General features: G+C 59.0%; 110 protein-coding genes and 2 pseudogenes (2 of these 112 cut by a window edge). 51 read left to right on the top strand and 61 right to left on the bottom strand.

The annotated features are described in order from the left end of the window. From ASD46_RS22215 to ASD46_RS22180, 8 genes are all read left to right on the top strand, one after another. Positions 1-367: the end of an extracellular solute-binding protein gene (locus ASD46_RS22215; RefSeq protein ID WP_003517816.1), read on the top strand. It extends 977 nt beyond the left edge of the window; 367 of the gene's 1,344 nt are visible here — the last part of the coding sequence; its start codon lies beyond the left edge, outside the window; its stop codon occupies positions 365-367. A gap of 75 nt (positions 368-442) precedes the next feature. Beyond that, entirely contained in the window at positions 443-1,333 is an 891-nt protein-coding gene (locus ASD46_RS22210) for a carbohydrate ABC transporter permease (protein WP_035199309.1), read from the top strand. 10 nt (positions 1,334-1,343) lie between these two features. Continuing rightward, the gene (locus ASD46_RS22205; RefSeq protein WP_060642683.1) at positions 1,344-2,231 is read left to right on the top strand and encodes an ABC transporter permease subunit; all 888 of its coding nucleotides are present in this window, start codon (positions 1,344-1,346) and stop codon (positions 2,229-2,231) included. A 41-nt stretch (positions 2,232-2,272) separates the two neighbouring features. Next, a complete protein-coding gene (locus ASD46_RS22200) occupies positions 2,273-3,394 on the top strand; it encodes a sn-glycerol-3-phosphate import ATP-binding protein UgpC (RefSeq protein ID WP_035200546.1) in 1,122 nt (373 codons plus the stop codon). A gap of 452 nt (positions 3,395-3,846) precedes the next feature. Next, on the top strand, positions 3,847-5,175 hold the full coding sequence (locus ASD46_RS22195; RefSeq protein WP_003517825.1) for an LLM class flavin-dependent oxidoreductase: 1,329 nt from the start codon (positions 3,847-3,849) through the stop codon (positions 5,173-5,175). 149 nt (positions 5,176-5,324) lie between these two features. After that, a complete protein-coding gene (locus ASD46_RS22190) occupies positions 5,325-6,320 on the top strand; it encodes an aliphatic sulfonate ABC transporter substrate-binding protein (protein WP_003517827.1) in 996 nt (331 codons plus the stop codon). Then, the gene (locus ASD46_RS22185) at positions 6,317-7,186 is read left to right on the top strand and encodes an ABC transporter permease (protein ID WP_060642682.1); all 870 of its coding nucleotides are present in this window, start codon (positions 6,317-6,319) and stop codon (positions 7,184-7,186) included. The genes ASD46_RS22190 and ASD46_RS22185 overlap by 4 nt, the downstream gene beginning before the upstream one ends. After that, positions 7,183-7,917 (top strand): ABC transporter ATP-binding protein, encoded by a 735-nt coding sequence (locus ASD46_RS22180; RefSeq protein ID WP_013761384.1) that lies wholly within the window; start codon positions 7,183-7,185, stop codon positions 7,915-7,917. Before ASD46_RS22185 ends, ASD46_RS22180 begins: the two co-directional genes overlap by 4 nt. Before the next feature lie 25 nt (positions 7,918-7,942). Here the strand turns inward: ASD46_RS22180 and ASD46_RS22175 are convergent, their stop codons facing one another. The 7 genes from ASD46_RS22175 to ASD46_RS22145 all read right to left on the bottom strand — a co-directional run bounded on the left by ASD46_RS22175 (position 7,943) and on the right by ASD46_RS22145 (position 16,178). Next, the gene (locus tag ASD46_RS22175) at positions 7,943-8,770 is read right to left on the bottom strand and encodes a carbohydrate ABC transporter permease (RefSeq protein ID WP_019566447.1); all 828 of its coding nucleotides are present in this window, start codon (positions 8,768-8,770) and stop codon (positions 7,943-7,945) included. Beyond that, on the bottom strand, positions 8,767-9,651 hold the full coding sequence (locus ASD46_RS22170; RefSeq protein ID WP_003517835.1) for a carbohydrate ABC transporter permease: 885 nt from the start codon (positions 9,649-9,651) through the stop codon (positions 8,767-8,769). Before ASD46_RS22170 ends, ASD46_RS22175 begins: the two co-directional genes overlap by 4 nt. Before the next feature lie 67 nt (positions 9,652-9,718). Further along, on the bottom strand, positions 9,719-10,993 hold the full coding sequence (locus ASD46_RS22165; RefSeq protein ID WP_025595973.1) for an extracellular solute-binding protein: 1,275 nt from the start codon (positions 10,991-10,993) through the stop codon (positions 9,719-9,721). Positions 10,994-11,071: 78 nt separating this feature from the next. After that, positions 11,072-12,145 (bottom strand): ABC transporter ATP-binding protein, encoded by a 1,074-nt coding sequence (locus tag ASD46_RS22160; protein WP_013761386.1) that lies wholly within the window; start codon positions 12,143-12,145, stop codon positions 11,072-11,074. A 7-nt stretch (positions 12,146-12,152) separates the two neighbouring features. Next, positions 12,153-13,664 (bottom strand): alpha-N-arabinofuranosidase, encoded by a 1,512-nt coding sequence (locus tag ASD46_RS22155; protein WP_035199314.1) that lies wholly within the window; start codon positions 13,662-13,664, stop codon positions 12,153-12,155. A 122-nt stretch (positions 13,665-13,786) separates the two neighbouring features. After that, positions 13,787-14,716 carry an ArsR/SmtB family transcription factor gene (locus tag ASD46_RS22150; RefSeq protein ID WP_019566450.1) on the bottom strand — a complete coding sequence of 310 codons (930 nt, stop codon included), beginning with the start codon at positions 14,714-14,716 and terminating at the stop codon, positions 13,787-13,789. Between the two features lie 169 nt (positions 14,717-14,885). Then, positions 14,886-16,178 (bottom strand): ABC transporter substrate-binding protein, encoded by a 1,293-nt coding sequence (locus ASD46_RS22145; RefSeq protein WP_003517844.1) that lies wholly within the window; start codon positions 16,176-16,178, stop codon positions 14,886-14,888. A gap of 112 nt (positions 16,179-16,290) precedes the next feature. On the opposite strand from ASD46_RS22145, the gene ASD46_RS22140 reads away from it, so the two are divergent. Genes ASD46_RS22140 through ASD46_RS22125 form a run of 4 tightly spaced genes read left to right on the top strand, consistent with a single transcriptional unit; the run spans position 16,291 to position 21,011 of the window. Continuing rightward, positions 16,291-17,355: a LacI family DNA-binding transcriptional regulator gene (locus tag ASD46_RS22140; RefSeq protein WP_060642681.1), complete on the top strand. Its 1,065-nt coding sequence runs from the start codon at positions 16,291-16,293 to the stop codon at positions 17,353-17,355. Further along, positions 17,348-19,225: a DUF2264 domain-containing protein gene (locus tag ASD46_RS22135; RefSeq protein ID WP_041694624.1), complete on the top strand. Its 1,878-nt coding sequence runs from the start codon at positions 17,348-17,350 to the stop codon at positions 19,223-19,225. The genes ASD46_RS22140 and ASD46_RS22135 overlap by 8 nt, the downstream gene beginning before the upstream one ends. After that, entirely contained in the window at positions 19,222-20,238 is a 1,017-nt protein-coding gene (locus tag ASD46_RS22130) for a hydroxyacid dehydrogenase (RefSeq protein ID WP_013761390.1), read from the top strand. The genes ASD46_RS22135 and ASD46_RS22130 overlap by 4 nt, the downstream gene beginning before the upstream one ends. After that, complete coding sequence (locus ASD46_RS22125) at positions 20,235-21,011, top strand: sugar phosphate isomerase/epimerase family protein (protein WP_013761391.1); 777 nt, start codon at positions 20,235-20,237, stop codon at positions 21,009-21,011. Before ASD46_RS22130 ends, ASD46_RS22125 begins: the two co-directional genes overlap by 4 nt. Before the next feature lie 214 nt (positions 21,012-21,225). Here ASD46_RS22125 and ASD46_RS22120 read toward each other — a convergent pair whose 3' ends face one another. The 4 genes from ASD46_RS22120 to ASD46_RS22105 form a co-directional block, all read right to left on the bottom strand. Continuing rightward, positions 21,226-22,302, bottom strand: coding sequence for an ABC transporter ATP-binding protein (locus tag ASD46_RS22120; RefSeq protein WP_003517850.1), 1,077 nt, complete (start codon positions 22,300-22,302; stop codon positions 21,226-21,228). An 88-nt stretch (positions 22,303-22,390) separates the two neighbouring features. Further along, entirely contained in the window at positions 22,391-23,266 is an 876-nt protein-coding gene (locus ASD46_RS22115; RefSeq protein ID WP_013761392.1) for a carbohydrate ABC transporter permease, read from the bottom strand. Further along, complete coding sequence (locus ASD46_RS22110; RefSeq protein ID WP_003517854.1) at positions 23,259-24,212, bottom strand: carbohydrate ABC transporter permease; 954 nt, start codon at positions 24,210-24,212, stop codon at positions 23,259-23,261. Before ASD46_RS22110 ends, ASD46_RS22115 begins: the two co-directional genes overlap by 8 nt. A gap of 6 nt (positions 24,213-24,218) precedes the next feature. Then, on the bottom strand, positions 24,219-25,508 hold the full coding sequence (locus tag ASD46_RS22105) for an ABC transporter substrate-binding protein (RefSeq protein WP_013761393.1): 1,290 nt from the start codon (positions 25,506-25,508) through the stop codon (positions 24,219-24,221). 119 nt (positions 25,509-25,627) lie between these two features. Here ASD46_RS22105 and ASD46_RS22100 point away from each other — a divergent pair, with 119 nt between their 5' ends. The 13 genes from ASD46_RS22100 (at position 25,628) to ASD46_RS22045 (ending at position 34,537) form a co-directional block, all read left to right on the top strand. Further along, positions 25,628-26,326 (top strand): TetR/AcrR family transcriptional regulator, encoded by a 699-nt coding sequence (locus tag ASD46_RS22100; RefSeq protein ID WP_003517856.1) that lies wholly within the window; start codon positions 25,628-25,630, stop codon positions 26,324-26,326. A 245-nt stretch (positions 26,327-26,571) separates the two neighbouring features. Next, positions 26,572-27,714 carry a Gfo/Idh/MocA family protein gene (locus ASD46_RS22095; protein ID WP_060642680.1) on the top strand — a complete coding sequence of 381 codons (1,143 nt, stop codon included), beginning with the start codon at positions 26,572-26,574 and terminating at the stop codon, positions 27,712-27,714. 10 nt (positions 27,715-27,724) lie between these two features. Next, on the top strand, positions 27,725-28,888 hold the full coding sequence (locus ASD46_RS22090) for a dihydrodipicolinate synthase family protein (RefSeq protein WP_060642679.1): 1,164 nt from the start codon (positions 27,725-27,727) through the stop codon (positions 28,886-28,888). Positions 28,889-28,939: 51 nt separating this feature from the next. Further along, positions 28,940-29,761, top strand: coding sequence for a sugar phosphate isomerase/epimerase family protein (locus ASD46_RS22085; protein WP_013761396.1), 822 nt, complete (start codon positions 28,940-28,942; stop codon positions 29,759-29,761). Positions 29,762-29,781: 20 nt separating this feature from the next. Further along, positions 29,782-31,017: a Gfo/Idh/MocA family protein gene (locus tag ASD46_RS22080; protein ID WP_025595955.1), complete on the top strand. Its 1,236-nt coding sequence runs from the start codon at positions 29,782-29,784 to the stop codon at positions 31,015-31,017. 479 nt (positions 31,018-31,496) lie between these two features. Further along, entirely contained in the window at positions 31,497-31,706 is a 210-nt protein-coding gene (locus ASD46_RS22075; protein ID WP_003517872.1) for a cold-shock protein, read from the top strand. A 109-nt stretch (positions 31,707-31,815) separates the two neighbouring features. Then, the gene (locus ASD46_RS22070) at positions 31,816-32,106 is read left to right on the top strand and encodes a hypothetical protein (RefSeq protein ID WP_003517874.1); all 291 of its coding nucleotides are present in this window, start codon (positions 31,816-31,818) and stop codon (positions 32,104-32,106) included. A gap of 27 nt (positions 32,107-32,133) precedes the next feature. Continuing rightward, complete coding sequence (gene rpsU / locus ASD46_RS22065; RefSeq protein ID WP_003517876.1) at positions 32,134-32,370, top strand: 30S ribosomal protein S21; 237 nt, start codon at positions 32,134-32,136, stop codon at positions 32,368-32,370. A gap of 30 nt (positions 32,371-32,400) precedes the next feature. Beyond that, positions 32,401-32,616: a hypothetical protein gene (locus ASD46_RS22060; RefSeq protein ID WP_003517878.1), complete on the top strand. Its 216-nt coding sequence runs from the start codon at positions 32,401-32,403 to the stop codon at positions 32,614-32,616. 147 nt (positions 32,617-32,763) lie between these two features. After that, positions 32,764-33,048 carry a hypothetical protein gene (locus ASD46_RS22055; RefSeq protein ID WP_003517879.1) on the top strand — a complete coding sequence of 95 codons (285 nt, stop codon included), beginning with the start codon at positions 32,764-32,766 and terminating at the stop codon, positions 33,046-33,048. Positions 33,049-33,138: 90 nt separating this feature from the next. Further along, the gene (locus ASD46_RS27530; protein WP_003517881.1) at positions 33,139-33,279 is read left to right on the top strand and encodes a hypothetical protein; all 141 of its coding nucleotides are present in this window, start codon (positions 33,139-33,141) and stop codon (positions 33,277-33,279) included. Between the two features lie 639 nt (positions 33,280-33,918). Continuing rightward, positions 33,919-34,212: a hypothetical protein gene (locus tag ASD46_RS22050; protein WP_013761399.1), complete on the top strand. Its 294-nt coding sequence runs from the start codon at positions 33,919-33,921 to the stop codon at positions 34,210-34,212. Between the two features lie 13 nt (positions 34,213-34,225). After that, positions 34,226-34,537, top strand: a complete 312-nt coding sequence (locus tag ASD46_RS22045; RefSeq protein ID WP_060642678.1) for a hypothetical protein — start codon at positions 34,226-34,228, stop codon at positions 34,535-34,537. A 268-nt stretch (positions 34,538-34,805) separates the two neighbouring features. Here ASD46_RS22045 and ASD46_RS22040 read toward each other — a convergent pair whose 3' ends face one another. Next, on the bottom strand, positions 34,806-35,903 hold the full coding sequence (locus ASD46_RS22040) for an acyltransferase family protein (protein WP_060642677.1): 1,098 nt from the start codon (positions 35,901-35,903) through the stop codon (positions 34,806-34,808). A gap of 309 nt (positions 35,904-36,212) precedes the next feature. On the opposite strand from ASD46_RS22040, the gene ASD46_RS22035 reads away from it, so the two are divergent. Beyond that, positions 36,213-36,449 (top strand): acyl carrier protein, encoded by a 237-nt coding sequence (locus ASD46_RS22035; protein ID WP_003517889.1) that lies wholly within the window; start codon positions 36,213-36,215, stop codon positions 36,447-36,449. A 16-nt stretch (positions 36,450-36,465) separates the two neighbouring features. Here the strand turns inward: ASD46_RS22035 and ASD46_RS22030 are convergent, their stop codons facing one another. From ASD46_RS22030 to ASD46_RS22015, 4 genes are all read right to left on the bottom strand, one after another. Further along, complete coding sequence (locus ASD46_RS22030) at positions 36,466-38,424, bottom strand: MacB family efflux pump subunit (RefSeq protein WP_013761402.1); 1,959 nt, start codon at positions 38,422-38,424, stop codon at positions 36,466-36,468. A gap of 3 nt (positions 38,425-38,427) precedes the next feature. Beyond that, positions 38,428-39,651: an efflux RND transporter periplasmic adaptor subunit gene (locus tag ASD46_RS22025; protein WP_013761403.1), complete on the bottom strand. Its 1,224-nt coding sequence runs from the start codon at positions 39,649-39,651 to the stop codon at positions 38,428-38,430. Between the two features lie 22 nt (positions 39,652-39,673). Further along, a complete protein-coding gene (locus tag ASD46_RS22020; protein ID WP_025595948.1) occupies positions 39,674-39,970 on the bottom strand; it encodes a hypothetical protein in 297 nt (98 codons plus the stop codon). A 126-nt stretch (positions 39,971-40,096) separates the two neighbouring features. Next, entirely contained in the window at positions 40,097-40,750 is a 654-nt protein-coding gene (locus tag ASD46_RS22015) for a hypothetical protein (RefSeq protein WP_013761405.1), read from the bottom strand. Positions 40,751-40,923: 173 nt separating this feature from the next. Here ASD46_RS22015 and ASD46_RS22010 point away from each other — a divergent pair, with 173 nt between their 5' ends. Together ASD46_RS22010 and ASD46_RS22005 are read left to right on the top strand one after the other, a co-directional pair. Further along, the gene (locus ASD46_RS22010; protein ID WP_049790347.1) at positions 40,924-41,685 is read left to right on the top strand and encodes a response regulator; all 762 of its coding nucleotides are present in this window, start codon (positions 40,924-40,926) and stop codon (positions 41,683-41,685) included. Beyond that, positions 41,682-42,944, top strand: a complete 1,263-nt coding sequence (locus ASD46_RS22005; protein ID WP_013761407.1) for an ATP-binding protein — start codon at positions 41,682-41,684, stop codon at positions 42,942-42,944. Before ASD46_RS22010 ends, ASD46_RS22005 begins: the two co-directional genes overlap by 4 nt. 45 nt (positions 42,945-42,989) lie before the next feature. On the opposite strand, the gene ASD46_RS22000 is transcribed toward ASD46_RS22005, so the two are convergent. The 6 genes from ASD46_RS22000 to ASD46_RS21975 form a co-directional block, all read right to left on the bottom strand. Continuing rightward, entirely contained in the window at positions 42,990-44,084 is a 1,095-nt protein-coding gene (locus ASD46_RS22000; RefSeq protein ID WP_025595946.1) for a glycoside hydrolase family 105 protein, read from the bottom strand. Then, positions 44,071-45,642: a glycoside hydrolase family 28 protein gene (locus ASD46_RS21995; RefSeq protein WP_025595944.1), complete on the bottom strand. Its 1,572-nt coding sequence runs from the start codon at positions 45,640-45,642 to the stop codon at positions 44,071-44,073. The genes ASD46_RS22000 and ASD46_RS21995 overlap by 14 nt, the downstream gene beginning before the upstream one ends. A 112-nt stretch (positions 45,643-45,754) precedes the next feature. Then, positions 45,755-47,023: an ABC transporter substrate-binding protein gene (locus ASD46_RS21990; RefSeq protein WP_025595942.1), complete on the bottom strand. Its 1,269-nt coding sequence runs from the start codon at positions 47,021-47,023 to the stop codon at positions 45,755-45,757. Positions 47,024-47,072: 49 nt separating this feature from the next. Then, entirely contained in the window at positions 47,073-48,173 is a 1,101-nt protein-coding gene (locus tag ASD46_RS21985; RefSeq protein ID WP_013761411.1) for an ABC transporter ATP-binding protein, read from the bottom strand. Between the two features lie 2 nt (positions 48,174-48,175). Beyond that, positions 48,176-49,060 (bottom strand): carbohydrate ABC transporter permease, encoded by an 885-nt coding sequence (locus tag ASD46_RS21980; protein ID WP_019566471.1) that lies wholly within the window; start codon positions 49,058-49,060, stop codon positions 48,176-48,178. Between the two features lie 4 nt (positions 49,061-49,064). Further along, the gene (locus ASD46_RS21975) at positions 49,065-49,946 is read right to left on the bottom strand and encodes a carbohydrate ABC transporter permease (RefSeq protein WP_003517909.1); all 882 of its coding nucleotides are present in this window, start codon (positions 49,944-49,946) and stop codon (positions 49,065-49,067) included. A 211-nt stretch (positions 49,947-50,157) separates the two neighbouring features. On the opposite strand from ASD46_RS21975, the gene ASD46_RS21970 reads away from it, so the two are divergent. Beyond that, the gene (locus ASD46_RS21970; protein WP_013761413.1) at positions 50,158-51,084 is read left to right on the top strand and encodes an AraC family transcriptional regulator; all 927 of its coding nucleotides are present in this window, start codon (positions 50,158-50,160) and stop codon (positions 51,082-51,084) included. Positions 51,085-51,113: 29 nt separating this feature from the next. Here the strand turns inward: ASD46_RS21970 and ASD46_RS21965 are convergent, their stop codons facing one another. The 8 genes from ASD46_RS21965 to kduI form a co-directional block, all read right to left on the bottom strand. Beyond that, entirely contained in the window at positions 51,114-52,394 is a 1,281-nt protein-coding gene (locus ASD46_RS21965; RefSeq protein WP_003517912.1) for a TRAP transporter large permease, read from the bottom strand. After that, on the bottom strand, positions 52,395-52,916 hold the full coding sequence (locus tag ASD46_RS21960) for a TRAP transporter small permease (RefSeq protein WP_013761414.1): 522 nt from the start codon (positions 52,914-52,916) through the stop codon (positions 52,395-52,397). It lies immediately after the preceding gene. 77 nt (positions 52,917-52,993) lie between these two features. Continuing rightward, positions 52,994-53,971, bottom strand: a complete 978-nt coding sequence (locus tag ASD46_RS21955) for a TRAP transporter substrate-binding protein (RefSeq protein WP_003517915.1) — start codon at positions 53,969-53,971, stop codon at positions 52,994-52,996. Positions 53,972-54,117: 146 nt separating this feature from the next. After that, on the bottom strand, positions 54,118-54,996 hold the full coding sequence (locus ASD46_RS21950) for an amidohydrolase family protein (protein ID WP_013761415.1): 879 nt from the start codon (positions 54,994-54,996) through the stop codon (positions 54,118-54,120). Further along, complete coding sequence (locus ASD46_RS21945; protein WP_025595940.1) at positions 54,993-56,129, bottom strand: D-galactarolactone cycloisomerase; 1,137 nt, start codon at positions 56,127-56,129, stop codon at positions 54,993-54,995. The genes ASD46_RS21950 and ASD46_RS21945 overlap by 4 nt, the downstream gene beginning before the upstream one ends. Positions 56,130-56,153: 24 nt before the next feature. Continuing rightward, positions 56,154-57,065 carry a 5-dehydro-4-deoxyglucarate dehydratase gene (kdgD, locus tag ASD46_RS21940; RefSeq protein WP_003517921.1) on the bottom strand — a complete coding sequence of 304 codons (912 nt, stop codon included), beginning with the start codon at positions 57,063-57,065 and terminating at the stop codon, positions 56,154-56,156. 113 nt (positions 57,066-57,178) lie between these two features. After that, positions 57,179-57,922 (bottom strand): 2-dehydro-3-deoxy-D-gluconate 5-dehydrogenase KduD, encoded by a 744-nt coding sequence (gene kduD / locus ASD46_RS21935; RefSeq protein WP_013761417.1) that lies wholly within the window; start codon positions 57,920-57,922, stop codon positions 57,179-57,181. Continuing rightward, positions 57,919-58,743 (bottom strand): 5-dehydro-4-deoxy-D-glucuronate isomerase, encoded by an 825-nt coding sequence (gene kduI, locus ASD46_RS21930; protein ID WP_013761418.1) that lies wholly within the window; start codon positions 58,741-58,743, stop codon positions 57,919-57,921. Before kduI ends, kduD begins: the two co-directional genes overlap by 4 nt. Before the next feature lie 175 nt (positions 58,744-58,918). Here kduI and ASD46_RS21925 point away from each other — a divergent pair, with 175 nt between their 5' ends. The 3 genes from ASD46_RS21925 to ASD46_RS21915 all read left to right on the top strand — a co-directional run bounded on the left by ASD46_RS21925 (position 58,919) and on the right by ASD46_RS21915 (position 60,947). Then, positions 58,919-59,716, top strand: coding sequence for an NAD-dependent epimerase/dehydratase family protein (locus ASD46_RS21925; protein ID WP_013761419.1), 798 nt, complete (start codon positions 58,919-58,921; stop codon positions 59,714-59,716). A 134-nt stretch (positions 59,717-59,850) separates the two neighbouring features. Then, the gene (locus tag ASD46_RS21920; protein ID WP_003517927.1) at positions 59,851-60,588 is read left to right on the top strand and encodes a FadR/GntR family transcriptional regulator; all 738 of its coding nucleotides are present in this window, start codon (positions 59,851-59,853) and stop codon (positions 60,586-60,588) included. Positions 60,589-60,629: 41 nt separating this feature from the next. After that, positions 60,630-60,947, top strand: a complete 318-nt coding sequence (locus tag ASD46_RS21915) for a cupin domain-containing protein (RefSeq protein ID WP_060642794.1) — start codon at positions 60,630-60,632, stop codon at positions 60,945-60,947. Between the two features lie 12 nt (positions 60,948-60,959). On the opposite strand, the gene ASD46_RS21910 is transcribed toward ASD46_RS21915, so the two are convergent. The 6 genes from ASD46_RS21910 to ASD46_RS21885 form a co-directional block, all read right to left on the bottom strand. Next, positions 60,960-62,192 carry a M24 family metallopeptidase gene (locus ASD46_RS21910; RefSeq protein WP_013761421.1) on the bottom strand — a complete coding sequence of 411 codons (1,233 nt, stop codon included), beginning with the start codon at positions 62,190-62,192 and terminating at the stop codon, positions 60,960-60,962. A 352-nt stretch (positions 62,193-62,544) separates the two neighbouring features. Next, a complete protein-coding gene (locus tag ASD46_RS21905; protein ID WP_013761423.1) occupies positions 62,545-64,548 on the bottom strand; it encodes an aldo/keto reductase in 2,004 nt (667 codons plus the stop codon). A 37-nt stretch (positions 64,549-64,585) separates the two neighbouring features. After that, entirely contained in the window at positions 64,586-65,671 is a 1,086-nt protein-coding gene (locus ASD46_RS21900) for an ABC transporter ATP-binding protein (protein ID WP_025595934.1), read from the bottom strand. Between the two features lie 13 nt (positions 65,672-65,684). Further along, positions 65,685-66,521: a carbohydrate ABC transporter permease gene (locus ASD46_RS21895; protein WP_013761425.1), complete on the bottom strand. Its 837-nt coding sequence runs from the start codon at positions 66,519-66,521 to the stop codon at positions 65,685-65,687. Continuing rightward, positions 66,518-67,378 (bottom strand): carbohydrate ABC transporter permease, encoded by an 861-nt coding sequence (locus ASD46_RS21890; RefSeq protein ID WP_013761426.1) that lies wholly within the window; start codon positions 67,376-67,378, stop codon positions 66,518-66,520. Before ASD46_RS21890 ends, ASD46_RS21895 begins: the two co-directional genes overlap by 4 nt. Before the next feature lie 78 nt (positions 67,379-67,456). Further along, positions 67,457-68,728, bottom strand: coding sequence for an ABC transporter substrate-binding protein (locus ASD46_RS21885; protein ID WP_060642676.1), 1,272 nt, complete (start codon positions 68,726-68,728; stop codon positions 67,457-67,459). A 93-nt stretch (positions 68,729-68,821) separates the two neighbouring features. Here ASD46_RS21885 and ASD46_RS21880 point away from each other — a divergent pair, with 93 nt between their 5' ends. Then, the gene (locus ASD46_RS21880; protein WP_060642675.1) at positions 68,822-69,712 is read left to right on the top strand and encodes a helix-turn-helix domain-containing protein; all 891 of its coding nucleotides are present in this window, start codon (positions 68,822-68,824) and stop codon (positions 69,710-69,712) included. On the opposite strand, the gene ASD46_RS21875 is transcribed toward ASD46_RS21880, so the two are convergent. After that, positions 69,709-70,563 (bottom strand): AraC family transcriptional regulator, encoded by an 855-nt coding sequence (locus ASD46_RS21875; protein ID WP_013761429.1) that lies wholly within the window; start codon positions 70,561-70,563, stop codon positions 69,709-69,711. The two genes, ASD46_RS21880 and ASD46_RS21875, sit on opposite strands and share 4 nt — an antisense overlap. A gap of 123 nt (positions 70,564-70,686) precedes the next feature. Between ASD46_RS21875 and ASD46_RS21870 the strand changes: the two genes are divergently transcribed. After that, on the top strand, positions 70,687-71,883 hold the full coding sequence (locus tag ASD46_RS21870; RefSeq protein ID WP_003517947.1) for an MFS transporter: 1,197 nt from the start codon (positions 70,687-70,689) through the stop codon (positions 71,881-71,883). Positions 71,884-71,971: 88 nt separating this feature from the next. Further along, on the top strand, positions 71,972-72,868 hold the full coding sequence (locus ASD46_RS21865) for a LysR substrate-binding domain-containing protein (RefSeq protein WP_025595931.1): 897 nt from the start codon (positions 71,972-71,974) through the stop codon (positions 72,866-72,868). Positions 72,869-72,892: 24 nt separating this feature from the next. Here the strand turns inward: ASD46_RS21865 and ASD46_RS21860 are convergent, their stop codons facing one another. The 10 genes from ASD46_RS21860 to ASD46_RS21815 all read right to left on the bottom strand — a co-directional run bounded on the left by ASD46_RS21860 (position 72,893) and on the right by ASD46_RS21815 (position 83,254). After that, positions 72,893-74,173 (bottom strand): TRAP transporter large permease, encoded by a 1,281-nt coding sequence (locus ASD46_RS21860; RefSeq protein ID WP_003517952.1) that lies wholly within the window; start codon positions 74,171-74,173, stop codon positions 72,893-72,895. 3 nt (positions 74,174-74,176) lie between these two features. Further along, positions 74,177-74,728 carry a TRAP transporter small permease gene (locus tag ASD46_RS21855; protein WP_003517954.1) on the bottom strand — a complete coding sequence of 184 codons (552 nt, stop codon included), beginning with the start codon at positions 74,726-74,728 and terminating at the stop codon, positions 74,177-74,179. A gap of 141 nt (positions 74,729-74,869) precedes the next feature. Then, positions 74,870-75,865, bottom strand: a complete 996-nt coding sequence (locus ASD46_RS21850) for a DctP family TRAP transporter solute-binding subunit (protein WP_060642674.1) — start codon at positions 75,863-75,865, stop codon at positions 74,870-74,872. A gap of 21 nt (positions 75,866-75,886) precedes the next feature. Beyond that, complete coding sequence (locus tag ASD46_RS21845; protein ID WP_060642673.1) at positions 75,887-76,789, bottom strand: NAD(P)-dependent oxidoreductase; 903 nt, start codon at positions 76,787-76,789, stop codon at positions 75,887-75,889. Positions 76,790-76,801: 12 nt separating this feature from the next. Further along, positions 76,802-77,104 carry a putative quinol monooxygenase gene (locus ASD46_RS21840; protein ID WP_003517960.1) on the bottom strand — a complete coding sequence of 101 codons (303 nt, stop codon included), beginning with the start codon at positions 77,102-77,104 and terminating at the stop codon, positions 76,802-76,804. 17 nt (positions 77,105-77,121) lie between these two features. Next, positions 77,122-78,480, bottom strand: a complete 1,359-nt coding sequence (locus ASD46_RS21835) for an NAD(P)H-dependent oxidoreductase (RefSeq protein ID WP_003517962.1) — start codon at positions 78,478-78,480, stop codon at positions 77,122-77,124. A gap of 262 nt (positions 78,481-78,742) precedes the next feature. Next, the gene (locus ASD46_RS21830) at positions 78,743-79,756 is read right to left on the bottom strand and encodes a LacI family DNA-binding transcriptional regulator (RefSeq protein ID WP_025595926.1); all 1,014 of its coding nucleotides are present in this window, start codon (positions 79,754-79,756) and stop codon (positions 78,743-78,745) included. 116 nt (positions 79,757-79,872) lie between these two features. Next, complete coding sequence (locus ASD46_RS21825; protein ID WP_025595924.1) at positions 79,873-80,883, bottom strand: D-altritol 5-dehydrogenase; 1,011 nt, start codon at positions 80,881-80,883, stop codon at positions 79,873-79,875. Positions 80,884-80,899: 16 nt separating this feature from the next. After that, positions 80,900-81,670 carry a galactitol 2-dehydrogenase gene (locus tag ASD46_RS21820; RefSeq protein ID WP_025595922.1) on the bottom strand — a complete coding sequence of 257 codons (771 nt, stop codon included), beginning with the start codon at positions 81,668-81,670 and terminating at the stop codon, positions 80,900-80,902. Positions 81,671-81,940: 270 nt separating this feature from the next. Further along, complete coding sequence (locus tag ASD46_RS21815) at positions 81,941-83,254, bottom strand: ABC transporter substrate-binding protein (protein ID WP_025595920.1); 1,314 nt, start codon at positions 83,252-83,254, stop codon at positions 81,941-81,943. A 311-nt stretch (positions 83,255-83,565) separates the two neighbouring features. On the opposite strand from ASD46_RS21815, the gene ASD46_RS21810 reads away from it, so the two are divergent. From ASD46_RS21810 to ASD46_RS21775, 9 genes and pseudogenes are all read left to right on the top strand, one after another. Further along, the gene (locus ASD46_RS21810) at positions 83,566-84,573 is read left to right on the top strand and encodes a sugar kinase (RefSeq protein ID WP_025595918.1); all 1,008 of its coding nucleotides are present in this window, start codon (positions 83,566-83,568) and stop codon (positions 84,571-84,573) included. After that, positions 84,570-85,847: a D-tagatose-bisphosphate aldolase, class II, non-catalytic subunit gene (locus ASD46_RS21805; RefSeq protein WP_025595916.1), complete on the top strand. Its 1,278-nt coding sequence runs from the start codon at positions 84,570-84,572 to the stop codon at positions 85,845-85,847. The genes ASD46_RS21810 and ASD46_RS21805 overlap by 4 nt, the downstream gene beginning before the upstream one ends. A 71-nt stretch (positions 85,848-85,918) precedes the next feature. Further along, positions 85,919-86,548: pseudogene (locus tag ASD46_RS27525) on the top strand (carbohydrate ABC transporter permease); the annotation flags it as partial. Further along, positions 86,538-87,170: pseudogene (locus ASD46_RS27520) on the top strand (carbohydrate ABC transporter permease); the annotation flags it as partial. The pseudogenes ASD46_RS27525 and ASD46_RS27520, both read left to right, overlap by 11 nt. Positions 87,171-87,182: 12 nt before the next feature. Beyond that, positions 87,183-88,007 (top strand): carbohydrate ABC transporter permease, encoded by an 825-nt coding sequence (locus ASD46_RS21795; RefSeq protein WP_003510506.1) that lies wholly within the window; start codon positions 87,183-87,185, stop codon positions 88,005-88,007. 12 nt (positions 88,008-88,019) lie between these two features. Next, positions 88,020-89,117, top strand: a complete 1,098-nt coding sequence (locus tag ASD46_RS21790) for an ABC transporter ATP-binding protein (protein ID WP_060642672.1) — start codon at positions 88,020-88,022, stop codon at positions 89,115-89,117. Between the two features lie 91 nt (positions 89,118-89,208). After that, complete coding sequence (locus ASD46_RS21785) at positions 89,209-90,693, top strand: mannitol dehydrogenase family protein (protein WP_003516168.1); 1,485 nt, start codon at positions 89,209-89,211, stop codon at positions 90,691-90,693. A 6-nt stretch (positions 90,694-90,699) separates the two neighbouring features. Next, a complete protein-coding gene (locus tag ASD46_RS21780) occupies positions 90,700-91,419 on the top strand; it encodes an HAD family hydrolase (protein WP_025595060.1) in 720 nt (239 codons plus the stop codon). Positions 91,420-91,479: 60 nt separating this feature from the next. Further along, positions 91,480-93,054: an FGGY-family carbohydrate kinase gene (locus ASD46_RS21775; RefSeq protein ID WP_013762308.1), complete on the top strand. Its 1,575-nt coding sequence runs from the start codon at positions 91,480-91,482 to the stop codon at positions 93,052-93,054. A 65-nt stretch (positions 93,055-93,119) separates the two neighbouring features. On the opposite strand, the gene ASD46_RS21770 is transcribed toward ASD46_RS21775, so the two are convergent. Then, the gene (locus ASD46_RS21770) at positions 93,120-93,953 is read right to left on the bottom strand and encodes a MurR/RpiR family transcriptional regulator (RefSeq protein WP_025595058.1); all 834 of its coding nucleotides are present in this window, start codon (positions 93,951-93,953) and stop codon (positions 93,120-93,122) included. Between the two features lie 295 nt (positions 93,954-94,248). On the opposite strand from ASD46_RS21770, the gene ASD46_RS21765 reads away from it, so the two are divergent. Next, entirely contained in the window at positions 94,249-94,986 is a 738-nt protein-coding gene (locus tag ASD46_RS21765; protein ID WP_003516176.1) for a sulfate transporter family protein, read from the top strand. On the opposite strand, the gene nth is transcribed toward ASD46_RS21765, so the two are convergent. Then, positions 94,948-95,730 (bottom strand): endonuclease III, encoded by a 783-nt coding sequence (nth, locus tag ASD46_RS21760; RefSeq protein ID WP_013762310.1) that lies wholly within the window; start codon positions 95,728-95,730, stop codon positions 94,948-94,950. The two genes, ASD46_RS21765 and nth, sit on opposite strands and share 39 nt — an antisense overlap. Positions 95,731-95,767: 37 nt before the next feature. Here nth and ASD46_RS21755 point away from each other — a divergent pair, with 37 nt between their 5' ends. Further along, positions 95,768-96,247 carry a DUF2244 domain-containing protein gene (locus ASD46_RS21755; RefSeq protein WP_013762311.1) on the top strand — a complete coding sequence of 160 codons (480 nt, stop codon included), beginning with the start codon at positions 95,768-95,770 and terminating at the stop codon, positions 96,245-96,247. A gap of 131 nt (positions 96,248-96,378) precedes the next feature. Continuing rightward, on the top strand, positions 96,379-97,251 hold the full coding sequence (locus ASD46_RS21750) for a methylated-DNA--[protein]-cysteine S-methyltransferase (protein ID WP_060642671.1): 873 nt from the start codon (positions 96,379-96,381) through the stop codon (positions 97,249-97,251). Positions 97,252-97,317: 66 nt separating this feature from the next. Here ASD46_RS21750 and ASD46_RS21745 read toward each other — a convergent pair whose 3' ends face one another. After that, entirely contained in the window at positions 97,318-98,304 is a 987-nt protein-coding gene (locus ASD46_RS21745) for a sugar-binding transcriptional regulator (protein ID WP_003516185.1), read from the bottom strand. Between the two features lie 206 nt (positions 98,305-98,510). On the opposite strand from ASD46_RS21745, the gene tal reads away from it, so the two are divergent. Beyond that, positions 98,511-99,476, top strand: a complete 966-nt coding sequence (gene tal / locus ASD46_RS21740) for a transaldolase (RefSeq protein ID WP_013762313.1) — start codon at positions 98,511-98,513, stop codon at positions 99,474-99,476. 105 nt (positions 99,477-99,581) lie between these two features. On the opposite strand, the gene ASD46_RS21735 is transcribed toward tal, so the two are convergent. Then, positions 99,582-100,355: an IclR family transcriptional regulator gene (locus tag ASD46_RS21735; protein WP_003516189.1), complete on the bottom strand. Its 774-nt coding sequence runs from the start codon at positions 100,353-100,355 to the stop codon at positions 99,582-99,584. 216 nt (positions 100,356-100,571) lie between these two features. Between ASD46_RS21735 and ASD46_RS21730 the strand changes: the two genes are divergently transcribed. Further along, positions 100,572-101,303 carry an SDR family oxidoreductase gene (locus ASD46_RS21730; RefSeq protein WP_013762314.1) on the top strand — a complete coding sequence of 244 codons (732 nt, stop codon included), beginning with the start codon at positions 100,572-100,574 and terminating at the stop codon, positions 101,301-101,303. Between the two features lie 58 nt (positions 101,304-101,361). Here ASD46_RS21730 and ASD46_RS21725 read toward each other — a convergent pair whose 3' ends face one another. The 5 genes from ASD46_RS21725 to ASD46_RS21705 all read right to left on the bottom strand — a co-directional run bounded on the left by ASD46_RS21725 (position 101,362) and on the right by ASD46_RS21705 (position 105,132). After that, positions 101,362-101,535: a DUF1328 domain-containing protein gene (locus ASD46_RS21725; RefSeq protein ID WP_003516193.1), complete on the bottom strand. Its 174-nt coding sequence runs from the start codon at positions 101,533-101,535 to the stop codon at positions 101,362-101,364. Between the two features lie 109 nt (positions 101,536-101,644). Beyond that, complete coding sequence (locus ASD46_RS21720) at positions 101,645-102,499, bottom strand: metal ABC transporter permease (protein ID WP_060642670.1); 855 nt, start codon at positions 102,497-102,499, stop codon at positions 101,645-101,647. Then, positions 102,496-103,356, bottom strand: a complete 861-nt coding sequence (locus ASD46_RS21715) for a metal ABC transporter permease (RefSeq protein ID WP_003516197.1) — start codon at positions 103,354-103,356, stop codon at positions 102,496-102,498. The genes ASD46_RS21720 and ASD46_RS21715 overlap by 4 nt, the downstream gene beginning before the upstream one ends. Further along, positions 103,337-104,245, bottom strand: a complete 909-nt coding sequence (locus ASD46_RS21710) for a manganese/iron ABC transporter ATP-binding protein (RefSeq protein ID WP_025595056.1) — start codon at positions 104,243-104,245, stop codon at positions 103,337-103,339. Before ASD46_RS21710 ends, ASD46_RS21715 begins: the two co-directional genes overlap by 20 nt. After that, on the bottom strand, positions 104,242-105,132 hold the full coding sequence (locus ASD46_RS21705; protein WP_013762318.1) for a metal ABC transporter substrate-binding protein: 891 nt from the start codon (positions 105,130-105,132) through the stop codon (positions 104,242-104,244). The genes ASD46_RS21710 and ASD46_RS21705 overlap by 4 nt, the downstream gene beginning before the upstream one ends. Before the next feature lie 314 nt (positions 105,133-105,446). On the opposite strand from ASD46_RS21705, the gene ASD46_RS21700 reads away from it, so the two are divergent. Further along, on the top strand, positions 105,447-106,337 hold the full coding sequence (locus ASD46_RS21700) for a hypothetical protein (RefSeq protein WP_025595055.1): 891 nt from the start codon (positions 105,447-105,449) through the stop codon (positions 106,335-106,337). A gap of 251 nt (positions 106,338-106,588) precedes the next feature. Here ASD46_RS21700 and lysS read toward each other — a convergent pair whose 3' ends face one another. From lysS to ASD46_RS21675, 5 genes are all read right to left on the bottom strand, one after another. After that, complete coding sequence (lysS, locus tag ASD46_RS21695) at positions 106,589-108,088, bottom strand: lysine--tRNA ligase (protein WP_013762320.1); 1,500 nt, start codon at positions 108,086-108,088, stop codon at positions 106,589-106,591. A 203-nt stretch (positions 108,089-108,291) separates the two neighbouring features. Then, positions 108,292-109,749, bottom strand: a complete 1,458-nt coding sequence (gltX, locus tag ASD46_RS21690; protein ID WP_013762321.1) for a glutamate--tRNA ligase — start codon at positions 109,747-109,749, stop codon at positions 108,292-108,294. A gap of 212 nt (positions 109,750-109,961) precedes the next feature. Beyond that, positions 109,962-111,734 (bottom strand): SLC13 family permease, encoded by a 1,773-nt coding sequence (locus tag ASD46_RS21685; RefSeq protein WP_003516208.1) that lies wholly within the window; start codon positions 111,732-111,734, stop codon positions 109,962-109,964. Positions 111,735-111,970: 236 nt separating this feature from the next. Next, positions 111,971-112,729: a TerC family protein gene (locus ASD46_RS21680; protein ID WP_060642669.1), complete on the bottom strand. Its 759-nt coding sequence runs from the start codon at positions 112,727-112,729 to the stop codon at positions 111,971-111,973. Positions 112,730-112,911: 182 nt separating this feature from the next. After that, positions 112,912-113,598, bottom strand: a complete 687-nt coding sequence (locus ASD46_RS21675) for a TetR/AcrR family transcriptional regulator (RefSeq protein WP_003516212.1) — start codon at positions 113,596-113,598, stop codon at positions 112,912-112,914. A 160-nt stretch (positions 113,599-113,758) separates the two neighbouring features. Between ASD46_RS21675 and ASD46_RS21670 the strand changes: the two genes are divergently transcribed. Then, positions 113,759-114,525, top strand: partial view of an HlyD family secretion protein gene (locus tag ASD46_RS21670; RefSeq protein WP_019566960.1) — the 5' portion only. 439 nt of this gene lie beyond the right edge of the window; only the first 767 of its 1,206 coding nucleotides appear in the window; its start codon is at positions 113,759-113,761; the stop codon falls past the right edge of the window.

Raw genomic sequence — 114,525 nt, 5'->3', positions numbered from 1 at the left:
TGCGGCCGCATTCCTGAACTTCATCGCGCAGCCTGATATGGTTGAGTGGTGGTCGACCGTTACCGGCTACATCCCGGTCACCAAGACCGGCTTCGACGCCATGAAGGCCAACGGCTTCTACGACAAGGCGCCCTACAAGGGCCGTGAAAAGGCAATCGAGAGCCTCACGTTTACGCCGCCGTCCGAATATACCCGCGGCATCCGCCTCGGCGGCTTCACGCAGATCCGCAAGGAAGTCTCGACCTCGCTCGAAGCCATCTTCATGCAGAACGCCGATATTCAGACCGAACTCGACAAGGCTGTCGAGCGCTCGAATGCCGGCCTGCGCCGCTTCGAAAAGACCTATGCCGGCGCCAAGCTGAACTAAGCGGTCCTTTTCGCCTGGGTTTGCCCGTCTCCGCGCGGGCAAACCCTTAATGCCATTTTCTGTTTCGGATATTTCATGGAAAAGCGCGCCGTTTTCAAAAGCACATGGTTGCCGCTGCTGTTCGCATTGCCGCAGCTGGCACTGATCCTCCTGTTCTTCTACTGGCCCGTGGCGGCGGTGATCAACTGGGCCTTCACCCTCCAGCCGCCCTTCGGCGGCGCGGCAGAATTCGTTGGTTTCGCCAATTTCCAGGAAGTCTTCTCTGATCCATTCTACTGGCATTCCGTTACCGTCAGCCTGATCTTCGCGACCGTCGGCCCCTTCGTCGCCATCCTCATCGGCCTCACCCTGGCGCTCTCCGTCGACCGCCAGCTTCCCGGCTCCGGATTTTTCCGGGTTCTGTATATCCTGCCCTTCGCCATCGCAGGTCCCGCCGCAGGCATGGCCTTCCGCTTCATCCTGTCGCCGGAACGCGGGTTGGCCGCTTCACTCAACGCCGCCTGGCCAGATATCTGGAACCCGGCGAAATACGGCGAACATGCACTGACGCTCGTCATCGCCATCTTTATCTGGAAATGGGCGGGCTACACCTTCATCTTCCTGTTTGCCGGCCTGCAATCCGTGCCCCGTTCGCTGACGGAAGCTGCGGCAATGGATGGCTCCGGCCCGATCCGCCGCGCCATAGACATTCAGGTGCCGTTGCTCGCACCCACGCTGTTCTTCCTGATGGTGACGATGATGACCGAGGGTTTCGTCGGCCAGGACACGTTCGGCATCGTGCATTCGCTGACGGCGGGCGGCCCCAACCGCGCCACCGATGTGATGGTTTACCGCATCGTCACCGAGGCCTTCGAAGGGCTGAACTATTCCGGTGCCTCGGCACAAACCATCGTCCTCATCGGCCTCATCATGGTCTTCACCTTCATCCAGTTCCGCTTCATCGAGCGGCGCGTCCATTACAAGTGAGGCCTGAGAGATGATACAGCGCACGCCCTATGCCGACGCCTTTACCTACGTGGTCATGGTCGCGGGACTTCTGCTTCTTATCGGCCCCTTCATCGTGGTATTGGCAGGCGCCAGCCAGACGGTGCAGCAGGTGAACCACACGCCCTTCAGCTTCATGCCGCAGGGCGAGCTTTTCAAAAATCTCAGCACCGCCTGGAACCGCGCCAATCTGGGCAACGCCATGTTCAACAGCCTGGTGATGGCCTCGCTCGTCACTGCGGGCAAGGTAGCCCTTTCCGCTCTGACCGCCTTCGCCATCGTGTTTTTCCGCTCGCCGCTGAAACACCTGTTTTTCTGGTCCGTCTTCATCACGCTGATGCTGCCGCTCGAAATTCGCGCCGTTCCGACCTATGCCGTGGCAGCGGATGTGTTCCAGCCGTTCCGTTACCTTATAGCGCTGGTGAGCGGTGTCGAAGTCAACATCGAATGGAACCTGCTCAATTCCTATGCGGGCCTGTCGCTGCCGCTTGTCGCCACGGCCACCGGCACCTTTCTCTACCGGCAGTTTTTCATGACCCTGCCTGATGAACTTGCGGAGGCGGCGCGCATGGATGGCTCCGGCCCCGTGCGTTTCTTTTTCGACGTGCTGCTGCCGCTCTCGCGCACCAACATGCTGGCCCTCACCACCATTCTCTTCGTCTCCTCGTGGAACCAGTATCTGTGGCCGCTGCTGATGGTCACCGACCCCTCCTACAAGACGGTGATGATGTCGTTGCGTGCCCTTTTGCCTTCGGAGGACGGCACGCCGGACTGGAACGTCACGCTTGCCGGTTCCCTCATCATCATCACGCCGCCCCTTCTCGTCGTGGCGTTCCTGCAACGCTGGTTCGTGCGCGGTCTCGTGTCATCCGACAAGTGACGACGCGACGCGTGGCTCTCAACAACAAGGTTCTTAATATCATGGCTCAGATCGATATTCGGCAGGTCCGCAAATCCTATGGCAAGACCCCGACCCTGCACGGCGTGGATCTCACTTTCGAAACCGGCGAATTCGTCGTCATCCTCGGCCCCTCGGGCTGCGGCAAGTCCACACTTCTGCGAATGATCGCCGGGCTGGAGGACATCACGTCAGGTGAAATCGCCATTGGCGGGCGCGTCGTCAACACGCTGGAGCCGCGCGAGCGCGGTTGCGCCATGGTGTTCCAGAACTACGCGCTTTATCCGCATATGACGGTATCAGGCAATATCGGTTATGCGCTGAAGGTCGCAGGCGTTCCCAAGGCTGAACGTCTTCGCCGCATCGAGGAAACGGCCAAGATCGTTGGTCTTTCCGACTATCTCGAACGCAAGCCCGCCGCCCTTTCCGGTGGCCAGCGCCAGCGCGTGGCCATGGCCCGCGCAATCATCCGCGAACCGCAGGTATTCCTGTTCGATGAACCGCTGTCCAACCTCGATGCAAAGCTGCGTGTGACGATGCGCGCCGAAATCCGCAAACTGCACCAGCGCCTATCGGCCACCTCCGTCTTCGTCACCCATGATCAGGTGGAAGCCATGACGCTGGCCGACCGGCTGGTGGTTATGAACAAGGGCAATGTGGAGCAGGTCGGTCATCCGCTCGATATCTATCACCGCCCCGCCAGCACCTTCGTAGCCTCCTTCATCGGCTCACCGGCGATGAACCTGTTCAACACGCGGGTGGAGGTCGAATCTCCATCGGTCATGCTGGGCGGCCAGCCGGTGAAGCTCTTCCCCGAGACCGCGCTGGAGCTGCGCGGGCGCGACGTGACAGTCGGCATTCGCCCTGAACAATGCCTGGTCAGCATCGAGGGTGCGGGCGTGCCCGCAACCGTGGACTTTGTAGAAGAGCTGGGTTCCGGCCGCATCGTACATGCGGAAATCGCCGGCGAAACTTTCTCCGCAGCCATCGGCGAAGATCTGTTGGTCAAGCCCGGCCAGCGCGTCCACTTCGAACTGCCCCCGGCCCACCTCCACTTTTTCGATCCGGCCACCGGCAAGCGCATCGAAACGGAGGGCGCCGTCGAGAAAACCCGCATCGGCAACGAAAAGCTGCTGGCAGTTTGATGGCGGACGTTTGAGCACAGATCAGTCCGGCGCGGTTTGGGGGTGTCCCAACCACGCCGGATCTCCAAACGACGTTTTCGATCTCGAACTACGATTTGAAATAATCCAGTACATTAGCTATATCGGCCAATATTTTGAATTTACGCCATTTTCTCACTGGAATCATTGCGCGAAATACGTCGAAATTTGCTTGGCGATCACCACGTGAAGCACATCGCTTGCCGGATATTACGTCAACACGATGAGGCAAACCCGTTGCAGGCTAAGCGATCTTGCGAAATGAATGATTTCAGGAAAAATCTTTCTGTTTGGAAATTATAATCGCAATAGTCTTTGCCGCACCGAGCCGCCAGCAAGGCTATCGTCGCGATGAGGACCGAGCCGGTCTTCGATCCTTGGCGGCCGACAGAGAAAACGCTCGGGTCAAAACTTCAACGAAAGAGTGAAGCCCAATGGCAAACGATCGCAAACTGCACCTCGGCGCCTTCATGCGGCCCGTCAGTCTTCACACGGGTGCGTGGCGTTATCCCGGATCCTTCCCGGACGCGAACTTCAATTTTGGCCATCTGGCGCGATTTGCGCAACAGCTTGAAGCCGCGAAATTCGATGCATTTTTCATGGCCGATCATCTGGCGGTGCTGAACATGCCGACGGAAGCGCTGCGCCGCAGCCATACCGTCACGTCTTTCGAACCCTTCACCCTGCTTTCGGCGCTCGCCGCCGTCACCTCCCGCATCGGGCTGGTTGCCACCGCCTCCACAACATTCGATGAGCCCTACCACGTAGCGCGGCGTTTCGCATCACTCGATCACCTCAGCAATGGTCGCGCCGGCTGGAACATCGTCACCACAGCGAATCCGGATGCGGCGCTTAATTTCGGCCGGGACGAACAGCCTGACCACACGGAGCGTTATGGAAGAGCGCGGGAATTTTACGACGTCGTTACCGGGCTGTGGGATTCCTTTTCCGATGATGCCTTTCTCCGGGATGTCGATAGCGGGTTGTTCTTCGACCCTGAAAAAATGCATGTGCTTAATCACAAGGGACCGGAATTTTCCGTGCGCGGTCCGCTCAATATAGCGCGTCCGGTGCAGGGCTGGCCCGTCATCGTTCAGGCCGGGGCTTCAGAGCCGGGGCGCCAGCTTGCAGCCGAAACTGCCGAGGTCGTTTTTGCGGCAACACCCACGCTTGCGGCGGGAAAAGCGTTCTACAGGGACGTCAAGGACAGGACCGTTGCGGCAGGCCGTTCCCGCGACGGCATTGTCATCCTGCCGGGTGCTTTCGTTCTGGTCGGCGATAGCGTGGAAGAAGCCAAGGCCAAACGCGCCAGGCTCGACAGCCTCGTCCATTATGAAAGCGCGATAGCCTCGCTTTCGATTGCGCTCGGCCACGATGCTTCGAGTTTCGATCCCGATGGCCCCTTGCCTGACATTCCCGAAACCAATGCAAGCAAATCCAGCCGCGAGAGGGTGATCGAACTTGCAAGGAGCGAGGGGCTGACGGTGCGCCAGCTGGCGCAGCGGCTGGGTGGCTATGGGGGTCTCGCATTTGTCGGCACGGCAAAAACCATCGCCGACGAGATGGAACAATGGCTATACGAAGAGGGGTCGGATGGCTTCAACGTCACCTTCCCGTTCCTGCCTGCCGGACTTGACGATTTCACGACCCTGCTTGTGCCCGAACTGCAAAGGCGCGGCCTGTTCCGAAAGGACTATGAGGGAACGACATTGCGCGATCATCTCGGTTTGCAACGTCCGGCCAATCGTTTTTTCCCTGAATAACGCGCCGTCGCGCCGATCCGGCCAGCGGTAGGGAGATTTTCCACGCCCGACCTGAAGTTTGGCATGAGGTTCCAGAAGGCTGGATTGACCTCATAAACGCCGGCCCATACCCTTTAAATAAACAAATTACATAAATTAGGTACACTATTATGAAGGCTAAACATTCTCGTCGCCAGATCCTGAAACTCAGCATTGCCGGGGCTCTCGCAGCACCCTTTGCCACGGGCAGCGCGCTGGCCCAAAGCTCACAGGAGTTTCCTGCTGAGCTGAAGCTGGATTGGGGATTTTACTCCTCACATACGCTGCTGATAAAGAACAAGGGCTGGCTTGAGGAAGCGTTCAAGGATGTCGGCACCAAGATCACCTGGGTACAATCCCGCGGAAGCAACAATTCGCTCGAATTCCTGAAGGTCGGCTCGACGGATTTTGCCGGTTCGGCAGCACTTTCCGCGTTTCTGGCCCGCGCCAATGGTGTGCCGCTGAAGGTGATCTATGTGGCAAGCTGGGGCGGTTCTTCCATCATACAGGTTCGCCCGGATTCGCCGGTCAAGACCGTCGCCGATCTCAAGGGCAAAACCATTGCGGTCACCAAGGGTACCGCGCCCTATTTCACCCTCCTGCGCGCCCTTGCCCAAAACAAGCTTTCGATCGATGACCTCAAGGTCGTGAACCTGCAGCATCCGGAAGGATTCAACGCGCTTCAGCAGGGACAGGTTGATGCATGGGTCGGCATCGATCCACACACATCCCAGGCAGAACTTGCCGGTGACAGGGCGATTTTCGATGAGCGTAGCTGGCGCGACGGCAGCGTCTTCAGCGTTTCCGAGGAGTTTCTGGCGAAATACCCGAAAGCGGTCGAACGCCTCCTCGGTGTCTGGGTCGAGACACAAAGATGGATCCGTGAAAACAACGGCGAATTCATCGATTTCGTCACGAAGGTCACCGGCAACGATCCCCAGATCACCAAGCTGACGATCGAAAAGCGCGACTGGAAGGATCCTGTTCCGGGCGAGGAACTGCTGAACTCGATTCGTATCGTGACCCCGTTGCTTGGCGACGATGTGCTGCGTCCTGGCGTCAATGTCGACAGCGTCCTTTCGTCGCTGATCGATCCGGCACCGGCGAAAAAGGCGCTGGGAGCATGAATTCTCATCCGCGCGAATTTCAGCGCGTGAAGCAGACTGCGAAACAACTCCCTGCCCCACTGCCGTTCGTGCAAAGAGTGGGGAATTTCCTGGGACGGTTCGACCTGCGCGGCGCGATAGTGCCGGTCGGCTCATTGTTGCTGCTGGAATTCTTTGTGCGCGTGGGCTGGGTAAGTCCCTACGTGCTGCCGCCGCCCTCCGAGCTTTACGACACGTTTCTAAGGCTCGCCGAGGGTCCTTTGTGGACGAATGTCGCAGCCAGTACCGCCCGTGTCTTTGTCGGCTTCGTCATTGGCTCCCTTCTTGCAATCGTCGTCGGTTCGCTGGTCGGGCTGGTCGTTGCCGCCGAGCGTTATCTTGAGCCGACGTTTCAGGCGTTACGCGCGGTTCCGAGCCTCGCCTGGGTGCCGCTGCTGATGATCTGGTTCGGCATTGGCGAAACCTCGAAAATCGTACTGATCGCCAAAAGCGCGTTTTTCCCTGTTTATCTCAACCTCTTCTCCGGCATCAGGAATGTCGACCGCAAGTTGGTGGAAGTGGGCGAGATGTATCGCCAGCCGCTGCCAGTGCTGGTTTGGCGGATTTTCATTCCCGCCTCCTTGCCGCATCTGTTCACGGGCTTGCGTTACGGCCTGTCGCTGGCCTGGCTAAGCGTTGTCGCAGCGGAACTTCTGGCGGCTTCCGAGGGCATCGGCTACATGCTATCCGATGGGCGGGAACTCTCCCGACCCGATCTGGTGATGATAGCGATTATCTGCCTTGCCGTCCTCGGCAAGATTTCCGACAGCCTTTTCAAGATAGTCGAGGAACGTTGCCTCAGATGGCGCGACACTTACCCCCTTCAGCAAGGAGGGCGCCTGCGATGAGTTTGCTCAATGTCGATGTTCGCGAAAAAGCCTTCGGAGACACGGTTGTCCTTCAGGATATTCACCTGACGCTCGGCGATGGTGAAGCGGCGGTTCTTCTCGGACCAAGTGGGTGCGGGAAAAGCACCTTGCTGCGCATCGCCGCCGGCCTCGACCGGCATTTCTCAGGCGCTGTGAAGGTTCAGCAGGCAAAGGAGGTTCAGGCATCGGACTCACCGCCCATCGCCTTCGTCTTTCAGGAACCCCGCCTGATGCCGTGGCTGACAGTTGCCGAAAACATAGGTTATGCGGCCGGCAAGAAATATGATGTCGAGCGGGTAGAAGGACTGATCAACGATGTGGGCTTGAGCGGCCATGGCAGCGCGTTACCGAAAGCCCTTTCAGGCGGCATGGCGCAGCGTGTCGCCATAGCAAGAGCGCTCTATACCCGGCCGCGCATCTTGCTGCTCGACGAACCCTTCAGCGCGGTCGATGCTTTCACGCGGATGAAATTGCAGGACCTAGTTCTGAAACTCGTCGAACAGCGCGGCATTTCCTTCCTGCTCGTCACCCACGATATTGACGAGGCGCTTTATCTCGGTGACCGCATTTACATGATGGGTGCCCATGACGGCCGTATCCAGCAGCGGATAGAAGTGGACGAGCCGCGCCCGCGCGACAGAAGGTCGCCGCAACTCGCCACCCTCAAGAACGAGGTGCTGACTGCCCTACACAACGCTCACGTCATCTGACCGGCACCGGCATCTTTCGCCGCCATCACCCCTTCACGCCGGACGAAATCATGATGGCTTCCGTCACGCGCCGCTGGAAGATGACGTAGGCGACGATGACCGGCAGAGCCGCCAGCATGGCAATCGCCATCAGGCGTGCATAAACGATGCCGAAGGTGTCGTTGACCTGCGTGATGCCGACGGGGATCGTCATCATGTTTTCGGACGTGATGACGAGGAAAGGCCAGAAGAAGGCGTTCCACACCGTAATGAAGGTCACGATCGCCATGGCGGTCGTAATGCCCCAGTTCAGCGGCAGAAACACCTTGAACAGGATCGTGTATTCGCCGCCACCATCCAGAACCACCGCCTCCCGCATCTCTTTGGGCACGCTGTCGAAGAACTGCTTGTAGACGATGATGACGATTGGCGTGATCAGCTGCGGCAGGATGATGCCCGCCCAGGTATTGATGAGGTTGAGGTTCTTCATCAGGATGAACTGTGTCACGACAAGCGTCTGCGCGGGCACCATGAAACTCGCGAGCACGATGCCATAAAGCAGTCGCCGTCCCGGAAAGCGGATCTGCGATAGCGCATAGGCGCATAACATCGAAATGATGAGCACAGAGACCGTGACGATCGCGGCAGTGCCAATGGAATTCACGTACCAGGTCAACAGCCGCGTATTGAAGATGGCATTCACATAGGCACCAAGCTGGAACTCATCAGGCAGTAGCGACGTGTTGCCCGCAACATTCTCGTCCGAGCGCAACGACGTCACGAACCCCCAGTAAAGCGGGAAAATCCATACCAGTGCTGCCGAAAATGTCAGCAGGGTCAGGATGACGTTCTCAAGTCTTTTGGTCAGGCTCATGAATTCCTCCGGATGCGTAGCAACTGGAACTGGAGAACGGATACGATGACGATCAACAGGAAGAGCACGGTCGCCACGGCCGATGCATAACCGCCATTGTTCATCTGGAAGGCTTCCCGGTAGACCTTAAGGAGAAGCACGAAACTGGAATTGAAGGGTCCGCCGCCGCTCAAGAGGTAGATCTGGTCGAATATCTTCAGTTGCAGGATCAATTGCAGCGTCAGGATCAGCGCGGTCACCGGCCACAGAAGCGGCCATGTGACGCGCCGGAACTTTTGCCATGTCGTTGCGCCATCAAGAGCTGCGGCCTCATAAAGCTCGGTCGGAATGTTTCGCAAGCCGGCAATGAAGAGCAGAACGTTAAAACCGTTCGTCCACCAGATGGTGACGACGGCGACCATCGGCATGACCCAGTTGGGGTTCTTGAAAACCGCGACGGGTTTGCCCGCCAGCAACGAAATGACCGGTTGGAGAATGCCGAACTGCAGGTCGAGCATCCAGGCCCAGATTTCGGTGACAACCGAAACCGGCAGGACATAAGGCAGGAAAAACAGGCTCATGGCGATTGTCTGCTTGATGCCGGACAATCGGCTGACCGCAAGCGCAATCAACAGGGCGATGACCGTTGTTGGCACCACCGTCAGCAGCACGAAATAGCCGTTATTCTTGAGCGAGGTAACGAACAGGCGGTCGCTCAACAATTTTATGTAGTTCTGCAGGCCGACCCAGTTGCCATCGCCGATCAGCGGCGCATCCGTGAAGCTGATGCGTATCATCTCGATCAGGGGGTAAAGAAAGAACGTGGCGAAGACCACGATGAATGGCGTCACCATCGACAGTGCGATGAGCGACTTCTTGCGCCGGTTTTCAATCATAGCCATGGAATGCCTCCGGGACCTCCCGCATTGCACGCTGCCCTCCGGCTGACAGCCAGAGGGCAGTCACGGATTACTTGAGCTTGCCCTGAAGCTCGGACTTGATCTGCTCGACCGCATCCGCGCCGCTCATGTAGCCCTGGATGGCCGGAGCGATGATATTAAGCGCCGCATCGTAAGCGGGTGAGGCAACTCCGGTAATCGTGGTCTTCGGATCGAACACTGCCGCCTCCGCCAGCGAGGCATATGTGGCATTCGGCTGCATCGCCTTGTATTCGCTGCTTTCGGTGATCGATTTATAGGCCGGAATATGCCCCGCATCGGCCCAGCTGATGGCGTGTTTTTCCATCCAGCCAATAACCGTCATGACAGCGGCGCGTTTCTCACCGGAAACGGTCTTGTCACCCTGATTGGGGATCGCAAAGGCGTGCGAATCCGCCCAGGTGGCGCGCTTGCCCATGAAAGGCGGAACTTCCACAGCGCTCCATTTGAAGCCGAGCTTGCCGTTCTTTTCCAGATCCTTGTAGGTCGGAACTTCCCAGACGCCATTAAGCTGGAAGGCTGATTTGCCAGCGGAGAAGAGAGCAACGGACGCAGGATATTCCGCCTGCTCGGGGGCCCATCCGTTTTCCCGCCATTTCGACATGGTATCGATCGCTTTGGCAGCCTTTTCGGCATTGTCGCCGGCAAGCACCTCGTTATTGGTGACCAGCTCGCCGCCCTGTTGTGAGAACAGTGTATAAAAGACACGCCAGACACCGGCTTCGCCACCCGACTGATAGGTAACCGGCGTCTGAACGCCCTTGTCCTTCGCCCAGGCCAGCGCCTTTTCGAAATCCTCCATCGTCTTGATACCGGTCAACTTACCCTCGGCATCGAGATAGGGAGACCCTTTCAGAAGATCGGCGTTGTAATAGAGAATAAGGGCATGGATATCGAACGGCACCGCGTAAAGCTTGCCGTCGTGGGTTGCTGCCTCGACGGGTGCGCTGAAAAAGTCGCTGGTCTTCAACCCGGCATCATCAAGGTCTTTTGTGGTAATTTCGCTCAATACTTTTTCATCAAGGCCGAGCGGCGCGCGCGACAGGTGATAGGTCATGACATCAGGCCCCTCACCCACGGCCGACGCCGTGCGCACCTTGGTATAGAACGGAACGCCCCACTCTAGCGTCGTTCCCTTGATCTGAATGTCAGGGTGTTCCTTGTTGAAGGCAGCAATCAGCGCTTTCATGCGCACACCGTCGCCGCCCGACAGAAAGTCCCACCAGACGATATCCTGCTTCGCCAGTGCCGGCAGGGCGCTCAGGCCCAGAACCGTACCAACAAGCAATGTCTTGATCAGTCGCATCGTTCACTCCTCCCGTTTGTTGGAAACACCCCGTTCAAGGGGCGGTCTACTACTGCATCGAACGGCGCCTCCTCGCGCCTATCGCAACCTTTTGCCGTCGCTGCCGAAAACCATGATGTGATCGGGCGAAGCGCTCAGTGAGACGGACCGGCCATCCAGCCGCTCGCGCGAGCCCTGCCGCTGCACGACAAGTTCTTTCCCGGCACGCGTTCGGGTATAGAGATAGGAAAGGTCGCCAAGCTCCTCCGCCACCTCGACATTGACAGGCAAAGCACCCTCTTGCGTGATCACCAGATGCTCGGGCCTTATGCCGATTTCGACCCGCTGACCGGGGGAAACCGGATGCGAAAGCCGGGCTTCAAGGTGCTTTTCACCACCTTCAGGCGCGAGCATAACGATGCCGTCCCGCTGCCCGACGATGTCGGCAGCAAGGAAATTCATCGCGGGCGAGCCGATGAAGCCAGCGACGAAACGATTGTCCGGATCGTCGTAAAGGGTGAGCGGCGCGCCGGCCTGTTGCACGATGCCGCCCTTCAGCACGAAAATCTTGTCCGCAAGCGTCATGGCCTCTACCTGGTCATGCGTGACGTAGATCATCGTGGCGCCGAGCTTGCGGTGAAGCCGGGTCAGTTCCAGCCGCATCTGCACGCGCAGTTCCGCATCCAGGTTCGACAGGGGTTCATCGAAGAGAAACACCTTCGGCTGTCGCACGATCGCGCGGCCTATGGCCACGCGCTGCCTCTGGCCGCCGGAAAGCTGCGATGGCTTCTTGTGCAGATTGTCCTCGAGCTGGAGGATGCGGGCAGCTTCCCCCACCCTCTCATTCACCTCCGCTTTCGGCCGGCGGGCGAGACGCAGGCTGAAAGCCATGTTCTCGAACACCGTCAGATGCGGGTAAAGCGCATAATTCTGGAAGACCATGGCAACGCCACGATCCGCCGGCTCGACAGCGGTGACGTCGCGCTCGTCGATGGCGATGTGACCGCCGCTGGTTTCCTCAAGACCGGCGATCATGCGCAACAGGGTGGATTTTCCGCAACCGGATGGCCCCACGAAAACCGCGAAGCTGCCCGTCGGAATCTCCATCGAAACGTCCCGGATGGCTGCAAAAGAGCCGAAGGACTTGGCGATATTGCTGAGACGGACACCCATCACCGCCTCACTGAACCTTCACGCGCAGAACATGATAGGACAGCGCCGGCACGGAGCCTTTGAGTGCCCCATCCTCGACACCAATGCCGCTGCCCGGCACCGGCACGACGCGGTCGGGTTGATCCGGACCGTTGCCGGTCCTCAGATCATATCCCGCCATGGAAAGATGCAGGCTGAGTGACACAGGCGAAAAGCCGGTGAGACCGACATTGAGCTCTGCTGCTTCGGTCAGATGACGATTGAGGACAAACAGCGTCACCACGCCCTCGTCCTCATCAAACACGCCGGCGACATCGAGATATTTGACGTCATCGGCCGCGTTGCAGTCGTAGGTCGGGCAATCGACGGCAATGTTCAGTGCAACGCCGCGACCATAAAGCGAGGCGAACTGATAGGGATAATAGATGGTCTGGCGCCATGCCGGTCCGTTCTTTTCAGCGCGGATGGGGGCGATGACATTGACAAGCTGGGCAATGCAGGCGATGCGCACCCTGTCCGAGCGACGGATGAACTCGTTGAGCAACCCGGCCACGAAGAGAGCATCCTCGAAATTGTAGGTCTCCTCCAGAAGTGCAGGCGCTTCCGGCCAGTCCCAGCTCTTGATGCGTTTACCGTCGTCTTCGCGGATATGGTACCAGACATTCCACTCGTCGAAGCAGATGGAGACATCGTTCTTGGCGCGCTTCTTGGCTTTCACGTAATCGATGACACCGGCGATAGTCTGAATGTAACGCCCTGTTTCTTCGATCTTGCCGAAGTAATTCAGCGTGTCGCGGCTGTTGTTGCCGAAATATTTATGCAGCGAGATGTGGTCCACATTCTCGTAGCATTCTTCCAGCACCTCGCGCTCCCATTCGGGATAGGTCGGCATGCCGTCGTTGGAACTTCCGCAAACGATTGCCTCGATGGTGGGGTCGAAACCCTTGAAGGCTTTCGCGGTTTCGTTTGCCAGCCGGCCATACTCCACCGCCGTCTTGTGGCCAATCTGCCAGGGGCCGTCCATCTCGTTGCCGAGGCACCACATCTTCACGCCATGCGGCTTTTCGGCGCCGTGGCTGCGGCGAAGGTCGCTAAGCTCGGTGCCGCCGGGGAAATTCACGTATTCGAGAAAGTTGCGGGCATCATCCAGACCACGGGAACCGAGGTTGACGGCGAGCATCATCTCGATGCCTGCCATCGACGCCCAGTCTGCGAACTCGTTGACGCCGATCTGGTTGGTTTCCTTGGAGCGCCATGCAAGATCAAGCCGCACGGGCCGTTTGTCACGGGGGCCGATGCCGTCTTCCCAGCGATAGGCCGAAACGAAGTTGCCGCCGGGATAGCGGATCGCCGGAATTTTCAGATCCTGCACGAATTTCAGCACATCCTTGCGAAAACCGTTTTCATCCGCCTGCGGATGGCCGGGCTCGTAAATCCCGCCATAGATCGCCCGCCCCATATGTTCGATGAAGGCGGAATATAGGCGATCGTCGATACGCCCAATCCGGAAGTCCCGGTGGACTGAAACCCGCGCTTTCATAGGCTCTCCTCCCATGCGCATTTATATCTTAAAATATGATATAAACCATATTTCATAATATAGTTGCCAATGGAAGCCGCGCCTGTCAACCGCGAAAATCATACTTTATGAAATTGGCCCGATCAGTCTGCGGTGCGTAGACGCAATACGATGTCCTGATCGTAATTCCCAAAGCCCCGGCCGAAGATGTTGAGCCCGCCCGGATGCTTTGCATCCGCCTTTACCTCGATCCGCAAGCGGATTGAGCGGTGGCTGGACAGATCTATATCCGCAAGCGTCACATCGGAAATGCGCGTACCATCGACATAGGTTCCCTGGGCAGTAATGCGCCAGGTTTTGAGCATTCCATACTGCGAGCCGGACAGTTTCCACCAGTCGGGCGTAAACGTACCCCGCTTGTCGCCGAAATCGCCGGGCGAGGTCCAGACCCCGATCTCCTTGCCGTTGACGGAGAGGGTAATGTCTGACGGCCAGTTGCTGTGCGTTCCTGGCACCTCGGAACTGACCTCCATCGAAAACTCGACTTCCTCGACGTTTCGCCCCTGAATCTTGGCATTATTGGGGAATTGATACTCGACATGACCCGATGTGAACCACAAAAGTGCAGTCTTCATGCGGTCGGGATCCATGAAGGTATCAGGGACATCCAGAAGTCCGATAATGCCCTCCGGCGAACAGATGCCGCAAGGCGCGGTCACCGAACTCTGCGTATAGAGGCCGAGCGGCATGGCGACGGCAATGTAGTTGGATACAGCCGGCGTCTCGGGGCTTCGAAACGAAACGATAAGCTCGTCGCAGGTCGCAAAACAGATTTTCTGGCTGCCCTTGCGCGCCTTGCGCGTTTCGGTTCGCAGCAGCCCCGCCTCTTCAAGAACGGTCACACCGGCCGACACGGTGGACTGGGGAAGATCCAGCCTCTGCGCGATCTCGTTGACATTGAGACCGTTGGCCTCGTGCAGCAGCTTCAATATCTGCACACGGATCAGCGACGCCGCCGCCTTCAAAACATCGAATTCTTTTTCAGCGTCAATAAGTAGGAAATTGGGAGCCATTGTCTAATCTTCAGATTTAGCGATCTAGATCAGAATTTCTGGCTTAAATATTTTATGCTGTCCAGCATTGTTTGTCGTGTCGATATATTCAAAGTCAGACACGCAAGGAATGATTGCGAATGGAGGCAGCGCAGGCGGTTTCGATACCGCATGCGCTGTCTCTTTTTCCTTACCCGCGCTTGCGCAACGTGCGGGTGCCGGTATCGACGAGATTCTGCGCTGCCTCATCCACAGTGGCGCGGCCAAAGGCGAGTGAGTCGGCAATCGGACGCATTACCCCACGGTCGAACTCATTGGCGCCGATGGGGGCAGGCTCCGGATAGGTATCGAGCTTGCCGGACAGGCTCTCGATGTAATCGACCGTCTTGCGTTCAGTCTCGTTGAGGCTTGGCAACACAGCTTCGCGTACCTTCTTCGCCGGCGGCACGCCGCGTTCGACGCCGAGAACCTTTCCCGCTTCCAGATCGTTGACAAAGAAGTTGATGAACTTCGCCGCAGCTTCCGGAGTGGTGGAGGTGGACGAAATGCACCAGATAAGCCCCGGCCGGTAATAATGCCCGGTCGGTTTTCCCGGCCCCTCACCCGGCAGCATGCCAATGGACAGCGTCTTCTTGTTGAGCGCCTGGTAACCGACAAGCTGGTTGGAATAGGCAAAGCCGATTGCGGAATTGCCAAGGGTCAGCGCGTTGGATTCGATGGTATTGTCATCGCGCGTTTGGATATCGGCAGAGACGCAAAGCTTGTTCTCGCGCAGATCCTCCCAATAGGCGAACCATTCCTTGGCATCTTCCTTGTTGAAACCGATGGTGCCGTCCTGGAACAGGAGCTTGCCGCGCTGGCGCAGCCAGACATCGAAGACGTAGTGATAACGAGCGCCATAGGGCACCGCCCAATAATTGCGCCGCGCCGGAGCGTTCTTCTTGAAATCGCGCGCCAGTTCCGCCAGCGCCTTCCAGGTGATCTGCTCCTTCGGCACGGAGACGCCGGCCTCCTTCAGCGTCTCTGCATCATACATCATGCAGAACGAATTCAGCCCGAGACCGACGCCGTAAAGCTTGCCGTCGATGCGGCAAAGATCGACTTCGCTTTTGCCGAAATTGGAAAGATCAAGCGACGAGCCGACAAACTGGTCAAGTTCCATGCAGGCCCCACGGCCGGAATAATCGGCAATGGTGGAAGGCTCGAGCTGAAAGATATCGGCGACGTTACGTCCCGCCATGGACGTCGCAAGCTTGGTCCAATAGTCGGAACCGGCGATCATCTCGCCGCTGATTACCGTTTGTGGATCTGCCTTCTGGTAGAGGGCAATCACATCATTGGTGCGCTTGTTGCGGTCAGCCGAACCCCACCATACGCAACGAAGCCGGGTTTCGGCCGCCATCGCGCGGAAACCGCCCGCCGCCGCGCCAAGACCTGCCAGTGCCGCCGTCACCAAAAATCCACGTCTATCGATAGTTTGCATCTGCTCCTCCCGCGTTTTGCAAATTTCTCACTTATCACTTAAATTCTTGCAAATTTTCATTATTTGCAATATTTGCATCATAATAGAATTTTTTGCAAGCGCAGGAGAAGACATGAACGATACGCCCGACATCAGCCGCCCGCGCCAGTCGGATATCGCCCAGCGTGCAGGGGTTTCCATCAGCACGGTCTCACGGGTTCTCGCCGGGGAAAAAGGCATCAGCGCATCGATCCAGACCAAGGTTCTGGGCGTGGCGGCGGAACTTGGTTATCCGCTGCGGCCAGTCACCAGCCAGACCGGCGGCATCTCGCTGGAGGGCAAGAAAATCCTCGCCCTCATGTCCGCCGAACGAGCGACCGGCGATATCGGCGCCTTTTATCACGATATTTTCGACATGCTGCGCAGCCTTGCCCAGACAGAGGGTTTCGAACTCGATATCCGGCTGCTGCACCAGAGGCAGATCGACGACGCCCTTACACAGCGGGTCTGCGAGGTCGATGGCCTTCTCGCCATTGGTCTTGACCCCGAAGAGGAGATCATCCACCGCATCACGCAGGGTGTGCTGCAACCGGTTCTCGTCAATAGCGCCGATCCCTCGATGATGCTGGATTGCGTCTCGCCCTCCAATTTTTACGGCGGGGCGATGGCCGCGCGGCGGCTGCTGGAACTGGGGCACCGCAAGGTCGCCTATATCGGTCCGCAACACCGTCACACTATAAGAGAGCGCATGCGGGGCTTTCGGCAGGTTATCATCGAGGAAGAGGGTGCCACCTATGAGGAGTTTCTGCTTTCCACGGCGGATAGTGGCTTCGGGCAGGCCGGTGATGCGGTTCGTCAGCTGCTGGCCAAAAACCCCGATCTGACTGGCATTTTCTGCATGAACGATGCGATCGCGCTCGGAGCGCTGGGAGCAGCACAAGAGCTTGACCTCGGGGTACCGGACGATCTTTCCATCATCGGCTTCGACGACCTGCCCTTCGCCGAACTTTCCACTCCCCGGCTCAGCACAATCCGGGTAGACCGACGCGAGATTGCCCGCGAGGCGGTGGAGCTGATGCGCCGCCGGCTGGCGGAGCCATCGGCCAATGCCCGGCAGGTTCAGCTGGGTGTACAGCTTGTGGAAGGACAGACCGCGGGTCGAGCAAAAAAGACGGGAAAGGCGGCGCGCGATGCATAAGCCAGCAAACCATGATCCAATGACCCGCTTCAATCCGCTTTACGGCAATCCACTCAAGACCCGCGCCGACGTCAGACGGGCATTGGACGACAGCTTCGCACCGCTGCTTCCCTATTTCTCAGAGAGCGGCGCAAGAGTGACGTTAAGCGGCACCGCCGCGCATTTCGACCGGGCAGCGGCCGATCTGGAAGGATTTGCGCGACCACTCTGGGGCATCGCGCCGCTTGCGCTCAGCGGCGATGCCTTCGCCCATTGGCCGCTTCTGGCCAGAGGCATCGCCAATGGCACCGATCCCGCCCATGCCGATTACTGGGGCGATGTGCGGCAGAAGGATCAGCGGCTGGTGGAGCTGGCCGCCCTCGGCTTTGCGCTTCGGCTTGCGCCGCAACATCTGTGGGAACCCTTGTCCGAAGAGCAAAAGGCGAATGTGCGCCATTATCTTCTGGCGGCGCGCGAGCGCATCTATGCCGACAATAACTGGAAGTTTTTCCGGGTGATGGTCGATGCGGCGCTCGATCATCTCGGTATCGAATTCGACCGGAGCCTCACCGAAACATATCTGAAAGAGCTGGACGGATTTTACATCGCCGACGGCTGGTATCGCGACGGCAACTATCGCCGCATCGACCACTACATCGCGTTCGCCATGCATTTTTACGGGCTGATCTACGCGAAAATCAGCAAACCGGATGATGCATACGCCGAACGTTACCGGGAACGTGCCCGCCTGTTTGCCGGGGATTTCGCAAGCTGGTTCGATGAGGATGGTGGCGCGCTGGCCTTTGGCCGCTCCATGACCTACCGTTTCGCCTGCGGCGGCTTCTGGGGTGCCCTCGCCTTCGCGGATGAGGAAGCGATGCCCTGGGGGGAGATCAAGGGGCTTTATCTGAAACATCTGCGCTGGTGGGCGGGAAAGCCGATTGCCGACCGCGACGGCGTGCTTTCCATCGGTTACTCCTATCCGCAACTGACCATGTCGGAAAGCTATAATTCGGCGGGTTCGCCCTATTGGGCCTTCAAGGCTTTCCTGCCGCTCGCCTTGCCGGAAAGCCACCCCTTCTGGCAGGCGGAGGAAAAGCTGCCAGACACATCCACAAAACCACGGCCGCTCGTTCATCCCGGCATGGTGATGATGCGCAGTAAGAGTAACGTCACGGCGCTGACGAGTGGGCAGGAAAACCTGTCCATGCGCGGCGGGCCGGAGAAATACGCCAAATTCGCCTATTCCTCGCGTTACGCTTTCGGCGTGGAAGTGGACGAGCGCGGTTTCAAGACCAATGGTTTCGACAATATGCTGGCCTTTTCCGAAGATGGCCGCCACTACCGGGTGCGCGAAACCAACCGCACTGTGCTCTCGGCTGGCACCAATCTTCGAGCGACTTGGAACCCATTCCCCGATGTCGAGGTCGAAACGACGCTGGTTGCCGCGGGAGAGTGGCATATCCGGTTGCACCGGATTACTTCCGCGCGGCCACTTTTGGTCACCGAAGGCGGCTTTGCGATAAACCGCAACGATGGCGACCGCGATGCGGTGACCGAAGACAGCGGCCGGGCAACGGCCGATTGCGGCACCGACATATCCGCCATCATCGATCTCGGCTCCAGCGCATCCCGCCAGGGCGTGGCGTTGAAGGCGCTGCCCAATACCAATCTCATCAATGCCAAAACCACGGTGCCGCAATTGCGGGGCGACATTCCAGCGGGCAAAACCCTGCTCGCCTGCGCCGTCTTTGTGGGACTGGCGGGACCTGAAAGCGAAACAGCTTTGGCGACAGTTCCCGCACTTCCGGACATGGAAGCGCTTGACCGCCTGTTTGTTGAGCGCGGTGTTCCCGTAAGCAGTATGGCGGCGGCGGGAGAACCGCAATGATGAGCCCGCGTCCGCGTCTCAGCCTTGCCATGGACCCGGAGCGGACGCAGCATGTGCTGACGCCACAGGCGCTTGACAAGCTGTCGCAGAGCGTCGACATCCTCGATACCCGGCCGGTCTGCGATTTTCACGACCCAGCTGTGACTGCCCAGTTGGAGAGAACAGATATTCTTCTGACTGGCTGGGGTTGTCCCGAGATCGACATGCGGGAACTGGCAATGATGCCGAACCTTCGGTTGATTTCGCATGCCGCCGGGACGGTGAAATACTTCCTGTCCCAGGCGGTTTTTGAACGAAACGTTACGGTGTGCAGCGCGGCCGAGGCGAATGCGCAGCCGGTCGCGGAGTTTACGCTGGCAATGATCCTGCTTTCCGGCAAGCGTACCTTCGGTTTCCGGCGCATCTACGGAGAGGATCGCGCACGGCGAAACGTCGACCGCCTGCAGTCGCAGGTCATCGGCAATCTCGGCCTGACCGTCGGCATTGTCGGGGCGTCACGCATCGGACGTCGGGTCATCAATCTGCTGCAGCCCTTCGATCTCGATCTCATCCTTTTCGACCCGTTTTTAAGCGCGGTGGAGGCACAAAAGCTCGGTGTGCGTCTCGTATCGCTCCGCGAGCTCATGGCGGTAAGCGACGTCATTTCCCTGCACGCGCCATCCCTGCCGCAAACCCGGCACATGATCGGCGCCGATGCGCTTGCCCTGATGAAGGACGGAGCGACCTTAATCAACACTGCCCGCGGCGCGCTAGTGCACGAAGACGCCCTGCTGGCGGAACTGAAAACCGGACGCATAGAGGCCGTCATCGACGTGACCGATCCGGAAGTGCCGTCACCGGATTCGCCCTTTTACAGCCTTCCGAACGTGTTCCTGACGCCGCATATCGCCGGTGCCGTCGGCCTTGAACGCGCCCGGCTCGGCGACATGGCGATTGCCGAGATCGAACGCTTCTGCCGCGCAGAACCATTGCAACAGCAGGTACGTCCGGAACATCTGGAACTGATCGCATGAGAATTTTCGAGCCAGGCCTCTGCTCTGTCACCTTCAGGTCCATGACGCCCCAGGCCGTGATTGACCTTGCCGTTGCAAATGGCATCAAGGCGATAGAATGGGGTGCCGATATCCATGTGCCACCTGGCGACTTAGAAAATGCAAGGAATGTGGCGGCGCGTACGGTGAAAGCCGGTCTTAGCGTCTCTTCCTACGGATCCTACATTTTCTCGCCGGATTTTGCGCCGGAGGATGTGACCGCAGTTCTGGAAACCGCGAAAGCGCTCGGCACCGGCCATATCCGCATCTGGCCCGGCATCCGCAAACGCCCATCCGCGGATTATTCACCAGAGGAACGCCGTGCGGCGACCGACGCGTTGGCGGCACTTGCCCGGCGGGCAGACGACTACGGAATGACAATCGGCCTTGAATATCACCCCAATTCGCTGACCGACACGCTGCCCTCGGCTTTGCAGCTCATGCAGGATTTGCCGATGCCTAACCTGTTCTTTTACTGGCAGCCAGCCCCAGGTCTACCGCTGGATGACGCCCTTGCGGAAATATCCGCGCTCGGCTCGCGCATCTGCCACCTGCACGTCTTCGCGTGGCTCACCGATGCCAGCCGCCTGCCGCTCGGCGAGCGCGCGGACTATTGGCGGGCTTGCGTTGATGCCTTGCCAGCAAGCGACTGGATAGAACCGGCTTATGCGATGCTGGAGTTCGTCAAAGGTGACAACGTCGCCCAGCTCTCGGAAGATGCGGCGGTGCTGAGCGAGATTCTCGCCCGCTCTTAGAACCGCTTGTTTTTTATCGAAAACCGACGCGGCGGACTAAAATTCGCTATCCATCACAACCGCCCACTGCCCTCATCCCTGTATCCCCTACAGGGATCCAGCCAGCCCAAGTCTTTGGGCTGATTGATTTCCTCGCCGCGCAGACGCGTCAGCTGGACTTCTGTGACAAGCACAGGAATAAGGGAAGGTCTGTTCCTCCCCCCGGTTTTTCCTCTTATATTCGCCGCCCATCCGCCCCGAACAGATGCGTCTTCGCCAGATCAAACGCAAAGGGAATGGTCTCGCCGATGCGGATATGGCGCTGGCCGTCCAGCAGCAGGGTGGCGGGCTGGCCATCTGGGGTGCTGGTATAAACCACCGTCGAGCCGCCGAGATGTTCAACGAGCTGGATGGACGCATCGCCAAGCGAGGCCGATTGCGCCTGTGGGTTTACGTGTTCGGGACGAATGCCGAAAGTGAGCGGCTCGCCTTCCTCAGCCGCGACCGGCTTTTCGAGCAGAATGCGCTGGCCGGCGACCTCGATGGTACGGTTGGAGCTGTCGCCTGAAGCCACTTTCGCGGAAAGGAAGTTCATCTTTGGCGAACCGATGAAACCCGCCACAAACTGGTTGGCCGGATTGTTGTAGAGATCAAGCGGGCGGCCGACCTGCATGATGCGGCCGTCACGCAGGACCACGATCTTGTCGGCCATGGTCATGGCCTCCACCTGGTCATGCGTCACATAGATCATGGTGCTGCCGAGCGTCTGGTGCAGCTTGGCAATTTCGACACGCATCTGCACGCGCAGTTCCGCATCGAGGTTGGACAGGGGTTCATCGAACAGAAAGATTTTCGGCTCGCGGACGATAGCCCGACCGATGGCGACACGCTGGCGCTGGCCGCCAGAAAGCGCCTTCGGCTTGCGCTGTAACAACGGACCGATCTGCAGGATATCGGCAGCTTTCTGCACCCGCGCCTCGACTTCCGGTTTCTTGTAACCCGCCGTCTCCAGCCCGAAAGCGAGGTTCTTGTAAACGCTCATATGCGGATAAAGCGCATAGGACTGGAACACCATGGCGATACCGCGCTTGGAAGCGGCTGTTTCGTTGACCCTTTCGCCATCGATGCGAAGATCACCCTCGGAGATTTCCTCCAGACCGGCGATCATGCGCAGAAGCGTAGATTTGCCGCAGCCCGAGGGGCCGACGAAAACGGTGAACTCGCCCGGCTCGATCTTGAGATCGATGCCGTGGACGACCGGAAAGGCGCCGAACCGCTTGACGATTTTTTCCAGAGTAATGCTGCTTGCCATGCTGTTTCTCCCGACCGTCGCGCTGCAGACAAGGCAGCCGCGACGGTGTTGATGTTCTGCAATTCGTTTTCGGTCCCGTTTCGTCCGTTCAGCGTTTCATTCCGGTGGTAGCGATGCCTTCAATCAGCAGCCGCTGGAAGAACAGGAAGAACAGGAAGACCGGTACCAGCGACAGGTTGGACATGGCGAAAAGCGACGTCCAATCCGAGCTGCCGGTGGAATCCACGAAGGATCTGAGGCCGAGCTGCACGGTGTAGGTGTTGATGTCGTTCAGATAGATCAACGGACCGAAGAAATCGTCCCAGGTCCAGATGAAGGAAAAGATCGCGGCCGTTGCCAGAACCGGCAGAGAGAGGGGCAGCATGATCTTCCAGTAGATGCGGAAGGGCGAGCAACCGTCCATCACCGCTGCCTCATCCAGCTCACGCGGAATACCCCGGAAGAACTGCACCATCAGGAAGATGAAGAAGGCGTCGGTTGCCAGATATTTCGGCACGATCAGCGGCAGCGACGTATTCACCCAACCCATTTCCAGAAACAGGATATATTGCGGGATGAGCACAACGTGATAGGGCAGCATCAAGGTGCCGAGCATCAGCGCGAACCAGAAATTGCGCCCACCGAACCGCAGGCGGGCGAAAGCGAAGGCGGCAAGTGAGCAGCCAACGACGTTGCCGATGGTGGCGAGCACCGAGATGAAGAACGAGTTCCAGAAGAATTGCCCGAAACTGACCTGAAGCCCGGTCCAGCCGCGAATATAGCCGCCGAAATCAACCGACGAAGGAATGAGCGAGGAGGAACCGAACAGCTCGTCCTGCGGGCGGAACGAACCCGAAATCATCCACAGGATCGGATAAAGCATCGCAAAGGAGGCAAGGATCAGCGCCGCATGCAGCAAAACCGACATTAGCGGTGAGCGTTGCGGGCCTTGTCCCGGCCGGGGAGCGGTAACAGCGTCAGTCATCGTAATGCACCCAGTATTTCGCGCTGAGGAACGAGAAGGCCGTGAACAGCGCGATGATGATCACAAGAATCCAGGCAAGCGCCGAGGCATATCCCATGCGGAAGAAACCGAAGGCTTCCTGATAGAGATAGAGCGTGTAGAACAGCGTCGAGTTGATCGGCCCGCCCGTGCCTTCGGAAATGATGAAGGCGGGCGTGAAGGCCTTGAAGGCATCGATCGTCTGGATCACGGCGTTGAAGAAGATCACCGGCGTCAACAGCGGCAGCGTAATGCGGAAGAACTGCCGCATCTTGCTCGCGCCGTCGATATCGGCGGCCTCGTACATATCCTGCGGGATTTGCCGGAGCCCTGCGAGAAAGATGATCATTGGCGAGCCGAACTGCCAGACGGACAGGATCACCAGCGTGTAGAGCGAGTAGTCCGGATTGGAAATCCAACTCGGCCCCTCATAACCGAAAACCTGCCACAGGACCATGTTGACGAGGCCATCGGACGCGAAAAGCTGCCGCCAGAGAACAGCGATCGCCACGCTGGAACCGAGCAGCGACGGCAGATAGAAGATCGCCCTGTAAAGCGTGAGCCCCTTTATGCCGCGATTGAAGGCGAGCGCCACCAGCAGTGCAAAGATCAGCTTCAACGGCACCGAAAGCAGCACATAGGTAAAGGTGACCTGCATGGCGGCGGCGAATTTAGGGTCGGCAGTGGCGATGCGCACATAATTGGCCGCCCCCACCCAGTCCGGGGATTGAAGCAGGTCATAATTGGTGAAGGACAGATAAAGCGACACCAGCGCAGGCCCGAGGGTGAGACCGAAGAAACCGATCAGCCACGGCAGGAGAAACAGGTACGCGTGAACGTTGCGGTCCAAAAGCCGCTTCACGCCTGCCCGCTTCGGGAGAGCCGCGCCACGGCTCTCCTCCACGAGAGTTTCAGATCGAAAGGCCATCTGCCATCACTTCCGTTTAATGACGGTTTCGGATTCCTTGACGAGCCGGTCACCACCCTCAGCCGCCGAAATCTTGCCAAAGCCGATCTCTTCCGCTGTACGTTTCAGGACGAAGGCGAATTCGCCTGCGCCCGGAGGGGGTGCCGGCGGCAGATCGCCAACGCCGGGGGTAATCTCGGCAATATATTCCACCATGCTCTTGCTGACGGCATCGAGCTTGGCGGTCAGCGCGTTACGCATCGATTCCGATGCCGGAACGCCGCGCTCTACACCCAGAACATCGACGCCCTGTGGTTCGGCAACGAGGAAGTTGATGAAACCGACCGCTTGCTCGATGCCGGCACTGCCATTGGCGACGCTGATGAGCATGGATGGTTTCAGGTAGTGACCGGAAGGACCATCCTTCTTGCTTTTCGGATAGGAGGTCATCGCCAGCTTGGCTTTGTTGAGTGCCTGATAACCGACAAACTGGTTGGAATGGGCAAATGCCGTTGCCGCCTTGCCCGTCGTCAGCGCGTTGGTTTCAATATTCAACTGGTCGAGCGCCTGAATATCGGCCGGCACGCATGCACCGCTCTTGCGCAAATCCGCCCACATGGTGAACCATTTGGTCGCGTCGGTCGGATCAAAACCGATACCGCCATCCTGTGTGTAGAGTGATTTGCCGTTCTGACGCAGCCAGTTCTCGAAGCTCGGCTCGACGCCGCTGGCATCGGCCGTGGCGTAATAGCCGGGCTTGGGCTTGTTCTTGCTGAGCTTGGCGGCGTTTTCGGCAAACTCTTCCCAGGTCTGCCCGATCGCTGGCGGGGTCGCGCCGGATTTTTCCCAGGCCGCCTTGTCGAAGAAGACAGCGCTGGAATTCACGCCAAGATTAACCCCGTAAAGCTTGCCGTCGACCCGACCGGAGTCGATGTTCATCTTGCCGAAATCTTCTATCTTCAGGCCCTTGCCAATATAGTCATCAAGGGGAGCAAGGGCGCCGCGCCGGCCATATTCGAAGATGTAGCGATAATCCATCTGGATCAGATCAGGCGCGTTGCGGCCTGCCACCTGCGTGGCAAGGCGTGGCCAGTAGTCGCTCCAGCCGGCAAATTCCCCGGCAATATCGAGATCCGGCTTGATTTGCTTATATGCGGCGATCGCCTTGTTGGTGCGATCCGCACGCTCCTGCGATCCCCACCACAACATACGCAGCCGCGCGGCCTGAGCCTGCGCCGAACCACCTCCCAATGTTGCGAGTGAAAGGGCCGCGAGCCCTGCTGAAAGCACACTTCTCCTGTGAAGCATCACGGGCATTGGCAACTCCTCCCTAATTGACTGCCAAATTGATGATGGCGGTAAACGACTATTGCCGTTTTATAACTAATTGGTTACATGGGAACACCGATCGCCAACATTGTCAAGCGGGTGCTAAGATGGACGAAACGACGAAAAACCAGCTGCCCGATCCGGCCGTCGAGGAAACGCCTGCCCCCAAGCGCAAACGCGGGGCGGCACAGGTGCGAAACCCGGAGAGAACACGCGCCGCCATTCTTGAAGCCGCCCGCCGCGAGGTGGCCGCGAAGGGCCTGGCGGGCGCGAGAATCGATGTCGTGGCGCGGCGTGCCGGCACCAACAAGCGGATGATCTACCATTATTTTGGCGACAAGGACGCGCTTTATCTCGCCGTTCTGGAGGACGCCTATCGCCACATCCGCCACACCGAACGGCGGCTGGACCTGACCCGCAAGGCGCCTTCGGAAGGCTTGCGGGAACTTGCGCTTTTCACCTGGCATTATTTTCTGGATCACCCGGAATTTCTTAGCATTCTCGCAACAGAAAACCTCAACAAAGCCCGGTATCTCAGGCAATCCGCTACGATTGCGGCGATGCATTCGAACTTCATTTCCGAGCTTGAGGACGTGCTGCGGCGCGGCCGCGATACTGGCGAATTCCGTGACGGTCTCGATCCGATCGACGTCTATCTGACGATCGCCTCGCTCGGCGCCTTTTATCTTTCGAACCGATTCACGCTATCGACGATCTTCCAGCGCGACCTGACCGACCCCGCCGAACTTGAACGCTGGGGCCAGCATATCGTCGATACCCTGCTTGCTGCGGTGCGGCCGGTCTGAGCCGTAAAAACCGAATTTCCCTTTAACAACAGCGACGACGCGCCATTCGCATCCGCGAAGCGCGTCTTTTCCTTTTGCGGCGCGGCACAAACCCGTGATTTCTGCCGCCGCAAGTGCATGTGAATTTCCTGCCAAAAACGCCTTGACAGATCGCATCCTTCACGACCACAAATAACCAAATGGTTACAAATTGCCATGTTTGACGGAAGCGGCTTTCGGGAAAAGGCCGCCTTGGGAGGAAATTCATGAAACGTATCGGCGTCATCATGCACGGCATCACCGGCCGCATGGGTTACAACCAGCACCTCGTGCGCTCCGTTCTCGCCATTCGCGATCAGGGCGGCGTGGTTTTGAAGAGCGGCGAAAAGGTCATGCTCGACCCCATTCTGGTCGGCCGAAACGGTGCGAAAATCGAGGAAATCGCTAAAAAGCACAATGTCGCGCGCTGGACGACCGACATCGACGCCGCCCTTGCGAACCCGGATGACACGCTTTTCTTCGACGCCGGCACGACGCAGATGCGTGGCAGCCTGCTCGAAAAAGCCATCAAGGCGGGCAAGAACGTCTATTGCGAAAAGCCGATTTCCGACAGCGTGGCAGAGGCGCTGGCAATTGCCAGACTGGCCGAAAGCGCCGGTATCAAACACGGCGTGGTGCAGGACAAGCTGTTCCTGCCCGGCCTTCGCAAGCTGGCGATGCTGCGTGACAGCGGCTTTTTCGGCAAGATCCTCTCGGTGCGCGGCGAGTTCGGCTATTGGGTTTTCGAAGGCGATTGGCAGCCGGCGCAGCGTCCTTCGTGGAATTACCGACTGAAGGATGGCGGCGGTATCATCCTCGATATGCTGTGCCACTGGCGTTATGTGCTCGATAATCTATTCGGACCGGTGAAATCCGTAAGTTGCCTCGGCGCCACCCATATCCGCGAGCGTTTCGATGAACAGGGCCACGCCTATGCGGCGGATGCCGACGATGCCGCCTACGCCACTTTCGAGTTGGAAGGCGGCGCCATCGCCCATATCAACTCTTCCTGGGCGGTGCGTGTGCGCCGCGACGATCTCGTCACGTTTCAGGTTGATGGCACGCATGGTTCGGCCGTGGCGGGTCTCACCAAATGCTGGACCCAGCACCGCACCAATACGCCGAAACCAGTGTGGAACCCTGACCAGCCCCAGACCATCGATTTCTACAAGACCTGGCAGGAAGTGCCTGACAACGTCACTTATGACAACGGTTTCAAGGCGCAGTGGGAAATGTTCGTGCGTCACCTCGTCGACAACGACCCATGGCCCTATGGGCTGATGGAGGGCGTGAAGGGCGTGCAATTGGCCGAACTGGGGCTGAGATCATGGAAGGAACGCCGCTGGCTCGACGTTCCCGCACTTTCCTGAGGAGGCGACAGTGAGCGAACTCAAGCTTCCAAAGGACGACCGCAGCATCGAGGTCTACAGGCTATCAGGCGCGCCGGTCGCCATCGAGAAACGAAGTGCGGCGGATTTCAATCGAGTCGCCTTCGCTGCCGCCCATGTGGTGGCCGATCCCCTCGCCGACAACGATCCATGGTTGACGCCCGCCATCGACTGGGACGCTACCCTGCGCTTCCGTCACCGCCTTTGGGACCTCGGCCTGGGTGTTGCGGAGGCCATGGATACGGCCCAGCGCGGCATGGGATTGGCGTGGCCGCAGGCGCAGGAACTGATCTCCCGTTCGCTGAAGGAAGCGGCCACCCGCAAGGATGCGCTGATCGCCTGCGGCGTCGGCACGGATCATCTTGACGGCGGCGGATATGACCTGAAGCAGATTATCGACTCCTACCTGGAACAGCTTGATTTTGTTCAGGGAGAAGGCGGGCGCGTGATCCTGATGGCAAGCCGGGCGCTCACCGCTGCCGCCCGCTCCCCGGACGATTATCTCGAGGCCTATGCCAAGGTTCTTTCCCGTGCCGAGAACAAGGTGGTTATCCACTGGCTGGGAGAAATGTTCGATCCTGCGCTTGAGGGCTACTGGGGTGCCCGCGACCATATGGCGGCGATGGACACCTGCCTTGCCATGATCGAGGAGAATGCAGACAAGATCGACGGCATCAAGATTTCGCTTCTGTCCAAGGAAAAGGAAATCGTCATGCGCCGCCGCCTGCCCGCTGGTGTTCGCATGTATACCGGCGACGACTTCAATTATGCCGAGCTGATCGCCGGTGACGAAAAAGGTCATTCTGACGCGTTGCTCGGCATTTTCGATGCCATTGCTCCGGCTGCATCCAAGGCGCTCGCCAGCCTGAAGCGCGGTGCGGATAATGAATTCTTCGACATTCTGGAGCCAACGGTGGCGCTTTCACGCCATATCTTCAAGGCGCCGACCCGCTTTTACAAAACCGGCGTGGTGTTTCTCGCCTATCTCAACGGCTTGCAGGACCATTTCACCATGGTTGGCGGGCAGGAAAGCGCCCGCTCCACGCGGCATTTCGCCGAGCTTTTCCGGCTGGCGGACAAGGCCAATGTGCTTGCCGAACCGGATGTGGCGACGCATCGCATGAAGCAGTTTCTGGCTTTCAGAGGCATTGGTTAAGCGCGAGAGCGAAGGTGGCTGGAGGCCTTCGCAAAAGGGAGGAGTACCGTTATGGGCGTTGAGGGCCTTTCAATAAATTTTGCCACCGTGCGGCAGGGACGTTCCTTCGGGGCGATCGTGGATGCATGCCTTGCGCATGGCATCACCACCATTTCGCCCTGGCGCGAGCAGGTTCACGCTGCAGGCCTTGCTGAAGCAGCACGCATTGTCGAGCAGAACGGCCTTCGTCTCAGCGGCCATTGCCGGGGCGGCTTTTTCCCCGCCCCCGATGCAGAAGGCCGCAGCCGCGCCATTGAGGACAATAAACGCGCCGTGGACGAAGCCGCCGCCATGAAGGCAGATTGCCTGGTGCTTGTCGTGGGCGGCCTGCCCGCCGGTTCTCGAGACTTGAAGGGTGCACGACAAATGGTGGAGGACGGCATGGCCGAACTTCTTCCCTATGCGAGGGCAGCCGGCGTGCCGCTCGCCATTGAACCGTTGCACCCCTTTTATGCCGCCGACCGCGCCTGCTTCAACACTTTGAAACAGTCGCTCGACCTCTGCGACCGGCTAGGCGCCGGAACCGGTGTGGCCATCGACGTCTATCACGTCTGGTGGGACCCGGAGCTGGAGGAACAGGTGGCGCGCGCAGGGCGAAACGGGCAGATACTGGCACACCATATCTGCGACTGGCTGGTGCCGACCACCGATCCGCTCAACGATCGCGGCATGATGGGCGATGGCGTGATTGACCTGAAGGCATTTCGCGCCATGATCGAGGCCGCCGGCTTTTCCGGTCCGCAGGAAGTCGAGATTTTTTCGCATCGTTGGCAGGCACGCCCGGTGGACGAGGTTCTGTCCACCGTCGTCGAGCGTTTTAAAACCGTTTGTTGATTGGGTTCGGGAGTAAGGAAATGCCTGAAAGGGTGAAACGCAAACGTTATGCACTGGTCGGCACCGGCAATCGTGGCACCACCATGTGGGGGCGCGAACTTCTGGCCGGGTGGAGCGACTATGTCGAACTGGTCGGCATTTGCGACCTGAACCTGATGCGCGCAGAACGGGCCCGCGCCATGATGGGGTCGGCCGCTCCGCTTTACGACGACTTCGACCGGATGATGGCCGAGCAACGCCCGGAACTGGTAATCGTCTGCACGCCCGACGATACTCACGACGACATCATTATCCGCGCGCTCGAGGGCGGTGCCGATGTCATCAGCGAAAAACCCATGACCACCACCCCGGAAAAGATTGACCGCATCCGCGCGGCGGAGGCCAAAAGCGGCCGCCGTGTCGACGTTTCCTTCAATTATCGCTTTTCACCGACGGCGGCACGCATCAAGGAGCTGATCGACGACGGCGCGATCGGCACCGTTACCTCGGTAGATTTCCACTGGTATCTCGATAACCAGCACGGTGCGGATTATTTCCGCCGGTGGCACGCTTTCACCGAACATTCAGGCAGCTTGTTCGTCCACAAGGCGACGCACCACTTCGATCTTCTGAATTGGTATCTCGATTCCGACCCGGTGGAAGTGAAGGGCTTTGGGCAATTGCTGCATTATGGCAAGAACGGACCGTTCCGGGGAACGCGCTGTCGTACCTGCCCGCACAAGGACGAGTGCGATTATTTCATGGATCTCGGGGCCGACCCGTTCCTGGACGCGCTTTACGAGGACCCGTCGACTGTGGATGGCTATATGCGTGACGCCTGCGTCTTTCGCGAGGAGATCGACATCCCCGACACGATGAGTGCCTCGATTCGCTATGCGAACGGCGTGCAGGTCTCCTATTCGCTCAATACCTATATGCCGATCGAGGGACACCACATCGCGTTTAACGGCCATAAAGGACGCATCGAGATGCGCCAATATGAAAAACAGCCGTGGACTGAGCCCCCAGCCGACGAAATCCTGCTGGTGAAAAGTTTCGGTGGCGGTGTCGAGCGTATCTGGGTGCCGCATGAGCCGGGCGGCCATTATGGCGGCGACAATCGCATGCGCGACATGATCTTCAAGCCCGGTTCGAACGACCGGTTGCGGCAGCGGGCGGGTTCGCGCGCCGGCGCAATGTCCGTGCTCTGCGGCGTAGCCGCATTGAAAAGCGCCCGAGAGGGTGGTGCAGCGGCGGTGAAATCCCTGCCCATCTAGATATTTTCGGCCTGCGGTGCTTTCAACGTCGGTCCGCAGGCCGCAATTGCCAAAAAAGAACGGATAACATTCTGCAGATTACGCGCTTCCTCCATACCGGTAAAACGACGATCGGGGGAAGAAAGAGTTAATCATGTCCAGTTTCGAATCCTTCATTCCGCTCATCATCATCGGCACCAGCCTGATCCTTTTTTTCAAATGGGTGGGGCGCGATATGAACAGGGAAGAGAAAAAACCGAAATCGCGCCGCTGACGCAGGAAGAGACATCGGAACCGACAAGTGCAATCGCCAGATGGCGCATTTTTCCGCAGCGGCCCATTGCAAAATCAAAAATTGAGGCTATATTCGGCAAATCGACAATTGCTTGTGACGTCGCTCCTGGGACTCTACGTTCCCGTCGGATTTCCTCTCAAATAATCGATCTAATTCCGCAAGGTATCGCGGAAACCAACAACGATTACTACGAAAGGAAATCGTTATGAACACTGGTACTGTAAAGTGGTTCAACGCCACCAAGGGCTTCGGCTTCATTCAGCCTGACAACGGCGGCACGGACGTTTTCGTTCACATTTCGGCTGTTGAGCGCGCAGGTCTGCGTTCGCTGAACGACGGCCAGAAGATCACCTACGACATCGTGCAGGACCGCAAGTCCGGCAAGAGCTCCGCTGACAACCTTCGCGCAGCTTGATTTGTCATCGGCCCCGCTGGCTACGCATGTACCAGCAGTGGCGCTGAGTGATTGTGAGAGGTCGGGTTAAATCCCGGCCTTTTGTTTTTTTGGCCATGGGGAGGCTCTCATGCGCAAAAATCCTTATCGTTCCGGCGATGCTATCTTTCTGAAGGCGGGCGTACTTGGGGCCAACCAGCCCAAAGGTCCAGGCCGGGTCGTAACGGCTCTGCCAGAGACACAACAAGGTGCGGTTCGCTACAGGGTGCGTTTCCAGCACGAGAACTTCGAACGTAATATAGCGCTCGATGAAATCGATGTGGCTGCGTCTTCATCGCGGCCCGTGGAAATCGAAGGCTCGTCTTCGCGCGTTGCGGGATCGAGCTGGATCAATTCGAATACGATCAGAATCAAAAAATAGCAGCGATGGCTGCGTTAAGGAGATAAGTTGCAGGTACTCGTCAGGGATAACAATGTAGAGCAAGCCCTCCGCGTCTTGAAAAAGAGGATGCAGCGCGAGGGTATCTTCCGTGAGATGCGCGCACGGGAATCTTACGAAAAGCCGTCGGAAAAGCGTATCCGCGAAGAAGCCGAAGCTGTGCGCCGCCACCGCAAGATGGCGAAGAAAAAATTGCAGCGCGAGGGATTGCTTCCTGCTCCCAAAAAGGTTGCCCGCGCTCGATAACTGTCAATTCGCTCCGCAAAGGAGAATGCCATGACCGCGACTAAAGAGGCTGTTTTCAAACCCGGAAAGCTGTCCTCGCAGGACAAGGCATCCATAACGGACAAGGCGGCGAAACAGATCATAACCGCCGAATCCGACCAGCGCGCCAAGAAGACGGAACGGCTTCGCCAACTTCGCGAAGCTCAGGAGGCGGCAATCGCCGCCCCTCCACCCACCCGCACCAAAAAGTCATCCGGCAAGAAATAACCCGGTTGCACTTTTTGACGTCGCCTTTCCGAAAAACTTCTTGAACCTGATACGCAACAGGCGCACGCTTCGCCTGTCAGCAATCCGCTGAAGAGTGCTGGTGTTTGAGGGCAGAGTGTCCTCGCCCCCAAACGAAAGGAGGACGAGATGTCTTCCGACTTTTATTCATCAAGCCTTTCACGGAACCTCGTCCGCACCGGCGGTTTGGGTTACCGGGAAAACGCATCGCTTCGCCTGCTTCTCAGTGCCGCCGAAGAAACAGCAATGCGCCTGGATCAGGATCGCGGCGCATCCTCCGGCTTTGCGGCGTTTCCTGATTTTGGCCTCCAGCCCGACATGGTGCGGAGAACCTTCTACGCAGGGCGTATCCGCCTCTCCAAACCGACCCTTCCCTTCGGGAAACTTCCGCTTAACGGACTGCCTTTCCCCTGACGATGAAACCGCCCCGCAGCCTGCCTGCGGCGCGCGATCATGCCCCGGACCACACAATATCCAATATCTGTTCAATACCAGGAGGACACCATGGCCAAGGGTCAAGTACGCAGCAACAAAGAAGTCCGCAAACCGAAGAAGGACAAGACGAAAGCTCCGGCTGCGGCACCAGCTGCCGGCACGCAGGTCAAGTTCGCAAACTCCACAACTGCGGATGGCAAGAAGAAGTAGGATTGTTCCGGACAGCCCGCTCATAACAGCGCGACGCACCGGCACGAATTGCCAAACCGCGACCCGATTCGCTAAGGGTCGCGACAAATAAAACATGTAATGGAAATGCGGACTTGTTTTGGCCACATTGCTCTTCTATAAGGTTCATACAGCAACTGCTGGTGAGCGCAAAATATGTCGTTCGCAGTTGTTTCCGTCGCTTTAGACTTTTGACCACGGATGTACTGGCACTGGTGTTAATGGCGATATGAGGAAGGTCGGTGCAATATTGCCCCGGCCTTTTTTGTTGTCTGCTCTGGTGAGATAAAGAATGTCGCCGCACCGGTCACATACTCGTTAGGGGCTATGGAATTAACTTGCTTATTGCGCGCAAAGAGCGCACCCTTCCCCATCGGTACTTAAAGGGCGTTACCGCCGTCAGGCATCCTTGCCGTCTCAAGCCCCATTTGCACATGCCTCCCGTCTACAGCGCCCCGTGCGGAATTTCCCAGGGCGCGTTGAGGCACATGCCCCCCGAAAACCGGCAACGGTCATCGACCGCACCGGCGTATCGTTTCAAAGCGTTGGAGCGTCCCGTGCAGCCTTTTAAGGGCGCGCGCGAGGCTTCGGCTTTCTGAACCAGTAAGAAAAGAGGCCATCATGTCTTCTGCGCCCCGTAACTGCCTGATCTCCTCTCAAGATCTCGAAATGCTCCAATTGGTCCTCGAGAGCATCGGTTTTAATCACCTTTCCGACGATGATGACAAAAAGCTCCATAACAGAGCCGCCCGCAAGGTTATTGAATTATATCAGGATGGTTTGACCGATCCGGCAGACCTCACCGACGAAATGCGTTTCCTGTTCGGCGTGCAGAAACACGACCGCATCAAGCCGTGGAAGCCGCTCCCCCGATATGCAATCCAGGGCCTGCCACTGCTTTACCACCGCCATTGAGGGGAGAGAGCAGATGCGCGAATATATCATGGTCAGCACCGGCCTCTGGCTGGGGCTATTTCTGACCTGGTACCTCGTCACCATTTACGATACGGCGGATAGCGTCTTTACGGCGAACACCGTTCCGTCACTACCGCTGCTGCTGACATCGGCCGAATGCGAGACCCAGTTCGGCATTCTTTTTTCGATGACCGAAAAGCTTTTGAAGGCAGGCGGGCCGATAGTTCCCGACGACTTGCGAAAGAACATAGAGCATTGCATTTCTTCCGATGAGGCAAGCCGCTTGAAACTCAAAGACAATCAACTTATCCGGCTTTTTCCCTGAAGCGCCTCCCGAAACGGACGGTGTTCGCCAAAATCACTGGTAACAATAATGACTTGGCAAATGAGATATATCAGGAGAAACTGATTTAGCCGGACATCAGTCCGAGAGTTTGCGTCTGCGTGGAGGGTGAGTATGACGTATGACTGGAGCGGCCGCAGAATGCGCCGCATGCGTGCCGCGAAACTGACGATCATCAGTCTCGTCGCGGCCTTTGTTATCACGGCTCCAATCTTCGCGCATTACTGAAGCCTGCAGCGACAAGACGCGATCACACCGGTTGCCCGACCCCTGCCCGCTTTCTCAGGCGACTTTTGAGCCATGTCTGCACTGGCTGATCAAAATGGACCGTCAGGTACCATGACAGACACGTCGTCCCTATCAGGAAAGCGACACCAACCGGCAAAGCGATGTTTTCCCTATCAACGGCAGGCATCAGAAAATCCGTCCAGGCCAGCAGCGGAATATGCAGCACATAGACGGCGTAGGAAGCTGTGCCGAGAAACGTCGACAAGATTCCCACCCTGCGACCCGGCACTATCCTGCTGGCTACGAACAATACCGTCGGCCAGACGAGCAGAACCACCGCGAGATCAAAGAAGGGCCGAAGCTCACGCGAAATTGGCACGGCGAGGATGACGCAGACCAGCATAAGACAGAGGGCCGCCTGGATGGGCTTCAGCTCGGTTATGCGATTGCGGAAGCGGTAAACCAGCACGCCTGCGAAAAACGAGAAAAACACCCTTCCCATGCCGGAGTACATTTCGTGCCATCGAAACCCCGCATGCAACTTCCCAAACTCAGCAGCCGCCACGACAAGGACGCAGGCGCTGACAGCCAGCACCACGATTGTCTGTTTCGTAGTCGCCCGCACACCCCACCGGCCATAAACCGCATTCACCACCAGCTCGTTGAAAAGCGACCATGCCGGGCTCACCAGAAACAATGCGCCGTTCAATGTAAGCGTGAAGGGTGCCGGAACGAAAAGAAGCCCGGTCAACAACGCGATCGCCAGTTCGCCGGGATTTATGTGGCGATGAAGATCATCGATCGGCGTCGGCAGGCCCAACAGGTAGAGGCAGATGAAATAGGACGCCATCAACGCCAGCCCCAGCCCATACAATGGATAAAGTCGCGCAAGGCGCGCCTTCATGAAGAAGCCCGGCGTAATCGCCCCTTCGCGCAGTTTCATGCTGTAGGCATGCGCCAGCACAAAACCGCTCAAGGCGAAGAACAAATCGACGGCGAGATAGCTCGAAGCGTCGTCTCTCCCGAAAAACTGTTCGGCATGGCGATGCACGATGAAGAGCGCAGCTACGCCCCTTATGCCATCGAGCAATATGAAGCGTTCCGGGGAAGACTGGACCATGGGCGTTGATGCTCGACAGGACTGGATTATAATTACTTCACGAAAACGAGGTTTACAGCGCAGCGGTTCATCGCATCCAGTCAAAAACTGTTCAACGTCAAACATACCCCGAATTCTTATGGGCAATTCCCCATGAGCCACGCTCTTTCGCAGCCGTCAAAGGCATGCTACGTCCGAATGTCATCGATGCTTTGACCTTCTGACTCTGTGTACCACGCCTCGCAAAAACCGGTTTCGATTTTAGCAAGTGTCCTGGGCGCAAATTCAAACGGGTTGTTCGGCGGCAAACAACTTTCGCGGAGTCCCACCATGTCCACCATCGCCGACCGTATTAAAAAAATCATCGTTGACCAGCTTGGCGCAGATCCCGGCACGGTTGTCGATGACGCCAATTTTGTCGACGATCTCGGTGCCGATTCCCTCGAAGTGGTTCAGGTTGTCATGGAAATCGAGGAAGAATTCGGAGTGGAAATCCCCGATTCGGCCGCAAGCACAATCCTGACCGTTGGCGACGCCATCCGCTTCATCGAAAAAAACAAGGCTTGACCGGCAGCGGCGGATATCAACCCGCCGACAGGGCCGCAACAGGATCGAGGTTCGATGCGTTGCGGGCCGGCAGATAGCCGAAAACGACACCTATCAGTGTCGAGCAGACGAAGGCAGCAATGATCGACACCGTGGAGTAGACCATGGCGAAATTGCTGCTGAAGGCGGAGAAAAGCGCCCCGAAGCCGAAGCTGCCCAAAATTCCCAGCGTTCCGCCGATGATGCAGACGAGCACTGCCTCGATCAGGAACTGGCGCAGTATATCACTGCGCCGTGCGCCGACTGCCATGCGCACGCCGATTTCCGATACACGTTCTGAAACGGAAACGAGCATGATGTTCATCACCCCGATGCCGCCGACCAGAAGCGAAATCACCGCGATCGCCGCAACCAGCAGCGTCATGGTCTGCGTTGTACTGGTGATGGTCTGGCGAATATCGTCAGTGTTGAGAATGTAGAAATCCCGCGTTCCATGCCGCTGGGTGAGAAGAACCGTCACCGCCTGTTCGGCAATTGCGGCGTCAATATCGTCACTCACCTGCACCGTGATGCTGCGCAGCGACAGGCTGCCGAGAAAGCGTGACTGGACGGCAGTATAGGGCAGATAAAGTGAAAGGTTCTGGCTTGAACCGAAACCGCCCTGCTGCGCCTGCGTGATGCCGACGATGCGGGCCGGCACCTTGCCGATGAGGATGACCTGACCGATGGGGCTGCCGTCGAAATTCGCAAACAACGATTTGCGGGTGTTCTCATCAATCACCACCTCCTGGGCTTTCTGCACGACGCTTGCGGTATCGAAAAAGCGTCCTTGTGACAGCTTCGTGCCCTTGGCGACGAAATACCGCTCGCTGACACCATTCACAAGCGCATTAGCCTCCTTCGCGCCGAAACGCACCGTACTGGAGGTCGAGACCGTGGGCGTCACAGCCGCGACATAGGATTGTTTGGCAAGTGCCTCGGCGTCGGAGACTACCAGCGTGGTGATCTTGCCAGATCTTATGTCGCCAAAATCCTTGCCCGCGAAGATTTCCAGCGTGTTGGTGCCGAGGCTTGAGATGTTCTGCAGCACGCGCTGCTGTGACCCCTGCCCCAGCGCCACGACGCTGATGACCGAGGCGATGCCGATGATGATACCGAGCATGGTGAGAAAGCTGCGCAGCTTGTGCGCCTGCATCGACAGGAGCGCCATGCGCAATGCCTCCCGCAGCGAGGATACGAGACCAGCGAGACTGGAGGCCCCGCCGGAAACCATAGAGGGTTTGGCGTCATCCTTCCGAACCGGCGCGGCATCCGCCCTGCGGTCTGAAATTATGGCGCCGTCGCTGATTTCGATGATCCGTTCGGCACGTCGTGCAATTGACATATCGTGCGTGACGATAATGACAGTGCGCCCTTCGGCATGCAGCTCGTCGAGGATGCGCAACACCTCGTCGCCGCTCGCGCTGTCGAGCGCACCGGTCGGCTCGTCGGCAAGAATGATTTCGGCATCGTTCATAAGGGCGCGCGCGATGGAAACGCGTTGCTGCTGGCCGCCGGAAAGCTGGCCCGGACGATGATCGAGGCGGTCCGCCATGCCAAGGCGACCGAGCAACCTGGCGGCATCGCTCCTGCGATCGCTTTGTGACTTTCCGGCGTAGATCGCCGGAATTTCGACATTGCCGAGCGCTGTCAGTTCGACAAGCAGATGGTAACGCTGGAAAATAAAACCGAGGTTTTCTCGCCGCAATTGCGAAAGCTGGTCTGCATCGAGATTGCCCGTCTCCCGGCCCCTGATGCTGTAGCTCCCTGAGGTCGGCCGGTCGAGGCAACCGAGAATATTCATCAGCGTCGACTTGCCCGATCCGGAAGCGCCGACGATCGCCACCATCTCGCCGGCCTCGATGATGAGGTCGATATTCTTGAGTACGGTAATCGTACCTTCACCGGACGGATAATCCCGCCGCACGGATTTAAGGCAAATCAGAGGATCAGCCATTGTTCAAAAACCCATCGGCGGGCCACCAGGCCCCGGCACGGCGTTTTTGGTGGTGTCGATGGAAAGTTCGCCGGTCACCACGCGCTCGTTCTCGGCAAGGCCGGAACGCACTTCCGCCGTTACCTTGTCGTTCAGACCGATCTGGACCCTGCGTTCGGAAATTCTGCCATCGGTGTCTACCACACGCACGGCATAGTCATCGTTGGCGCCTTTGCTACCAAGGGCCGCCGCCGGAACGGTTAGCACGCCCTTCGCTTCACCAAGGACGATATGGACCTCCGCCGTCATATAGGTGCGCAACTTGCCGTCCGGGTTCGGCACTTCGAACACGCCATTATAATAGATCGCCTCCGACGACGAGGTGCTGGAAGAGGACGATGTGGTCGAGGAAGACGTCGAGGAGCTGAAGCTGGAGTCGCTGCGCACTGATTCAGGCGCCGGTTCAATGGACGTAAGCGTCGCGTCGTAACGCTGCTGCGGCTCACCCAGCACCGTGAAGTAAACTGGCAAACTGGCTTTTACGCGCGTCACATCTGCTTCGGAAATTTCCGTGCGCACCGTCATCCGGTCGAGCCGGCCTAGGATCACGATTGTCGGCGCGGACTGCGTGGCGTTGACGGTCTGCCCTTCCTGACTGACGATAGACAGAACAGTGCCTTCGATGGGCGCGGTGATCCTCGTATAGCCGAGATTGGCCTTTGCCGTTTCGACAGCGACCTGTGCCTCCTCGATCTGGGCGTCAATCGCTTCGATCTGCGCCTGGGTGACTGCGAGCGCTGCAGTGGCGCTTTCGAAATCCGCACGGGAGGCGGCATTTTTCGACACCATTTCCTGTTGGCGGACAAGGCTCTGGCGGTTGAGAACAAGTGTCGCCTGCTTTTCCACCCGCTGCGCCTTCACGTTGGCAAGCGCTGCCAGCGCCGTGCGCAGGCTGTTATTCTGGGTAACGGAATCGATCTCGGCAATGAGATCGCCCGCCTTGACCGTATCTCCAAGTGCGACCTTGACGGCGGTGATGCGACCGGAGGCCTGCGCGCCAACGGCCACCAGACGAACGGGTTTGAGCGTTCCAGTCGCCAGAACAGTCTGCTCGATATCACCGCGCTTCACAGACGAGGTGATATAACCGGGCGTTGCGGCCCGCGTATATTGTGACGAAAACCAGTAGCCACCCAGGGCGAGCGCGACAACCGTCAGCGCCACACCTGCTTTGCGAGCCATTTTCATCGTCCTGTCCTGTCCGGCCGGTCTACTCAAAAGAAGAAACCGACCTCATGTCGTGTTTCACAAGGATGAAGCCGTTGTCTGCTTCGATCCATTCATAGGCGGCAACAGACTTTCTGGCGGATGCCTTGCGGCAGGCGTCGTGACGACGCTTGCCGTGTGCATTTTCGCGCCGTTCCTTGGCACAGACGGGTTGGTGCCACTGTTCTTCCTGCCGGGATTTCGCCGCTGGATCTCGCATCGGCCTGTCACCGGCCGCAGCGACCGACCAGACGAAGCTCAAACCAAAAACCGTCGCCAGCATCAGGTAGAAATATCTCATCATCATCTTCTCGCCTGAAAATCACGCGGGGGATCGCAGGCGAGCGATCCCCCGGCTTCAGCCGTTTCCGGCTGATTTCCTCCTTTGCTGGGGGGCTATTAAAGGAGGAAACTTTGAAGAGTGGCGTCAGCCCCGCTCTGCCTGAGGCAGCGGCGGCATCCTGTCGCCATGCGGAGGCTCGATACGACCGTCTCGTGCACGGCCATCATGCGGGACGACGGGAGGCGGAGGCGGCATCAATGCGCGTTCGAGTTCAGCAAGCTTCTGCACCTGCTGCGGCGAAAGTTTCGGTTTCAGCGTAGCCGCTGCGTCCTGAAGTGCTTTAGCCTGCTCTGCCTTTTTCATTGTGATGCCGGCCAGTTCCTCACCGGCAAGACGCGGCTCTAGCCCCGTCGCACCCGGTCCCTTCGGCGGCAATGGCTTGAGTTCCGAAGTGGGCAAAACAAGATCGATCAGCGCAGTGGTATAGGCGCGCCACGGACCAAGCTGTTCAGGTGTGACGCCGAGATAGATTTCCGCTGCCGAAAGTTTCGTCGCCAACCCCAATATATCCGGCCCCATCATATCCGGGCGTAGCATCTCAGGCCCGGCCATCTTGCGGCCATGCGGCAGCCTTTGCTCCGGACCACTATTCGAACCGAAGTCAGGACTGGCCAGCGGCGGCATGGCCTGTTCCGATGCCTGCGGCACTGGTTCACCCTGCTCCGCAGCCCGGGAGCTGGCCGAAGCGCCAAGAACAGTTGTCACGACGACGGCGGTGGCGATTAGAGCGTTTCTCATCTTACCTTCCTTTTCGTTTTCCAACCTGAGAAGACGATAGGAGCTAAGCGTTTCCGGCTTTGGTCCGAATGTTGCGGGTCTTGTTCCACGCGCGGCCTATTTGTAACCGAATGTTGCCAGAGCGGCCGCAGCAAGCTTTCGTTGCAAAAATCCGCCGTTTCTTTGCGCCGCTTATGTATAGTGGCATCAAAAGGTTGGACGATATGGCGACAGTTTCGGTGACACATATTTTGATCGTGGATGATGATCCGGAGATACGCACATTGCTCGCGAAATATCTCGGCTCGCAGGGGTTTCGCGTTTCGATGGCAGCCGACAGGCGTGAGTTCGAAGAACAGTTCGCCTGCTCCGATCCGGATCTCATCGTGCTCGACGTGATGCTGCCGGATGGTTCCGGCCTCGATATCTGCCGCGATCTCCAAGGCCGCCGGCCGCGCACGCCCGTCATTCTCCTGACAGCGCTCAAGGAGGATGTCGACCGGATCGTCGGGCTGGAAATTGGCGCCGACGACTATCTTGGCAAACCCTTCAATCCGCGAGAACTGACGGCGCGGATCAAGGCCGTGCTGCGCCGCGCAGTACCTCAGGAAGTACCTCGCGGCTCATCCACCGCTTATGGTTTTGCGGACTTCACCGCCGATCCGGAACAGCGCTCCGTCATCCACGCCGGCGGTGAGAGGATCGAGCTGACGGGGGCGGAGTTCGATCTGCTGAAAGTCTTCCTCGACAGGCCCGGCCGGCTTCTTTCCCGCGATCAGCTGCTCGATCTTACGCAGGGCAAGGACCGGGGACCGTTCGACCGCTCCGTCGACGTGTTGATGAGCCGGTTGCGCAAGAAGCTCGAAACCGATGCCCGGGCTCCGATCTTCAAGACCGTTCGCAATGGCGGTTACCAGATGACGGTTCAGGTCAGAACCCTGCCGGTGCATCGATGAGCTCGCTCAGAAACCGTATCGCCGCACTGTTGATCGTCTCCATCATCGCGGTCATCGCGCTTGCAACTGTGGTGGCCGATCAGACATTGCAGCCGCCGCCGCCAGATGCCACCATCGAGCCCGTTGCCCGCAGCCTTGCCTTTGCCGTGACCATGGCCGAACGCGATCCCTCGCTGCAACAACCCGGCTATTTTCGCATCGAACAGAAGCCGCCTGAAGGTGATCTCGACGGAATGCTTTCGGAGTTTCTAGAAAAGGCCCTTGCACAGGTTGGCGAGCCGCGCACCGCAATTGTGATCCGCGCGCCGGGAAGTAATGCCCCGGTGGCGGCTATAGCGCTGGAAAAAAGCGGATGGCTGGTCGCGGAAATTCCGCATATGGGTCCTCCCCCGGGCGGCTGGAAGATTTTCGGCATGTGGATCGGGTTGATCATTCTTGGCAGTGCTGCTGTTTCCATCTTTGCTGCCAGAAAGATCACGCGCCCCCTCGACATGCTGGAAAACGCCGCTGCGAGCATCGGACCCGATGGTTCGCTACCCCATTTGTCGGAAACAGGTCCGGGTGAAATCCGCGCCACGGCGCGGGCCTTGAACGAACTCGCCCGCCGCCTGAAGGCGGCAATGGAAAGCCGAATGCGCCTCGTTGCAGCCGCTGGCCATGACTTGAGAACCCCAATGACCCGCATGCGCCTGCGGGCAGAATTCATCGAAAACGACGAAGAGCGGGGCAAATGGCTGGCGGACCTCGAGGAACTGAACGCCATCGCGGATAGCGCCATTCTGCTTGTGCGCGAGGAAGTGAGCCAGGATACCGTCAAGATGATCGATATCGGCAGGCTTCTAGGCGAAATCGTCAGCGAACTTTCTGATCTCGGTTACGCTGATGCCCTCGACTTTATGAAACCGGAAGCCGCCATGATCATCAAGGCCGCTCCACTTGCGCTTAAAAGAGCCTTGCGCAACCTCATCCTCAATGCCGTCACCCATGGCAAAACGGCACGGATCGATCTAACCGAGGACGAGAGCGAGGTCGTCGTTACAATCCGCGATGAAGGCCCTGGCATTCCGCACGAACTGATCGGCCGGGTTTTCGAGCCCTTCTTTCGGGTCGATCTCGGGCGGCGAAAGTCGATCCCTGGTGTGGGGTTGGGTCTTGCCATCGCCAGGGAAATCATCGAGCGCTTCGGTGGCACGATCACCATCGCGAACCACAAAAAACAGGGCCTGATCCAGACGGTGATCTTGGCAAAAGTGGCATGATCTCATGCCACAAAATACCCTATGCCCGTTAAGATGACCGCGCCGTCATGCCAAAAGCAGGCTTTCGGCATAGGCCATCATCAGCGGCCCGACGCCTTTGGCGTCATCGGATACAACCGGCTCGGTCAGGTAATAATCCGGAGACCCATCGCGATAATTGCCCTCGAAACCGCCAAGGCCCGCGACATGCACGATGCCGGTGAGACGGACGATACCCTTTTCGTCCACCTTGAGCTGTCTCTCAAGCAGGGCCTCAAGCGCGGACCGGCCCGCCGAAAGAGCCGCCTTTGCCTCCTCGCCCTGCAAAAGCCCCAGCCGCGCAGCCCGCAGTAAGGCATAGGCGAACATCGCCGAAGCGGAGGTTTCCTCGTAGTTTCCGGCAAGATCCGGTTTGTCCAGCACCTGCATCCAGAGACCGGTTTTAGTCTGCCGGGCAACAATACCGGCCAGAAGTAGGCCCGCGCGTTCCCGAAGTTCGATCGTTGCGCCATCAGCCGGCAACATCACCAACGCATCGACCAGCGCCATGGCTAGCCAGCCGACGGCGCGAGCCCATACGGCCGGGGATTGGCCGCTCACGGGGTCGGCCCAGCGCTGGTTGCGGCTTTCGTCATAACCATGGACATAGAGCCCGCCGGCATCCGCCGTCAGCGTGAGTGCGGTTGAGAATTGCTGTAGCGCATCGTCGATCAGTTCGGCGTCACCAGCCGCCTGCGCATATTCGATCTGAAAAGGAAGTCCCATATAAAGGCCATCCAGCCAGACCTGATGCGGATAACGCTTCTTGTGCCAGTAATTACCGGAGCCCGTACGCGGATGGCTGCGGAGTTGGCCCGCAAGATGTTCCGCCGCAGCGAGATAACGCGGATCGCCCGTTTCCGCTGCCAGAGGAAACAGAATGCGACCGGCAAGGATGTGATCGATATTGTATTCCTGCGGATCGTAACCGGCGAGCACTCCGTCTGCCGCTATCTGGGTGTCAGCCAGACGATGCAGATGTTCGTTCCAGCGACGCTCGCCGGTCGCTTCGAACAGGTGCTGCAAACCCCGATAGACACAGCCATCCTCATAACACCAGCTCCCGCCCTTGTAGTGCCTATAGCGGCTGGCGAATTGATAAAAATAATCAGTGGCTTTCATGGGTTTTCTCGATTGAAATATGTGAATGGGAAATGCCAGAGGCGCTCAGCAGCGCAGGATCGTCGCAAATGATTTCAGCCTGTTCGAAAACGATCCCCTCATGCAGCATGGGGCGCACCCCATCGGCCATGATCGGCGGTGTGGCCACGGCTACAGGATCATGCGAGACGATGGTGAGATTGCGAATGGCGATATTGCGGATTGGGGCCTCCGGTAAACCGAGAAAGACGCCGGCGGCATGGGCCAGATGGCGGATTTCCACATCTTCGACAGTAATTCCGTCGATAAACGGGGTCCCGTCGTCTACAGGTGCAGGGTCTCGCGACTGCACCCAGCCGTCATGCCCATCGGCATCACAATGGTAATGGGCATTGGCGGAAAGCGCGGTATGCACGCCATCCAGCAACACGCGGCGCATGGTGATATTGCTGACTGAACCGCCACGGCCCCGCCGCGTCTTGAGACGCAGGCCGCGATCCGTGCCAACCATGTCGCAGTCCTCTACCGTTACGTCATGCACGCCACCCGACATTTCCGAGCCGATCACCAGCCCGCCATGGCCGCGCTCCATCAGGCAATGGCGTACGCTGACGCCGCGTGTTTCCGCCAGATGGTCGTCCTCGCCGTTCGGCCCGCGTTTGCCTGCCTTCACAGCAATGCAATCGTCGCCCACTGAAAAGCGCACGCCTGATATCGTCACGTTGCGGCAGCTTTCCGGGTTGAAACCATCGGTATTGGGGCTGTTATGCGGAGCGCTGATTGTGAGACCCGCCGCTTTCAGGGTCTCGCACCCCTGTGGATGGACCGTCCAGGACGGTGCATTGCGAATGGTGAAACCGAAAAGCCCGACATTGCGGCAGGAGACGAGATGCAGGCCGCGCGGTCGACGCGCGCCGTCACGGGTTTCTTTCGGCCAGCTCCACCAGTCGCCTCTGTCGCCGGAACCATCGAGGACGCCTGTGCCTTCGATCACGAGATTATCTGCGCCGATGGCATGGACCGGCGCAGCGAAACAGGCATCCGGTAGCCCTTCCCAACTGCCGAGCATGCGGCCCGTCTCATCGCGGGCAGGCAGGTTCGGCCAGCCATTGCGGGTGGAGGGTGCGCGCAGCACGGCCCCTTCCGCAAGATGAAACGTCATGTCGCTTTTCAACCGCACGGGAAACGCTGTCCAGAGGCCGGCAGCAAATTGCAACGTGCCGCCCGCAGGCACGGCGGCAACTGCCTCTTCCAGAGCGCGGGCGTTGGCGCGTGCGCCGGCTTCGTCGTCAAGCGCAATATCCGGCGTCAGCGAAAATGCCGTCGCCTCGACAAGCCCCGCGCAGGGCGCTGTCCTGAACTCCAGGCTTGCGAACCCATCCGCTTCGAACACATACCGCGTATCCGGACGCAGATCATGCAGCAGCGTCACCACGGTGGTGGTTTTTCCGGTTCGTAGATCACCATTCAGCGAAGTCAGCCGCCATGCCGTCTGCGGCAGGTGATATCGCGCACCGGGTGCGGCGAGGCAAAGCGCCGCCGTTCGCGCCGAAAGCGCGATGATAGAGGGTTCGTTCATGCTCGTTTCTCGTTGTTCGTGCATGCCCCGCCAAAACAATCGGCGGGAATGCCCATGTCACCCGGCAACCGGATAAAGAGCCCGCCGCCGCAAGGGCGGCGGGCCATTGTCGTCAATCGAATTTGGCCAGAACGTCATTGGTGGTATCGATGATCTGCTCAGCCGCCTCTTCCGCCGTCAGCTGGCCATAGGCATATTCCTCCAGCGTATCGATGAAGCCGGAGCGGATTTCCGGATGTTCGTTGAAGGGCGAAACTACCGGTCCAGATGCCGCCATGACGATGGCGTTGGCGGCGCGCACTTCCGGCTCACCCTTGTCGCCCAGACGCTGCGCCGCAGCCTTGGAAGCAGGCAGGCCGCGAGACGTGCCAAGCGCATCGATGCCCTCAGGCTCGTTCAGCAGGCAGTTCAGGATTTGCGCTGCCGCTTCAGGGTTCTTCGAGTTTTTCGAGATAGAAAAGACCATGGAAGGCTTGCGATAAACGCCTTCCGTTACGGCATCGGCGAGCTTCAGCATCGGCACGGGTTTCAGCACCTGCCCATCCTTCAGGGGATCGGCATATTTCGAATAGGTGGAATCCCATTCATAGGAACCAGCGATACGGCCTTCGGACCACGACGGCTTTTCATAAAGATTGACGTTGCCATCGGCCGCTTCCTCTTTCTGGGAGCGAATGGAGCCGGTTTCCACCAGCTTGCCGACGAACGAGATACCTTCCGCCAGTTCCTCCGGCGTCCAGGCGACACGGTTGGTCTTGGGGTCGACCAGATCCTTGCCGGTTTTTTGCACCACGGCGAGTGTCACGAGAAGCTGGGCAGTCTCCTTTACGGCGTTGAAGGTGTAATGATCCTTGCCGAGCTTTTCCTTGATGGTTTTTGTTGCCGCGAAGAATTCATCCCATGTCTTGGGGATTTCAACACCAGCCTTCTCGAAGGTGGTGGCGTTGAAAAAAAACACGCGGCCGGTGGTGGAGACTGAAAGGCCCTGAAGCACCCCGTTCATAGAACCCGCTTCGAGATCCGTCTCGGCCCATTGCGAAAGATCGAGAGGTTTCAGCTGACGCAGATCAGCAAAACCTTCACCATTCTTGGAAAACAGCGGCAGCCATGGCCAGTTCACCTGAACGATATCAGCCTCCGTCTTGCCTGCCATTTGCGTGGTCAGTTTTTCCAGATATCCATCGAAGCCGGTAAACTCACCTTTGACCGTGTGGCTGTATTTTTCACCGCAGGCGGCAATCGCCTTCTGAGTGGCGACATGACGGCTTTCGCCGCCCCACCACGACATACGCAGTTCCGCGGCACCCGCCGCAGGCGCAGCCACCGTGGCCAGATAGGCAGCACCGGCCAGCATCGCCATTGTTCTCGTCATCGTCGTCATCTTCATTGTTCTTCTCCTCCTCGAAAAATCAGGCACGCTCGTCCCCTCCTCACAGCGAGACATTGCGGCCATCGGCCTTGTCGAAAATATGCAGCTTCTCGGGGTCCGGCTTCAGTCGCAGAATGCCGTCGCGCGCAAGCGCCTCGAATTCGGCTGCTCCCACCACGCTCACGAGCTTCTGTCCGCCCAGATCGGCATGCAGATAGACCTCGTGCCCCATGAATTCGGCGTTGGTCAGTTTCGCCTGCAGCGCCGGCCCATCGGCCTCACCGGCTAACGAAAGATGCTGCGGACGGATGCCGATGACGGCGTCCGCCGGTCTGGCTGAAAGCCGCTTTTCCAGATGGTCGCCTATCGGAAGACGTTGCCCGCCGATGACGAACTCCGCCCCGTCGATCGCCACATCCACAAGGTTCATTTCCGGCATGCCAATGAAACCGGCGACGAACAGATTGGCGGGCCGGTTGTAGAGTTCCTTCGGCGTGGCGACCTGCATGATGCGCCCGGCCTGCATGACGCAGATACGGTCGCCCATGGTCATGGCTTCCGTCTGATCGTGCGTCACGTAGACGACGGTCGAAGACAGGCCCTCCGCCTTCAGCTGGCGATGCAGATCGGTAATGCGCACACGCATGGAAGCGCGCAGCTTCGCATCGAGATTCGAAAGGGGCTCATCGAACAGGAACACGCCCGGTTTCTTGATGAGGGCACGGCCCAGAGCAACACGTTGCGCCTGCCCGCCGGAAAGCTGTTTCGGCAGGCGATCCAGCAAGGGCTCGATTTCGAGAATGCGCGCGACATTGTCGATTGCCTTCTCGATCTCGGGCTTGGCAACACCGGCAATCTTGAGGCCGAAAGCAAGATTGCCGCGCACCTTCATATGCGGATAGAGCGCATAGTTCTGGAACACCATGGCAATGGAGCGCTTGCCGGGCGGCAGGTCGTTGACGCGCTGATCTCCGATGAGGATTTCACCGCCGGTGATTTCCTCCAGCCCCGCCACCATGCGCAGCGTGGTGGATTTGGCGCAGCCGGACGGGCCGACGAAAACCATGAACTCGCCATCCTCGATTTCGAGATTGATGCCGTGCACGGCCTTGAAGCTGCCGCCATAGACTTTTTCGAGATTTTTAAGTTGAACGCTTGCCATTTTCAGCCCTTGACCCCGCCAGACGAGATCCCTTCAATGAAATACCGTTGCGCCGCGAAAAACACGACGAGCGCAGGCGCGATCGTCAGCACCGACATCGCCAGGATGCGGTTCCATTCGAAGGCTTCGGTGGTGTCGATGGAGAGTTTGAGCGCCAGGCTCACCGGATATTTATCGACCGAGGACAGGTAGATCAGCGGTCCCAGAAAGTCGTTCATTGTCCACATGAACTGGAAAAGGCAGACCGAGATCAGCGCCGGCGCCAGCATCGGCACGACGATGTAGACCAGCGTCTGCAGACTGTTGGCGCCATCCACACGGGCGGCTTCCTCCATATCCGAGGGCAGCGAGCGCAGGAACTGCACAAGCATGAAGACGAAGAAGGCATCACCGGCTAGTGCCGAGGGAACCCATAGCGGCAGGAAACTATCCAGCCAGCCGAGGTCACGGAACAGGATATATTGCGGAATGCGGGTTACGACATTGGGCAAAAGCAGGATGGCGATGACCGAGCCAAACAGGATCTTCTTCAGCGGAAAATCGAAGCGCGCGAAGGCATAGGCCGCCATTGTGCAGGAAATCGCCGTTCCGATGACCTTCGGCAGGATGATCAGGAACGAATTCCAGAAAAACCGGCCGAAGGTGTAGGGCGTGGAGGTCTCCCAGCCGCGGATGTAACCGTCCAGCGTTGGCGTCTCAGGAATGAAACCTGCACCGGAAAAGATCTCGGAATTGGTCTTGAAGCTTGCGCCGACCAGCCAGATCAGCGGATAGAGCATGATGAAGCCGACCGCGAACAGCAGCGTGTACCGGACAGAGGTCGATAACAGCCGGAGCCTTGCCCGGCGGGCGGCCTGCATGTCGTTTAAGGTTGCGATATCGGTCATGGCATCAATTCCGCTTGTCGCCAGCGTAATAGACCCACTTTTTCGAGGACCAGAAGGCCACGAGGGTCAGCACGGTGATGATGGTGAAAAGAACCCAGGCGATGGCGGAGGCATAGCCCATGTTGAACTTCTTGAAAGCCTCATCGTAAATATAGAGAGGCAGCAGGTAGGTAGACTTCAACGGGCCGCCCTGGGTGATGATGTAAGGCCCGTTAAACTCCTGGAATGCCTGAACCATCTGCATGATCAGGTTGAAAAAGATGACCGGCGTCAGAAGCGGCAGGGTGATGAAAAAGAACGTCTTTACCTTGCCTGCGCCGTCGATTGCCGCGGCCTCATAAAGCGACTTGTCGATGGATTGCAGCGCGGCGAGAAAGATCACCATGGCCGAACCGAACTGCCAGCAGCGCAGCAGCGTGATTGTGAAAAGCGCATTGGCGGGATCGCCAAACCAGTCCACCGGCGACAGGCCGATTGCCGCCAGCGCCATGTTGGCCAGCCCTTCGCTGGCGAAGATGTAACGCCACAGCACCGCAATCGCGATCGAACCGCCGAGGATGGACGGAACGTAAAAGGCGGTGCGGAAAAAATTGATGAATTGCAGCTTGTAATTGAGTATCGCCGCGATGAACAGCGCGAAGGCAAGCTTCAACGGCACCGTCAGAAACACATAAAACAGGGTGACGTTCAGGGATTTCATGAACGTGCGATCACGGGTGAAGAGCCGCTCGTAATTGGCCAGTCCCGCCCATGTGGGGTCACTCATCAGGTCGTAGCGGGTGAAGCTGAGATACAGGGAACCCAGAAACGGGATCGCCGTGAAAACCAGAAGTCCGATGATGTAGGGCGTCAGATATCCCAGCCCGAGGAAGCGATTAGATTTCATGACGCTCCTCCCCCACCCCGGAAAGGCGCGGATAACAGAATACAATTTCGTGCAAGTGATTCTCCCGGAACGGCTGACGGCGGGCGCATGATGGCGCGATGTCTCGCCGCAGCCGATCTCCTCCCTCATTGATACGGCGCGCATTAGCAGTTTGTGAGGTGACAAAACCAAATTTCCGAGCCAAGGTGAATTAACAAAGACGAGGAAAAAGATGGACGAAATCGAAGGTGGTATTCTCTCGTCCGTTCCGCCTGCGGCGCTCACGCTTAATCTCACGCGCGCCACGATCAAGATGGAGCACTCCCGCACCTGGCAGATCGACAAATCCAATCAGGTGGACGATCTCATTATCTGCCTGGAGGGTCGCGGGCATTATCTCGTGGACGGTGAAGCACGGGTGCTGGAGCCTGGCGACGCCATGCTGATTTTCAGGGGGCAGCATTTTATCGGCTGGAATGAACAGGCCGTCACCTATCGGGGAGTGGCACAGCATTTCACACTGGATATTTACGGTCGCCACAACCTTGTCGCGCAGATGGACCTCAAGCCGAAACTTTCGCTGAGCCGCTGGCCGCTGCTGGAGCCGCTGGTGCGCCACTATCGGCAGAGCGCTCCACCCTCCTCTGTCACGCTTGGCCAGCATCACCTGTTCATGGTGTTGCTGATCGCATTTATCGATGATGCATTTCTCGGATGGGTCGACCGTCCGAGTTTCCAGCCGGAAGGTGCCGAAGCCCTGGATCTGGCTGTCATGAAAGCGATTACGATGATTTCCGCCAATCCGCTCGACCCTGAAATCGCCGCAAGGGCGACCGACGCAGCCCCCTATAATCGCGACTATTTCCTGCGTGAGTTCCAGAAACGGGTGGGGCGCACGCCGAGGAAATATCAGGAATTCAAACGCATGGAACGTGCCATGCATTTTCTTGAAGCCGGGCTTTCAGTTTCCGCTGCGGCGGCAGAAGTGGGTTATGGAGATCCCTATTATTTTTCGAGGATGTTCAAGCGCACATTGGGGTTGAGCCCCCGCGACCACATGAACAGGATACGCCGCAGCAGGCACGGCAATCTGATGGCGTTTGACGAGCACGAACAGCAGAGGCTGCTTGCCACCGAAATGCAAAAGGCCCCGGCATAGCGGGGCCTTCTTGCGATAAAGCTCTGGAACTACCGGAAAAGTGACGGCAGCCAGAGTGAAAGCGACGGAATGTAGGTGACGGCGAGCAGCACGGCTATGCTGGCGCCGAAGAACGGCCAGATCGTTCGCATCGCTTCCCGTATAGTTATGCCGCCAACCGCACATCCCACGAAGAGCACCGTTCCGACCGGCGGCGTATTGAGACCGATACCGGCGTTCAGGATCATCACGACACCGAAATGCACGGGATCGATGCCGAAGGCCTTCACGACAGGCAGAAGCACCGGCGTGGAAATGATGACCATCGGTGCCATATCCATGAAAGTGCCGAGCAAGAGCAGAATGACGTTGATGACCAGAAGCACGATAATCGGATTGTCCGAAATCGCGCTGATTGTCGCGATCATCAGTGTCTGTACCTGCAGGAACGCCATCAACCAGCCGAACGACGCAGCCGTGCCGATGACGAGCAGAACCATCGCTGTTGTGCGAACCGCCCCCATCACCGCTTCCACGAAACCGCTCCAGTCCAGCTCACGATAGACAAGCATGGCAACAAGGAAAGCGTAGAGAACGGCAATGCAGGAGCTCTCCGTCGCGGTGAAGATACCCGAACGAACGCCGCCGAAGATGATGCCGATCAACAGAATGCCGGGAAAGGACGCCAGAAGATAATACATCAGCTTCGAAAAGCCGGGAAACGGCTCGGACGGGTAACCCTTGCGCCGCGCGACGATATAGGCGGTGACCATCAGGGCCGCAGCAAGCAGCAGGCCTGGAATGATGCCGGCGGTGAAGAGATCGGCCACCGAAACATTGCCACCCGCCGCGATCGAATAAAGGATCATGTTGTGCGAAGGCGGGATCATCAGCGCGATGATGGCGGCATTGACAGTGACGTTGACGGCGTAATCCCGGTCATAACCGCGCTTGGCCATTTGCGGGATCATCAGGCCACCAACGGCCGAGGCGTCGGCGACAGCCGAGCCGGAAATGCCGCCGAACAATGTCGAAGCGACGATGTTGACCTGCCCCAGACCGCCGCGCAGATGACCGACAAGACCGGCCGCAAAACGGATCAGACGATGGGCTATACCGCCGCGGACCATGAGGTCACCCGCGAAGATGAAGAACGGGATCGCCATCATCGCAAACACGTTCATGCCGGAGTTCATCTGCTGGAAGACCACGATGGGCGGCAGGCCGAGATAAAGAACGGTGGCGAAGGAGGCAATGCCGAGGCAGAACGCAATCGGCGTACCGATCAGCATCAGAAGGGTGAAGACACCGAAGAGGATTGTGTAAGCCATTTACGCGGCCTCCTGCACAAACACATCCGCCGCGATTTCCTCGCCGATGACGAGATCGATAAAGCGTTCGGCTGCAAACAGCGCGATCAGAAAACCGCCACCGATCAGCGGGAAGAAATCCATGCCGCCCGGCCATCCAAGAACAGGGATTGTCGCCGTCCATGTTCCGGCAGAGAGGACGGTTCCGTACCAGCACATGCCAACCCCGAAGAAGAAGATCAGTGCCAGACTGGTCAGGTCCATCGCCGCCTGTATGCGCGGCGGCATCATATAGCGCAGAATATCCAGCCCCAGATGCACGCTTTCACGCACGCCCACCGCCGCCCCCAGCATGATGAACCATGACATAAGGTGAAGCGACAGCGGCTCGGACCAACTTGGTGAATCATTCAGGATATAACGGGCAAACACCTGCCAGCCGACGATAAGGGTCATGGCGACCATGCCGACGCCGGCGATGTAAAGTGACGCACGGCTGAGCGCGCCGAGAAATGGGCGGATAGCCCGCATGAAGTTTCGCATTTGCCTTCCTCCTCCAACCTCAGACCAATGACGACAAAAGAAAACCGGCCCTGTTGCCAGAGCCGGTTTTCCCTATGTCACTTGACGGCTTTTACCCGCTCAAGAAGGTCTTTCATTTTCGGATCGGTGACGAACTTGTCGTAGACCGGCCCCATCGCGGCGGCGAACTCTTCCTTGTTGACCTTGATGACGTTGGCGCCACCGGCGCGTACCTTTTCTTCCGAGGCCTTTTCGCGCGCACTCCACAATTCACGCATCTTGCCAACGGAATCCTTGGCTGCCTGACGCAGCAGCTTCTGATCTTCCGGCGACAGCTTGTCATAGGAAATCTTGGAGATGACGAGGATTTCCGGATTGAGGGAATGTTCCGTCAGCGAATAGTTCTTCGCCACTTCATAGTGACGGGCGGATTCGTAGGACGGCCAGTTGTTTTCCGCACCATCGACAACGCCTGTTTCAAGCGAGGAGTAAACCTCGCCCATCGGCATCGGCGTAGGGTTGGCGCCAAACGCCTGCATCATCGATATCCACAGATCCGATTGCTGCACGCGGATTTTGAGGCCCTTCAGGTCCGCCAGTTTTTCGATGGGCTTCTTGGTTGTGTAGAAGGAACGCGCACCGGAATCGTAAAAGGCAAGACCGATCAGGCCGTGCGGTTCGAAAGCTGCCAGAACCTCATCGCCGATCGGGCCGTCTACGGTATTGTGCATGTGTTCCGTCGAACGGAACAGGAAAGGCAGGCCGAGAACGGTGGTTTCCTTGACGAGATTGTTGAAAGGCGCAGCGTTGACGCGGTTCATGTCGATGACGCCGAAGCGGGTCTGCTCGATGGTATCCTTCTCACCGCCGAGAACCGAATTGTTCATGACCTGCACCTTGATGCGGCCATTGGAGCGTTCCGACAGAAGTTCGCCCATATATTTCACGGCTTCAACCGTCGGATAACCGTCGGGATGAATATCGGCCGAGCGCAGGGTGATTTCCTGCGCCTTGGCGGAAACGCCTGACAGCGCGATCCCCATCGCGATGCACATCATGCTTGCAATCTTTTTCATTTCTTCCTCCTCCGTTGTAACAACGGCCCCACCCCTCCAAGGCTAACGGACCGAATTTTTCACGCCCATCCGGGCCGGCATGCAAACACCTTTCATCTGCAAAGGATGATGGGGACCTCCCTTTCCCCAACTATCCCGAATTGAAACTACACCGCCTTGAGTGGCGGCAGCTTGAACAGGGCTTCTGGATTTTCCACCAGCGCTCGGTGACGGGCCGCATCGTCCGGCAGCCAGCCGAGTGTGAGCTCCGCAAGGCGGGCATCATCCGGATAGGCAGCCGTCTCGCGGACGGAATTGTGCGGCCAGTTCGTCCCCCAGACGATCCGCTCCGGCGCATGGGCAGCGATACGGCGCGAAAAGGCTGCAACATCTTCATAGGGCCAGGCGTCGCGCGAACTTTCATAAACACCGGCAAACTTGAACCAGAGATTGCCGCGATCGATGAGCTTCAAAAGTGCCGCCATTTCCGGGCCATCCGTGTCGATACCCCTGAAGAATTTTCCATGGTGGTCGAAGACCCAGCGCGAACGGATTTTTTCAAGGCGCGGCAAATGATCGAGAAGCCCATTGCCGTCGAACTGAACCGCCACCATCCAGTCGGCCGCATGGGCACGCTGATCCACCGCTTCCAGTTCCGATAGGTTCACCGCGCCGCCAGGCAAATCCATGATACGGGCGCCCACGGCACCGGCAGCGGCAAGTCGTTCCATGTCCTTTTCAGTCGTCTTCTCATCGATAATCACCACCGCGCGGGCTGCCTCGCCCATTTCTGCCACGCAGGCCAGCGTGTTGCCGTTATCTCGCTGTTGGGCGTTGCCCTGGGTGATGATGACGCGGTCGATGCCGAGCCATTGCATGAGCTGGCGATAATCCTCAGGCCCCGGCAGCGCACCCGGAGGCAGGCCCGGCCCACCCGGCAAGGCTGGATATCCGGGCAGATACATATGCATCTGAGTATCGACCGCCCCTTTCGGAAACGCTGGCTGCGGCGGTGTCCCGCTTAGTTTTCTGACAAGTTCGCTCATGGCTGTGGCATCCTGAATTCAACGAGTGCGTCGCGGTTGATCTCGATGCCGAGACCGGGACCATCGGGAATGGCGACGACACCGTTCACCGCCTCTATCGGCTGTTGCAGCACGGCCTGACGGAACGGATTATGCGTCCGATCGAATTCCATGATCGGCTCGATGGGGTTTACCCGCACCGGATCAGGCACCATCGCGGCCATGAACTGCAGGGCAGCGGCGATCTGCACGCCCGTGCCCCACACATGCGGCACAATGCGCACGCCGTGCAGCGTGGCAAGCGTGGCAATCTTCTGCGTTTCGGAAAAGCCGCCGCAACCGCAGAGGTCTGGTTGGAGAATATCCACGGCACCGGCGGAAAGCGCCTGCCACATGCCGTAACGCCCGTGCCAGGTCTCGCCTCCCGCAACCGGGATTGGTTGGCCCGCACGCACGCGGGCATAGGCATCTAGCTGCTCCGGAACCACCGGCTCCTCGAACCAGTCGATGCCGTATTCAGCCGCACGATTGCCGAGCGCGATGGCTTCGGTAACGGTATAGCCGTGATTGGCGTCGATCATCAGCCGCATATCCGGCCCGATCGCTTCGCGCACGGCGGCAATGACCGCAAGATCCTCGTCGATGCCGAAACCGATCTTGATCTTGCAGGCGTGAAAACCCTCTGCACGGCGCTCCGCCATCTCATTGGCATTGTCGGAGATACGGTCGACCCCATCACGCTTGAAGCTGCCGGTGGCATAGGCGCCCACGCTTTCGCGCCAGCGCCCGCCGAGCAGCATGGAGATGGAGGTGCCGTAATGCTTTCCCTTGATATCCCACAGCGCGATATCGATGCCGGACAGGGCTGTAATGCTGAGGCCGCGCTGGCCCTGGTCGCGCAGGGCATTGTAAAGCACAGCCCAGATCTTTTCGGTCTGGCGGGGATCCTGGCCAATAAGCCAACCGGAATAGGCCTGAACCACGGCGGCGTTCGGTCGCGCCGGACCGAGGCATTCGCCCCAGCCGACGGTCCCGTCATCGCATTCGATTTCGACCAGAACGTGGGCACGCCGGTCAAAGCGCATGGATGCGCTTTCAAACGGCGTGGCCAGCCGATGTTCGAGCAGATGCGTGCGCACCGCTGTGATCTTCATCGTTCCCCTCCCGTTATACCTTGATCACACCTTGCGCTTGTGCGTGCCGATCAGGGCATCGAGCATGCCGATTTCCTCATTCGTCAGATCCTTCAGCGGCGCGCGCACCGGACCCGCATCAAAGCCCTGCAGGCGAACGCCAGCCTTGATGGCGGAGACAGCGTAACCCTTGGCGCGATTGCGGATCGCCATGAACGGATAGAAGAATTCCGTCAGGATGCGTTCGCAGGTGGCGCGCTCGCCGGCCCGCAGCGCCGCATAGAACTCGTTGGCAAGGCCCGGCACGAAGTTGAAGACGGCCGAGGAATAGGTGGTGAAACCGGCGCCGAGATAGGCTTCGGCAAACAGTTCCGCCGTCGGCATGCCGCCGAGATACATCAGGCGGTCACCCATCTTGGCGGTGATCTGGCGAACGAGACCGATATCACCGGTGCCGTCCTTGAAGCCGACGAGGTTCGGGCACTCATCGCAGAGACGCGCCAGCGTATCCGCCTGAAGCACCGAATTGTCGCGGTTATAAACCATGACGCCGATGCCGACCGACTGGCATATTTTCTTGATGTGCGCGTAAAGGCCTTCCTGCGGCGCATCAATGAGGTAATGCGGCAGAAGCAGGATGCCATCAGCACCGACTTTTTCCACCGAGCGTGCAATATCAACCGCAACTTCGGTGCCGTAGCCGCAGCCGGAAACGATTGCCGTTTCACCGGCCACTTCCTTGGCAGCCGAAACGATAGCAGGGATTTCATCCGGCTTCAGCGAGAAGAACTCGCCCGTACCGCCGGCGGCAAACAGCACCGGCGCCTTGTAACCGGCAAGCCACTCGACATGCGCCCTGTAGCTATCGGCCGCAAAACGACCCTCGGAATCAAAATGCGTTACCGGGAAGGAGAGCAGGCCGGAGCCAAGCGCCGCCTTGATTTGTTCAGGGTTCATAATCCGTATTCCTCTGCAAGTTCACTGACTGGAAGCCACCTAAACCGCTTGCCGCATATTTGTCAACAAGTCATCATACAAGTTATATGATGAATTTTGAAAACCGGTGCGCATTAGCGCGCCAGCCAGCCACCATCGACATTGAGGATGGCGCCGTGCACGTAGTCGGCCGCCGGCGAGGCGAGGAAAACCGCCGCCCCGGCGATGTCTTCAGAATGCCCCCAGCGACCTGCCGGGATGCGCTCGAGAATGGCCTTGTTGCGGGCAGCATCCGCCCGCAACGCCTCGGTATTGTTGGTTTCGATGTAACCGGGCGCAATGGCATTGACGTTGATGCCCTTCGCGGCCCACTCATTTGCCAGAAGCTTGGTCAGACCCGCGACGCCATGCTTCGCCGCCGTATAGGACGGTACGCGGATGCCGCCCTGAAACGACAGTAGCGAGGCGATATTGACTACCTTGCCCGGACGACCTTTCGCCAGCAATTCCTTGGCGAAGGCCTGCGTGGTGAAAAACAGCGCCTTGAGATTGACGTCCATCACCTCATCCCAGTCGAGTTCTGAAAACTCCACGGAATCGGCGCGGCGAATGATGCCGGCATTGTTGACGAGAATATCGAAACCGGCGTCGGCAAAGCTGTCCCTGGCGGCGAGTGGATCGGCAAAATCAATCGACAATGCGGCGGCCTTGCCGCCGTTCTTCGCGATCATGTCCAGCGTCTCGTCCGGCGCGCGGCGGGCGGCGCAGACAACTTCCGCGCCGGCCGCGGCGAGGCCGACGGCGATTGCTTGACCAAGCCCCGTATTGGCACCCGTCACCAGCGCCTTACGCCCTTGAAGCGAAAAGGGATTTTTCATTTCAGATCTCCCGGCTGAATGAAGTCCATGTCGGTATAATCGACATTGTCCCCAGCCATGGCCCAGATGAACGTGTAAGAGCCGATGCCAGCGCCGGAATGGATCGACCAGGGCGGAGAAATGGCACCCTCTTCGTTGGAAATGAAGAGATGCCGCGTTTCCTGCGGCTCACCCATCAGGTGCAGAACGCGCGACTTTTCATCCATGCCGAAATAGAGATAGGCCTCCATGCGGCGATCATGAATATGCGACGGAATGGTGTTCCAGACGGAGCCGTCCTCTAGCGTCGTATAGCCGAGCACCAGCTGGCAGCTTTCCATGACGAGTGGGTGGATGAACTGGTTGATTGTGCGCTTGTTGGAGGTCTCGGTCGCACCAAGCTTGACCTCCTTGCTGTCGGCAAGGCTGACGAGCTTTGCCGGCAGGCTGCGATGCGCCGGGCATGAAGTGATATAGAACCGGCCCGCGCCATCGAAGGTCACCGCACCGCTTCCCGCACCGAGATACAGAACGTCGCCACGATTGAGCGTATACGTTTCGCCACCAGCGTTGACGGTGCCGGTGTCTCCGATATTGACGATGCCCATCTCGCGCCTGTCAAGGAACGACGGCGTCTTGGTTTCCTCGACCTTGTCCAGCATCAGCGGGGCACCATCAGGCACCGCGCCGCCCATGACGAAACGGTCGTAATGGGTATAGATCAGCCTGATTTCGCCGGAACGGAACATGTCGTTGGCGAGGAAATGCTTGCGAAGCCCTTCGGTATCGAGCGTTTTTGCATATTCCGGGTTGACGGCCTGCCTTGTTTCGACGGTCAGCATCAAACTCATCCTTCATGATTGTTGCGTATAGGACATAATATATGTTATCCGCTTTTTGTACGATCTGTATGACAAGGTCAAGAGGAACCTGGATATCTCGACCACGCCGGAGACGTTGAATGGGGTTTCCCGCAGCCTCGATGATCCGCAGTCCATTCGTTTAGGGAGAATTGCAATGAAACGGCTTCTTGTTACCGGTGCGGCTGGCCAGCTCGGCCGCGTCATGCGCAAGCGCCTCGCACCTATGGCCGAGATATTGCGTCTTGCCGATCTTTCGCCGCTCGATCCTGCCGGGCCGAACGAGGAATGCGTGCAATGCGATCTGGCCGACGCCAGCGCCGTCGATGCGATGGTCGCCGATTGTGACGGCATCGTCCATCTTGGCGGCATATCGGTGGAGCGGCCTTTCGAGCAGATCCTTCACGGTAATATCATCGGGCTTTATAACCTCTATGAGGCGGCCCGCGCCCATGGGCAGCCGCGAATCGTCTTCGCCAGCTCCAATCACACGATCGGTTATTATTCCCAGACAGAGCGGCTTGGCCCCAACGTTCCCTTCCGGCCGGACGGTTTTTACGGCGTGTCCAAATGTTTCGGCGAAAGCCTCGCCCGCATGTATTTCGAAAAATTCGGCCAGGAAACGGCGCTGGTCCGCATCGGCTCCTGCACGCCGGAACCGCAAAATCACCGCATGTTGTCGACCTGGTTTTCGCAGGATGATTTCGTATCGCTGATCGAGGCGGTTTTCCGCGCGCCGGTGCTCGGCTGCCCGGTCATCTGGGGCGCATCGGCCAATGACGCGGGCTGGTGGGACAATTCCCACCTCGGCTGGCTTGGCTGGAAACCGAAGGACAACGCCGAGACTTTCCGGCAGCACATTGCCGAGACAACACCGCAACCAGACCCTAAAGATGCGGTGGCGCGTTTTCAGGGCGGCGTTTTCATCGACAATCCGATCTTCAAGGCGACGTGAAATGCCATTCGGGACCGACAGGCATGATAACCGGTCTTTCCTGCGCGTGCAGCGGGATTGCAAGCCGGACCGCGAATGACGTATCGAGGAATACCGGACGCTAACCTGCACCCTTTTTTAGAACGGCGATGACAATGACAAAAGCGATAACCTCCGAACCGGCAGCTCCGCAAGCCAAGACGCTTGTGGTGAAGGTTTCCGAGGAGCTCCGCAGCCAGATCGCCAAGGGCCGTTATAAGACAGGCGAGCGCCTGCCTTCCGAAGCGCAGATGACGCAGGAATTCGGCGTAAGCCGCACCGTGGTGCGCGAGGCCATCGCCTCACTGAGGTCCGACGGGCTGGTCGAGCCGCGTCAGGGTGCGGGCGTCTTCGTGCTGGAGCCAGCGCCTGTCGAGCGACGGCCGTTCCATAATGTCGATCTTGCCCGCGTCTCGTCCCTTATCGAAATGCTCGAACTGCGCACCGCCGTGGAAGGTGATGCCGCCGGTCTTGCGGCCGTTCGCCGCTCCCCGGCGCAGGAGGAGAAAATCATCGAAGCCTTCGATGCCTTCCGCGCCAGCGCCGCCAAGGGAATTCCGACAGCAGAGGCCGACTTCGCTTTTCACCTGGCCGTTGCCGACGCAACCAACAATCCGCGCTTCAGCGAGTTTCTACAGGTGCTTGGCCCAACGCTCATTCCGCGCCGCGCCGTTGCCGAAAACGGCAAGGAAACCGTGCTTTCGCCCGCTGACCTCAACCGGCTTGTCGGTGAGCACGAAGCGATCCTGATTGCTATACAGGACGGCGACGAAGAGGCGGCAAGAAGCGCCATGCGCCACCACCTGAAAAGCAGCCAGACGCGTTACCGCGCCATGCTGCGCGCGCCGCGCTGAATTTCAAGCTTGAACGACATCGCATGACCGAGGAGAACGACATGCAGCAGCTTCCGACATTCCCCACCGTTTCACCCGACGATGGTGTTGAACGCACCGTGCTTTCCGAAGCGCCGGAGCTGATGGTGGTTTCGTTCCGCTTCAAGACCGGCGCCGAAGGCAAGCTGCACAACCATCCGCATGTGCAATCCACCTATGTCGCCAGCGGCAGCTTCCGCTTTTACCGCGATGGCGAAGCCTACGACCTGCAGAAAGGCGACAGCCTCATCATTTCCGGCCATGTCGAGCACGGCTGCCTCTGCCTGGAAGAGGGCGAACTGATCGACTGCTTCACCCCTCGCCGCGACGACTTTCTCTGAACCTGGCCGGCCTCAGGCCAGGGACAAATCCCGCAGGGTGCGTGGCAGGCTGTTCATGCACTCTGCCCCTGCTGTGGTAACGAGAAACTGGTCCTCGATCATCAGCGCGCCCAGACCTTCGCCGTAAAACGGCGCTTCAAGTGCCACGACCATGCCGGGAAGAATGACCTCCTCATTGTCATGGGAAAAGAACGGCCATTCCTCGATGCCTACGCCGCCGCCGACGGAATGGCCGAAGTGACCGCGATAATATTCGCTGAATCCGTCTTTGCGCATCGAAGCCAGCATGGCGGCGTGCACCGCACCGAATGTATTGCCGGGACGAATCGCTTCCAGCCCGCTGGCAAAAGCTGCCTCCAGCGCCTTGAAAATATTGGCCGCGAGCGGAGAGACCGGACCCCATGAAAACGTCCGCGCGCCATCCGACGAATAACCTTCGACCAGCGTGCCAACATCGGCCTTGATCAGGGCACCGGGCGCGACGACCGCCGTCATATCCGACAGGACCGGACCGACCGATATATAGTCCCAATGGCCGCTCAGCGAAAAACCCGACTTCAAGGCATGCGACTGAGCGCCGGCTTTCCACGCGTTGGAAAGCTGGCTGAGCGCCACGCCCGGCCGCACGGCCGCCGCCATCTCGACCAGCCCGGCCTCAGCGGCCGCTGCGGCCCGCCTGAGAAGTTCAATCTCGCGAACGGATTTCACCGCACGCAGACGTTTCAGCACTGTCGAACCATCAACCCAGGTCACAGCGGGCGTCGCCTCACGAAGAGCCGAAAAATCGGCGGCGGGCATGAATTCGAGATCGGCACCGATGCGCGCCGCAGACAGCCCGCGTTCCTGCAGAAGGTCGGCCAGCAAAACAAAGCAGGCGGCGCGATCGAATGTCTCCGGCCTCTGTCCGCCGGAATTGTTTCGGCGATAGACACCGTCTACCTGCGAGACGTTTTCGACACCCGACATATCGACCATATCGATCCAGATGCGATGCCGGCGCAGATCGACATCAGGCGCGGCCTTCTCGACAAGAGGTGCGGCGTGATCGCTGACGACGGCGGCAAGCCGGGACGCAGCATCGGCTGGCACAAGCGCAATCGCCGACCCCGCCCTGCCCCACATCGTCGCAACGCCCGCATGTGCTCCTACCGCATAACGGAAGGCTTCGGGCTGGAAAAGCACCAGCGCATCCATGCCCGCCTCACCCATCAACTGCTGCGCACGGCCTCGATCGATATCGCCCATAAGAACCCCGGTAGATTGTTTCACCCGCCGTGTTTTCAGGCGGGCGCAATAATATCAAGATTCCGATTTATCAGCGGCTGCTGAGAGAAAGAAGCAGGAAAACAAGATAAGGTAGGAGGTTGGGGATAGTCCTCCTATAAAACAGTGCTTTAGCACCACCACAGCATCCGCATTCCGTCACCCTGACGGGATACGGGGTCCAGCACGGTCAATTCCTTGATTGCAAAAGGCTTCGGCCACGGCGCTGGCACACCGTGGCCGGATGCCGGGTCAAGCCCGGCACGACGCAGGAGAGGTAGCCGACTTTATCATCCATCCGGAGACTGCGGAAAACCCGCCGCCTCATGTCGCGTCACGCCTCCAGCCACTTAACCTGCTCAGCCGTCAGCTTGATATCCAGCGCAGAAAGGCTGTCCTCCAGTTCGGCAATGGTGCGCGGCCCGATCAGCGGAATGACCGGGAAAGGCTGGGCGATGACATAAGCGAGCGCGATGTGGATCGGATGGCGGCCGAGTTTCCGGGCAAGCTCGATCGCCCGGTCGCGGCGGTCGAAGTTGCGGTCGGAATACCAGACGCGGACGATTTCCTCGTCATCTCGCTTGTCCCGCCCCGCCCGGTCGGTGAAGAAGCCACGCCCCTGGCTCGACCAGGCGAAATTCGGGATCTGGCGGGATTGGAGCCATGCCTTCCACTCATCATCCGATGCCGCCACACACCCCGCCCAGATGGGATCGAGCATCTCGGCAAGCGAGAAATTGTTGGAAAGTGCGCCCGGCGCCTGTTTGCCGTTCTCTTGCGCATAGGCGGTGGCCTCGTCCATACGCTCGCGCGTCCAGTTCGATCCCCCGAAAATGCCCCGAATGCGACCACGCCGGACTTCGGCATCCATAGCATCGACAAATTCGCCGACCGGCACGTCGGGATTGTCACGATGCATGAAATAGACATCGACATAATCCGTCTTCAGACGCTCCAGCGACTGGTTGAGCTGCTTGGCGATCATGTCCGGATAGCAGAGGGGCGAATGCGCGCCTTTGCCGATCAGCACGATTTCTTCGCGCGGCACGTTGCGGCTGGTGTGCCAGTCACCGAATATGGCTTCCGTCTTGCCGCCGCCATAGACATAAGCCGTATCGAACAGATTGCCGCCCGCCTCATAAAAGGCATCGAGCGTCAGGGACGCGGAGGCGAAATTGGGGAAGAACTCGAAACCGAGCGCAACCACCGAAGCGGGTTTGGTGAGGCCGGGTATGTGCCGCTTCGGAACCGCATTGCCTGCCACGACCTTGCCACCGGCAATATTCGTGATGCGAGAAGTTGCTTTTTCGACGCTGTATTCCAGGCCAACGGCGGCACGCCACTGGTCCATGACACGTAGATTGCCGAGACTGTCGGCCCAGCCCATGCCGGGCGCGCCGAATTCCTGCTTGCCCTGCCTTATCGCCTCACCTGCCGCATCGACTTCGAAGGAATAGAGCCAACGGTCTTCCGGCAATTCGATGGTTTCGACCTTGTCGCCCCTGAAAATATCGATCCGGCCGGTGCCACCCTTGTGGCCGGCGGCGAACCAGAAATCCTTGACTTCGATACGGCCTTCCGAACCGATGATGCGCAGCACATTGTCCTGGCCTGCCATGATCGAGCAGGAGACTTCGGCAACGATACCGTTCGAAAATTTCAGAACGGCCGAAGCCCATTCATCGACGCCCGACTGGCCGAGATGGGCCGCACCTACAATCTTTTCGGGTTCAGCAAAGGGTTTTCCATCCACTGCACCGGCAATCAGCCGCACCATGGATACGGGATAACCGCCGACATCGAGAATGCCGCCGCCTGCCGTCTCATTGGAAAACAGACGATGATCGGCACGGAAAGACCCCATGTTGAAACCGAAACTGGAGCGGATGATGCGGATATCGCCAACGGCGCGGTTCCTGATCAACTCTACCAGTTTTGCCGTCTGCGGATGCAGGCGGTACATATAGGCCTCGCCCGCAAAGACATCAGCTTTTTTCGCTTCGTGGAAAATGGCGTCGGCGTCATAGGCGGAAAGCGCGATGGGCTTTTCCACCAGCACGTTTTTGCCCGCACGGATCGCCTTGATCGCCCATTCCGCATGGCCGGTATGGGGCGTGGCGATATAGACGGCGTCGATATGGGGATCGGAAAGCAGCGCATCGTAACCGTGGATGATGCGAGCGCCGGGAAAGGCGTCAGCAAGGCCGGGCTTGTCCGGATTGCGGGTGGCGATAGCCTCGAGCTTACCCGTGCGGGAATGGGCAATGCCGTCCGCAAAGGTCTTGGCGATGGTGCCCGGGCCGATAATGCCCCAGCGGATCGGTTGGTCGGTCGTCATGAAATCCTCGTCTTGACTTGCGTGCTTGGGAAAGGGTTCAGCGCAGGCGATTGCCCTGACTGTCGAAAAGAAATGCCTTGCGGGCGGAAAGACCGACCGTCAGCCGGTCACGATTGGCGACGTCTCGCGATTCCGGCCGCTCGATGACGAGTTGCTCACCGCCTTCCGTACGGGCATAGACATAGCTGGTATTGCCGAGGTGCTCGGCGACATCGACGTGAACGGTGAGATCGGCATCGCCCTGCCCGATATCGGGAAAATGTTCGGGCCGGATGCCGAGCGAAACTTTGCTTCCCTCATCGAGCCGGTCCTTGATCGGCAGGGTCAGCCGCACGGCAGGATCGCTGTCGAGCGACAGCGTAACGCTTTGTCCACCCGTACCGATGACGGTCGCCTCCAGAAAATTCATCTTCGGCGAACCGACGAAACCGGCAACGAAACGGTTGGCGGGGTCGTCATAAAGATCGAGCGGGGCACCGACCTGTTCGATATTGCCCGCCCTCAAAACCACGATCTTGTCGGCCAGCGTCATCGCCTCGGTCTGGTCGTGGGTGACATAGATCATCGTGGTGCCAAGCTGCTTGTGCAGCCGCGAGATTTCCACCCGCATCTGCACCCGAAGTTCCGCATCGAGGTTCGACAAGGGCTCGTCGAACAGAAAGACCTGCGGTTCGCGCACGATGGCGCGGCCGATGGCGACACGCTGCCGCTGCCCGCCGGAGAGCTGCTTTGGCCGGCGTTCCATCAACTCGTTGATCTGCAGGATTTCGGCAGCGCGGCTGACACGCTTTTCCGTATCGGCCCTGGGATTGCCGTTCATCCTGAGGCCGAAGGACAGGTTTTCGGCAACCGTCATGTGCGGATAAAGCGCATAGGATTGAAACACCATGGCGATGCCGCGATCGGCCGGATCGGCATCGTTGACCGTTCTGCCGCCGATACTGATATCGCCGTCCGATATATCCTCCAGCCCCGCGATCATACGCAGAAGCGTTGATTTGCCACAGCCGGACGGGCCGACGAAGACCACGAACTCGCCATCGGCAATATCGAGATCTGCACCATGGATGACTTTCAGCGCACCGTAGCGCTTGACGACATTCTTGAGCGAAAGTTCCGCCATGCGGTCTCTCCCCTTACTTGACTGCCCCGGCGGAAATGCCGGCGATGAAGTGGCGCTGCAAAGCCACGAAAACGATGAGAATGGGTGCGGTGAGCAGAACTGCACCGGCCATGATGCCGCCCCATGACACTTTGGTGAGCCCGATGAGGGTGCCAAGTGCCACGGGTGCGGTCATCATTTCCGGGCGGGAGTTGATCAGCAGCGGCCAGAGATAATTATTCCAGGAAGCGAGGAAGAGGATGATGGACAGCGCCGCCATGGTGGGGCGCGCCAATGGCAGGGCAATGCGAAGGAATATCTGCCATTCCTTGACGCCCTCGACCCTTGCCGCATCGAAAAGCTCCGTTGGCATCATGGAAAAGGATTGCCGCATGAACAGCACGCCGAGCGAGTTAAACAGTGGCGGCACGATGAGTGCCACCCAGGTGTTGGCGAGCTTGAATTCGCGCGCCACCATGATGAACTGGGGAATGACGACAACTGCAAAAGGCAAGGTGATGGTGCCGAGAATGATGGCGATCACCACCGAGCGTCCGGCAAAACGATAGCGCGCCAGCGCCCAGCCCGCCATGGAGGTCAGAAACACCGAGAAAACCGTATAGATGACCGCAACGGTGATCGATATGAACATCGCCCGCAGGAAGTTGGTATCCGCCTGAAGGTTTTTGAAGTTCTCGATGAAATTGGTGGACGGGACGAGCACGATGTCGGGGCTGAAAATGCCAAAATCAGGCATTGTCGAGAACACGAACATCATCCACAGCGGAAATAGCCAGATGAGGGCAAGCGGCGTCAGCGTCGCATGCAGCGCGATCTTCTGCCAGAGAAGCGATCTGGATTTCGATCTCATTTCGGCTCCCTCCCGACCCAGAGATTAAGAAGCGAAATGGCGATGGCGAGCGCCGCCATGGTGTAGGCGATGGCCGAGGCGTAGCCGAAATTGAGCGAAGTGAAGCCCTGCCGGTAAAGGAACAACCCCAGCGTTTCCGTACCGCCGCCCGGCCCACCCCTGTTGGTGATGAGGAAAGGTTCGGCAAAAAGCTGCATGGTGCCGATGACGGACAGGACCACGCAGAAAAGGATGATGGGTTTCAACAGCGGCAGTGTGATGTGGAAGAACTGCTGCCGCTTGTTCACCTTGTCCAGTGTCGCCGCCTCATAGACATCGCCGGGAATGGATTGCAGGCCGGCCAGAATGATGATGGCGTTATACCCCGCCCAGCGCCATGTGACGGCGATGATGACCAGCGCCATGGCCGCATTGGCATTGTCGAACCACGAGATGGGCGAAAGGCCAACGGAAGTGATGAGCTTGTTGATGATGCCGAAATCGGCACTGAACATCAGCCGGAAGACTGCCGCATAAGCGACTTCTCCGACGACGACGGGTGCAAAGAAGGCAAAACGGTAAAGCGGGCGCACCTTCAACAGTGGCGAGTTCAGAAGTACCGCCATGACGGTCGCAAGCGCGATCATGACAGGCACCTGAATGACCAGAATGATCAGCGTATTGTAGAGCGCGTTATAAAACGCCGGATCGGAGACCAGCCTCCCCCAGTTCATGGAGGGCGCAAACCGCCAGGGATTGATGCGGGTGTTCTGAAACGACAGCATGAACGAGCTAACTATCGGCCAGACCCAGAACGTCGCGAAAATCAGAAGATAGGGCGCAAGGAACGCATAAGCGATCCTGTTCCTTGACGGCATGACGACCTCCAGATGCGATGGTTGGAAAGCTTGGAGAGGCCGGTCCTGCTAAATCGCAAGGCCGGCCATCCGAGAGCTTCATTCCGCGACCGGCAGCCCCGTGGCCGTTTCGATCTGCTTTGCGGCATCGTCGAGAGCTGCTTTCGCATCGGTATAACCACCCGCGAAATATTTGGTCTGCGTCGCCTTGTAGATCGCATCTGCATCCGACTGGAACGCGGTGCCACGGCTGGGCACGATTTTCGGCAGGGTCGCCAGAATATCGGTCCAGACCGCCTGCCCACCCCAATAGGGCTGCTTTTCCTTGACGAAAGGATCATCGATGGCGGAGAGAAGCGAGGGAACGAGGCCGAAGGACTTCAGCATCGTCACCTGCCCCTCATTGGTGGTCAGCGCGTAGTCGATGTACTTCCAGGCGGCTTCCTTGTGCTTGGACGCCGAACTTATCGCCAGCGAAGAGCCACCGAGATTGGCTGCATGCGGACCGTCAGGCGTAAGGCTCGGCATCATATAGACACCCCACTTGCCCGAAAGACCGGGAGAGCCGGAGCGAACCGTGCCTTCATACCAGGCGCCATACATCTGGCTCGCGGCCTTGCCGGCAGTATTGGCCTGAATCTTCTCATCCCAGATCGCAGCCGTGATGATGCCGGCATCCTTCATCTGCTTGATCTTTTCAAGCGTCGCGACACAGGCAGGTTTGTTGATGGTGATGTTCTGGCCGTCGGTCGAAAAGTAACCGCATCCCTGCTCGTTGGCGATCATGCGGAACCACTCGCTGTCGCCGTTGAAGTCGGCCTGCGCCATCACGGTGCCGGGATTGGCGGCCATGACCTTCTTGCCAGCCGCGATGAAATCATCCCAGCTTTTGATGGTGGCCGGATCGACAGCAGCCTTTTCGTAGAAATCGCGCCGGTAAAAAACGGCCACCGGACCCGAATCCCAAGGCACCGCATAAGCTACGCCATCGACTTCCAGTTCCGTGCGCTTAAAGTCAGGAAAAAGCGCCTGTTTTTCAGGCGTATAGCCAAGTGCAGTCAAATCCGTGAAACAATCCGGGAACCGGCTCCAGAACAGTTCCGCCTCGAAATTTTCGACCGTTACAATATCCGGGAGGCCGTCGCCACCCGCTGCGCAAGCCGCCAGCGTCTTGTCGAAAACCTGACCGTTTCCAAGGTCTTCAACAACAATCTTGATGTCAGGATTTTGCTTGTTAAACCCTTCGACAGTGGATTTAAGCGCCGATGCGGCGACATTCCAGCTCCAGATGGTTACGGTCTCGGATTGCGCCATTACCGGTGCTGCAAGGAGCACCAGAGCCGTCGACGCGCCAAGAAATTTAAAGCACATTGAAAACCTCCCTTTTTTCAATTGCCGTTCTTTAGCGAACATGGGCACATTACCGGCGGCAGGAAATCTGTCTCGTACAAAGGGAACATCGATTTGGCGGAAAGTAAGATTGCCGAAAGAGCCTTCTACCAGCCGGGTGCAAGCAGCATCGAAGGCATGCCGACCACGCTCCAGCTTTTTTACAACCACCCGCCCATCATGCTCAGGCCGCACTGGCATGCGCAAGTGGAGGTGAACTATGTGATGTCGGGATCCGTACATTACCGGATGGGCGACCACGACCTTTCGCTCGATGCCGGCCAGATGTGCATTTTCTGGGGCGGCCAGCCGCACCAGATGGACCGTTCCTCCGATGATTCGATTTATGCGGGCGCGCATCTGCCGCTCGTCCATTTTTTCCGCATGCGGCTGCCGGCTGCGGTTTCCAGCCTGCTGATGGGCGGCGCAACGATGGTGAGTGCACAGACGGACCGGGCCGACGAGGAAAATTTCGGCCGCTGGTTCCGTTACGCCACGTCGGGTGATCCGGCCAAGGCGCAGCACGCGGTGGAAGAATTGCTGCTGCGGGTGGAGCGCATGTTCCTCGAGCCCTATACCGTCATATCCTCCGCCGTCAGCGGCAAACGGGAAGAGAACGACGAGAGCATGGCGCCCTCAATCGGCGTGGTGCGCATGTGCGATTTCATTGCCGCCAATTTTCTAGACGACATCGACGCGACCGAAATTGCCCGCGCCGCCTCGCTTCATCCGAAATATGCGATGAACCTGTTTCGCAAATCCACCGGCATGACGCTGATCAAATACCTGACCTTGCTCAGGCTTTCCCGCGCCCAGGCGATGCTGATGAACGGCAAGGACAATATTTTGCAGATTGCCATGGAAAGCGGCTTCGGCTCCGTCAGCGCCTTCAACAAGGCGTTTCGTCAGATCGCCGGCATGTCGCCTTCCGATTTCCGCCGCGATATGCGCGCGACGGCGGCTTAATTTTCCGCCTCTTCAAAATCGGAGTAGCCGGCACTGCGCTGACCTGCCGCCTTGCGATAGGCGCGGGGCGAATTGCCGAGCATTCGCCGGAACATGGTGGTGAAAGCCGGAATATTTTCATAACCGGCATCCAGCGCCACATTGGTCACCGCCTCGCCCGCGGCAAGCCTAGGCAGAGACGCAAAAATGCAGGCCTGCTGACGCCAGGTGACAAAACTCACCCCCAACTCTTTACGAAATAACCGCGTAAAGGAGCGTCGGCTCATGCCCATGGCGGCGGCCCAGTCATCGATTTCCACTCTGGCCACAGGCTTTTTCAGGAACTCGCGGCAAAGACCGGCAAGACGCTGATTATCGGGAAAGGGTAATCCCAGCGGGCGTTCAGGCAGACGGTTGACCTCATCAAGCAGAAGCGCCCGCACCAGTCCCTGCCGGTGAAAAGCGGCTGGTTGCAACTCCTCGCCCAGCAATTCCGAAATCAGGCTGGAGGCAAGGGCGGTAATTTCCACCACCCTTGGGGCCCCGGCTTGAAACAGATCGGGGTGAACGTAGATCGAATGCATCTCCACCGTTGAGATGATCTCGGCCTCGTGTTTCAGCCCGGCTGGAATGATAAGCCCGTGACCGGGCGGTATCATCCAGCGCCCTGCGGCGGTGCTGACCAGCACGACGCCCTGGCGTGCGCACCATATCTGCACCCGGCCATGGCTGTGGACCGGGGTACGGTGTCCTGTCGGATAGGCACGGTGAAGCGCCAGCACCGGCTCGTTGGTGCCGTCGATCAATTTCAGGCTGCGCTCATGGTCGTCATCCGCCAGACGGGCGGGTTTTAGCGATTTGATTTTTGCCATTTGGCCCATTCACAAAGAAACTCGTCCAGAACACGAAAGCAGGCCAGAAACAATATGAATAAAAGCGGGAAGAAATAAAGACACGTTTCCCGTCTCTCGCGGGGAATCTGGAGAGGATACATCATGGCCACCGTCACCAGCACCGGGTTCAGCCCGCAACGCACGGCGTTTTCAATCATTGCAGCAGCCAGCTTCTGCCACATGCTCAACGACATCATGCAATCGCTACTGACGTCGCTTTATCCGCTGCTGAAGGCCAATTATGCGCTCGACTTCATGCAGATCGGGCTGCTCACCTTCGCCTTTCAGGTCACGGCATCGCTGTTGCAGCCGGTCGTCGGCATGGTGACCGATCGCTGGCCCATGCCTTTCTCCCTGCCAGTCGCCATGCTCTCCACCTGTGCTGGCCTCATCACGCTCGCATTCGCTCACAGCTTCGAGGTGCTCGTGATCGGCGCCTGCCTGATCGGTGTCGGCTCGGCGATCTTCCATCCGGAGGCGTCACGCGTTGCCCGTCTGGCATCCGGTGGTCGCCACGGTCTGGCACAGTCCTTCTTCCAGGTTGGTGGCAATACAGGCACGGCCATCGGCCCGCTGCTGGCCGCCTTCATCGTCATCCCGTTCGGTCAAGCCAGCCTCAGCTGGTTCTCACTGATCGCGCTGATGGGCTTTGCCGTCTTGTCCTGGGTCGGCGTCTGGTATACCCGCCACCGCCGCGCGAATGTCGGCAAGGCTCCGGCCAGCCGCGCACTTCCGCTGGCACGCGGCACCGTGATGATGACGCTTGCCGTGCTGGTGGTTTTGACCGCCACCAAGAACGCCTATCTCGCTAGCCTTTCCAGCTATTTCACCTTCTACACCATTGAGAAGTTCGGGCTGGGCGTGCAGGATGCGCAGGTTCTGCTGTTCCTCTTCCTTGGCGCTTCTGCGGCGGGCGTTTTCTTCGGTGGTCCGATCGGCGACCGCTTCGGCTCGCGCGTCGTCATCTGGTTCTCGATCCTCGGCGTCATTCCCTTCGCGCTGATGCTGCCCTATGCGAACCTGTTCTGGACGACCGTTCTCGTCGTCGTCATCGGCTTCGTCTTCTCTTCCGCCTTCTCGGCAATCGTCGTGTTCGCGCAGGAACTGGTACCCGGGCGCGTTGGTCTCATCGCCGGCATGTTCTTCGGTTTCGCCTTTGGCTTCGGTGGCATCGGGGCCGCGGTTCTCGGGATCTATGCGGACAAGGAAGGCATCGAGTTCGTCTATCGCATCTGCTCCTACCTGCCGCTGCTCGGCCTGTTGACCGTGCTTTTGCCAAAGTTGCCGAGCCACCGGTAAAGACCCTTCGCTCTCAAGCGTTTCGTCACGGCAGTCACCTGTGATAATCACGGTGACTGCCGTAATTCGTTGAGCGAAGACCAGCCACATGCAGATACCGATAAAATCGATCCTCGTCTTTCATGCTGCGGCAAGGGCGGGCAGCATTTCGCGGGCGGCGGAAGAGCTGAGCGTTACGCCTTCAGCCGTTTCCCAGCAGATCCAGTTGCTCGAAGGCCAGCTTGGCACGACGCTGATGGCGCGGACCGGCCGCAAGGTGACGCTGACGGAGGCGGGCGAGCGGTACTTCTCGATGATCACCGCACAGATCGAGCAGATCAGCGATGCCACCGACAGTATTCGCGGCTTCCGCTCGGTGACCACGCTGACAATCAGGGCAACCCCGACCATTTCCAACAAATGGCTGCTGCCGCGTCTCGGCTCCTTTCTGGAGGAGCATCCCGAACTGGAAGTGCGCCTTGACGGCACCAACGAGCCGACCGATTTTTCGCAGGAGCTTGTCGACATAGAGCTGCGCCATGGCGATGGCCGCTGGCCGGGCCTGTTTGTGGAAGGACTCGTGGAGGAGGAGTTCCTGCCGGTCTGTTCACCGGACATGCCCGGTGCCGGTACATTCCTGCCCGAAGATTTGCAGAACCAACGGCTTATCCACTCGGTCAAGGCGCAGGCGCAATGGAACCACTGGTTCCCGCTTTCCGGCGTGACGGCTGAAAAGCGCTGGCGTCGCGTTCTGTTCGATCGCAGCCACATGGCCATCGACGCCGCCGTTCTGGGCATCGGCGTGGCGCTGGAAAGCACGTTGATGATGGAGCGGGAACTGCAACGCGGAATGCTGATCCCGGCCGTGGCCGATGCGCCCCGCATCAAGCTCGTCACGCAATGGATCGTTTGCCCGCATTCCCACCTGCGTCAGAGAAAAGTGACGCTGTTTCTGGAGTGGATGCGAAAACAACGCGACGAGTGGCGTGCCCGTCGCGTTGTCTGATGCTTCAGGCTCCCTGTTTCAGTCTCAATAAAGACCCATCAACCGTATCGGCCCGAGCGTCAGCACCGGGAAAAGCACGAGTGCGAATATGGCGAGTGTCAGCACCGTCATTGGCGCCAGCGAACCACGAATGACGTCCTCGATCTTCATGTTCGCCACCTGTGCTGCCGCGAACAGGCAGACCCCGACCGGCGGCGTTACAAGGCCAAGTGTCAGCGTCATGACAGTCACGATCAGGAAGTGGATCGGATCGATGCCCAGCGCCTCCACCGGCGGCATCAGCACCGGAATGAGGATGAACATGGCGGGGATAGCCTCCATGAAGATGCCGATGATCAGCAGGAAAACGAAGATCACCAGCATGCCCGACATCGGCCCAAGGTTCATCGCCTTCAAAAGCTCGGCCACCTGTTCCGGCAGGCCGTCGAAGGTGAAGACCCAGGCGGCAAGCTGCGAGGTGGCGGCGATGAAGAGGATGGTGCCGGAAATGCGCGCCGTGGATATCAGTATTTCCGGCAATTCGCGAACCGGCAGCGTGCGATAGACCAGCACACCCAATACGGCCACATAAACAACCGCGATGGCCGCGGCTTCCGTCGGCGTGAACAGGCCGCTGGCGATACCGATGATGAGGATCAGCGGCGTGAGCATCGGCAGGATTGCGCGAAGGCCGGTGACGATAACCAGACGGAAATTGAAGGGCGTCGGCGGATTGTAGCCGTAATGCACCGAATAGAAGTGGTTAAAGACAAGAAAAGCGAAGGCGATGAAGAGGCCAGGCACCAGACCCGCAATGAGCAGCGTGCCGATCGACACATTGGCGATGGAACCGGCAATCACGATCAGGATCGACGGCGGGATGATGGAAGAGAGCGTGGAGGTGCAGAGCGTCATGCCGACGGCATAACCCTTTGGAAATCCGTGTCGCTCCATGGCCTTGATTTCGATTGCGCCCACAGAGGCGATATCGGCGACTGAGGAGCCGGAGACGCCGGAAAAGATGACCGACGAAATGACGTTGACGTGGCCAAGTCCACCGGGAAGCCAGCCGACCATCGCCTCGGCGAAATCGAAGATGCGCTCCGCCACACGGCCGCGCTCCATCACCGTACCGACCAAAATAAAGAGTGGCACGGCGACGAGAAGGAAAGAGTTCATCGACGAGAACATCGTCTGCGACAGAAGGTCCATGGGCATGGAGGTGAAGAGCCACAGCGTGCCGACACTGGCGAGCGCCAAAGCGATGGCGAGCGGCACACCCAGCATGCTGAGACCGAAAAAAGCGATGAGAAGAAAGACCGACATGGCTCAATGTCCTGCTGAAATAGAGATATCGGCGTGGGCGATCTCGTCCGCGGGGATACCGATCTCGGGTAGCGCGATCAGGTCCCGCCTGCTGCGCAGAGATTCGATGATGGCCAGCACGGCGATGACGGCCGAGACAGGCAGAACCATGCCGATGGTCCACATGGGGATGGGCAAGGTCGCGGCGGTCTCGTTCATCATGATCTGCTGGCGCACCAGGGTGAAGCCCGTCCAGCCCATCATGCCGAAGAAGAACACCGAAGAACCGACATAGATCGGCACCGCCAACCGCCTGAACAGGCGGTGGAACAGCACCAGAAACACCACGACCCGCGCGCTTTCAACAGTGCGGAAACCGGCGGCAAGGCCAAGGAACACCATCCAGATGAAGAGAAAGCGCGTCGCCTCCTCGGTCCATGGAAGAGGGCTGCCGATGAGGCGGCCAATGACCTGGAGAAGAACGACGACAAGAATACCGAAACAGGCCGCCCCGGCGGCGACATCAGCGATGACCTTGACGATGGTGCCGAGCACCGACGGTTTCGTATCGCGCATGACAATACCCTTCCACTGCTGAAACCGGATATCCGGTAAAACGAATGCCACCCTGCCGCTACGGCAAGGCAACCCTTGCTGACGATGGGAGCGGCCGGGTTGCTAATCGGTGCAAGCCCGACCCTCCTTTCACTGGCGGCGTCAGTTCGTCTTGAGGAAAGCCTGCGTCTTGTCGAAAAACGCCTGATCTTTCACGAGGGCGGAGAATTTTGCCGAAAGACCAGTCGCGACAGCCACGAAAGCCTTGCGCTCGTCGTCGGTCAGCGTGTTGACCTCCATGCCGTTCTTCTTCAGCGTTGCGAGCGACTTGTCGATATCGGCAGCATCGTTCTCGGCTTTCCACAGCTCGGTTTCCGTGGCCGCGTCCCTCAACGCCGTTTTGAAGCCTTCGTCGAGGCCTTCGAAACGGGCCGGGTTCATGCCCAGCACCCAGGCGTCAGCGATGTGGTTGCTGATCGTCAGGTATTTCTGCACTTCATAAAGCTTGGCGCTGACAGGCACGTTGACCGGATTTTCCTGCCCGTCGACGACTTTCAGCTGGAGCGCGTTATAGACTTCCGCAAAGGCCATCGGCGTCGGGGCAGCACCCATGGCGCCGAAGAATTCGACCCAGAGCGGATTGTTCGGCACACGCAGCTTCATGCCCTTGAGATCGGCAGGCGATTTGATCGGCGCCTTGGAGTTGGTGATTTGGCGCAACGGCCGAGACCAGAGATCGAGCCCGAGAATGCCGATCTTGCTCAGATCGCCGGAAAGCTCCTTGCCAAGATCGCTGTCAAGATAGACGCGCAGCTGGTCAATATCGCGGAACTGATAGGGAATGGCGATGGCCGTGAATTTCGGATTGAACGTCGCGTAAAGCGATGTCGAGTTCAAGAGCATGTCGAGCGAACCGCCGGCCAGCTGCTTAACGCCCGCCGAAGGATCGCCGCCATAAAGCGTGCCGTTCGGAAACACTTTGATCTTGAGTTTGCCGTCAGTCTTTTTCGAAACAATCTCGGCGAACTTGTTGGCCGCGAGCGTGATTTCCGACGTATCGGAATCCGGCGTCGAAAGCGTGAGCGTTTCCGCCTGCGCGATCGATGCAACAAGCATGGTGGCGGCAAGAGCCAGCCCGTAAAGTTTTGAAATTTTCATGTGTTCCTCCCGTTGTTGTCTCTAAACAGTTTCGAGCGTTCCTCCGAACGCGTTCATGCGTTTAACTTCAAGGATCACACCGCTGTGATCAAGCTCGCCCGCGCCATGCTCGACCATGGAGTGGAATAGCCGGTCAACCTCCTCGCCGACCGGTAATTTCAGGCCACGGCTCTTGGCGAAAGCCAGCGCCGTGGACGTATCCTTCAGCTGATATTTCGCCGGCCCGCCGGGGCGGAAATCGCCTTCCACCATGCGTTTGCCGTGCTGGCGGAAGACGGTGGACTCGGCAAAACCGCCAAGCAAAGCCTGGCGCACCTGCGCCGGGTCGGCTCCCCCCGCTTCAACCAGCGTCAAAGCTTCCGCTACGGCGCAGATCGTTGAAGCCACGATCAGCTGGTTGGCCAGCTTGGCCAATGAACCGCAGCCCACCGGACCGACATGGGTGACGCGGCCGAGGCAATTGAGGAGTGGCCGCAATGCGTCCACATCCCGCTGCTCACCGCCGGCCATGATGGCGAGCGTTCCCTCAGTCGCCCCTTTTTCGCCGCCGGAAACCGGTGCGTCGACATAAGCGACGCCATGAGCCTTTGCCGCCTCCGCCTGTTCCCGTGCGCTGTCGACCGGAATCGAACTCATCACCAGCAGAAATGCACCAGGCTTCATGGTGGAAACGACACCCGAGGCGCCGAGCAGAACCTCGTCGCAGACCGGCCCGGAACTCAGCATACAGAGCACGACATCGGCTTCGGCTACAGCTTCGGCAGCCGTGGCCGTCGGCTGCACGCCCTTTGCCGCCAGAACCGCAGCTTTTTCAGCACTGCGGTTCCAGGCCTTGACGGAAAAACCGGCCTCCGCCAGACGCGCCGCCATGGGTGCACCCATGATGCCCGTTCCGATGACAGCGATTTCGCGGATGTCCTGCATTTTTTCCACCCTTCAAAGCCATTGCCGGTTGAGGAAACGAACCGGCAACTCTTCTTCGATGAGGGCGGGAAACGCCTCGCGAAACCGGTCGAGATGGGGTGTTTTCAGATGGTCGTCGAAAGCTTCGCGGCTGTCATAGACCTCATAGAACACCACGTTGTTTCCGGATTCCGGCCGCACCACATCGAATTGCCGGCAACCCGGTTCATCCTGAACCGAATGGGTGGCATCATCTTGCGCTGCGTTAAGAAAGGCATCCATCGCGTCAGGCTTGACCCGGAATTCCGCGATTACCACGAAAGCTCCATTCGGCATGTCCCGTTCTCCGTCCATCACGCCGCAGCGTCTTTTTGCGGACGGAACTGGTTTTCCATGTCCTGGCGAAGCTTCACCACATCCAAGTCGCTCACCAGTTCCACATCATCGAAGCTGACGATCTGATCCTTCTTGATGGCGCGCTTCAGCTTGACATTATGGGCAAGACCGATCGGCAGCGCCTTGATGTCGAGGCTGCGGGTGGCAGGGATGGCATTGGCCCAGACCGCGTAACCGCCCTCGCCATCAAGCATTTCGCCGGGCTGCATGTCCTTCTTGGCCGTCGCAACCGCATCGCCGCGGAACTCCTTCGAGCAACCGGTGGCCTCATTGCGCAGTACGGCCGAAAGCACGCTTATCGAAGTTTCGAGACCGATGATGTGGAACGGACGCCACATGGAGGCGTACCAGCCCGAAGGATCGGTCAGCAGTCCATATTGCTTGAAGCAGGCGCGGGCATATTCGTTATGCGCCTTGAAGGTGACGAAAACGCCGTAACGGATGTTATTAAACACCTCGCGACCATCCGGCTCCTGGCTTGCGGCAATATCCACGAGACCGGAACGCGACATGCGGCCACCATCGGCAGCAGGGCGAAAGACGCGGGCGAGATCATGCAGGCCTGCGGGCGGGAAGGCCAGACCGTCATCCGGGCAATCCAGCCCCGTGCCGTTTGCGACCGCCGCCATTTCGATGGCCGCCTTGGTGCCGTCGGTAAATGAATTGTACATTTTCGGATTGAAGTCGCCCTTGGCCACTTCCTCGTCAGTCCAGCCGAAGTAGCTCCAGACCGTATCAGGCGTCGAATACCGGTAACGCGGCTCGAAATTCATCCCCTTGCCGGCGGAAACGACCTCGAAGCCGGTGGCGCGTGCCCAATCGACCAATTCGCAGATCAGGGCCGGTTGGTCACCGTAAGCCATGGAGTAGATAAGACCCTTGGCCCTCGCTTTTTCGGCCAGGATCGGCCCGACCATCACATCGGCCTCCACATTGACCATGACGACATGTTTGTTGTGGTCGATGGCTCCGAGCGCATGGCGCGCGCCAGCCAGCGGATGGCCGGTCGCCTCGATCACGCATTCAATCTCGCCGCAGGCGAACAGTTCGTTCACATCGTCAGTCACATAGGTCTTGCCGCTCTTCAGCGCATCGGCGCAGCTCGTCGCGTCATAACGCTCCTTCGGCCAGCCGACGCGGTCAAACGATTCCCGCGCCTTGCCGACATTGAGATCAGCGACGGCGACCATGTGGAAACCGGCGATGCGCTGCGCCTGCGCCAGAACCATGGAACCGAACTTGCCGGCACCGATGAGACCCACCCTGACGGGCTTGCCACCGGCTGCGCGCTGCGACAGAAGAGAATAGAGATTCATGTTTTGACATCCTTCGCTGGGGAAATTGCTGGCGAGAGTGCCCAGTCAGCCCGGCGAAGGCCATGCGATACCGAGGCTACGAAGGGTTAACCCTCGCGGCACCGAAGACATGACGTTTCTGCGTTCCTCCCGGATCCCGGCACACACTTGCGCCGGCTCCCGCGGTCGCCTCCCAAAGCAACCCTGGGAACAGAGTAGGAGCGTTCAAATATTAGTTCTATTTAGAAAAACAGATTTTTCTTTTAATTTTTCTAACAAACTATCAAGCTGATTTGCGCAGCATCAGATCGGCACTGAGGAGAATGCGCTCGCGCATCCGTGTCGTGTCATCCGCCTCCTCGTTCAACTTCTGCAGCAGAAGTTCGATCGATAGTCTGCCGATCTCGTTGTAATTCTGCGCCACCGTGGTAATCGGCGGGCAGGCATAACGCGAAAGCGGATGATCGTCATGGCCGGCGACCCTTAGATCGTAATCCGTGCCATGGCCGACCCTGATGCCCTTCTGGAAAGCGGCGGCGATGACACCGAAGGCGATACGGTCATTGGCGCATAAAATAGTGCGCGAGGCCAAATGCCCTGCCCCATCCAGTAACCGGGTCGCTTCATCAAAGGCGAAACGCTCGAAATCCCAGGTTACGGTGCCGGGAACACCTATGACATGCGGCTCGAAACCAAGACGCTGCATCGCCTCCTCATAGGCCGTGCGGCGCGTTGCGGCGTTGGTATTGACCTGCGGCATGTCGAAGAAACAGGGCGGCTCGCCCGAACGGCAGAGATAATCCACCATCAGCCCGACGCTCTGGCGGTTGTCGGTGCCGACGAAGGCCGAGGTCTCGTCGAGTGGAGAATCGACATAGACGATCGGTATGATGGCTGCCAGCTGCTCTAGCGTGGCGCGATGGGACTTGACGCCGAGCGGAGCGATAATGGCGCCTGCGACATTCATCGACTTGAAGGTGCGGATGGCCCGATCCTCGATTTCCGCCTTGCCGTCGGACGACAGCACGAAGGCAAGGAACCCCGCCTCGTTGGCGATGAGTTCGATACGGCTCGTCAGCGCCATGTAGAACGGGTCGGTTGAGTTGGGAATAATGATGCCGATGATATTGGAGCGGCGGCGGTTGAGGTTGACGGCGAAGATATTCGGTCGGAAGCCCGATTTCTTCAGCGCATCCTCGATGGCATCCCGCGTCTTCTTGCGGACCGAGGCCGGATCATTGAAGTATTTCGAAACAGTCGGGCGGGAAAGGCCGACGAATTCCGAGAACTCTTCCATCGTCCTGATAGATTTGGCCAAAGTGCTTGCCCCCATGAAATATTACATGTGGTACTCTATATCGACCGGCCTTCGCACGAAAAGCCGGTCGAATACGGTTATCAACGGCCAAACGATCATTCGGCTGCAAATTGCACTTTCATCGTGGCCGGATCGGACGGCTTTTTCATAAAGAACGGCAGCATATCCGAAAGCGGCAGCCGGTGCGACACCAGCCGCGCCATGACATCGCCATCCGTTTCCAGAATGGCAAGCGCCTGCGGTATGTTGCGGTTCAGCGAATGTGAGCCGACAAGCTTCAGCTGCCGCCGGAAGATTTCGAAAGGCGCAACCGAGATACGGGCATCCGGCGCGCAGACACCGAAAAATAGCGCCGTGCCGCCATCCGCGACCAGCGGGATCATTGCTTCCGCAACAGCTGCGATGCCGGTCGCATCCGCCACGAAATCGAACGCCTTCTGTTGCCGCAGCAGCGCCTCAGACCCGGAAACCGCCGTCTGAAGTCCAAGACTTTCAGCGAAGTCCAGCCTGCTTTCGTTGATGTCAGCAATCGTCACCGTCGCGATGCCGCGTGATTTCAGCGACAGGGCGAGCAGCAGGCCGATGGGGCCGGCGCCAAAAACAAGCGCATTGCCCGGCATCGACCCACGCTCGCCAATACCCGCGCTCTGCATGCCGTTGACGACGCAAGCGAGCGGTTCGGCAAGTGCTGCCACGTGATAGGGCATGGAACCTATGCCATGCAGTTGGTCGGAGCGCACCACGCTGAATTCCGCAAAACCGCCATTGTGGGAAACGCCATAGGCCTTCAGCGTGCTGCAAAGGTTGGTAAGCCCTTTCCTGCAACTGGGGCAGGTGCCGCACGGCAGATTGGGATCGACGACAACCCTGTCGCCGACCTTGATGCCTGTGACATCTGCCGCCACCGCCGCAACTTCGCCGGCATATTCATGGCCCGGAATGACGGGAAAGGCACCGTCACCGTAACGCGCATGCAGCACGTCGATATCGGTATGGCACAGCCCCGAAGCCTTGACCCGGACAAGGGCATGCCCCAGCGGCAGATCGGCGACGGGCACGTCCGTAAGCACGGCTCGTCCCTTCTCGACGAATTGAATCGCATGCATGGTCATCTCCGGCTTTTCAGCTCATCCAGTTGCCGCCGTCGACATTATATGTCTGGGCGAGAATATAGTCGCTGTCGGAAGAGGCGAGGAAAACTGCAAGGCCCTTGATGTCATCCGGCGTAGCGAAACGGCCGATCGGCACGGATTTGGCCACCGCCGCCTTCTTCTCACCCGGCTTCAAGCCTTCCCATTTGGCGAAATGCGCATCGACCACTTCCCAGTGCTCGCCATCCACGACACCCGGCGCAATCGCATTGACGTTGATGCCGTGTTTGACGAGCGCCAGCGCCGCCGACTGCGTGGCGGAAATGATCGCCGCTTTGGAAGCGCAATAAAGCGTCACGAGCGCCTCACCGCGCCGACCGGCCTGGCTCGCCATATTGATGATCTTGCCGCCGCGCGCGCGCGCGATCATGACATTGGAGACGGCCTTCATCATGAAAAGCGGCCCCTTGAGATTGATGTCGAAAACCCGCTCATAGCTTTCTTCGGTAATGCCGTTGATCGGCGCCATATCGAAGATCGCGGCATTGTTGACGAGAATATCGATGCCGCCGAATTCCTCATCGACCGCCTTTACAACCGCATCGATCTGACCAAGGTCAGTCACGTCCAGACGGATGGCCTTGGCGGATGGGCCTATAGCGGCTGCAGAAGCGGTCGCCCTGGCAATATCGATATCGGCGATGATGACCTTTGCACCCTCATCGGCGAAAGCCTGTGCAAAACCAAGGCCGATGCCGCGGGCGGCGCCGGTAATCAGCGCGACCTTGTTCTTCAATCTCATGTCGATCTCCGTGATGCATAGCGGGTAATGGATGAACTCGGCCATGCGCGTTTGTGTTAGATGCGATTTTCTCACTCCCCTCATTCCTGTGCTTGTCACAGGAATCCAGCCGACGCGCGTCTGCGTGGCGAGAGAGTCCTTTTCAGCCCAAGGACTTGGGCTGACTGGATTTCTGTAACAAGCACAGGAATGAGGGCGGCGGGTGCGCCAGCCCCACCCATGCCGCCCGCCGCCAAAGTGACGAACGGGCGGCACGCCGGGAGGACGCGGCTACTTGATGTAGCCCGCGCGGGTCATGTCACGCTCGACCTGTTTCTGGGCGCCTTCGAGCGCCGTATCGACGGTGTGCTGGCCGGAGAGTGCTGCCGCAATCTGCTGGCCGACAACCGTGCCGATCGACTGGAATTCCGGTATGGCGACGAACTGCACACCGGTATAGGGAACCGGATCTTTTGTCGGCTTCGACGGATCGGCGGACATGATGGCTTTCAGCACCGTATCCGCAAAGGGTGCGGCCTTCTTGTATTCCGGCAGCTCATAAGTGGATTTGCGCGTACCGGGCGGCACGGCGACCCAGCCTTCGCTTTCACCGACCGTCTTCACATAGTTCTTCGAGGTCGCCCATTTAACGAATGACTTGGCGGTTTCGAGCTTCTTCGTGGTGTTCGGAATTGCAAGGTTCCATGACCACGACCAGCTCGATCCGTTCGGCGTTGCCTCTACCGGAGCACGCGTGAAAGCGGTCTTGTCGGCAACCTGGCTCTGTTTGGGATCGTAGATACGTCCCGCAGCCGAGGTGGCGTCGATCCACATCGCGCAATGGCCGGATGCGAACAGCGTCTGGTTCTCGTTAAATCCGTTGGTGGCCGCACCGGGCGGGCCGTAGGAGGTCATCAGCGCAACATAATCCGAGATCGCCTTTTTCCACGGCTCGCTCGTCAGCTGCGGCTTCCAGTCCATGTCGAACCAGCGTCCACCATAGGTATTGATCATGGTACCGAGAAAAGCCATGTTCTCGCCCCAGCCCGGCTTGCCGCGCAGGCAAATGCCATATTGCTGTTTCGACTTGTCCGTCAGCTTGGCCGCGAAGTCCTTGATCTGGTCGTAGCTCGGATTATCAGGCATTTTCAGGCCGGCCGCGTCGAACAGGTCCTTGCGGTAAAGGGTGAACGAGCTTTCGGTATAAAACGGCACCGCGTAAAGCTTGCCGTCCACCGTCAGGCCCTTTTTGATCGGATCGAGCAGATCGGCGTAATCGTAATCGTCGCCGAGATCATCGACCGGAGCCAGCCAGCCCTGCTTGCCCCAGATCGGCGCTTCGTAACCGCCGATGGTCATGATGTCGAACTGGCCGCCATTGGTGGCGATATCGGTGGTGACGCGTTCGCGCAGAACATTCTCTTCCAGCACGATCCAGTTGATCTTGTTTCCTGTTTCCTTCTCCCAGGCGCTGGAAAGCTTCTGCATGATGATCATGTCGCCATTGTTGACGGTGGCGATGTTGATTTCTTCCGCCTGCGCAAGTCCGGCCAAAAGGCCCGCTCCAACCACAGACGACGACAGAATTCCAATGAATTTGCTCATGAGACCCGCTCCTCCTTTACGGATGTCCACGCATAACAATACATGCGTAAATTTTTATCTCGCAAAATCGCGCCATTTGTCAACATCCAAAAATAAAATGTGACGTGAGCACTCTTGGATATATTGCTATAAATAGCTGTTTTAAAGTCGATAATGTCATCAAAAATAATTACATGATCCGCTTTACTTGTTGCATCGCAACAAAAACACCATCAAAAAATATCTTGACGCGCGTAAATTTTAACTGATATCCGGAAAATAACAGAGCCGGGACGCCGGGGATTTGCACCCACCGGAAAGGTGGGAGCCGAATGCATATGGAGGAGATGATGAGGCAGGTATCCGCACTTGCGCCGCACGCGAAAGGCCCGACCATTACGGCGGGTGAAATCCTCGTGGAAATCATGGCGACGACAGTGGGCGACGGCTTTCTCGAGCCGCAAACGCTGATCGGCCCCTTTCCAAGCGGCGCGCCCGCCATTTTCATCGATCAGGTCGCGCGTTGCGGCGGCAGCGCCGGCATTATCGCGGCTGTTGGCGATGACGATTTCGGCCGCCTCAACATCGAGCGGCTGCGCCGTGACGGCGTGGACATATCGGCCATCGCCACCATTGCGGACCGGCCGACCGGCAGCGCTTTTGTCCGCTACAGGGAAAACGGCGCACGGGATTTCGTTTTCAACATCGCCCATTCGGCAGCGCGCGAAACGCACATGACTGATAAGGCGCAGGCTCTCATCGAACAGGCGGGCCATGTGCACGTCATGGGATCGGCGTTTGCGATTGCCGGTATCGGCGAGATCATTCTCGAGGCGATCAAAAGCGTCAAGGCGCGCGGCGGCTCGGTGTCTTTCGATCCGAACATCCGCAAGGAACTGGTGCAGGGTAACGAGGGCCGCAAGCTGATCGACGATCTCCTTGATGTCACCGACCTTCTGCTGCCTTCCGGCGAAGAACTTCAAGCTGCCTCCGGTCTGGATGACGAGGACGCAGCGATAGAAAAGCTCCTCGCCTCCGGTATCGGCGAGATCGTGCTGAAGCGCGGCGCGCAAGGCGCCAGCCACTTCAGCCGCGCCTATGGCCGCATCGACGCCCCCGGACTGACGGTCTCGGAAATTGATCCGACCGGCGCCGGCGACTGTTTCGGCGCAACTTACCTCACCTGCCGCCGCCTCGGCATGCATCCCGAAAGAGCGCTCACCTATGCCAATGCATCAGGCGCGCACAACGTCATAAAGCGCGGCCCCATGGAAGGCGCTGCCAGCCTTGCCGAACTTGACGCCTTCATGACCTCGCTATTGTCGGAGGAAGTCCTATGACCGCCATTCTGGAAAACCTCGCAGCCTCTCGCCGTGCTGGCAAGCCGGCAGGCATCACTTCGGTCTGCTCTGCCCACCCCGTTGTCCTGCGCGCCGCAATCCGCCGCGCCGCTGCCGGTCAAACAGCCGTGCTGATCGAGGCCACCTGCAACCAGGTCAATCATCTCGGCGGTTATACCGGCATGACGCCGCGCGACTTCGTTACCTTCGTCAATAGCATTGCGCAGGAAGAGGGACTGCCCGGCGAGCTCCTGATTTTCGGCGGCGATCATCTCGGTCCCAATCCCTGGCGCGAGGAGAAAGCCGAGGACGCGCTGACAAAAGCAGCCACCATGGTCGAAGCCTATGTCACAGCCGGTTTTCGCAAGATTCATTTGGATGCGTCGATGGGCTGCGCCGGTGAGCCGGCCGCACTGGATGACGTTACGATTGCCAATCGCGCGGCAAAACTCGCGGCTGTCGCCGAAAAGGCAGCCGCCGAGGCGGGGCTGCCAAAACCGCTTTACATTCTCGGTACCGAAGTGCCGGTGCCGGGCGGCGCCGATCACGTGCTCGACACGGTGGCGCCCACCGAGCCGCAGGCGGCGCGCATGACCATTGACCTGCACCGTGAGATATTCGCGCAGTACGGTCTTTCCGATGCGTTCGAACGGGTCATCGCCTTTGTCGTGCAGCCCGGCGTGGAATTCGGCAGCGACAATGTCGTCGCTTACAATCCGGATGCGGCCACGGCGCTCAGCGCCGTGCTGGACGGCGAACCGCAACTGGTCTTTGAGGCACACTCGACGGATTATCAAACGAGAGCAGCGCTTGGCGCCCTTGTGCGCGATGGATATCCGATCCTGAAAGTCGGTCCGGGGCTGACCTTCGCTTACCGCGAAGCACTCTACGCTCTCGATATGATCGCATCCGAGATGGTCGGCGACTATGGCGACCGGCCGCTGGCGCGGACCATGGAACAGCTGATGCTCGGCGCGCCCGGCGACTGGCAGGGTCATTACCATGGTGATGACATCACGCTCAGATTGCAGCGTCACTACAGCTACAGCGACCGCATTCGCTATTACTGGACAAGGCCCGAGGCGCTCGCAGCCGTTTCCGCCTTGCATAAGGCGCTTGACGGGAAGACAATTCCCGAAACCCTGCTGCGCCAATACCTCGGCGAGCTGCCGCTCGCCACGGTTGCAGGCAAGGATATGGAGGAGGTTCTGATCGCCGCGGTGGATCAGGTGCTGGCAACCTACCATGCGGCGACGGGCGAAGGTCGCGGCTAAGACAATCGTCAAGTTAAATTCGGATGCCCCGGCGGAGACGTTGCGGGTATCGGTCATGGAGGGGACTACCAATGGCAACACGAAACACGAGCGGTCTGGCGCGGGTTATGCTTGCGCCTTCGGTGCTGCTTYTGCTGGTGTGGATGATCGTGCCCCTGGCGATGACGCTGTGGTTYTCGTTCCAGAACTACAATCTCCTCAACCCTGCCAATGTCAGCTTYGCAGGCCTGTTCAATTACCAGTATTTCTATACCGATCCGGCCTTCTTCCAGTCGATCTTCAACACGCTTGCCATCGTCGGCGGCGTGCTTCTCATCACTGTCATCGGCGGTATTGCGATTGCGCTTCTGCTTGACCAGGACATCTTCGGTCAGGGCATCGTGCGCATCATGATCATCTCGCCCTTCTTCGTCATGCCGCCTGTYGCGGCGCTGGTGTGGAAGAACATGATCATGCATCCCGGTTACGGCGTGCTTGCCGATCTGTCGCGCTTCTTCGGCCTGCAGCCGGTCGACTGGTTCGCGCAGTTTCCGCTGCTCTCCATCATCATCATCGTCGCCTGGCAATGGCTGCCCTTTGCCACGTTGATCCTGCTCACAGCCCTCCAGTCGCTCGATGGCGAGCAGAAGGAAGCGGCCGAGATGGATGGCGCCAACTTCATCAACCGCTTCATCTACCTGACGCTGCCGCATCTTGCCCGTCATCGGCGGTATTGCGATTGCGCTTCTGCTTGACCAGGACATCTTCGGTCAGGGCATCGTGCGCATCATGATCATCTCGCCCTTCTTCGTCATGCCGCCTGTYGCGGCGCTGGTGTGGAAGAACATGATCATGCATCCCGGTTACGGCGTGCTTGCCGATCTGTCGCGCTTCTTCGGCCTGCAGCCGGTCGACTGGTTCGCGCAGTTTCCGCTGCTCTCCATCATCATCATCGTCGCCTGGCAATGGCTGCCCTTTGCAACGCTGATCCTGCTCACCGCCCTCCAGTCGCTCGATGGCGAGCAGAAGGAAGCGGCCGAGATGGATGGCGCCAACTTCATCAACCGCTTCATCTACCTGACGCTGCCGCATCTTGCCCGCGCCATCACCGTCGTCATCCTCATCCAGACGATCTTCCTGCTCGGCGTTTACGCGGAAATCCTCGTCACCACCAATGGCGGCCCSGGYTAYGCCTCGACCAACCTTGCCTTCCTCATCTATCGCACGGCGCTTTTGGGCTACGACGTCGGCGGCGCATCGGCCGGTGGCATCATCGCCGTCGTGCTCGCCAATATCGTCGCCATCTTCCTGATGCGCGCCGTCGGCAAGAACCTCGACCGTTAAGGAGAAGCGATCATGGCCCGCAAGACAACGACACGCGCAAAGATCGGCTTCACCATCGCGGCATGGGCCGTGGCGTTGCTGCTGTTCTTCCCGATCCTTTACGCCTTCCTCACCTCGATCAAGACCGAGCCGGAGGCGATCGCAGGCTTCAGCCTCATTCCCTCGGGCACACTCGAAAACTACATCACCGTGCAGACCCAGCGCGATTACTTCAAGCCGTTCATGAACTCGGTCGTGCTGTCGCTCGGCTCGACGATCATCGCGCTCATGATCGCCATTCCCGCCGCCTGGGCCATGGCATTCTCGCCGACCAAACGCACCAAGGACATTTTGATGTGGATGCTCTCCACCAAGATGATGCCGGGGGTGGCGGTGCTCGTGCCGATCTACCTGATCTTCCGCAATGCCGGCCTGCTCGATACCCGCATTGGGCTGACCGTCATGCTCACCTTCATCAACCTGCCGATCGTGGTGTGGATGCTTTATACCTACTTCCGCGAAATCCCCGGCGAGATTCTCGAGGCAGCCCGCATGGATGGTGCCTCGCTCTGGAACGAGATCGTGCATGTACTGACCCCAATGGCGGTTCCGGGCATTGCCTCGACGCTGCTTCTGAACGTCATTCTCGCCTGGAACGAATCCTTCTGGACCATCCGGCTGACGACCACCAATGCGGCACCGCTGACGGCCTTCATCGCCTCCTTCTCCTCACCGCAGGGGCTGTTCTGGGCCAAGCTCTCGGCCGCCTCGATGATGGCGATCGCCCCCATTCTCGTCATCGGCTGGTTCTCGCAGAAACAACTCGTGCGTGGCCTCACCTTTGGCGCCGTGAAATAAGGAACGACAATAATGGGCAGCATTTCCCTTCAGAACGTGTCCAAGCTCTTCGGCGAGGCAAAAGTCATCCCGTCGATCGATCTCGATATCCATGACGGCGAGTTCGTCGTCTTCGTCGGCCCCTCCGGCTGCGGCAAGTCAACGCTGCTGCGCCTGATTGCCGGGCTGGAAGACGTCTCCGGCGGCAGAATAGTCATCGACGGCAACGACGCCACCGAAAAGGCCCCGGCCGAGCGCGGCCTTGCCATGGTGTTCCAGTCCTATGCGCTYTATCCGCATATGAGCGTGCGCAACAACATCGCCTTCCCGCTGAAGATGGCCAAGCTCGACAAGGCTGTCATCGACAAGAAGGTCGACGATGCCGCCCGYATCCTYAACCTCACCGATTATCTCGAACGCCGGCCCTCGCAACTGTCCGGCGGCCAGCGYCAGCGCGTGGCCATCGGCCGCGCCATCGTGCGCGAACCGAAGGCKTTCCTGTTTGACGARCCGCTCTCCAACCTCGATGCGGCGCTGCGCGGCACCATGCGGCTGGAAATCTCCGAGCTGCACAACACGYTGAAGACGACGATGATCTACGTCACCCACGACCAGGTGGAGGCCATGACCATGGCCGACAAGATCGTGGTCCTCAACCGCGGCAATATCGAGCAGGTCGGCTCACCAATGGAGCTTTACCGCTCGCCCGCCAACCTCTTCGTCGCCGGCTTCATCGGCTCGCCGCGCATGAACCTGGTGACCGGCGAYTACGCCCGGCAAAAGGGTGCGACCACCGCCGGCGTGCGGCCCGAGCACCTGACGCTGTCGAAAGAAACCGGCCTGTGGCAGGGCAAGGTCACGGTTGCCGAACATCTCGGCTCCGACGCGACCACCGCCGGCGTGCGGCCCGAGCACCTGACGCTGTCGAAAGAAACCGGCCTGTGGCAGGGCAAGGTCACGGTTGCCGAACATCTCGGCTCCGATACCTTCCTCCACCTCGACGTCTCCGGCATCGGCCCCATCACTGCCAGAACCGACGGTGAATTCGAATGCAAACACGGCGATACCGTCTTCATCACACCCGATGACGCCAAAATCCACAGGTTCGATGACAAGGGCATCGCGATATGACGCGAAGACCGGAAGGCAAATCCGCGCTGCGTGCCGGGTATCTGTCATCCGGTCCTGGCACAAACAACGTTTCCCCTTCGAGGATCGTGACATGACATGCAAACTCTCCCTCGCCACGCTTGATGAAGCCAAAAAAACCGCGGCGATTCCGGCCTATTCCCGGGCCGATCTTTCCGCCGGAATCGTGCATTTCGGCGTCGGCAATTTCCACCGCGCCCATCAGGCGGTCTATCTGGACGACCTGTTCAACACCGGCGCGGACCACGACTTCGCCATCATTGGTGCGGGTGTACTGCCATCGGACGCGGTAATGCGCGAAAAACTTGCCGCACAGGATTTCCTGACCACGGTGGTGGAGCAGGACAATAATCGCACCGGTGCGCGCGTCACCGGGCCAATGATCGACATTCTGAAGGTTGGCGATACCCAAGGCATTATCGACACGCTCGCAGATCCGAAAATCCGAATTGTTTCGATGACGATTACCGAAGGCGGTTATTTCATCGATGCTTCCGGCTCCTTCAATCCGCAGCATCCCGCGATTGCCGAGGATGGCAGGAACCCGTCTTCCCCGAAAACCGTGTTCGGCCTTATCGTTGCCGGGCTGAAGGCGCGGCGCGACAAGGGGCTTTCACCCTTCACCGTCATGTCCTGCGACAACATTCCCCATAATGGCAAGGTCACCAAAAACGCGGTGGTCGGTCTCGCCGCCTTGTTCGATCCGGCCTTCGCCAACTGGATCGGCGACAACGTCGCTTTCCCCAATTCGATGGTCGACCGCATCACCCCCGCCACGGGAGAGCGCGAACGCAATATCGCCCGTGACGATTTCGGCATCGAGGACAATTGGCCGGTCTTCTGCGAAGAGTTCAAGCAATGGGTGATGGAGGATAATTTCCCGGCGGGCCGACCGGCGCTCGAAAAGGCGGGCGTTCAGTTCGTCAAGGATGTTGCGCCTTACGAGCACATGAAAATCCGCATTCTCAATGGCGGCCATGCGGCGATCGCCTATCCGGCAGCGCTGCTCGACATCCATTTCGTGCATGAGGCGATGGAGCATCCGCTGATCCGGGCGTTTCTGGCAAAGCTCGAAAAGGAAGAGATCATCCCGGTCATTCCGCCCGTGCCCGATACCGATCTTGGCGAATATTTCGGCCTGATCGAACGGCGTTTCCTCAACCCGAAAATCGGTGATACCATTCCGCGCCTCGCGCAGGATGGCTCCAACCGCCAGCCGAAATTCATCCTGCCCTCCACCGCCGACCGTCTGGCGCGCGGTGAAGATATCGTCGGTCTGTCGCTGGTTTCAGCACTTTGGTGCCGTTATTTCTACGGCACCTCCGACAGCGGCAGGCAAATCACCTTCAACGACGCCAGCGCCGAGCGGCTACAGGCGGCAGCCACAAAGGCCAAGGACGACCCGATGGCCTTCCTTTCACTTGACGATATCTTCGGGGAGGTTGCCGAATCGGAGCTTTTCCGTAAACGCTTCTCTCATGCATTGACGACACTGTGGCACGAAGGCACGGCGAAGACCTTGCAGCTTTATCTGGATGACAAGCTGGCTGAAAAGTGACGTGAGATGCGAGACGGAACCGGACCTCTTCTGATTTTCGACTGCGACGGCGTTCTGGTCGACAGCGAGCCGGTCTCCATCTCGGTTCTTCTCGACATGCTCTCCCATCTTGGCGTGGAGATGGGGGAGGAAGAGGCCTACAACCGCTTTCTCGGTCGCAGCGTTGCCAGCATGACGACGACTTTGTTTGAGGAATACGGTATCGAGACCGACATCGATTTTCTCGAGCATATGCGCGCGACGCTGTTTGAGCGTTTCCGCACCGAGTTGCGTCCCATCGACGGCATTGCCGAAACGCTGGACAGGCTGGTGGCCTTCAAACGCTGCGTTGCCTCCTCAAGTCAACCGGAACGCATCCGTTACTCGCTGGGGCTGACCGGTCTCATCGATAAATTTGAGCCGCATGTTTTCAGCGCCACCATGGTGAAGAACGGCAAGCCGGCACCCGACCTTTTCCTGCATGCGGCGAGGCTGATGGGCACTGATGCGCGTCAGTGCATCGTGATCGAGGACAGCCCGGCGGGCATTGCGGCGGCGAAGGCAGCCGGCATGGCGGTTTTTGCCTTCACCGGCGGCTCGCATGCGCGGTTTCCGGCATTTCGCGAAAAGATCGCGGAGCTCGGGGCCAATGCCACGTTTGACGCCATGGAAGATTTGGTTCAACTTGTCGGCGATTATATGGGGAAGGGCGGTTTTGACAGCCAGGTGGAACGTGACGCAGGCTGAAGGAAACCATGCCTGGCACCGCCCGGAGGTCGTTACGCGAGGGATGGAACTGAAGTCTTGATGCGTCAAAATCTCGTCGCTGTCGATGTCGGAACGGCGAGCGCCCGCGCCGGGATTTTCGACCCGACCGGCAGGCTTCTCGCCCGCTCAACCCATCCCATCCTGATGCAAAGGCCGCAGGAAAACCATGCCGAACACGATTCCACCGATATATGGAACGCCGTCTGCCTTGCGGTGAGAGCAGCGCTTGCCGACGCGGGTGTGTCACCCGACAGCATAGCCGCCATTGGTTTTGATGCTACCTGCTCGCTCGTTATCCGTGATGAGCGTGGGGAACCGGTTTCGGTCTCCGTCACGGGCAAAGACCGGTTCGACACCATAGTCTGGCTGGACCATCGGGCAATCGGCGAGGCCGACCGGCTGACGGCATCCGGCCACCGCGTGCTGGATTTCGCCGGTAAAAGCGTGTCACCGGAAATGCAGATGCCGAAGCTGATGTGGCTGAAGGCGAATTTGCCGGCAAGCTGGGCGCGCATGTCTTTCGCCTTCGATCTGGCGGATTTTCTGACATGGAAGGCAACCGGTTCCACCAAGCGTTCAAATTGCACGCAGACGGCGAAGTGGAATTTTCTGGCGCAGGAAAATCCCGGCTGGCAGGCGGATTATCTCAATCTTGCCGGGCTTGGCGATCTGAAACAGCGGGCAGGCCTGCCTGAAACGACCGTGATGCCGGGCACAGCCATCGGCCCGCTTTCGCCCGAGGCTGCCGCCGAACTCGGCCTTGACACCGGCTGTCAGGTGGCGGCGGGCATGATCGATGCTTACGCCGGCACGCTGGGTGCGCTTGGCGGATGCCTTTCTGATGATGTGGGTAAACATGTGGCGCTGATCGCCGGCACCTCCAGCTGCCTTGTCGCCATGTCCGAGCGGCAGATGCCAGGCCACAGCCTGTGGGGTCCCTATTGGCAGGCGGTGCTGCCCGGCCACTGGCTGGTGGAGGGCGGGCAATCTGCCACCGGCGCGCTGCTTGATCATATCGTGCGCATGCACGCGGCGGGCGGAGAGCCGGATACGGCGCTGCACGCCCGCATCGTTGCGCGGGTTACCGAATTGCGCGCGCTCGAGGGCGCGGCCTTTGCCGAACGGCTGCATGTACTGCCGGATTTCCACGGCAACCGCTCACCGCTCGCCGATCCGCATGCGGTGGGCGTCATCAGCGGGCTGACGCTCGATACATCCTTCGACAGTCTCTGCCGGCTCTACTGGCGCACTGCCGTGGCGATTGCGCTTGGTGCGCGCCATGTGCTGGATGCGATGGAGCGTTTCGGTTATGCCGTCGAAAGCCTGCACGTTACCGGCGGCCATGTGAAGAACCCGCTGTTGATGGAGCTTTACGCTGATGTGACCGGCAAGCGCATCGTCGTGCCTGCCACAGCCGACGCCGTTCTTCTCGGCACGGCAATGACGGCGGCAGCCGCCGGCGGTGTGCATGCGGGCCTTGCAGCGGCGGGTGCCGCCATGTATCCGGGCAATACGGAAATCCCAGGCAATCCAGCGCTCACACCGCTTTACGAGCGGGATTATCGCCGTTTTCTCGCCATGCACCGCCATCGCCAGGAGCTGGAAAGCCTCTGATCTTTGCCTACAACGGCAGGTAAGGTCGTGGCGGACGGGCGCGATCCGTTTCCTCCCGCCGAGGGTCAGATGCCAAGCGAGCGTTTCAGGCCGGTTAGGTTTTTCATGCGTGCCGTGCGCTGCTCGTCGGCTCCGGCAATCAGGCTGCAGAGGGTGAATTCCATCAGCGCAACGAGCTGCAGCAGGCCTTGTCCGCCGGTCTGGGTGTGCGGCATGGCAAGACAGATATCGGCGCTTTCCGGTCCCCATTCATAGAACCGGGTGGTGATCAACAGGGTTCTGTAGCCGCTCTTTCGCGCCGTCGCAGAAAGGCTCTGCAAGGGCGTGATGCTGCCGCCGCAATCCATGAGGATGAGAAGCGCTTCTGCGGGATCGAAGTCCCAAAGGGCGATATAGGCGGCGCTGTCGCTGCCGAGGAAGTGCACGCGTCTGCGATACTCCAGCAACCGCCCGTGAAAGTGCCTTCCAGTGCCAAGGCCTTCCGGTGACGTTGCCAGAAAAACATCTGCCGCCGAAGCGATCTCGCTCATGGCGACGCGCCATATCGGCTGGTCCGTCATTTCGAAAGCAGCCTGAATGGCCTGGATCTGTTGGGAAAGGAGTTGCGAAAACGGATTGGACTTCTGATCGCCGCTTTCAACAATAGCGGGCTGGTCCACGCCAGCGGTCTCTTCGGCGTGGCGCAGATCGATGCGAATATCGCTGAATTGCCTGTATCCGAGCGAGCGCAGAAAACGGCCAACCGTCATCGGACTGAGACTGAGCTTGGCAGCCAGTGTCTGCGCCGTCTCAAACGGCAATTCGTCCAGATGCTCGATCAGATATTTGGCGATCTTGCGCTCTGAAGGCGTACCGGCCTTCATGGCACGGGTCAGATTCAACAGTAGCTGTTCCACCAACGCCTCATTCTTTTATATTTATGAACGATGATGCATCCGCGCGCCCGGGCGAGCGTGCGAACCGCGACTTGTCGGTGGGGGCGAGCTTTTCCGGCCTTGTCCTCCACCGGACCGGAATGCGAATTCTAATAGATAGATTATTATATTTTAGAGACGTCTTTTATTCAAGGGAAATTCCATCAGCGGTTTAATTCCTAACAGCGACGTCTTCATTCCTGTCTTGCGGAGCGGATGGGCGGCGCCTATCTCTCCTGAACGCCGGTTTAAAACGCGAGAGGCGTCACAGGAGTTCCGAATGATTTTTAATGCGGCGAGGCTTGCCTTCAGCAATCTTTTTGCCACCGAGACCCGGTCGGTGTTCTGGAAGGTTTTGGGGCTGACGCTTCTGGTGCTGGCAGCGCTGTGGTTCGCCATCCGCTCTGTCTTCATCTATTTCGCCTTGCCGTGGGTGGATACGCTGATCCCCAGCGTGCCTGACTGGGCGGGATGGCTGACTTTCGTTTTCGCCATCTTCGCCGGGATCGGGCTGGCCTTGGCGTTGGCCTTGCTGATCTCGCCGGTCACTGCCGTTATTGCCGGATTGTTTCTCGACGATGTCGCCGAAGTCGTGGAGAAAAAGACCTATCCCGATGATCCGCCGGGCAAGGCGATGCCCATCGGTGAGGCCGTGGTGTCATCGATCAAGTTCTTTGGCGTCGTCATTGCCGGCAACCTGATTGCGCTTTTGTTGCTGCTGGTGCCGGGCGTCAACCTCATCGCCTTTTTTCTGGTGAACGGTTATCTGCTGGGCCGGGAGTTCTTCGAATTTGCGGCCATGCGTTTCCGCTCGCCCGCTGACGCGCGGCTGTTCCGGCTGAAACACCGCACAACCGTGTTCATGGCCGGGCTGGTGATTGCAGCGTTCCTTGCAATCCCCTTCCTCAACCTTCTGACGCCGCTTTTTGCGGCTTCGATGATGGTGCATCTGCACAAGGCCGTCAGCCGGCGCGATCCGTCATTCGCCGCTGGCCGCACCGAACAATTGCGCGGGTAGTTCCACCAGCGGAGCTGGAATATCGAAGGTCTTTTCCGGTGACTTGCAAATATCGGCAATCACGCAGCGCTCGCATTCCGGTTTGCGCGCCTTGCAGCAATAACGCCCGTGCAGGATCAGCCAGTGATGGGCATGGAACAGATATTCTTCGGGAATGATGCGGACGAGCCGGTCTTCCACTTCATCCGGGGTTTTCCCCGGCGCAAGACAGAGCCGGTTGGCAATACGAAAAACATGGGTGTCCACGGCGAGTGTGGGCACACCGAAGGCCATCGACATCACCACATTGGCCGTCTTGCGGCCGACGCCGGGCAGGGTCACCAGCTCCTCGCGCGTCCTCGGCACCTCACCGCCGAAATTGTCGATCAGCATCTGTGACAAAGCGATAACGTTCTTGGCCTTGTTGCGGTAAAGCCCGATGGTCTTGATATGGCCGATCAGCTCCTCCTCGCCAAGTGCCAGCATTTTTTCCGGCGTATCGGCCACCTTGAACAGCGCCCGCGTCGCCCGGTTTACGCCCACATCGGTCGCCTGCGCCGAAAGCGCCACGGCCACCAGCAGGGTAAAGGGGTTGGTATGTTCCAGCTCGCCTTTCGGCTCCGGCCGCTGAATGGAGAAACGGCGGAAGATCTCGTTCAACTCGTTCTTCGAATAGATCGTCTTCACACGCGCCGGTCTGCGGGCGGATGTCGCATTTGACTTTTTCAATGTTTGGGTGCTGGATCGTTTTTTGGCGACTGTCATGACCTATCTATAGCCAGCCCGCCCTGAGGAAATCAACGTGGATACGCTCAACGATCAGCCGATTTTTGCGGCGGAACTCGTTCCGCACCGTTCGCTCGGAAGAAGGGGTTTCCGGCTGCTTCTCGCCTTGTCCGGGCTTGCCTGCTTCCTCCATGGCGGCTTTTTCCTCACCACTGGCGCATGGCCCGTCGGCCTGTTCCTCGGGCTGGATTTTCTGCTGCTTTATGTCGCCTTTCGCGCCAATTACCGGGCAGCGAAGGCGCGGGAAGAGGTGAGCGTCTCGCGCACCAGCCTGTCTATCCGCAAATTCTCCCCGACTGGCCGCGTCGTCGAGCATCGTTTCAACCCCTTCTGGGCCCGCTTCAGGGTTCAGCGGCACGAGGAAATCGGCATCGTCTCCATGCATGTAACGGGTGAAGGCAAGGCAACGGATATCGGCTCGTTTCTCAATCCGGATGACCGGGAAAGCTTCGCCAAGGCTTTCGGCGGTGCGTTGGCGACGGTGCGGCGGATGTGAGCGGATAATTCCGCTTAAAACCCGTCAATCGGCTCGAGGCCGGTATCTCGGCAGAAACTGAGTACGGCGCAAGAAACGGGTGGAGACCGACGCGCTTTGATGGTTTTCTGTGAGGCGTTAGGAGACATGCGATGAACGCCAATATCATGCTGAATGAAGACATCACCCCCATCGGTTCGGATTACGATACTGTGCGCGGGGTTATCGAGCTTTTGACGCTGGATTATCGCGACCAGCCCTCCCTTGAAGCCATCGCCGCAAGGCTCGGCCAGTCGCCGACGCAATTGCAGAAGACCTTCACCCGCTGGGCCGGTCTTTCCCCCAAGGCGTTTTTGCAGGCCGTAACGCTCGATCATGCCAAAAGGCTGTTGCGCGAAGAGGATCTGCCGCTGCTGGAAACCTCGATCGAGGTCGGCATGTCTGGGCCCGGCCGCCTGCACGATCTGTTCGTCACCCACGAGGCCATGTCTCCAGGCGAATGGAAGGCCAAGGGCGGTGGGTTGACGATCCGGTACGGTTTCCATGTTTCACCCTTCGGTCTTGCATTGGTCATGGTGACCGATCGCGGTCTTGCCGGCTGCGCTTTCGCCGATCCCGGCGAGGAAAGAGCCTGTTTCGAGGACATGGCAGGTCGCTGGCCGAATGCGGATTATGTCGAGGATCGTGAAGCCACCGCGCCCTATGCCGCACGTATTTTCGAACCGACGCTGTGGTCGGCGTACCGGCCATTGCGGGTCGTGCTGCTCGGCACGGATTTTCAGGTGCGGGTATGGGAAAGCCTTCTGAAAATTCCCATGGGCCGCGCCGTTACCTATTCGCACATCGCCTGCGATATCGGCCAGCCAACTGCCTCTCGTGCGGTCGGTGCAGCCGTTGGCGCGAACCCGGTCTCCTTCGTCGTTCCTTGCCATCGCGCTGTGGGAAAAAGCGGGGCGCTCACGGGTTATCACTGGGGCCTTACCCGCAAACGGGCGATGTTAGGATGGGAAACGGGGAAGGTGTGAGGCAGCTCTCCCTCATCCCTGTGACAAGCGCATGAATGAGGAACTGCCTGGGTCGCCTGTCGAGGCCTAAACCAGTTCCATCAACGCTCTGGCCGCCGCCTCGTCTGTAATCAGCGTATTGCACCCGATGCGCTTGATGGTGGCGCGGATGGCGATGGCGCGGTGGGCCCCGCCGGAGGCGAGCACGATGTGTTTGGCCTTGCGCAGCGTGTCTAGATCGATCGCCATGGCGCGCTCGTTGATCGGGTGATCGACGGAGCGGCCTTCCGCGTCGATGAAGTTGAACATGGTGTCGCAGACGCAGCCGGCATCGATGAGTTCCTGAAGCGTTTCCTTCGAAATGAAACCTTCCGAAAGCGAAGTGGAATGCGGGCCGATATCGCCGCAGGATACGATGGCGAGGTCGAGCGTTTCGGCCAGATCATAAAGCGTGGCAAGTCCGCATTTCTCAATCAGCGCCCGTTTGGTCTCGACGGAGTCCACCAGCAGCGGTGCAAGGAACATGTAACATTCCGCCCCAAGCGCGCTTGCCAGCCGCCAGGTGTAATCAAGCGGGTTTGTCTGGTGCACGGCGACGATACCGCCGAGCAGCGAGACGACCTTGCAGTTTTCCCGGCGCGGCGGGCGAAAGCTGGATAGCGAGGCGGTCATGGTGCGGCCCCAGCCGACGCCGATGGTGGCGTCGTTCGGCACCGCTTCGGAAAGGAATTGCCCGAGCGCCAGGCCAACGGCCTTGGCTGTGCCTTCGGCATTCGCCTTGCCGGGAGATGGGCCGGGGGAGGGAATGATCACCGCCTCATCCAGCCCATAAGCTGCCTCCAGCCTGCCGGCCAGTTCGACGAAATCCTCGATGCCCTCGTTGATCCAGATCTGTACTTCGGAGCGTTTCATCGCCTCGTCCAGAAGGCGTATGACGGTGGAGCGGCTGATGCCGAGCTTCTCGGCGACATCTTTCTGCGTCAAACCCTGATTATAGTAGAGCCATGCGGCACGCAGCCTCAGCGAAGCCGCTTCCGAATAGGCCGTATGGGTTTCTCTTCTCAGTTTCGCCACGGTTTTTGTCACTCTCTTTATGGGGCGGAGTATCGCAGGCATGAAACTTATGTCAATTGCGATGCGCAAATGTCTTGACTTTCGACCTTGCCGCTTGCGATAGTCGGAGCCGGACAAAACCGTGATTTCGGCCTTGGGCGCACCATGGTGCGGGAACGAAAAGACGGCTGTGCAAGTTTACAAGAGATCATGAAGGATCATTCGCCATGACGTCCAAACTCGAACAACTTCGCGCTATCACCACGGTCGTTGCCGATACCGGCGACATCGAGGCGGTTGCGCGCCTGAAGCCGGTGGATTGCACCACCAACCCCACCATCGTTCTGAAGGCGCTCGGCACCCCCGCTTTCGCGGATGCGGTGAAGGAAGCCGTTGCCTGGGGCAAGAAACAGGGCGGCCAGTCTGACGCTGTCGTTGCGGCCGTTGCCGACCGTCTTGCCATTTCCGTCGGTGCGGCCCTTGCAGGTCTGGTTCCCGGCCGCGTATCGACGGAAGTCGATGCCGACCTGTCCTTCGACACACAGGCCTCCATTACCAAGGCACGCCACATCATCGCCTCCTACAAGGAGCGCGGTATCGAGCGTGAACGCATCCTCATCAAGCTGGCTTCCACATGGGAAGGCATCAAGGCTGCGGAAGTCCTGCAGTCCGAGGGCATCGACTGCAACCTGACTCTGCTGTTCTCGCAGGCACAGGCCATCGCCTGCGCGGAAGCCAAAGCTTTCCTCATCTCGCCCTTCGTCGGCCGCATCCTCGACTGGTACAAGAAGTCGACCGGCGAGACCTACACTGCCGAGACCGATCCGGGCGTCGTTTCGGTGCGCAGCATCTACAATTATTACAAGGCCAATGGCATCGGCACCGTCGTCATGGGCGCATCGTTCCGTAATGTCGGCGAGATCGAAGCGCTTGCCGGTTGCGACCGCCTGACGATCAGCCCGGCGCTGCTGGAAGAGCTGGACAAGGACACCGGCACGCTTGAGCGCAAGCTTTCGCCCGACAATGTGAAGGCCGAGCCGCTGCAGTCGCTTGATGAAAAGGCGTTCCGCTGGGCAATGAACGAAGACGCGATGGCAACCGAGAAGCTCTCGGAAGGCATCCGCCTGTTCGCCAAGGATCTGGTAACGCTGCGCGAAATGGTCCGCAAGGAACTGACGCTGGCTGCCGCCTGATAACAAAAAGGGGAACCATCCCGGTCCCCTTTGCGTTTAAGATACAGAAATCTCCAGTCACTTTAAACGCGATCGGTCCCTGCCGGTCGCGTTTTTTTGTGCGTCTCAGATGGTTCCCTGACCCGTCGCCACTTCGGAAATGCGCCTTGCCGCATCGCGGATCAGTACCTCGCAGGCCTCGCGCGTCGGGGCCTTGCCGCCAAGCGGGGTGATATAGGGGCAGGTGATGACGGCAAGTGCGGTACCATCAAGTGTCAGCACGGGGGCGGAGATATTGCGCACGCCTGCGGTCTGCATGCTGTCCATAGATTCGAAACCATTCCTGCGAACTTCCGCCAGCCGCTCCTCAAGGTCTGAAGGCTCGGTTTCCCCGCCACCGCGCACCTGCTCGGTGATCATGATCTTGCGCTGTACCTCGTTCTGGAAGGCCAGCAGCACATGACCGGAGCCGGTCTGGAAGAGGCTCATCTGCGCGCCCACCCGCATGGACATCGCCCAATAGGTGGAGGACTCCTGTTGGGCGATGACGACAACACTGCCGCGGTCGTAAACGGCCAGATGACAGGCCTGCTCGGCGCTTGCGGAAAAATCGCGCATCACCGGGGCTGCAAAAGAGACCAGCCGGCGCACCGGCGCGTGAAAATGTGCGAGCCCGAACATTTTCAGCGTCAGCGAAAACCGGTCACCCTCCAGCCGCTGTACGTAACCACGGCGCACCAGGCGGTCCAGCATGCGGTAAAGCTCGTTCGGGGTTTTGCCTATGGCCTTGGCAATCTCGATCTGCGTCAGCCCGCCATCCGTGCGGGCGAGAAGCTCGAGAATGTCCAGACCCTTGTCGAGGGCGGGGGCGCGATATCTTTCGCTGTCGTCTTCGGTCATCTTGCCTCGGTGGCGTTTTGCAGGATTGCCTGGCGGGAAATGCACTTTTTAAATACCGTTGCCGCACGCTGCCCTTTTGCGCAAGCCTGCTTGACGTTACATGAATACCGCGTTTACATATGAATTGTCGATCCATATTTGAGATCAATGAAATTCACTGGCGAAATTCAGCGGCTCGGCCCCAGCGGGCGGGTGCGCCGTAGCGGGAGGCTATTCATGGTGCAGGATTTTAACGGGCGGACAGTGGTGATCACCGCAGCCGGCCAGGGTATCGGCCGTGCGACGGCGGAGCGATTCATATCGCTCGGCGCGCGCGTCATCGCCACTGATATCAACGAGCAGGCGCTCTCGACCCTGAAAGGTGCGGAAACGCGGGTTCTGAACGTGCTGGATGGCGATGGTGTGAAGGCTTTTGCTGCCGATATCGGCCATGCGGATGTTCTGTTCAACTGTGCCGGTTTCGTTCATTCCGGCACCATTCTCGATTGCGAGGAAAAGGACTGGGATTTCTCCTTCGACCTCAATGCCAAGGCCATGTACCGCACCTGCCGCGCCTTTCTGCCAGGCATGCTGGAAAAGGGTAAGGGCGCAATCGTCAACATGTCCTCCGTCGCATCCAGCGTAAAGGGCGTGCCGAACCGTTTCGCCTACACCGCCTCCAAGGCGGCTGTTGTCGGTTTGACCAAGGCAATTGCTGCTGATTTCGTCACCAAGGGTATTCGCTGCAACGCCATTTGCCCAGGCACAGTGGATAGCCCGTCCTTGCACGACCGCCTGCGCGCCACCGGCAATTACGAGCAGGCCCTGGCCGACTTCATTGCCCGCCAGCCTATGGGCCGCATTGCCACGCCGGAAGAAATCGCCGCACTCGTCACCTATCTCGCTTCGGACGAGGCAGGTTTCACCACTGGCCAGATCCATGTGATCGACGGTGGCTGGACAGGCTGATAATTCTATACGGGAGAGAGGAGAAGGCGACCGGCCCAAAAGCCGGTCGCCTTTTTTGTTACGCCACCACGCTTCCAGCGATCAGTGCAAGCACGAGGAAGACCAGGAAGATCACGACGGCGATGAAGAACAGGATACGGGCAATGCCCGACGCCGCTGCCGAAATGCCGGTAAAGCCGAATACGCCCGCGATCAACGAAATAACAAAGAAAATAAGAGCCCATTTCAGCATGGAGCTTCCCCTTTCGCTTAATTTTCATGAGTTTGCCGCTTGAGGGCAAGCTCATGAAAATGACGCGCAAAAGGGGAAAATGTTCCACGCGCCCGCAAAAATCGTTCTTTTACACCACCGTTTCATTGGCGGCGTCGATCCGGCGGGCCTTGAGGCTGGTGCGAATGAATGTCGCGACGAATGCCAGGCTCATGAACAGTACAATGGTCGGGGCTGGCGCGCTGTCGATCAGGAAGCTTAGCCATATTCCTGCAAGCGAAGAGAGAACCGCAACCGAGATGGCGACCAGGAGCATGGCGGAAAAGCGCCGCGCCAGCAGGAAGGCGATGGCGCCGGGGGTGACCAGCATTGCGACGGAGAGGATGATACCCACAGCCTTCAGCGCGCCGACCACGGCAAGCGACAAAACCATCAGCAGACCGTAATGCAGGAGGCGAACGGGCAGGCCGATTGCCTTGGCATGCTGCGGATCGAAGGCATTGACCAGCAGGTCTTTGCGCAGCACCCCGAGAAACAGGGTGGCAAAAAGCGCGATCAGCCCGGTCTCCAGCATGTCTGAAGGCGCAATGCCCAGCATGTCGCCGAAGAGGATGTGATCCAGATGCATGTCGCTCTGCACCTTCACGTAAAGCACCAGCCCCAGCCCGAACATGCCGGAAAAGACGATGCCGAGCACAGTGTCTTCCTTGATGCGGCTGTTTTCCTTGATGAAACCGGTTCCGAGAGCGCAGATCATACCGGCGGTGAAGGCGCCGATGGAAAGGGGAATTCCGACAATGTAGGCAATCACCACGCCGGGCAGCACGGCGTGCGAAACCGCGTCCCCCATCAGCGACCAGCCCTTCAGCACCAGAAAACACGAGAGCATGGCCATCGGCACGGCAATCATCAGGGTGATGATGAAGGCATATTGCATGAAGGGCAGCAGAAACGGCAGGATGGCGAGTTCGAGATATTCGCTCATTGCGCTTCTCCCAGTGCCTTGCGCGCTTTGGCGCGCGAAGCGAGCAGCCCGTGTTTGGGTGCAAACACGAAAGCGGAAAGGAAGATCGCTGTTTGCAGCACGACGATAACGCCGCCGGTGGCGCCGTCGAGGAAGTAGCTGAGATAAGCGCCGACGAAGCTGGTGGTCGCGCCGATCACGAGGCTCATCAGGATCAACCGCTCGAAACGGTCGGTCAGAAGATAGGCGGTCGCGCCTGGTGTCACCACCATGGCAACGACAAGGAAGGCGCCGACGGTTTGAAGGGCTGCAACCGTGGAGGCGGCAAGCAGGGTGAAGAAGATCACTTTCAGCACTTCCGGTTTCAGCCCCACTGTACGCGCATGGTTCTCATCGAAGAACACCACCATGAAGTCGCGCCATTTCAGCGCCAGTACGATGAGGCTGATGCCGCCGATCAGTGCAAGCTGGATCGTGTCTTCGGTGGTAATTGCCAGAATATTGCCAAGCACGATGGTCTGGATATTGATCGAGGTGGGCGACAGCGACACCATGAACAGCCCCAGCCCGAAGAACGAGGTGAAGATCAGGCCGATGATTGCGTCTTCCTTGAGCCGGGTTTTCTGATTGAGGAACAGCATCGAGCCAGCCGCAAGCCCGCCGGAAAGAAAGGCGCCGAGCGAAAAGGGCAGCCCCAGCATATAAGCGCCCGCAACGCCGGGAACGATGGCGTGCGAGAGCGCATCGCCGATCAGCGACCAGCCCTTTAGCATAAGATAAGCGGAAAGAAAGCCGCAGACGCCGCCCACAAGTGCGCTGACCCAGATGGCGTTCAGCATGTAGCCATAGGTGAAAGGCTCAAGAAGGCTGTTTATCATCGGCTTTTTCCTTCGGAGCCTGCGGATTTTGTCCGTTCTGGCCGTTCTTTCCGTAGATCACGAAAGGCCGCTCATCGTCGGTAATCACCTTCACCCGGCGCGGATCGGCATCATCATGCAGTTCGGCCCCGCCGAGAACGAAGTGGCGCAAGCTGCCGCCAAAGGCTTTTTGCAGGTTCTCTTCGTTAAAGGTGTCCGCTGTTTTGCCCGACGCGAGAACGGTACCCTTGACGAAGACGGCGCGATCGCAGAATTCCGGTACGCTGCCGAGATTATGGGTGGAAACCAGCATGACGCGGCCCTCGTCACGCAGTGCCTTCAACAGCGCGACGATCTGTTCTTCCGTCGTCACGTCGACGCCGGTGAAGGGTTCATCCAGCAGGATAACCTGACCTTCCTGCGCCAGCGCGCGGGCCAGAAACACCCGCTTCTTCTGTCCGCCGGAAAGCTCGCCGATCTGCCGCTTGCGATAATCAAGCATATTGACGCGCGTCAGCGCTCTCTCGACCATCTCGTGATCGTGTTTCGACGGAATACGGAAGAAGTTCATGTGGCCGTAACGGCCCATCATCACCACATCCTCAACCAGTACGGGAAAACTCCAGTCCACCTCTTCAGCTTGCGGCACATAGGCGACGAGGTTTTTTCTGAGTGCATCCTTCACGGGTAGGTCGAAAATAGAGACAGAACCGGCGGCCAGCGGCACAAAACCCATGATTGCCTTGAAAATCGTGGACTTGCCGGCGCCGTTGACGCCGACAAGTGCAGTGATCGTACCGCGTGGAATGGAAAAGCTGGCATTTCTTAATGCGGTGTGGCCGTTGCGATAGGTCACTGTCGCATTTTGAACCGTCAGGCCGCCGCCGCTTTTTTTGCTGCCCATTCTCATGAAGACAGTCCTTTGGCGATGGTGCTGCTCGTCACGCGCAGCAGGTCGAGATAGGTCGGAACAGGGCCGTCGGCCTCGCTCAGCGAATCCACGTAGAGTATGCCGCCATAGGCCGCTCCGGTTTCCTTGGCCACCTGCCGGGCGGGATCGGCGGAAACCGTGCTTTCACTGAAGATGACTTGAATATTATGTTCGCGCATGGCGTCGATCACGCCGCGCACCTGTTGCGGCGTACCCTGGCTGTCGGCATTGACCGGCCACAGGAACAGTTCCTTCAGCCCGAAATCCCGGGCGAGATAGGAGAACGCCCCTTCGCTCGTTACCAACCAACGCTTGTTCTCAGGAAGAGCGGAAAGCTCATCGCGGATGGGCTGCACGGTGGCACGGATCTTGTCGGAATAGGCCTTGGCATTGGCGGCGTAAATCTCGGCGTGGGCGGGATCTATTCCAGCGAGTCCCTTGCGGATATTTTCCACATAGATCAAGGCGTTATCGGGTGACATCCAGGCGTGCGGGTTGGGTTTCCCCTGATACGCCCCGCCATTGATCGCCATCGGTTCGATGCCGTCGCTGACAGTCACATCAGGCACGCCTGAAAGATTGGCCAGAAACTTCTCGAACCACAATTCCAGATTGAGGCCGTTGCGCAGCACCAGATCGGCCTTGCGGGCCTTGAGAATGTCGCGCGGCGTCGGCTGGTAGTTGTGAATTTCAGCGCCTGGCTTGGTGATGCTCTCCACCTCTGCCGCATCGCCCGCCACATTGCGCGCCATATCGGCAATGATCGTGAAGGTGGTCACCACCTTCGGTTTTTCCTGCGCGACAGCCGCAGCAGGCAGGAAAAGCGAAAAAGCAAAAAGGGCATGGCGGATTTTATGGAGATTCACGTCTGTCACCGATTTTTGTTGCGATCAACTCGCAACACCATCCGTCATGGAAACACACTTGTCAACGCTATTGCAAATCATTCGCAATTTAGCGGATTTCAAAAATGTCTGAAAATGGTGCGCTTTTGCCCGCTCGGCGCCGGGGGGATTAAACTTTTTTCAATGAGAAAGCGGCACTATCGCAAGGCTCGGACAACGAGGTCCCGAGCTTATCCCGCGTGTGTTCCTCATCCTTCGAGCCACGTTCCGGGGTGAGGGCGATAGGCGGGGTACTGAATGTCAGGATTTTGCGCGTGAAGGCTGTATTCGGACGAATGCGGTTTTCGCGCAAACTCGTTATGATCGGAGGCGGGATCCTGCTTTTGGCGGGTGCGACCGGTTCTGCTGCCGTGTTTATCGGCAGCGAGCGGCTGCTCGGGTCCACCTATGCCTCCGCGAACGGGCTTTCCTGCGACGCAGTCCAGACAGTCAACATCCGCAAGAACGGTTCCCTGTGGGTCCGCAAATTCATTCGTACTGACGGCGGCAACGGCACGGACCGGTTGAAAACGGCGCTGCGTGTCGCCAGGGCAGTTTACGACAAACAGAAGCCTGATCTGGTCCAGGTTTCCGTGCTGGATAAAAACGGCCCGCAATTGCGCTCGGAAATGCGCGGCCGCGCCATCGCGGCCCAGGTGGTCTTCATTGCCGACCCGGCGAAAATTCCCGAAGGCGCCGATGCCCAGCGTTATTCCGCCTTTTATTACGATGGTGCATCAAACGGCAGCGGCCAGTTTTACGGGCTGCGCATCGATCTGCCGCTGGAAGATGCCGAAGCAATGGCCGCAAGCCTGAGCGATGCCGCCGACTGCGCAACCCCCGCTTCGGACGCCGCACCCGAAGGGCATGGCGGAAAAGCCGCAAAAGGCTCGGGCGGACACGGCGAAACCAAGGGCGAAGGCGGCGGCGGCCACGACGCTGCGCCGGCGCAAACGCATGAGGGCGGACCCGGTGCGGAAGCCCACGGCGAACCCGTAGCCGACGAAGAACTGCTGACCTCGACCCCGGAAGCCGATGGCGGCAGCATCCTCAGCATCAGCTATCTGAAATCACTGATCTTCGGAAAAGGCACAACGACCGCGCAGGCGGCGGAAGAGAAGCTGGCTGAGGGTGAGGTTGCGCCTGCCGAAGAGCCGGGCGCGGCAAAGGCGAAGGCGGGGCATTAGGAGCGTTTGAGCTCTTGCTGACACCTCGGAATTAAAACCATCTGGAAAATTGATACGGCTGTGCCGACGTTTGTAAAATATCGTCGCAGCGCCTTCTTTCGTGATGCCGGACCTGATCCGGCATCCAGCCGTTGCGCGTCTGCGCCATGAGACGATCTAGCAGGAAATTTTGCTATAGGGACGCAATGTTCGGTAGAGGCCGAGCGCATGAGGGCAAGGGCGGCCATGCGGCCGCCTTCGCTTGAGTGTCCTTAGTCCGCCTTGTTGCGGCGGGCCGGGAAGAGGATGACGTCGCGGATCGAGGGGGCGTTGGTCAGGAGCATGATCAGACGATCGACGCCGATGCCGAGGCCGCCGGCGGGTGGCATGCCCTGATCGATGGCGTCGAGGAATTCGTCGTCCAGCTGCTTGTCCTTTTCACCGCGGGCATGGGCCTGCTCAAGCTGCTCCACCATGCGGCGGCGCTGCTCTTCGGGATCGTTGAGTTCGGAGAAGGCATTGCCCACTTCCCAGGCATTGCAATAGCTCTCAAAACGCTCAACGAGGCGCGGTTCGCCCGGCACTTCCTTGGCGAAGGGCGAGATATCCTTCGGGAAATGCGTGACGTGGCTCGGCTGGATAAGCGTACCTTCGACCTTCTCTTCGAAGATGAAGGCAAGGCATTCGCCCCAGGTCCAGTCCTTCTCGACGGCAAAACCGGCGGCCTTGGCGGCGGCGCGGGCTTCCTCGTCAGTCTTGATCGCAAGGAAGTCGATGCCGGTCGCTTCCTTCACCGCATCAGGCATGGGCACGCGCTTGAACGGACCCTTGAAGGAAATTGTCTGGCCCTGGAATTCCACCTCGGTCGTGCCGTGCAGGGCAATCGCCAGCGTCTCGAACAGACGCTCTACGAGACCCATGATGTCTTCGTAGTCGGCATAGGCCCAATAGCACTCCATCATGGTGAATTCAGGATTGTGCCTTGTGGAAACGCCTTCGTTGCGGAAGTTGCGGTTGATTTCGAACACCTTGTCGGAAAGGCCTGATACCAGCGTGCGCTTCAGGAACAGTTCCGGCGCGATGCGCAGATACATGTCCATCTTCAGCGTGTTGTGGAAGGTCTTGAACGGATCGGCCGTCGCACCGCCATAAACTGTCTGCAGCATCGGCGTTTCCACTTCGAGGAAGCCTTCGGCCTCCATGAAGCGACGGATGCCGGACAGGATCTTGGAGCGCTGCAGGAAGCGCAGCTTGGAGTCCTCGTTCGCCAGAATATCGAGATGGCGCTTGCGGTAACGCAGCTCGATATCGGAGACACCGTGCCATTTTTCCGGCATCGGCAGCAGCGACTTGGTGAGCATGGTGATTTCTTCGGCGTTGATCGTCAGCTCGCCGCGCTTGGTGCGGCGCACCTTGCCGGTTACGCCGATGATGTCGCCAATGTCGATCATCGGCAGAAGATTGCGCGCTGTTTCCGGCGTCGTATCTTTGTGAGAGAAGATCTGCACCTTGCCCGAGGCGTCATGGATATCCATGAACATGCCGGAATTGCGCGACGAATAAACGCGGCCCGCCACCGTTACCGTGTCGCCGGTTTCCGTGTCCGGTTCGATATCGGCATATTTTTCCGCCAGCTCCGCATTGGTCAGCGTGCGATGGAAATGCGCCGGATAGACATCGCCGATCTGCTCGCGCAGCAGCGCAAGTTTCTGGCGGCGCACTTCGGTGGCGTCGGAGGAAAGGGCGGTGGTTTCGGTTGTCTTGTCGTTCATTGTTCAATCCTGTTGCGGCGTTGCCGCGGCGACAATTGCCTCCCGTATCCCTCATTCCTGTGCTTGTCACAGGAATCCAGTGCGCCCAAGTCCTTGGCGCGGGAGACCTCAATTCATTCTTTCACGGCGCCGACGCGCCGTGGCTGGATTCCTGTGACAAGCGCAGGAATGAGGGGTGGATTTAAAACCCGCCCCGGCAGGCATCAAGCACCGCTGCCAACCATCGTGGCCACAACGGCAATAGCGACCTTCAGGCGCTGGCGCACCACGGAGCGGCCGAGCAGCGCCATCGAGTCAAACAGCGGCAGCGAGCGCGAGGAACCGGAGACGGCGACGAAGAGCGGCGGCGTGACGACGCGCAGTTTCTTGCCCGTGCGTTCGGCAATGTCGCGCAGCTCGGCCTCGATGGCTTCAACGTTCCAATCAGGCATTTTTTCCAGATCGGTGGCAACCGTGGTGAGGATTTCGTGGATTTCCTCGGGCTTGCTTTTGAGACCGGCAAAGGAGGCGGGCGTCAGGCCAACGTCGCTCGAAAGCAGGAAGCCGGCAAGGTTTGGCAATTCGCCGAGCTTGGAAATGCGGCTCTGGGCAAGCTTCAGGCCTTCGGTCAGGCGGGAATTTTCCATCGCCCATTCCAGCGTGCGGGCAATGAAGTCCTCAGGCGTGAGCTTTTCGCGCAGCCAGCGGCCGTTCAGCCAGTCCAGCTTCTGGATATCGAATATGGCGCCGGCCTTGGAAAGTGCTTCCGGATCGAACTTCGCGGCCAGCTCTTCCATGGTCAGCAGCTCTTCGCCTTCGGCGATCTGGATGAAGAACAGGCCGAGGAAGTTCATCAGCGCTTCCGGCAGGTAGCCGAGCGCGGAATAATAGGAGATCGACGTCGGGTTCTTGCGCTTGGAAAGCTTCGATTTATCGGCGTTGCGCATCAGCGAAAGATGCATGAACGTCGGCTGGTCCCAGCCGAAATAACGGTAAAGCAGGATGTGCTTGGGCACTGAAGCCAGCCACTCTTCGCCGCGCGCCACATGGGTGATCTTCATCAGATGGTCGTCGATGACGTTTGCCATGTGATAGGTCGGCATGCCGTCGGCCTTGATCAACACCTGCATGTCAACCGAATCCCAGGGGATCGAGACATCGCCGTAAACGCCGTCATGGAAATCGCACGAACCTTCGGTCGGGATTTTCATGCGCACGACGTTGGCTTCGCCGGCGGCGACGCGGGTGGTCACTTCTTCAGCCTTCAGGTGGAGGCAGAGACCGTCATATTTTGGCGGCTTGCCAGCGGCGCGCTGCGCTTCGCGCATCTGCTCAAGCCGCTCGGGCGTGCAGAAACAGCGGAAGGCATGGCCTTTTTCCAGCAATTCTTCGGCATAGGGCCAGTACATCGGCTTGCGCTCGGACTGGCGGTAGGGACCGTAGGGGCCACCGACGTCGGGGCCTTCCGACCAGGTGAGGCCGGTCCAGCGCAGCGCCTCCAGAACCTTCTGCTCATATTCCAGCGTCGAGCGGGTGGCGTCGGTATCCTCGATGCGCAGGATGAACTCACCGCCGTGTTTCTTGGCGAAGAGGTAGTTGAACAGCGCGATGTAAGCGGTGCCGACATGCGGCTCGCCGGTGGGGGAAGGTGCGATGCGGACGCGAACGCCGGAAGTGGTCATGAAATTCACTCGTCGTGACGGGGTGGTGACATCGGGGCGGCTTCACCCTTCTATCACGAAGTTTTCGTTTGAATGCGGCGGGAAAGGGTGCGGAAAGGCGTGTTGAACGCACTTTTGCATATTTCCGTTCGGCATCGGCTTAGGCCATATTATGCCGCAGGCGTCAAGGAAATATGGCGCTTGCGCTGTCTTCGCCCGGACGTCAACCGCCCCTAATTCACCGGCCAGACATAAAGCAGCATCGGAATGCTGGCAATGACGATCATGATCGACAGCGGCAGTCCAAGGCGCGGATAATCGCTGAAACGATAACCGCCCGGACCCATGACCAGCGTGTTGCACTGGTGGCCGATGGGCGTGAGGAAATCGCAGCCGGCGCCGATCGCCACCGCCATCAGAAAGGCCTCCGGCCGAAAGCCGAGCGTGGTGGCGAAACCGGCGGCGATGGGTGCCATAACCAGCACGGTTGCAGCATTGTTGAGGAAGGGCGTCACCGCCATGGCAGTCAACAGGATCATGCCGAGTGCTGCGAAGGGCGGCAGTCCTTGTGCGGCATGGCCGAGCCAGGCGGCGATGAGCTCGCTGGCGCCGCTGGTGCGCAGACTGTCGCTGACGGGAATGAGGGCGGCGAGCATGACGAGGATCGGCCCGTCGATCGATTTATAGACTTCGGTCAGCGGTATCGCGCCGACGACGATCATCAGGAAGGCGGCGGCGAAAAAGGCGACGGATACCGGCACCAGCCCGCTGCCGGCGGCAATCATGGCCGCGGCAAGCACGATGACGGGCAAAAGCGCGCGGCGCTGCACCCCAAGCAGGATTTCCCGCTGCGCCAGGGGCAGCAGCGAAAATTCCTGCAATACCTGTGGCAGGTTCTTGCGGCTGCCCTGCAGGAGAATGACGTCGCCCGCCTGCAAGGTCAGGTCGGAGAGCCGCTGGCTGACGCGCTGGCCGCGACGGCTGACTGCAATCAGATTGACGCCGCGGGTGTAGGATAGCGCCAGTTCGCGCGCGGAAATCCCGTTGAGAACGGATTCGTTGCTGATAACCGCTTCCATGGAAATAAGGTCAGCGGTCTTCTGGCCGTTCTCGGTGAGCGGCTTGCCTGACAGCAGCAGCTTGGCCTGCGAGACGATACGGTCGAGGCCCTCCGGGTTGCCTTCGAGAAGAATGGTGTCGCCCGGCTTCAGATTGACATCGGGGAAGGGGGAGATACGCCGGGGTCCGCGCAGGATCGTGCTGGCGATTACGTCGCCATCCGCCTGTTTCAACAGCTCCCGCAGCGGCTTGTCGGCGTATGTGCTGTCGGCGGGAAGCGTCGCTTCGGCGGTATAGGCTGACTGGTCCAGAATATCTTCCATCGATGCCTGCTGGCGGTTGCGCACCGGCAGCAGGCGGTAACCGAAGGTCAGGAAGATGATGCCGATCACGGTCAGCCCGGCACCGACCGGGGTGAAATCGAACATCGAGAAGCTCTGCCCGGTCATTTCCTCACGCAGCCTGGAAACGACGATGTTGGGCGAGGTGCCGATCTGCGTCATGAGCCCGCCCAGAAGGGCGGCGAAGGCCATGGGCATCAGATAATAGGAAACAGGGCTGCCGGATTTGCGGGCGAACTGGAAAGCAACCGGCATCATGATGGCAAGCGCGCCGATGTTCTTGATGAAGGCCGACATGATGGCGACGACGATCATCAGAAAGGCCAGTTGCAGGGTTTTGGAGTGCATCTCCGGGAAATATTTCTTGATCGTCATATCGACGACCCCTGAACGCGCCACGGCCGAACTGACGATCAGCGCGCTGCCGACGATGATGACGATATCGTCCGAGAAACCGGAGAACGCCTTGTCGAAAGGCACGACCCCAACCGCCACCGCCACCAGCAACGCGCTGCACGCGACCACATCATAGCGGAACCTGTCCCATATGAACGCGACCATCATGCCGGCGATCACGGTAAAGGCGAGGATCTGGTCGGTCGTCATGCTTGCTTATGCTTTCGAAGGAGAGACGGCGGGACGGACTCTTCCGGTAGGGATGTCAAAGAACGCGAGGCGGGGCATGCGGTTCCGACTGGCCGGCGCGTTCCACACGTTCGCGTCATACCGGCCTTGAGCCGGTATCAGCCGCCGCGCGTCGGCGCGGCGGAAAGTGTCCCTTCAGCCCAAGGGCTTGGGCTGAAGGGATGCCGGATCAAGTCCGGCATGACGGGTCGGGGCAATCAGTGCGGTTTGGCCGCCTGTGCTTTCTTGCGCTGTCTGGCGTTACGCGCCAGCATGTTGAGCAGTTCCACCAGCGCCGAAAACGCCATGGCGGCATAGACGTAGCCTTTGGGAACATGGAAGCCCATGCCTTCGGCGATCAGGGTCGTGCCGATCATCATCAGGAAGGCGAGTGCCAGCATGACGATGGTGGGGTTGCGCTCGATGAAGTTGGCGAGCGGCGTTGCGGCGAGCAGCATCACGGCAACGGCAAAGATCACGGCCACGATCATGATCGGCAGATGCGGTGTCATGCCAACGGCGGTGATGATGCTGTCCACAGAGAACACGAGGTCGAGCAGCAGGATCTGGCCGATGGCGGCGCCGAAATTCATCGCAGCCGGGCCGCCCACCATGTCTTCCTTGTGATCTTCAGGATCGACATTGTGGTGGATTTCCTTGGTGGCCTTCCACATCAGGAAGAGACCGCCGGCGATGAGGATCATGTCCTTCCACGAGAAGGCGTGGCCGAAGATTTCGAAGACCGGCGTGGTGAGCTGCACGATCCAGGCCACAGTGCCGAGAAGGCCGAGACGCATGATCAAGGCAAGCCCGATGCCGATCTTGCGGGCTTTTTCGCGCTGTTCAGGCGGAAGCTTGTTGGTGAGGATCGAGATGAAGATCAGGTTGTCGATGCCAAGCACGACCTCCATGACGATCAGGGTGACCAGCGCCACCCAGGCAGCGGGGTCGGACAGAAGAGGGAGAACGGACTCCATCAGGGAATTTTTCCTTTCAGCAACAAGGCCACCCGAAACATTCGGTTCGTGGAATTTATAGCGCAATACGCGAGAAACAAGGAGACCGCGCCTGTGATAGGCAAGATTTCATCGAAATTTCGCGCAAACCGCGTATCAGGCCCCGTGCCGTTGCCGGTCCGGTCGCCCGTTGCTGAATGTTTTCAGGCCTTGTCGGTTCCGTATGCCGCCATGAACACCATGATGGCGCTGTCGATCACTCGGTCCAGCTCCTCTTCGGGAACCGGGCCTTCGAGTTCTCCGAACAGGCGCAGCTTGAAGAAAGTGCCCGTGGAAAGCTCGATATATTGCCGGGCGGCAAGTTCGACGTCATCGACCTTGAGATGGCCGAGCGAGACCTGATGCTCGATGAAATCCTGAAGAACGGTGCGCACGTTGTTGGGTGCTGCGATGAAGAAACGCTGCGCCAGCTTCGGCATGCGGTCGATGACGCCGATCACCGAGCGCATGGCCGGTATCATTTCGGAGCAGATCATCTTGTTGGCGAAGGCCTTGCCGAACTGTTTCAGGCCGTCGCGCACCTCTTCGGTGCCGGCCAGAATGTTGCGCATGGAGGTCGCGAATTCCTGGCGGTGATGATCGACAAGGGCGGCGAACAGGTCTTCCTTGTTGGAGAAATAGACATAGATCGTTCCCTTGGAAACGCCGGCTTCCCGCGTGATGTCGTTCATGCTGGCGGCATCGAAGCCCTTGCGCTTGAACACGCGCCAGGCGCCGGCAACAATCTGCTCACGCTTGGCCGGGTCTTCGCCCGCAGCAAAACGCCCGGCGGGGTTTCCCGGACAGCCCGTTTCGGTTTCCGTCTCCATATCCATGTCTTCACCTGCCATCGTTACCGGTTCCTAGCACTGCAATGGCGTAAAAAAAATTAACCGAACGTCGAACCAATCAGTTCGATTACACTTGATATGTGTCAGGAAAGGGATTATGTCAATCGAACCGAACGGTTCAGTTCGAAAAACTTTCTTCAATTTATCACGGTACAATCTCATGTCGGCCCAGAAGAATAGCGCGGTTCGCGCCGTCAACGATGCGGAAGAGGCGGACGTTTCCGCCAAGGCTGAGACCTCTCCGGCAAAGCCGGTGGAGGCCCCGCCGCAACAGCCGCCACAGACAATTGCCGCACCGAAGAAGAAGAAGCGTTCGCCGCTTCTGCCGATCTTTGCGATCGCCCTTCTCGCCGGTGCCGGCTGGTACGGTTATAACTGGTGGATCGACGGTCGCTTCATGGTTTCGACGGATGACGCCTACATTCAGGGTGATATCGCGGTCATCGCGCCCAAGGTTTCGGGTTACATCGCCAAGGTGAACGTTGTCGAAAACCAGGAAGTCAAGGCGGGTGATCCGCTGGTTACTCTGGATGACGGCGACTATCGCATCGCGCTTGAACAGGCCGACGCGCAGATCCGCACCGAGGAACTGTCGCTGAAGCGCATCGATGCGCAGATCATCGGCGGCGAGGCAGCGCAGGAACAGGCCGTTGCCCAGAAGGGCGCTCTGGATGCGGCCCTTCGCGGTGCGGAAATCACCCAGAAGCGCGCCACCGAATTGCAGGCGAAGGATGTCGGCACCGTTGCCGCTTCCGACAGCGCGCAGGTCGCGCTCGATCAGGCCAGGGCGAATGTCGTGGCCGGCGAGGCGGCGATCTCGTCCGCGAAAGCCAATGTCGAGCTTCTTCGCGCCCAGCGCGAGGAAGCCGAAAGCACCATCCGTTCGCTGCAACTTTCCAAGGACAAGGCGGCCCGCGATCTGGCCTT

It is taken from the genome of Rhizobium sp. Root491 (assembly GCF_001427205.1).
Classification (GTDB): Bacteria; Pseudomonadota; Alphaproteobacteria; order Rhizobiales; family Rhizobiaceae; genus Agrobacterium; species Agrobacterium tumefaciens.
The sequence above is the reverse complement of the archived record's forward strand: the minus strand, read 5'-3'. Positions and strand labels throughout refer to the sequence as shown.

Coding starts and splice junctions, on each gene's coding strand:
- ASD46_RS22210 (WP_035199309.1), top strand. CDS start 443: ATGGAAAAGCGCGCCGTTTTCAAAAGCACATGGTTGCCGCTGCTGTTC.
- ASD46_RS22205 (WP_060642683.1), top strand. CDS start 1,344: ATGATACAGCGCACGCCCTATGCCGACGCCTTTACCTACGTGGTCATG.
- ASD46_RS22200 (WP_035200546.1), top strand. CDS start 2,273: ATGGCTCAGATCGATATTCGGCAGGTCCGCAAATCCTATGGCAAGACC.
- ASD46_RS22195 (WP_003517825.1), top strand. CDS start 3,847: ATGGCAAACGATCGCAAACTGCACCTCGGCGCCTTCATGCGGCCCGTC.
- ASD46_RS22190 (WP_003517827.1), top strand. CDS start 5,325: ATGAAGGCTAAACATTCTCGTCGCCAGATCCTGAAACTCAGCATTGCC.
- ASD46_RS22185 (WP_060642682.1), top strand. CDS start 6,317: ATGAATTCTCATCCGCGCGAATTTCAGCGCGTGAAGCAGACTGCGAAA.
- ASD46_RS22180 (WP_013761384.1), top strand. CDS start 7,183: ATGAGTTTGCTCAATGTCGATGTTCGCGAAAAAGCCTTCGGAGACACG.
- ASD46_RS22175 (WP_019566447.1), bottom strand. CDS start 8,770: ATGAGCCTGACCAAAAGACTTGAGAACGTCATCCTGACCCTGCTGACA.
- ASD46_RS22170 (WP_003517835.1), bottom strand. CDS start 9,651: ATGGCTATGATTGAAAACCGGCGCAAGAAGTCGCTCATCGCACTGTCG.
- ASD46_RS22165 (WP_025595973.1), bottom strand. CDS start 10,993: ATGCGACTGATCAAGACATTGCTTGTTGGTACGGTTCTGGGCCTGAGC.
- ASD46_RS22160 (WP_013761386.1), bottom strand. CDS start 12,145: ATGGGTGTCCGTCTCAGCAATATCGCCAAGTCCTTCGGCTCTTTTGCA.
- ASD46_RS22155 (WP_035199314.1), bottom strand. CDS start 13,664: ATGAAAGCGCGGGTTTCAGTCCACCGGGACTTCCGGATTGGGCGTATC.
- ASD46_RS22150 (WP_019566450.1), bottom strand. CDS start 14,716: ATGGCTCCCAATTTCCTACTTATTGACGCTGAAAAAGAATTCGATGTT.
- ASD46_RS22145 (WP_003517844.1), bottom strand. CDS start 16,178: ATGCAAACTATCGATAGACGTGGATTTTTGGTGACGGCGGCACTGGCA.
- ASD46_RS22140 (WP_060642681.1), top strand. CDS start 16,291: ATGAACGATACGCCCGACATCAGCCGCCCGCGCCAGTCGGATATCGCC.
- ASD46_RS22135 (WP_041694624.1), top strand. CDS start 17,348: ATGCATAAGCCAGCAAACCATGATCCAATGACCCGCTTCAATCCGCTT.
- ASD46_RS22130 (WP_013761390.1), top strand. CDS start 19,222: ATGATGAGCCCGCGTCCGCGTCTCAGCCTTGCCATGGACCCGGAGCGG.
- ASD46_RS22125 (WP_013761391.1), top strand. CDS start 20,235: ATGAGAATTTTCGAGCCAGGCCTCTGCTCTGTCACCTTCAGGTCCATG.
- ASD46_RS22120 (WP_003517850.1), bottom strand. CDS start 22,302: ATGGCAAGCAGCATTACTCTGGAAAAAATCGTCAAGCGGTTCGGCGCC.
- ASD46_RS22115 (WP_013761392.1), bottom strand. CDS start 23,266: ATGACTGACGCTGTTACCGCTCCCCGGCCGGGACAAGGCCCGCAACGC.
- ASD46_RS22110 (WP_003517854.1), bottom strand. CDS start 24,212: ATGGCCTTTCGATCTGAAACTCTCGTGGAGGAGAGCCGTGGCGCGGCT.
- ASD46_RS22105 (WP_013761393.1), bottom strand. CDS start 25,508: ATGCCCGTGATGCTTCACAGGAGAAGTGTGCTTTCAGCAGGGCTCGCG.
- ASD46_RS22100 (WP_003517856.1), top strand. CDS start 25,628: ATGGACGAAACGACGAAAAACCAGCTGCCCGATCCGGCCGTCGAGGAA.
- ASD46_RS22095 (WP_060642680.1), top strand. CDS start 26,572: ATGAAACGTATCGGCGTCATCATGCACGGCATCACCGGCCGCATGGGT.
- ASD46_RS22085 (WP_013761396.1), top strand. CDS start 28,940: ATGGGCGTTGAGGGCCTTTCAATAAATTTTGCCACCGTGCGGCAGGGA.
- ASD46_RS22080 (WP_025595955.1), top strand. CDS start 29,782: ATGCCTGAAAGGGTGAAACGCAAACGTTATGCACTGGTCGGCACCGGC.
- ASD46_RS22075 (WP_003517872.1), top strand. CDS start 31,497: ATGAACACTGGTACTGTAAAGTGGTTCAACGCCACCAAGGGCTTCGGC.
- ASD46_RS22070 (WP_003517874.1), top strand. CDS start 31,816: ATGCGCAAAAATCCTTATCGTTCCGGCGATGCTATCTTTCTGAAGGCG.
- ASD46_RS22060 (WP_003517878.1), top strand. CDS start 32,401: ATGACCGCGACTAAAGAGGCTGTTTTCAAACCCGGAAAGCTGTCCTCG.
- ASD46_RS22055 (WP_003517879.1), top strand. CDS start 32,764: ATGTCTTCCGACTTTTATTCATCAAGCCTTTCACGGAACCTCGTCCGC.
- ASD46_RS27530 (WP_003517881.1), top strand. CDS start 33,139: ATGGCCAAGGGTCAAGTACGCAGCAACAAAGAAGTCCGCAAACCGAAG.
- ASD46_RS22050 (WP_013761399.1), top strand. CDS start 33,919: ATGTCTTCTGCGCCCCGTAACTGCCTGATCTCCTCTCAAGATCTCGAA.
- ASD46_RS22045 (WP_060642678.1), top strand. CDS start 34,226: ATGCGCGAATATATCATGGTCAGCACCGGCCTCTGGCTGGGGCTATTT.
- ASD46_RS22040 (WP_060642677.1), bottom strand. CDS start 35,903: ATGGTCCAGTCTTCCCCGGAACGCTTCATATTGCTCGATGGCATAAGG.
- ASD46_RS22035 (WP_003517889.1), top strand. CDS start 36,213: ATGTCCACCATCGCCGACCGTATTAAAAAAATCATCGTTGACCAGCTT.
- ASD46_RS22030 (WP_013761402.1), bottom strand. CDS start 38,424: ATGGCTGATCCTCTGATTTGCCTTAAATCCGTGCGGCGGGATTATCCG.
- ASD46_RS22025 (WP_013761403.1), bottom strand. CDS start 39,651: ATGAAAATGGCTCGCAAAGCAGGTGTGGCGCTGACGGTTGTCGCGCTC.
- ASD46_RS22020 (WP_025595948.1), bottom strand. CDS start 39,970: ATGAGATATTTCTACCTGATGCTGGCGACGGTTTTTGGTTTGAGCTTC.
- ASD46_RS22015 (WP_013761405.1), bottom strand. CDS start 40,750: ATGAGAAACGCTCTAATCGCCACCGCCGTCGTCGTGACAACTGTTCTT.
- ASD46_RS22010 (WP_049790347.1), top strand. CDS start 40,924: ATGTATAGTGGCATCAAAAGGTTGGACGATATGGCGACAGTTTCGGTG.
- ASD46_RS22005 (WP_013761407.1), top strand. CDS start 41,682: ATGAGCTCGCTCAGAAACCGTATCGCCGCACTGTTGATCGTCTCCATC.
- ASD46_RS22000 (WP_025595946.1), bottom strand. CDS start 44,084: ATGAAAGCCACTGATTATTTTTATCAATTCGCCAGCCGCTATAGGCAC.
- ASD46_RS21995 (WP_025595944.1), bottom strand. CDS start 45,642: ATGAACGAACCCTCTATCATCGCGCTTTCGGCGCGAACGGCGGCGCTT.
- ASD46_RS21990 (WP_025595942.1), bottom strand. CDS start 47,023: ATGACGACGATGACGAGAACAATGGCGATGCTGGCCGGTGCTGCCTAT.
- ASD46_RS21985 (WP_013761411.1), bottom strand. CDS start 48,173: ATGGCAAGCGTTCAACTTAAAAATCTCGAAAAAGTCTATGGCGGCAGC.
- ASD46_RS21980 (WP_019566471.1), bottom strand. CDS start 49,060: ATGACCGATATCGCAACCTTAAACGACATGCAGGCCGCCCGCCGGGCA.
- ASD46_RS21975 (WP_003517909.1), bottom strand. CDS start 49,946: ATGAAATCTAATCGCTTCCTCGGGCTGGGATATCTGACGCCCTACATC.
- ASD46_RS21970 (WP_013761413.1), top strand. CDS start 50,158: ATGGACGAAATCGAAGGTGGTATTCTCTCGTCCGTTCCGCCTGCGGCG.
- ASD46_RS21965 (WP_003517912.1), bottom strand. CDS start 52,394: ATGGCTTACACAATCCTCTTCGGTGTCTTCACCCTTCTGATGCTGATC.
- ASD46_RS21960 (WP_013761414.1), bottom strand. CDS start 52,916: ATGCGAAACTTCATGCGGGCTATCCGCCCATTTCTCGGCGCGCTCAGC.
- ASD46_RS21955 (WP_003517915.1), bottom strand. CDS start 53,971: ATGAAAAAGATTGCAAGCATGATGTGCATCGCGATGGGGATCGCGCTG.
- ASD46_RS21950 (WP_013761415.1), bottom strand. CDS start 54,996: ATGAGCGAACTTGTCAGAAAACTAAGCGGGACACCGCCGCAGCCAGCG.
- ASD46_RS21945 (WP_025595940.1), bottom strand. CDS start 56,129: ATGAAGATCACAGCGGTGCGCACGCATCTGCTCGAACATCGGCTGGCC.
- kdgD (WP_003517921.1), bottom strand. CDS start 57,065: ATGAACCCTGAACAAATCAAGGCGGCGCTTGGCTCCGGCCTGCTCTCC.
- kduD (WP_013761417.1), bottom strand. CDS start 57,922: ATGAAAAATCCCTTTTCGCTTCAAGGGCGTAAGGCGCTGGTGACGGGT.
- kduI (WP_013761418.1), bottom strand. CDS start 58,743: ATGCTGACCGTCGAAACAAGGCAGGCCGTCAACCCGGAATATGCAAAA.
- ASD46_RS21925 (WP_013761419.1), top strand. CDS start 58,919: ATGAAACGGCTTCTTGTTACCGGTGCGGCTGGCCAGCTCGGCCGCGTC.
- ASD46_RS21920 (WP_003517927.1), top strand. CDS start 59,851: ATGACAAAAGCGATAACCTCCGAACCGGCAGCTCCGCAAGCCAAGACG.
- ASD46_RS21915 (WP_060642794.1), top strand. CDS start 60,630: ATGCAGCAGCTTCCGACATTCCCCACCGTTTCACCCGACGATGGTGTT.
- ASD46_RS21910 (WP_013761421.1), bottom strand. CDS start 62,192: ATGGGCGATATCGATCGAGGCCGTGCGCAGCAGTTGATGGGTGAGGCG.
- ASD46_RS21905 (WP_013761423.1), bottom strand. CDS start 64,548: ATGACGACCGACCAACCGATCCGCTGGGGCATTATCGGCCCGGGCACC.
- ASD46_RS21900 (WP_025595934.1), bottom strand. CDS start 65,671: ATGGCGGAACTTTCGCTCAAGAATGTCGTCAAGCGCTACGGTGCGCTG.
- ASD46_RS21895 (WP_013761425.1), bottom strand. CDS start 66,521: ATGAGATCGAAATCCAGATCGCTTCTCTGGCAGAAGATCGCGCTGCAT.
- ASD46_RS21890 (WP_013761426.1), bottom strand. CDS start 67,378: ATGCCGTCAAGGAACAGGATCGCTTATGCGTTCCTTGCGCCCTATCTT.
- ASD46_RS21885 (WP_060642676.1), bottom strand. CDS start 68,728: ATGTGCTTTAAATTTCTTGGCGCGTCGACGGCTCTGGTGCTCCTTGCA.
- ASD46_RS21875 (WP_013761429.1), bottom strand. CDS start 70,563: ATGGCAAAAATCAAATCGCTAAAACCCGCCCGTCTGGCGGATGACGAC.
- ASD46_RS21870 (WP_003517947.1), top strand. CDS start 70,687: ATGGCCACCGTCACCAGCACCGGGTTCAGCCCGCAACGCACGGCGTTT.
- ASD46_RS21865 (WP_025595931.1), top strand. CDS start 71,972: ATGCAGATACCGATAAAATCGATCCTCGTCTTTCATGCTGCGGCAAGG.
- ASD46_RS21860 (WP_003517952.1), bottom strand. CDS start 74,173: ATGTCGGTCTTTCTTCTCATCGCTTTTTTCGGTCTCAGCATGCTGGGT.
- ASD46_RS21855 (WP_003517954.1), bottom strand. CDS start 74,728: ATGCGCGATACGAAACCGTCGGTGCTCGGCACCATCGTCAAGGTCATC.
- ASD46_RS21850 (WP_060642674.1), bottom strand. CDS start 75,865: ATGAAAATTTCAAAACTTTACGGGCTGGCTCTTGCCGCCACCATGCTT.
- ASD46_RS21845 (WP_060642673.1), bottom strand. CDS start 76,789: ATGCAGGACATCCGCGAAATCGCTGTCATCGGAACGGGCATCATGGGT.
- ASD46_RS21840 (WP_003517960.1), bottom strand. CDS start 77,104: ATGCCGAATGGAGCTTTCGTGGTAATCGCGGAATTCCGGGTCAAGCCT.
- ASD46_RS21835 (WP_003517962.1), bottom strand. CDS start 78,480: ATGAATCTCTATTCTCTTCTGTCGCAGCGCGCAGCCGGTGGCAAGCCC.
- ASD46_RS21830 (WP_025595926.1), bottom strand. CDS start 79,756: ATGGAAGAGTTCTCGGAATTCGTCGGCCTTTCCCGCCCGACTGTTTCG.
- ASD46_RS21825 (WP_025595924.1), bottom strand. CDS start 80,883: ATGCATGCGATTCAATTCGTCGAGAAGGGACGAGCCGTGCTTACGGAC.
- ASD46_RS21820 (WP_025595922.1), bottom strand. CDS start 81,670: ATGAGATTGAAGAACAAGGTCGCGCTGATTACCGGCGCCGCCCGCGGC.
- ASD46_RS21815 (WP_025595920.1), bottom strand. CDS start 83,254: ATGAGCAAATTCATTGGAATTCTGTCGTCGTCTGTGGTTGGAGCGGGC.
- ASD46_RS21810 (WP_025595918.1), top strand. CDS start 83,566: ATGCATATGGAGGAGATGATGAGGCAGGTATCCGCACTTGCGCCGCAC.
- ASD46_RS21805 (WP_025595916.1), top strand. CDS start 84,570: ATGACCGCCATTCTGGAAAACCTCGCAGCCTCTCGCCGTGCTGGCAAG.
- ASD46_RS21795 (WP_003510506.1), top strand. CDS start 87,183: ATGGCCCGCAAGACAACGACACGCGCAAAGATCGGCTTCACCATCGCG.
- ASD46_RS21785 (WP_003516168.1), top strand. CDS start 89,209: ATGACATGCAAACTCTCCCTCGCCACGCTTGATGAAGCCAAAAAAACC.
- ASD46_RS21780 (WP_025595060.1), top strand. CDS start 90,700: ATGCGAGACGGAACCGGACCTCTTCTGATTTTCGACTGCGACGGCGTT.
- ASD46_RS21775 (WP_013762308.1), top strand. CDS start 91,480: ATGCGTCAAAATCTCGTCGCTGTCGATGTCGGAACGGCGAGCGCCCGC.
- ASD46_RS21765 (WP_003516176.1), top strand. CDS start 94,249: ATGATTTTTAATGCGGCGAGGCTTGCCTTCAGCAATCTTTTTGCCACC.
- nth (WP_013762310.1), bottom strand. CDS start 95,730: ATGACAGTCGCCAAAAAACGATCCAGCACCCAAACATTGAAAAAGTCA.
- ASD46_RS21750 (WP_060642671.1), top strand. CDS start 96,379: ATGAACGCCAATATCATGCTGAATGAAGACATCACCCCCATCGGTTCG.
- tal (WP_013762313.1), top strand. CDS start 98,511: ATGACGTCCAAACTCGAACAACTTCGCGCTATCACCACGGTCGTTGCC.
- ASD46_RS21735 (WP_003516189.1), bottom strand. CDS start 100,355: ATGACCGAAGACGACAGCGAAAGATATCGCGCCCCCGCCCTCGACAAG.
- ASD46_RS21730 (WP_013762314.1), top strand. CDS start 100,572: ATGGTGCAGGATTTTAACGGGCGGACAGTGGTGATCACCGCAGCCGGC.
- ASD46_RS21725 (WP_003516193.1), bottom strand. CDS start 101,535: ATGCTGAAATGGGCTCTTATTTTCTTTGTTATTTCGTTGATCGCGGGC.
- ASD46_RS21720 (WP_060642670.1), bottom strand. CDS start 102,499: ATGAGCGAATATCTCGAACTCGCCATCCTGCCGTTTCTGCTGCCCTTC.
- ASD46_RS21715 (WP_003516197.1), bottom strand. CDS start 103,356: ATGATAAACAGCCTTCTTGAGCCTTTCACCTATGGCTACATGCTGAAC.
- ASD46_RS21710 (WP_025595056.1), bottom strand. CDS start 104,245: ATGAGAATGGGCAGCAAAAAAAGCGGCGGCGGCCTGACGGTTCAAAAT.
- ASD46_RS21700 (WP_025595055.1), top strand. CDS start 105,447: ATGCGGTTTTCGCGCAAACTCGTTATGATCGGAGGCGGGATCCTGCTT.
- lysS (WP_013762320.1), bottom strand. CDS start 108,088: ATGAACGACAAGACAACCGAAACCACCGCCCTTTCCTCCGACGCCACC.
- gltX (WP_013762321.1), bottom strand. CDS start 109,749: ATGACCACTTCCGGCGTTCGCGTCCGCATCGCACCTTCCCCCACCGGC.
- ASD46_RS21685 (WP_003516208.1), bottom strand. CDS start 111,734: ATGACGACCGACCAGATCCTCGCCTTTACCGTGATCGCCGGCATGATG.
- ASD46_RS21680 (WP_060642669.1), bottom strand. CDS start 112,729: ATGGAGTCCGTTCTCCCTCTTCTGTCCGACCCCGCTGCCTGGGTGGCG.
- ASD46_RS21675 (WP_003516212.1), bottom strand. CDS start 113,598: ATGGCAGGTGAAGACATGGATATGGAGACGGAAACCGAAACGGGCTGT.